The organism is Microbulbifer aggregans (assembly GCF_001750105.1).
Classification (GTDB): domain Bacteria; phylum Pseudomonadota; class Gammaproteobacteria; order Pseudomonadales; family Cellvibrionaceae; genus Microbulbifer; species Microbulbifer aggregans.
Genome location: NZ_CP014143.1, coordinates 1,665,001 through 1,779,708 on the forward strand (window position 1 = coordinate 1,665,001; position 114,708 = coordinate 1,779,708).

At 58.6% G+C, this 114,708-nt stretch carries 104 protein-coding genes and 2 rRNA genes (2 of these 106 cut by a window edge); 56 read left to right on the forward strand and 50 right to left on the reverse strand.

The genetic code is table 11. From position 1 onward, the window contains the following. The 7 genes from AUP74_RS07275 to AUP74_RS07305 form a co-directional block, all read left to right on the forward strand. Positions 1-1,489 (forward strand): 23S ribosomal RNA (locus AUP74_RS07275) (it extends 1,390 nt beyond the left edge of the window). Between the two features lie 209 nt (positions 1,490-1,698). Continuing rightward, positions 1,699-1,814: ribosomal RNA gene (rrf, locus tag AUP74_RS07280) — 5S ribosomal RNA — on the forward strand. Positions 1,815-3,187: 1,373 nt separating this feature from the next. Further along, positions 3,188-3,805 (forward strand): bactofilin family protein, encoded by a 618-nt coding sequence (locus tag AUP74_RS07285; protein WP_069946990.1) that lies wholly within the window; start codon positions 3,188-3,190, stop codon positions 3,803-3,805. Positions 3,806-3,896: 91 nt separating this feature from the next. Next, entirely contained in the window at positions 3,897-5,123 is a 1,227-nt protein-coding gene (locus AUP74_RS07290) for a class I SAM-dependent methyltransferase (RefSeq protein WP_069946991.1), read from the forward strand. A 3-nt stretch (positions 5,124-5,126) separates the two neighbouring features. Then, positions 5,127-6,434 (forward strand): MotA/TolQ/ExbB proton channel family protein, encoded by a 1,308-nt coding sequence (locus AUP74_RS07295; RefSeq protein WP_069946992.1) that lies wholly within the window; start codon positions 5,127-5,129, stop codon positions 6,432-6,434. Beyond that, a complete protein-coding gene (locus tag AUP74_RS07300; protein ID WP_069946993.1) occupies positions 6,424-7,128 on the forward strand; it encodes an OmpA/MotB family protein in 705 nt (234 codons plus the stop codon). The genes AUP74_RS07295 and AUP74_RS07300 overlap by 11 nt, the downstream gene beginning before the upstream one ends. Continuing rightward, entirely contained in the window at positions 7,128-8,243 is a 1,116-nt protein-coding gene (locus AUP74_RS07305; RefSeq protein ID WP_069946994.1) for a hypothetical protein, read from the forward strand. Before AUP74_RS07300 ends, AUP74_RS07305 begins: the two co-directional genes overlap by 1 nt. A gap of 82 nt (positions 8,244-8,325) precedes the next feature. Here AUP74_RS07305 and AUP74_RS07310 read toward each other — a convergent pair whose 3' ends face one another. Further along, complete coding sequence (locus AUP74_RS07310; protein ID WP_069946995.1) at positions 8,326-10,269, reverse strand: cytochrome c/FTR1 family iron permease; 1,944 nt, start codon at positions 10,267-10,269, stop codon at positions 8,326-8,328. A gap of 210 nt (positions 10,270-10,479) precedes the next feature. Here AUP74_RS07310 and AUP74_RS07315 point away from each other — a divergent pair, with 210 nt between their 5' ends. The 6 genes from AUP74_RS07315 (at position 10,480) to AUP74_RS07340 (ending at position 16,081) form a co-directional block, all read left to right on the forward strand. Next, positions 10,480-10,959 (forward strand): glutathione peroxidase, encoded by a 480-nt coding sequence (locus tag AUP74_RS07315; RefSeq protein ID WP_069946996.1) that lies wholly within the window; start codon positions 10,480-10,482, stop codon positions 10,957-10,959. After that, positions 10,959-11,453, forward strand: coding sequence for a MarR family winged helix-turn-helix transcriptional regulator (locus tag AUP74_RS07320; RefSeq protein WP_069946997.1), 495 nt, complete (start codon positions 10,959-10,961; stop codon positions 11,451-11,453). The genes AUP74_RS07315 and AUP74_RS07320 overlap by 1 nt, the downstream gene beginning before the upstream one ends. Positions 11,454-11,787: 334 nt before the next feature. Continuing rightward, positions 11,788-13,323, forward strand: a complete 1,536-nt coding sequence (locus tag AUP74_RS07325; protein WP_069946998.1) for a 2-isopropylmalate synthase — start codon at positions 11,788-11,790, stop codon at positions 13,321-13,323. After that, positions 13,323-14,111, forward strand: coding sequence for a hypothetical protein (locus AUP74_RS07330; protein ID WP_069946999.1), 789 nt, complete (start codon positions 13,323-13,325; stop codon positions 14,109-14,111). The genes AUP74_RS07325 and AUP74_RS07330 overlap by 1 nt, the downstream gene beginning before the upstream one ends. Next, complete coding sequence (gene rimI, locus AUP74_RS07335) at positions 14,108-14,590, forward strand: ribosomal protein S18-alanine N-acetyltransferase (protein WP_158514546.1); 483 nt, start codon at positions 14,108-14,110, stop codon at positions 14,588-14,590. The genes AUP74_RS07330 and rimI overlap by 4 nt, the downstream gene beginning before the upstream one ends. A 111-nt stretch (positions 14,591-14,701) precedes the next feature. Then, the gene (locus AUP74_RS07340) at positions 14,702-16,081 is read left to right on the forward strand and encodes an MATE family efflux transporter (RefSeq protein WP_069947000.1); all 1,380 of its coding nucleotides are present in this window, start codon (positions 14,702-14,704) and stop codon (positions 16,079-16,081) included. Between the two features lie 63 nt (positions 16,082-16,144). Here AUP74_RS07340 and AUP74_RS07345 read toward each other — a convergent pair whose 3' ends face one another. Next, positions 16,145-17,923, reverse strand: coding sequence for an aminopeptidase P family protein (locus AUP74_RS07345; protein WP_069947001.1), 1,779 nt, complete (start codon positions 17,921-17,923; stop codon positions 16,145-16,147). 156 nt (positions 17,924-18,079) lie between these two features. Between AUP74_RS07345 and prfC the strand changes: the two genes are divergently transcribed. From prfC to AUP74_RS07435, 15 genes are all read left to right on the forward strand, one after another. Then, complete coding sequence (prfC, locus tag AUP74_RS07350) at positions 18,080-19,663, forward strand: peptide chain release factor 3 (protein WP_069947002.1); 1,584 nt, start codon at positions 18,080-18,082, stop codon at positions 19,661-19,663. 60 nt (positions 19,664-19,723) lie between these two features. After that, positions 19,724-20,371, forward strand: a complete 648-nt coding sequence (locus tag AUP74_RS07355; RefSeq protein ID WP_069947003.1) for a 1-acyl-sn-glycerol-3-phosphate acyltransferase — start codon at positions 19,724-19,726, stop codon at positions 20,369-20,371. Positions 20,372-20,373: 2 nt separating this feature from the next. Next, the gene (locus AUP74_RS07360; protein WP_226999910.1) at positions 20,374-21,138 is read left to right on the forward strand and encodes a TSUP family transporter; all 765 of its coding nucleotides are present in this window, start codon (positions 20,374-20,376) and stop codon (positions 21,136-21,138) included. Positions 21,139-21,142: 4 nt separating this feature from the next. After that, positions 21,143-21,493 (forward strand): hypothetical protein, encoded by a 351-nt coding sequence (locus AUP74_RS07365; RefSeq protein ID WP_069947004.1) that lies wholly within the window; start codon positions 21,143-21,145, stop codon positions 21,491-21,493. A 25-nt stretch (positions 21,494-21,518) separates the two neighbouring features. Then, positions 21,519-22,928, forward strand: a complete 1,410-nt coding sequence (locus tag AUP74_RS07370; protein ID WP_069947005.1) for a M20/M25/M40 family metallo-hydrolase — start codon at positions 21,519-21,521, stop codon at positions 22,926-22,928. A 294-nt stretch (positions 22,929-23,222) separates the two neighbouring features. Then, on the forward strand, positions 23,223-23,678 hold the full coding sequence (locus tag AUP74_RS07375) for a hypothetical protein (RefSeq protein ID WP_069948755.1): 456 nt from the start codon (positions 23,223-23,225) through the stop codon (positions 23,676-23,678). Between the two features lie 478 nt (positions 23,679-24,156). Further along, positions 24,157-24,411, forward strand: a complete 255-nt coding sequence (locus AUP74_RS07380) for a DUF2164 domain-containing protein (protein ID WP_069947006.1) — start codon at positions 24,157-24,159, stop codon at positions 24,409-24,411. Positions 24,412-25,318: 907 nt separating this feature from the next. Further along, entirely contained in the window at positions 25,319-25,795 is a 477-nt protein-coding gene (locus tag AUP74_RS17555) for a DUF2306 domain-containing protein (RefSeq protein WP_069947009.1), read from the forward strand. Positions 25,796-26,571: 776 nt separating this feature from the next. Next, on the forward strand, positions 26,572-27,288 hold the full coding sequence (locus AUP74_RS07405) for a CPBP family intramembrane glutamic endopeptidase (protein WP_069947011.1): 717 nt from the start codon (positions 26,572-26,574) through the stop codon (positions 27,286-27,288). An 84-nt stretch (positions 27,289-27,372) separates the two neighbouring features. After that, a complete protein-coding gene (locus AUP74_RS07410; RefSeq protein WP_145924339.1) occupies positions 27,373-27,777 on the forward strand; it encodes a hypothetical protein in 405 nt (134 codons plus the stop codon). Further along, positions 27,770-28,135: a hypothetical protein gene (locus tag AUP74_RS07415; protein WP_069947013.1), complete on the forward strand. Its 366-nt coding sequence runs from the start codon at positions 27,770-27,772 to the stop codon at positions 28,133-28,135. Before AUP74_RS07410 ends, AUP74_RS07415 begins: the two co-directional genes overlap by 8 nt. A 197-nt stretch (positions 28,136-28,332) precedes the next feature. Beyond that, positions 28,333-28,560, forward strand: a complete 228-nt coding sequence (locus AUP74_RS07420) for a hypothetical protein (RefSeq protein WP_069947014.1) — start codon at positions 28,333-28,335, stop codon at positions 28,558-28,560. Positions 28,561-28,749: 189 nt separating this feature from the next. Beyond that, positions 28,750-28,947, forward strand: a complete 198-nt coding sequence (locus AUP74_RS07425; RefSeq protein WP_145924340.1) for a DUF6356 family protein — start codon at positions 28,750-28,752, stop codon at positions 28,945-28,947. A gap of 448 nt (positions 28,948-29,395) precedes the next feature. Then, complete coding sequence (locus tag AUP74_RS07430) at positions 29,396-29,926, forward strand: GNAT family N-acetyltransferase (protein WP_069947016.1); 531 nt, start codon at positions 29,396-29,398, stop codon at positions 29,924-29,926. A gap of 8 nt (positions 29,927-29,934) precedes the next feature. After that, the gene (locus tag AUP74_RS07435; RefSeq protein WP_069947017.1) at positions 29,935-30,261 is read left to right on the forward strand and encodes a DUF3175 domain-containing protein; all 327 of its coding nucleotides are present in this window, start codon (positions 29,935-29,937) and stop codon (positions 30,259-30,261) included. A gap of 8 nt (positions 30,262-30,269) precedes the next feature. On the opposite strand, the gene AUP74_RS07440 is transcribed toward AUP74_RS07435, so the two are convergent. Then, positions 30,270-31,064, reverse strand: coding sequence for an SDR family NAD(P)-dependent oxidoreductase (locus AUP74_RS07440; RefSeq protein WP_069947018.1), 795 nt, complete (start codon positions 31,062-31,064; stop codon positions 30,270-30,272). Positions 31,065-31,202: 138 nt separating this feature from the next. On the opposite strand from AUP74_RS07440, the gene AUP74_RS07445 reads away from it, so the two are divergent. From AUP74_RS07445 to gntH, 3 genes are all read left to right on the forward strand, one after another. Further along, the gene (locus AUP74_RS07445) at positions 31,203-31,595 is read left to right on the forward strand and encodes a VOC family protein (RefSeq protein WP_069947019.1); all 393 of its coding nucleotides are present in this window, start codon (positions 31,203-31,205) and stop codon (positions 31,593-31,595) included. A gap of 39 nt (positions 31,596-31,634) precedes the next feature. Beyond that, positions 31,635-32,672 carry an RNA 3'-terminal phosphate cyclase gene (rtcA, locus tag AUP74_RS07450; RefSeq protein ID WP_226999911.1) on the forward strand — a complete coding sequence of 346 codons (1,038 nt, stop codon included), beginning with the start codon at positions 31,635-31,637 and terminating at the stop codon, positions 32,670-32,672. A 374-nt stretch (positions 32,673-33,046) separates the two neighbouring features. After that, a complete protein-coding gene (gntH, locus tag AUP74_RS07455) occupies positions 33,047-34,417 on the forward strand; it encodes a guanitoxin biosynthesis MBL fold metallo-hydrolase GntH (RefSeq protein WP_226999912.1) in 1,371 nt (456 codons plus the stop codon). A gap of 17 nt (positions 34,418-34,434) precedes the next feature. Here the strand turns inward: gntH and AUP74_RS07460 are convergent, their stop codons facing one another. Further along, positions 34,435-36,321, reverse strand: a complete 1,887-nt coding sequence (locus AUP74_RS07460) for an MFS transporter (RefSeq protein ID WP_069947021.1) — start codon at positions 36,319-36,321, stop codon at positions 34,435-34,437. Between the two features lie 208 nt (positions 36,322-36,529). Here AUP74_RS07460 and AUP74_RS17385 point away from each other — a divergent pair, with 208 nt between their 5' ends. Both AUP74_RS17385 and AUP74_RS17390 read left to right on the forward strand, forming a co-directional pair. Beyond that, positions 36,530-36,952 (forward strand): hypothetical protein, encoded by a 423-nt coding sequence (locus AUP74_RS17385; RefSeq protein ID WP_145924341.1) that lies wholly within the window; start codon positions 36,530-36,532, stop codon positions 36,950-36,952. After that, a complete protein-coding gene (locus tag AUP74_RS17390; protein ID WP_069947023.1) occupies positions 36,949-37,140 on the forward strand; it encodes a helix-turn-helix transcriptional regulator in 192 nt (63 codons plus the stop codon). Before AUP74_RS17385 ends, AUP74_RS17390 begins: the two co-directional genes overlap by 4 nt. Before the next feature lie 10 nt (positions 37,141-37,150). Here AUP74_RS17390 and gdhA read toward each other — a convergent pair whose 3' ends face one another. Beyond that, positions 37,151-38,503 (reverse strand): NADP-specific glutamate dehydrogenase, encoded by a 1,353-nt coding sequence (gene gdhA, locus AUP74_RS07475; protein ID WP_069947024.1) that lies wholly within the window; start codon positions 38,501-38,503, stop codon positions 37,151-37,153. Between the two features lie 259 nt (positions 38,504-38,762). Here gdhA and AUP74_RS07480 point away from each other — a divergent pair, with 259 nt between their 5' ends. Both AUP74_RS07480 and AUP74_RS07485 read left to right on the forward strand, forming a co-directional pair. After that, the gene (locus AUP74_RS07480; RefSeq protein ID WP_069947025.1) at positions 38,763-39,989 is read left to right on the forward strand and encodes an ATP-grasp domain-containing protein; all 1,227 of its coding nucleotides are present in this window, start codon (positions 38,763-38,765) and stop codon (positions 39,987-39,989) included. 29 nt (positions 39,990-40,018) lie between these two features. After that, positions 40,019-42,046, forward strand: a complete 2,028-nt coding sequence (locus tag AUP74_RS07485; RefSeq protein ID WP_069947026.1) for a hypothetical protein — start codon at positions 40,019-40,021, stop codon at positions 42,044-42,046. Positions 42,047-42,148: 102 nt separating this feature from the next. On the opposite strand, the gene AUP74_RS07490 is transcribed toward AUP74_RS07485, so the two are convergent. Continuing rightward, on the reverse strand, positions 42,149-44,224 hold the full coding sequence (locus AUP74_RS07490) for a M13 family metallopeptidase (protein WP_069947027.1): 2,076 nt from the start codon (positions 44,222-44,224) through the stop codon (positions 42,149-42,151). Between the two features lie 181 nt (positions 44,225-44,405). Then, entirely contained in the window at positions 44,406-45,572 is a 1,167-nt protein-coding gene (locus AUP74_RS07495; RefSeq protein WP_069947028.1) for a TonB family protein, read from the reverse strand. Positions 45,573-45,913: 341 nt separating this feature from the next. Here AUP74_RS07495 and AUP74_RS07500 point away from each other — a divergent pair, with 341 nt between their 5' ends. From AUP74_RS07500 to AUP74_RS07515, 4 genes are all read left to right on the forward strand, one after another. Next, positions 45,914-46,615 carry a cyclic nucleotide-binding domain-containing protein gene (locus AUP74_RS07500; RefSeq protein ID WP_069947029.1) on the forward strand — a complete coding sequence of 234 codons (702 nt, stop codon included), beginning with the start codon at positions 45,914-45,916 and terminating at the stop codon, positions 46,613-46,615. A 201-nt stretch (positions 46,616-46,816) separates the two neighbouring features. Next, on the forward strand, positions 46,817-48,031 hold the full coding sequence (locus AUP74_RS07505; RefSeq protein WP_069947030.1) for an efflux RND transporter periplasmic adaptor subunit: 1,215 nt from the start codon (positions 46,817-46,819) through the stop codon (positions 48,029-48,031). Then, on the forward strand, positions 48,028-51,195 hold the full coding sequence (locus AUP74_RS07510; protein WP_069947031.1) for an efflux RND transporter permease subunit: 3,168 nt from the start codon (positions 48,028-48,030) through the stop codon (positions 51,193-51,195). Before AUP74_RS07505 ends, AUP74_RS07510 begins: the two co-directional genes overlap by 4 nt. Before the next feature lie 129 nt (positions 51,196-51,324). Continuing rightward, a complete protein-coding gene (locus tag AUP74_RS07515; protein ID WP_069947032.1) occupies positions 51,325-52,248 on the forward strand; it encodes a hypothetical protein in 924 nt (307 codons plus the stop codon). 178 nt (positions 52,249-52,426) lie between these two features. Here the strand turns inward: AUP74_RS07515 and AUP74_RS07520 are convergent, their stop codons facing one another. Beyond that, positions 52,427-53,263 (reverse strand): hypothetical protein, encoded by an 837-nt coding sequence (locus AUP74_RS07520; protein WP_069947033.1) that lies wholly within the window; start codon positions 53,261-53,263, stop codon positions 52,427-52,429. A 129-nt stretch (positions 53,264-53,392) separates the two neighbouring features. Here AUP74_RS07520 and AUP74_RS07525 point away from each other — a divergent pair, with 129 nt between their 5' ends. Next, a complete protein-coding gene (locus tag AUP74_RS07525) occupies positions 53,393-54,280 on the forward strand; it encodes a hypothetical protein (protein WP_069947034.1) in 888 nt (295 codons plus the stop codon). A gap of 96 nt (positions 54,281-54,376) precedes the next feature. On the opposite strand, the gene AUP74_RS07530 is transcribed toward AUP74_RS07525, so the two are convergent. Beyond that, positions 54,377-54,772, reverse strand: a complete 396-nt coding sequence (locus AUP74_RS07530) for a hypothetical protein (protein ID WP_069947035.1) — start codon at positions 54,770-54,772, stop codon at positions 54,377-54,379. A gap of 216 nt (positions 54,773-54,988) precedes the next feature. Between AUP74_RS07530 and AUP74_RS07535 the strand changes: the two genes are divergently transcribed. Then, positions 54,989-55,441, forward strand: a complete 453-nt coding sequence (locus AUP74_RS07535) for a methylglyoxal synthase (protein WP_069947036.1) — start codon at positions 54,989-54,991, stop codon at positions 55,439-55,441. A gap of 187 nt (positions 55,442-55,628) precedes the next feature. After that, positions 55,629-56,051, forward strand: a complete 423-nt coding sequence (locus AUP74_RS07540; protein WP_069947037.1) for an ExbD/TolR family protein — start codon at positions 55,629-55,631, stop codon at positions 56,049-56,051. Between the two features lie 109 nt (positions 56,052-56,160). Here the strand turns inward: AUP74_RS07540 and AUP74_RS07545 are convergent, their stop codons facing one another. Next, a complete protein-coding gene (locus AUP74_RS07545; RefSeq protein ID WP_069948757.1) occupies positions 56,161-56,943 on the reverse strand; it encodes a tryptophan 2,3-dioxygenase in 783 nt (260 codons plus the stop codon). A 543-nt stretch (positions 56,944-57,486) separates the two neighbouring features. On the opposite strand from AUP74_RS07545, the gene AUP74_RS07550 reads away from it, so the two are divergent. Next, positions 57,487-58,266: an enoyl-CoA hydratase gene (locus tag AUP74_RS07550; protein WP_069947038.1), complete on the forward strand. Its 780-nt coding sequence runs from the start codon at positions 57,487-57,489 to the stop codon at positions 58,264-58,266. A 24-nt stretch (positions 58,267-58,290) separates the two neighbouring features. On the opposite strand, the gene AUP74_RS07555 is transcribed toward AUP74_RS07550, so the two are convergent. The 19 genes from AUP74_RS07555 to AUP74_RS17180 all read right to left on the reverse strand — a co-directional run bounded on the left by AUP74_RS07555 (position 58,291) and on the right by AUP74_RS17180 (position 77,388). Next, a complete protein-coding gene (locus tag AUP74_RS07555; protein WP_069947039.1) occupies positions 58,291-58,635 on the reverse strand; it encodes a hypothetical protein in 345 nt (114 codons plus the stop codon). Between the two features lie 81 nt (positions 58,636-58,716). After that, positions 58,717-58,947, reverse strand: coding sequence for a TFIIB-type zinc ribbon-containing protein (locus tag AUP74_RS07560; RefSeq protein WP_069947040.1), 231 nt, complete (start codon positions 58,945-58,947; stop codon positions 58,717-58,719). A 107-nt stretch (positions 58,948-59,054) separates the two neighbouring features. After that, positions 59,055-59,375 (reverse strand): heavy metal-binding domain-containing protein, encoded by a 321-nt coding sequence (locus tag AUP74_RS07565; RefSeq protein WP_069947041.1) that lies wholly within the window; start codon positions 59,373-59,375, stop codon positions 59,055-59,057. Positions 59,376-59,461: 86 nt separating this feature from the next. Then, positions 59,462-60,289, reverse strand: a complete 828-nt coding sequence (locus AUP74_RS07570; RefSeq protein WP_226999913.1) for a DMT family transporter — start codon at positions 60,287-60,289, stop codon at positions 59,462-59,464. Positions 60,290-60,477: 188 nt separating this feature from the next. After that, a complete protein-coding gene (locus AUP74_RS07575) occupies positions 60,478-60,861 on the reverse strand; it encodes a DUF1622 domain-containing protein (protein ID WP_069947043.1) in 384 nt (127 codons plus the stop codon). Between the two features lie 118 nt (positions 60,862-60,979). Continuing rightward, a complete protein-coding gene (gene glpQ / locus AUP74_RS07580) occupies positions 60,980-62,083 on the reverse strand; it encodes a glycerophosphodiester phosphodiesterase (protein WP_069947044.1) in 1,104 nt (367 codons plus the stop codon). A gap of 107 nt (positions 62,084-62,190) precedes the next feature. Continuing rightward, a complete protein-coding gene (locus AUP74_RS07585) occupies positions 62,191-63,822 on the reverse strand; it encodes a long-chain-fatty-acid--CoA ligase (protein ID WP_069947045.1) in 1,632 nt (543 codons plus the stop codon). A 150-nt stretch (positions 63,823-63,972) separates the two neighbouring features. Further along, positions 63,973-65,424 carry a M48 family metalloprotease gene (locus tag AUP74_RS07590; protein WP_069947046.1) on the reverse strand — a complete coding sequence of 484 codons (1,452 nt, stop codon included), beginning with the start codon at positions 65,422-65,424 and terminating at the stop codon, positions 63,973-63,975. A gap of 15 nt (positions 65,425-65,439) precedes the next feature. Continuing rightward, on the reverse strand, positions 65,440-66,108 hold the full coding sequence (locus tag AUP74_RS07595; RefSeq protein ID WP_069947047.1) for a hypothetical protein: 669 nt from the start codon (positions 66,106-66,108) through the stop codon (positions 65,440-65,442). Between the two features lie 125 nt (positions 66,109-66,233). Further along, positions 66,234-66,923 (reverse strand): hypothetical protein, encoded by a 690-nt coding sequence (locus AUP74_RS07600; protein WP_069947048.1) that lies wholly within the window; start codon positions 66,921-66,923, stop codon positions 66,234-66,236. 26 nt (positions 66,924-66,949) lie between these two features. Next, positions 66,950-67,954 (reverse strand): vWA domain-containing protein, encoded by a 1,005-nt coding sequence (locus tag AUP74_RS07605; protein ID WP_069947049.1) that lies wholly within the window; start codon positions 67,952-67,954, stop codon positions 66,950-66,952. Further along, positions 67,951-69,033 carry a VWA domain-containing protein gene (locus AUP74_RS07610; protein WP_069947050.1) on the reverse strand — a complete coding sequence of 361 codons (1,083 nt, stop codon included), beginning with the start codon at positions 69,031-69,033 and terminating at the stop codon, positions 67,951-67,953. The genes AUP74_RS07605 and AUP74_RS07610 overlap by 4 nt, the downstream gene beginning before the upstream one ends. Next, the gene (locus AUP74_RS07615; protein WP_069947051.1) at positions 69,023-70,327 is read right to left on the reverse strand and encodes a hypothetical protein; all 1,305 of its coding nucleotides are present in this window, start codon (positions 70,325-70,327) and stop codon (positions 69,023-69,025) included. Before AUP74_RS07615 ends, AUP74_RS07610 begins: the two co-directional genes overlap by 11 nt. Positions 70,328-70,423: 96 nt before the next feature. Next, positions 70,424-71,218 carry a MotA/TolQ/ExbB proton channel family protein gene (locus tag AUP74_RS07620; RefSeq protein WP_069947052.1) on the reverse strand — a complete coding sequence of 265 codons (795 nt, stop codon included), beginning with the start codon at positions 71,216-71,218 and terminating at the stop codon, positions 70,424-70,426. Between the two features lie 113 nt (positions 71,219-71,331). Beyond that, complete coding sequence (locus tag AUP74_RS07625) at positions 71,332-71,649, reverse strand: hypothetical protein (RefSeq protein WP_145924342.1); 318 nt, start codon at positions 71,647-71,649, stop codon at positions 71,332-71,334. Between the two features lie 9 nt (positions 71,650-71,658). Continuing rightward, positions 71,659-73,749 (reverse strand): PEGA domain-containing protein, encoded by a 2,091-nt coding sequence (locus AUP74_RS07630; RefSeq protein WP_069947054.1) that lies wholly within the window; start codon positions 73,747-73,749, stop codon positions 71,659-71,661. Between the two features lie 307 nt (positions 73,750-74,056). Further along, positions 74,057-75,625, reverse strand: a complete 1,569-nt coding sequence (locus AUP74_RS07635; protein WP_069947055.1) for a tetratricopeptide repeat protein — start codon at positions 75,623-75,625, stop codon at positions 74,057-74,059. Between the two features lie 66 nt (positions 75,626-75,691). Further along, entirely contained in the window at positions 75,692-76,918 is a 1,227-nt protein-coding gene (locus AUP74_RS07640) for a hypothetical protein (protein WP_069947056.1), read from the reverse strand. A gap of 17 nt (positions 76,919-76,935) precedes the next feature. Further along, positions 76,936-77,388, reverse strand: coding sequence for a hypothetical protein (locus AUP74_RS17180; protein ID WP_145924343.1), 453 nt, complete (start codon positions 77,386-77,388; stop codon positions 76,936-76,938). Positions 77,389-77,416: 28 nt separating this feature from the next. Here AUP74_RS17180 and AUP74_RS17185 point away from each other — a divergent pair, with 28 nt between their 5' ends. Together AUP74_RS17185 and AUP74_RS07650 are read left to right on the forward strand one after the other, a co-directional pair. Next, positions 77,417-77,686, forward strand: coding sequence for a hypothetical protein (locus tag AUP74_RS17185; RefSeq protein ID WP_145924344.1), 270 nt, complete (start codon positions 77,417-77,419; stop codon positions 77,684-77,686). 36 nt (positions 77,687-77,722) lie between these two features. Further along, positions 77,723-78,187: a hypothetical protein gene (locus AUP74_RS07650; protein WP_145924345.1), complete on the forward strand. Its 465-nt coding sequence runs from the start codon at positions 77,723-77,725 to the stop codon at positions 78,185-78,187. Between the two features lie 209 nt (positions 78,188-78,396). Here the strand turns inward: AUP74_RS07650 and AUP74_RS07655 are convergent, their stop codons facing one another. Beyond that, the gene (locus tag AUP74_RS07655; protein WP_069947059.1) at positions 78,397-79,698 is read right to left on the reverse strand and encodes an energy transducer TonB; all 1,302 of its coding nucleotides are present in this window, start codon (positions 79,696-79,698) and stop codon (positions 78,397-78,399) included. A gap of 630 nt (positions 79,699-80,328) precedes the next feature. Here AUP74_RS07655 and AUP74_RS07660 point away from each other — a divergent pair. Both AUP74_RS07660 and AUP74_RS07665 read left to right on the forward strand, forming a co-directional pair. Continuing rightward, the gene (locus AUP74_RS07660) at positions 80,329-81,396 is read left to right on the forward strand and encodes a branched-chain amino acid aminotransferase (RefSeq protein WP_069947060.1); all 1,068 of its coding nucleotides are present in this window, start codon (positions 80,329-80,331) and stop codon (positions 81,394-81,396) included. 320 nt (positions 81,397-81,716) lie between these two features. Beyond that, entirely contained in the window at positions 81,717-82,313 is a 597-nt protein-coding gene (locus tag AUP74_RS07665; protein ID WP_069947061.1) for a Yip1 family protein, read from the forward strand. An 11-nt stretch (positions 82,314-82,324) separates the two neighbouring features. Here AUP74_RS07665 and AUP74_RS07670 read toward each other — a convergent pair whose 3' ends face one another. After that, positions 82,325-82,912: a hypothetical protein gene (locus AUP74_RS07670; RefSeq protein WP_069947062.1), complete on the reverse strand. Its 588-nt coding sequence runs from the start codon at positions 82,910-82,912 to the stop codon at positions 82,325-82,327. 248 nt (positions 82,913-83,160) lie between these two features. Here AUP74_RS07670 and AUP74_RS07675 point away from each other — a divergent pair, with 248 nt between their 5' ends. Then, a complete protein-coding gene (locus AUP74_RS07675; RefSeq protein WP_069947063.1) occupies positions 83,161-84,459 on the forward strand; it encodes a parallel beta-helix domain-containing protein in 1,299 nt (432 codons plus the stop codon). Continuing rightward, positions 84,452-85,603 carry an SO2930 family diheme c-type cytochrome gene (locus tag AUP74_RS07680; RefSeq protein ID WP_069947064.1) on the forward strand — a complete coding sequence of 384 codons (1,152 nt, stop codon included), beginning with the start codon at positions 84,452-84,454 and terminating at the stop codon, positions 85,601-85,603. The genes AUP74_RS07675 and AUP74_RS07680 overlap by 8 nt, the downstream gene beginning before the upstream one ends. A gap of 69 nt (positions 85,604-85,672) precedes the next feature. Here the strand turns inward: AUP74_RS07680 and AUP74_RS07685 are convergent, their stop codons facing one another. The 10 genes from AUP74_RS07685 to AUP74_RS07730 form a co-directional block, all read right to left on the reverse strand. Continuing rightward, the gene (locus AUP74_RS07685; protein WP_069947065.1) at positions 85,673-88,234 is read right to left on the reverse strand and encodes an MltF family protein; all 2,562 of its coding nucleotides are present in this window, start codon (positions 88,232-88,234) and stop codon (positions 85,673-85,675) included. A gap of 53 nt (positions 88,235-88,287) precedes the next feature. Beyond that, a complete protein-coding gene (locus AUP74_RS07690) occupies positions 88,288-90,531 on the reverse strand; it encodes an MltF family protein (RefSeq protein ID WP_069947066.1) in 2,244 nt (747 codons plus the stop codon). A gap of 141 nt (positions 90,532-90,672) precedes the next feature. Beyond that, on the reverse strand, positions 90,673-91,380 hold the full coding sequence (locus tag AUP74_RS07695; protein WP_069947067.1) for a TetR/AcrR family transcriptional regulator: 708 nt from the start codon (positions 91,378-91,380) through the stop codon (positions 90,673-90,675). A 224-nt stretch (positions 91,381-91,604) separates the two neighbouring features. Continuing rightward, complete coding sequence (locus tag AUP74_RS07700) at positions 91,605-92,318, reverse strand: electron transport complex subunit E (protein ID WP_069947068.1); 714 nt, start codon at positions 92,316-92,318, stop codon at positions 91,605-91,607. After that, positions 92,318-93,007, reverse strand: a complete 690-nt coding sequence (rsxG, locus tag AUP74_RS07705) for an electron transport complex subunit RsxG (protein ID WP_069947069.1) — start codon at positions 93,005-93,007, stop codon at positions 92,318-92,320. Before rsxG ends, AUP74_RS07700 begins: the two co-directional genes overlap by 1 nt. Beyond that, the gene (locus AUP74_RS07710) at positions 93,007-94,059 is read right to left on the reverse strand and encodes an RnfABCDGE type electron transport complex subunit D (RefSeq protein ID WP_069947070.1); all 1,053 of its coding nucleotides are present in this window, start codon (positions 94,057-94,059) and stop codon (positions 93,007-93,009) included. The genes rsxG and AUP74_RS07710 overlap by 1 nt, the downstream gene beginning before the upstream one ends. Further along, positions 94,059-96,155 (reverse strand): electron transport complex subunit RsxC, encoded by a 2,097-nt coding sequence (gene rsxC / locus AUP74_RS07715; RefSeq protein ID WP_418287627.1) that lies wholly within the window; start codon positions 96,153-96,155, stop codon positions 94,059-94,061. The genes AUP74_RS07710 and rsxC overlap by 1 nt, the downstream gene beginning before the upstream one ends. An 80-nt stretch (positions 96,156-96,235) precedes the next feature. Then, complete coding sequence (gene rsxB, locus AUP74_RS07720) at positions 96,236-96,898, reverse strand: electron transport complex subunit RsxB (RefSeq protein WP_083260862.1); 663 nt, start codon at positions 96,896-96,898, stop codon at positions 96,236-96,238. 10 nt (positions 96,899-96,908) lie between these two features. Continuing rightward, positions 96,909-97,484: an electron transport complex subunit RsxA gene (rsxA, locus tag AUP74_RS07725; protein WP_069947071.1), complete on the reverse strand. Its 576-nt coding sequence runs from the start codon at positions 97,482-97,484 to the stop codon at positions 96,909-96,911. Between the two features lie 226 nt (positions 97,485-97,710). Then, a complete protein-coding gene (locus AUP74_RS07730) occupies positions 97,711-98,850 on the reverse strand; it encodes a lipase family protein (RefSeq protein ID WP_069947072.1) in 1,140 nt (379 codons plus the stop codon). 283 nt (positions 98,851-99,133) lie between these two features. Here AUP74_RS07730 and AUP74_RS07735 point away from each other — a divergent pair, with 283 nt between their 5' ends. From AUP74_RS07735 to AUP74_RS07745, 3 genes are all read left to right on the forward strand, one after another. Beyond that, positions 99,134-99,595 carry a YybH family protein gene (locus AUP74_RS07735; RefSeq protein ID WP_158514548.1) on the forward strand — a complete coding sequence of 154 codons (462 nt, stop codon included), beginning with the start codon at positions 99,134-99,136 and terminating at the stop codon, positions 99,593-99,595. A gap of 136 nt (positions 99,596-99,731) precedes the next feature. Continuing rightward, positions 99,732-100,616 (forward strand): glutathione-dependent disulfide-bond oxidoreductase, encoded by an 885-nt coding sequence (gene yghU / locus AUP74_RS07740; RefSeq protein WP_069947073.1) that lies wholly within the window; start codon positions 99,732-99,734, stop codon positions 100,614-100,616. Between the two features lie 215 nt (positions 100,617-100,831). Beyond that, positions 100,832-102,571 carry an N-acyl-D-amino-acid deacylase family protein gene (locus tag AUP74_RS07745; protein ID WP_069947074.1) on the forward strand — a complete coding sequence of 580 codons (1,740 nt, stop codon included), beginning with the start codon at positions 100,832-100,834 and terminating at the stop codon, positions 102,569-102,571. A gap of 17 nt (positions 102,572-102,588) precedes the next feature. Here the strand turns inward: AUP74_RS07745 and AUP74_RS07750 are convergent, their stop codons facing one another. Next, positions 102,589-103,479, reverse strand: coding sequence for an NAD-dependent protein deacetylase (locus AUP74_RS07750; protein WP_069947075.1), 891 nt, complete (start codon positions 103,477-103,479; stop codon positions 102,589-102,591). 155 nt (positions 103,480-103,634) lie between these two features. Next, positions 103,635-104,855: a GNAT family N-acetyltransferase gene (locus tag AUP74_RS07755; RefSeq protein ID WP_069947076.1), complete on the reverse strand. Its 1,221-nt coding sequence runs from the start codon at positions 104,853-104,855 to the stop codon at positions 103,635-103,637. Between the two features lie 517 nt (positions 104,856-105,372). Here AUP74_RS07755 and AUP74_RS07760 point away from each other — a divergent pair. Then, positions 105,373-106,614, forward strand: coding sequence for a GNAT family N-acetyltransferase (locus AUP74_RS07760; protein ID WP_083260865.1), 1,242 nt, complete (start codon positions 105,373-105,375; stop codon positions 106,612-106,614). A 188-nt stretch (positions 106,615-106,802) separates the two neighbouring features. Here the strand turns inward: AUP74_RS07760 and AUP74_RS17310 are convergent, their stop codons facing one another. From AUP74_RS17310 to AUP74_RS07775, 4 genes are all read right to left on the reverse strand, one after another. Beyond that, positions 106,803-106,946, reverse strand: a complete 144-nt coding sequence (locus AUP74_RS17310; RefSeq protein ID WP_158514549.1) for a hypothetical protein — start codon at positions 106,944-106,946, stop codon at positions 106,803-106,805. 155 nt (positions 106,947-107,101) lie between these two features. Next, on the reverse strand, positions 107,102-107,338 hold the full coding sequence (locus AUP74_RS07765; RefSeq protein ID WP_145924346.1) for a hypothetical protein: 237 nt from the start codon (positions 107,336-107,338) through the stop codon (positions 107,102-107,104). Next, the gene (locus AUP74_RS07770) at positions 107,322-107,825 is read right to left on the reverse strand and encodes a hypothetical protein (protein WP_145924347.1); all 504 of its coding nucleotides are present in this window, start codon (positions 107,823-107,825) and stop codon (positions 107,322-107,324) included. Before AUP74_RS07770 ends, AUP74_RS07765 begins: the two co-directional genes overlap by 17 nt. A 77-nt stretch (positions 107,826-107,902) precedes the next feature. Beyond that, positions 107,903-108,187, reverse strand: a complete 285-nt coding sequence (locus AUP74_RS07775; protein ID WP_069947080.1) for a DUF883 family protein — start codon at positions 108,185-108,187, stop codon at positions 107,903-107,905. A 307-nt stretch (positions 108,188-108,494) separates the two neighbouring features. Between AUP74_RS07775 and AUP74_RS07780 the strand changes: the two genes are divergently transcribed. Continuing rightward, a complete protein-coding gene (locus tag AUP74_RS07780; RefSeq protein WP_226999914.1) occupies positions 108,495-108,857 on the forward strand; it encodes a hypothetical protein in 363 nt (120 codons plus the stop codon). Here the strand turns inward: AUP74_RS07780 and AUP74_RS07785 are convergent. Both AUP74_RS07785 and metG read right to left on the reverse strand, forming a co-directional pair. Next, a complete protein-coding gene (locus AUP74_RS07785; protein WP_069947082.1) occupies positions 108,854-109,795 on the reverse strand; it encodes a D-2-hydroxyacid dehydrogenase in 942 nt (313 codons plus the stop codon). The two genes, AUP74_RS07780 and AUP74_RS07785, sit on opposite strands and share 4 nt — an antisense overlap. Before the next feature lie 109 nt (positions 109,796-109,904). Next, positions 109,905-111,947: a methionine--tRNA ligase gene (metG, locus tag AUP74_RS07790; protein WP_069948760.1), complete on the reverse strand. Its 2,043-nt coding sequence runs from the start codon at positions 111,945-111,947 to the stop codon at positions 109,905-109,907. Between the two features lie 173 nt (positions 111,948-112,120). On the opposite strand from metG, the gene apbC reads away from it, so the two are divergent. Continuing rightward, positions 112,121-113,269, forward strand: a complete 1,149-nt coding sequence (gene apbC, locus AUP74_RS07795; protein ID WP_226999915.1) for an iron-sulfur cluster carrier protein ApbC — start codon at positions 112,121-112,123, stop codon at positions 113,267-113,269. Between the two features lie 33 nt (positions 113,270-113,302). On the opposite strand, the gene trhO is transcribed toward apbC, so the two are convergent. Next, a complete protein-coding gene (gene trhO, locus AUP74_RS07800) occupies positions 113,303-114,301 on the reverse strand; it encodes an oxygen-dependent tRNA uridine(34) hydroxylase TrhO (RefSeq protein WP_069947083.1) in 999 nt (332 codons plus the stop codon). 203 nt (positions 114,302-114,504) lie between these two features. On the opposite strand from trhO, the gene AUP74_RS07805 reads away from it, so the two are divergent. Further along, on the forward strand, positions 114,505-114,708 hold the 5' portion of the coding sequence (locus tag AUP74_RS07805) for a baseplate wedge protein 53 (protein ID WP_069947084.1). 57 nt of this gene lie beyond the right edge of the window; 204 of the gene's 261 nt are visible here — the first part of the coding sequence; it begins with the start codon at positions 114,505-114,507; its stop codon lies off the right edge, out of view.

A 114,708-nucleotide genomic window follows, 5' to 3' on the forward strand; every position in this document is an offset into this window, starting at 1 on the left:
GCGATGGAGTGACGGAGAAGGCTAGGCCAGCACGGCGATTGGTTGTCCGTGTTTAAGGTTGTAGGCTGGGGACTTAGGCAAATCCGGGTCCCTAAGGCCGAGAACTGATGACGAGTCTCTTTTAGAGACGAAGTGGTTGATGCCATGCTTCCAGGAAAAACTTCTAAGCTTCAGGCAATAGTGAACCGTACTCTAAACCGACACAGGTGGTCAGGTAGAGAATACCAAGGCGCTTGAGAGAACTCTGGTGAAGGAACTAGGCAAAATGGTACCGTAACTTCGGGAGAAGGTACGCCGGCTTTGGTGATGGGACTTGCTCCCTAAGCTGAGGCCGGTCGAAGTGACCAGGTGGCTGCGACTGTTTATTAAAAACATAGCACTCTGCAAACACGTAAGTGGACGTATAGGGTGTGACGCCTGCCCGGTGCCGGAAGGTTAATTGATGGGGTTAGCTTCGGCGAAGCTCTTGATCGAAGCCCCGGTAAACGGCGGCCGTAACTATAACGGTCCTAAGGTAGCGAAATTCCTTGTCGGGTAAGTTCCGACCTGCACGAATGGCGTAACGATGGCCACGCTGTCTCCACCAGAGACTCAGTGAAATTGAAATCGCTGTTAAGATGCAGTGTACCCGCGGCTAGACGGAAAGACCCCGTGAACCTTTACTACAGCTTTGCACTGAACTTTGAGCCTACTTGTGTAGGATAGGTGGGAGGCTTTGAAACTGTGACGCCAGTTGCAGTGGAGCCATCCTTGAAATACCACCCTGGTATGTTTGAGGTTCTAACCCAGGTCCGTTATCCGGATCGGGGACAGTGTATGGTGGGTAGTTTGACTGGGGCGGTCTCCTCCCAAAGAGTAACGGAGGAGTACGAAGGTGCACTCAGCATGGTCGGAAATCATGCAATGAGCATAATGGTATAAGTGCGCTTGACTGCGAGACAGACATGTCGAGCAGGTACGAAAGTAGGTCATAGTGATCCGGTGGTTCTGTATGGAAGGGCCATCGCTCAACGGATAAAAGGTACTCCGGGGATAACAGGCTGATACCGCCCAAGAGTTCACATCGACGGCGGTGTTTGGCACCTCGATGTCGGCTCATCACATCCTGGGGCTGAAGCCGGTCCCAAGGGTATGGCTGTTCGCCATTTAAAGTGGTACGCGAGCTGGGTTTAGAACGTCGTGAGACAGTTCGGTCCCTATCTGCCGTGGGCGTTGGAGATTTGAGAAGAGTTGCTCCTAGTACGAGAGGACCGGAGTGAACGAACCTCTGGTGTTCGGGTTGTCACGCCAGTGGCATTGCCCGGTAGCTATGTTCGGACGGGATAACCGCTGAAAGCATCTAAGCGGGAAGCCTCCTTCAAGATGAGATCTCCCTGGGACCTCGAGTCCCCTGAAGGGCCCTGGAAGACTACCAGGTTGATAGGCTGGGTGTGGAAGCGTTGTGAGGCGTTGAGCTAACCAGTACTAATTGCCCGTGAGGCTTGACCATACAACAGAGATGGTTACTAACGATTCGGATTGTGAATCCGAGAGACGCGCAAGAGCTCGAAAGAGATCGACTTGCGGTGTATTACTACAGAATGTTTCACCGACTTATTTGGGGTTACTGCAGATCGCAAGATCAGGCAAACGGCAGTAACAGGCAGCGCAGAGTCCACTAGAGAGACTCATAAGACCACGCCAACCCAAGCCAGTTTGCCTGACGACCATAGAGTTGTGGAACCACCTGATCCCTTGCCGAACTCAGAAGTGAAACGCAACATCGCCGATGGTAGTGTGGGGCTTCCCCATGTGAGAGTAGGTCATCGTCAGGCTTCAAATCCGAAAGGCCGTACAGGAAACTGTACGGCCTTTCTTCTTTTACGCCTGCCGATGACCTATTTTCGCTTCGCGAAAAGGTCATGGTGATTCGGGCTTTCAGCCCTCACCCTTCGGGCTGCCTACGGCAGTCCAAACGGCTAAGCCGTTTGTCAGGCTTCTAAATAAAAGAAAGGGCCACCCAGTCGGGTGGCCCTTTTTATTTCGGATACGATGAATTACTGCCACTATCACGCAGCGTGCCACGACGGCGACTCGTGAGCTTTTCGCTGCTTAATACAGCGATTGATACAAAGGCCCTGATGGCTCAAATGGTGCGGTCTCTGTCATTTCCTGTGCGGGGTCTACTTATGGTTGCGGGGATACATCATGTCCGGCTTTTAAGCGTGTATATGAGGCCTTCTATACAGTTTCCTGAGTTGCAGGACTATTACCGACAACGATAAAACTGACAGCCACTTTTCTGTCTGACTGTTACTTGGGGTGGCGTAATTTTCATCGCATTTTGATCAGCCCCATGCCACAACGGTCTCCGCCCGCTATCCAAAAGTTATTCACAGCTTCATCCAGCGGATCTGTTGGTAAAAGGGTGTGCTATCAGCATGCGTAAGAATGACAGGCCAGTTACAGATAAAACACACAAAGTATCAGCAATCATGTAGAGAGACCGTGGGGTTAAATACGGTTTGCATCATGCGTCGAACTCTTTTCATCAAGGGATGTTTTGCGTCCTGGGCTATTCGGCGAATCACCCAATACCTTCCAGAGTGAACACAGATCGGCCGAACTAGGGCACTCCATCAGGTCAGATAAGACGGTGTATTTTTGTGCACCTGCCGCCATTGCCCGAGACAGGAGTCCCGCTGCCAGATATCCCAGAGTTATTCACAGCATCATCCAAAGATTCTGTGGATCACTCATGGTCTAAAAGTGTCGGCTTTAGTTCGACATATAGTTTTGACAGGAATGATCACGGTGCTCTCTCTGGGGAGAGAGGTTTTCTTGATTATTACCTGGGGATCCAGCGCTGGAGCTAGGTTTTAACAAGGCACCAGGTCAGTGCGGCAAGGAGAGTGTCGGAGCTAGACGGTAATAGGATGGTGCGGGCTTGTCAGGGAGCTGCCGAGTCGGGATTCACGGCAGAATTGGCGACCGCTGGAGTTTTGTGAACAGCTTCACACAGTCAGCAAAAAGCGACTGGTTGGTAGGGAAAAAGCGGTTTTTGCGATATGCGCTCGATACGTGACGCCATTATCATCAAACGACCCGATCGCCACGCAGATGGTGAAAAAATAACCGCCCTGGGTTTGTTTGAGGTTTAGCAAATGGGGCATCTACCCAGCTATCCCCTATCTGAGGAGTAAATAACATGGCTGATAACGAAGACCTGCAGAACAACGAAGAAAACTCCAGCAGCTTTCTTGATGGATTTATGGATCAAGGTAGCGCGGCACAGCGGGGCGGCTCTTCTGTCAGCGATGACTATGATAAGTCTGTCATCGGAAAAAACATTAAGTTCCGCGGTGAGCTGATCGGTAACGAAAGCCTGCACATCGAAGGCACGATCGAAGGCACCGTGATCATGGAGGGGCACAACCTCTCAGTGGGCGCCGGTGGTGAACTGAATGCGAACATCCATGCAAAGAATATTACCGTTGAGGGTGCACTGACTGGTGACGCTCTGGCTGAGGAACTCATCGAGATCCGCCGCACCGCTGTTGTGAAGGGCAACCTTATCGCCCCGCGTATCCAGCTGGATGATGGCGGTAAGTTCCGCGGCTCCATGGATATGGTCGATACCGATGCGGAGATGAAAGAGCGCATTACCGCCTTCAAAGAAAAGCTGGTCCATCCGAGCCTGCCGCCCCGTGAAGGTGAAGACAGTGCGGCGAGTACAGCCGGCAGCTCCCAGAGCAACTATTACACCGGCACGACCGCGGCTACTGACTACGCCGACAGTGAGGCCGAGTCAGAAACTGAAGCCTGATCACATTCAGTGACCGGATGGAGTGACGGGGCTTGCCGTGGTATAGGTATGTCCCGCCACTTCACTGCTGTGGTGTCTTGAGACGAGTTGTATGCAGCATCACTCCCTTGGCCTGGCGGCGCTGAATCAGGAGATTATCCAACCTGGGTACCGTATTCTGGATCTGGGTCCTCTTGCCGTGGGAACGACTCAGGCCTTTTTGCAGAAGAATTGCCCCTGCTACATCGAAGACCTGATCGAGTTCTTTAGCGATAGTGCCGATAACTCCGACCAGAAAGCGGCTTTAGAGCAACACCTCGTCCCAAAGCCGGAGAAGATCAAGTTTGATGTCATCCTGTGCTGGGATCTGCTCAATTTCCTGAGCCCGGAGTTGATAGCGCATCTGCTTGAGCTACTGAGACCAAACCTCAAGCCCGGCACCCTACTGCATGCCATGATCTATACCGGTGCCCAGCGACCCAGCCGGCCGGCGCGATTCAAGTTGCTTCGGGATTTCACTTACGAAACGACAGACGATCCCGATTACCCTCTGGTTCCTTGTCAGCGTCACACGACCGTGACACTGATGCAGAGCCTTGGCCGGTTCAAACTCAGTGATTCGCTGGTCAAGCGAAAGGGGATGCGTAACGACCTTTTCGAGTACTTTTTTGAATACGACAGTGGTGCGCCTACTGGCAAGGTCCGGCCTGGTGGCGCATCGGATATCTCCACCTATTTCTCGAGCCGGGATGTAGGGGATGCGCTGACTCTGCCTGCCCTTGATAGGGCACTGGAGCCGGCGCGAAAATCCCCTGTCAGCCATGTAATTGACTGTGGGCCGCGAAGCGGCAGAAACATTGGGGCACTGCAGCAGCAGGTTGGAGAGCTGTTTGTGCTGGATCTGCACTCTGCCATTCAATGGCACAAGCGGCGTGGGCAGGCTGGATGCGACGCTATTCGGTCTGCCTTCGCAAAGTTTGCGGACACACAGCCCGTCGATTCGATACTGACTTGGGATCTATTCAGTTTCTACAAGCCGGAAGAGGTGCAAGTTTTGAGCGAGCTTCTGCTGGATAAGCTCAAGCCCGGTGGGCAGATGCATGTAATGTTCAGCAAGCGGGCCATTCTGGCAAAGAGTCCTTCTGTATTCGAAGTACAGGCGGACCATGGCGTGTTGGTTAAAGAATTTTCTTCCGGGGAATCACCTGCAAACTATTTCAGCCTCGCGGAGTTGATTCGGTCAATGCCACACCTCCAGCTGGTCGGGCAGGGTCATGGAAAGCTGCCAGGTGGTGCTTTCTTTCATGAGTTGGCATTGAAGAAGATGATGGGAGCCTAATTGATGTCGGGACTGCTTAATCAGGTTTTTGCCGCGCTGACCCCGGCGGTGGTCACTGACACTTTCCTGGTGTTGATGCTCGCGATCTTTTTCCTCGCTCTGGTGTTGCGCTTTAGCGGGCGTGGACGTGAATTTGTCGATCAGTGCCCGGGCTTCCTGACTTCGCTGGGTATTCTCGGCACCTTTGTCGGCATCATCATCGGTCTGTACGGATTTACCCTGACAGACATCGACCGGAGCATCGCCGATCTCATGGCGGGTCTGAAGACGGCCTTTATTACCAGTGTGATCGGGCTGGCGCTCTCGCTGTTACTGAGGGTCTTTACCCGTATGGTGCGCCTGGCTTCAGACCCGGTGGAGGGGGCGGCAACCATCGACGATCTGAACCGGAACCTGGTGGCTCTGCACGCGGCTTTGAATCAACACGCCGATCGGACTGGCCAGGCAGTGGTCGAGCAGCTGCAGCAGGTGGTGTCTGACTTTAACGCCAAACTGCAAACCCAGTTTGGAGATAACCTGCAAAACTTCTGTGGTCAGCTGGATAAGCTGGGTCCGCTGCTGCAAGGAGCAGCGGCTGAGTACAGCGCGCATGCCGAGCGAGTTTCCTCCTGGAGCCAGCAGTGCCAGGCGAGCCAGGCCGCCCTGCTCGAGCAACAGGCGATGATCGAAAGAGCCCATGAACGTATTGCTGCACTACCACAGGCTTACCGTGGTCTCGACCAGCTATTGTCACAGCAGGGGGAGCAGGCCGCGCAGCTGGCTCAGTTGCTGAATACGCAGCGGGAATCGGTACAGGAGTTGACGGCACTGGTGCCCAAGCTGCCGCAAAGTATCGAGCAGCTGGCTCAGGGCGTCGCCGGTGCCCAGCAGCGGGTAGACGACAATCTGCTGTCTATCGAGCAGCTGTTGCAGCGGCAAGCGAATGCACTGACGGAACGCCTGCAACACGTTGTCAGTGCCGTAGAGGGGCTCAAGGCGCTGGACCCGCAGGCAATGCAGTCGCTGGTCACCAATTCTGCCGAGGTGCACCGGGAATCCATGCGGGAACTGGCGCAGATGATTGCCACAACCCACAAAGAAATGGTTCAGGCGCTGTCAGTGGCCATCCGTCAGGAGTTGCAGAGCGCCGATATCTCGATCCGCCGCCAGTACGAGCAGATAGACCGGGAGATGAACCGGCAGGTGGAGCAGGTCCTGTCGGCCATGGGCGAGGCGCTGGCGACAGTCAGCGGCACATTTACCCGCGATTTCCAGCAGTTGATAACCCAGATGCGGCGGGTCAGGGCCAGGGAAGTCGAATATGCCGAATAGGCTCAGCGCGAACAGTCGGGCAACCGAAGACGGCGAGTGGCTCAGCGTCTCAGATCTGATGGCCGGGTTGATGATGGTATTCCTGTGCATCTCCATCGTGATGATGCGTTCGATGATGGAGGAACGGGAAAAGATCCGCGCTCTGGCTCAGTCATACCGGGATAACCAGCTTGCTATCTACCAGACGCTGGTGCAGGAATTCGAAACGGATCTGAATCGCTGGGGAGCGACAATTGACAAAGACCGGCTGATTATTGCGTTCAATAACTCAGACGCCATGTTTCCGGTCGGCCAGGCAGAGATGAACCGGGATGCGCAGCGGGTGATGGAGGATTTCTTTCCCCGCTATATCAGTGCGCTGAAGCCATTCCTGGGATCAATCCGGGCCATTCATATTGAGGGGCATACCAGTTCGGAGTGGGGTGCCGGCGGCACCTCAACAGATAATTACTTCAAGAATCTGCGCTTGTCCCAGAGCCGTTCACGAGAAGTGCTGCGTCATGTGCAGGGGTTGATGCCGAAAGCGGAAGTCCCCGGTATGCTGGCACTGGTGGCAGCGGTGGGATACTCGTCCGCACGGCCTGTGTTGCGTGAGGACGGCTCCGAGGATCCAGAGAAATCAAAACGGGTGGCCTTTCGAGTGATCACCAACTCAGAAGCGCAGATTCATCGAATACTAGAGGAGGCCATGTAGTGGCACTTTGGAAAAAAGCCTTTGCGCGGCTGCGGGGGGGCGATGTTTCCAGCTCCGGTCAGCCGGTCGAGGCGGCTGGAAGCGATGTACTGGAGCAGGACGACGTCGAGATCGAAGAAAGCCTGAAGGCTGCGACGCAAATGGCAGCCGACGCTGAATTGGAAGCGGATAACCTCCCGTTTGTCGCGCCAGACGCGCAGCTATCCTCAAGCGAATTGCTCTCCGGTGAACTGCAGCAGGGCATGCAGGTCAGCCTGGGCGATCTGCAGAGCAGCGCGGCCGGTTGGTGTTACCGGGGCCATCCAGTCATGGTGTTCGGTGTCGAAAACACCACGATCGATGACCCCTCCCGGCGCCGCCAGTTAGCCTCCCTCGTGCATCTTTTTCCCTGCAGCAACGCCCTGAAAGATGAAGGCAGTACAGCCTGGGTGGCTACGGAGCGGGGAGCGCTCGAAAAAGTTGGCGATCCCGGGCAGTTCAGGTTTTGCCCGGGCTGCCTGCAGGCTGCGGCTGGCCGCGGTGCAGATGCCGCAACCTTCCAGTTTATTGATCACGTACGCAGCCATGGCGACAGCTATTTTCCGGGAGGCCCATGCTACTGGCGTCCCGGTATGAGTCCCGTTGAACTGATGCCACCCGCGGCAGACGCCGAACAGGCGTGTCCCCAATGTCGCTGTCACTCTCGCGAGTCGGGTTGGCAGCTGAATGCGGAAGACGCCGAGCGACTGTCATTGCCCGAGGGTATCTGCCTGCTCTGTGCTGAGCGACAGGTGGATGGCTGCCTGCACTATGAAGCTGATGATCTCTTGAGCGCTGCGCAGATTCGTTATCGCGATCTGATGGCGCAGGCGAGCCGCCCGCCCGTAGCCTCATGGAAGTTGGCCGCGGCTATTCTGCCGCAGGGCTGGCAACCACTTTTACGCAGCTTGGAACGGATGCTGCCCCCGCCGGAGTTGTTCTTCAGGTTTTCCGAGAGCGAGCCTCCCGCGGTGCTCGCGTGGCCGGCTCTGCGCAGGGGGGTGGTGGAGCGCCGCGCTGAAGGGCAGGCGGGGAAGGACTGGAGTCTGTGGACCAGGGCGCAGATCGAATCCGAGCTGGGATTCGCTCTGCGTTGAGTGCAACGATATTTTCTAGACCACAAAAAAGCCCCGCTTAGCGGGGCTTTTTTGTGGTGGATGGAAAGCGCAGCCTCTTGTTTTATGCCGGCGCGGAGTCTGTCGGCACAGGCTTACGGCCGCCAAACCACAGCCAGGCCGCGGCGGCAAGGATCGCAAGTTGCAGTGCAATGCCTTGCCACGTCGGGTAGATACCCAGCCAGTCAAAGGAGAAAGATACCGGCAGCGCGGTGATCGGGATCAGGGCGGCCTCCTGCAGTGCGGCCACGGCCTTGCCGGCGAGGACGAAGGACAGGCCCAGCAGGATCACGGTCGTTACCGAGAAGAACTTGCCGATGGGCAGGCGGGCTGAGTAGCGCACCATCGCCCAGCCGAACACGGCCAGCAGCGCCACTGCTGCGGCGAAACCACCCCACAGGGCAGAGGCCTGGCCGGTACCGGTCTGGGTTGCCAGGGCCTGGTAGAACAGGATGGTTTCAAAAATCTCGCGATAAACTGCAATAAAGGCCAGCCCCGCGATGCCCCAGAGTGCGCCGGAGCTGAGGCTACGATTGATACGCTCGCGGATATACTGCTGCCAGTGGTCGGCATGTGTCTTGCTGTGCATCCAGAAGCCCACGTAAAACAGCACTGCAGCGGCGAGCATGGCGGCCACGCCTTCCATGATTTCACGGCTGGCGCCACTGATAGTGACCAGGTGCTGAGCTGCAAGCCAGGTCAGAAGTCCGGCAGCAAAAGCGCCGATCCAGCCAAGGTGCACATAGCGAACTGCGTCGTTGCGTCCGGTTTTGATCAGGATCGTAGTCAGAGCGATGACAACCAGCAGCGCTTCCAGCCCTTCGCGGAGCAGAATCAGCAGGCTGGCGACAAAGACCGCTGTACCGGAAAGGGTTTCGCCTGCCAGGATTTCCTCAGCCTCAGCCAGACGCTCCAGCACTGCAGAGACCTGGGCCTCCACCACTGCCGGGGCGCTTTCTTTATTAAGCATGCCCCGAATTGCCAGCAAGTCCCGCTCGATGGATTGGCGTAGTGCCGGCGAGTGGGAGTCGAGCGCACTTTCCGCCAGTTCGAAACCGTCCAGGTAGGCGCTGATGGCCTGGGTGCGAGCGGCAGCATAGTCTCCCTGCTGGTAGGCAGTCAGGCTGGACTGCAGTTGTGTGCGGGCATAGTCAATGGGGCCAGCCCCTGATTGCGCCTGCGCCTTGAATAATGGCGTCGGGTCAGCACGCAGTGCGGCGATCGCCTCGGCGGCGAGTTCCGGCTTGTTCTCCTGCAAGACCTGCGGGCTGAACATCACCAGCTCTTCCAGCGAGAGCGGGACTGCATTGTCGCCGGCCGCAGGTGCTTCATCGAACGCCATGCCGCCGACATAGAAAGCCAGCGACCAGCGCTGCTGCTCTGACAGCTGTAAGAAGGCGCCCATGGACGTACCCTCAAGGCCCTCACTGATGGCGTCATAGAGGCCGAGCAGGGAGCGGTTTTCCGCCCGTTCGCGGTCGTGGAAGTTGATCGGGGGGGGATCCAGCTGCGCGGCCAGTGGGCCATCACCCATGCCGGCTTCCCCGTGGCAGGCGGCACAGTTGTCCTGATAGAGCGCCGCCACCGTTTTCTCTTCCAGCAGGCTCTGTGGTAGGGAGAGTGCCGGTGCCAGGCTAAGAAGCTCGTGCCGTAGCCGGGCCGTGTGCCCCTTGATGACAGTGAGGGCGGACTTCGACTGGATGGCGGCCTGCAGTGCTCTGGCTTCGGTGCGGATGGCGTCAGCTGCGGTCGATTTGCCCAGGCGGGCTGAGGTATCGAGAAGCAGCTGGGAGAACTCCTCCATCTCTTCATATTCGCCCGCGTTGATGATCTCGCCTTCTGCGACCGCTTCGGAGTAATCCACCCCGATGTACTCCGCCACCTGCATCAGCTGTCGCATCTCCTGCGGCGTGACAGCTTGTTCACTGCCCGCGGCGAATGCCTGGCATGACATCAACAGTGTCAGGATCAGTGGAACGGAGTGGCGCATAAAAGTGAAAGGGCGCATGAAGGTTCTGCTCACAGTTGTCACGGGCGGGGCCGCGGATGGGACATGATAAAGATCGCAATATTATTGATAATTATTCTCAGTTTAAACCCCCGGACCGTCATCTGTCTCGATACCCGTACCAATGTGCCCCTCGCAAGTCAGGAGGAAAACTTGCAAATACTATTGTGCACAATTAAATTGTCCACAATCTAAAAAGGGAGGAAAAGCATGAGTGAACTTTACCAGCAGTCGCTGCAAACCCAGGATGGCCGTGAGACCACCCTGAACGAGCATGCCGGCAAGGTGCTGTTGATTGTGAATACCGCCAGTAAGTGTGGATTCACTCCGCAGTACAAAGGACTGGAAGCCGTCTACCAGAAGTACCGCGACCGCGGCTTCGAGGTGCTGGGATTTCCCTGCAACCAGTTTGGCGGGCAGGAGCCGGGCACGGACGAAGAGATCCAGTCTTTCTGTGAGCTCAACTACGGCGTCAGCTTTCCCCTGTACTCCAAGGTCGAGGTGAACGGTGACAACGCCCATCCGCTGTTTCGCGCGCTGAAGAAAGAAGCGCCGGGCCTGCTCGGCACCGAGGCGATCAAGTGGAACTTCACCAAATTTCTGGTGAATCGCGACGGGCAGGTAGTGAAGCGTTTTGCACCCAAGGACAAGCCCGAGTCCCTGGAAGCCGAGATCGAGGCACTGCTCTGATGCCAGTGCCGCCGCGGCCATCGGTTGCCCCGTGCGAGAGCGACGACCCTCTCGCGCTGGGTAACCAGCTCTGTTTTGCGCTGTATGCGGCTTCGCGCACCGTGACCCGTGCCTACCAGCCAATGTTGAACGAGATGGGTATCACCTATCCGCAGTATCTGGTGCTGTTGGCACTGTGGCCCTGGGACCGGGATGGTGATGGGCCGGCCACCGTGGGGGCGCTCGGGCAGCGCCTGTTGCTGGATTCCGGCACCCTGACCCCGCTGCTGAAGCGCATGGAAACCGCAGGGCTGGTAGAGCGTCGGCGCAGTGCCGCCGATGAACGGGTGACGGAAATTCTGCTCACTGATACAGGTCGTGCGCTTGAGAATTCTGCCCGGGACTGGCTGCAAGGCTCCGCTCGTGTCGGGGACCTGGACCGCGAGGGGCTTGCGGAGCTTCGCCGGGGCCTGTGGCGGTTGATCGATGACCTCGGCCGGGCTTCTGGTGAGTAGGATGGCTATTGCAGAAAATCGATCATTCCGTGTTAAATCACACCCTCAAGTTTGCAGGAAGCGGCTTTTTTAGGATGGGCATTGATCTGCCGTCTTGGTGAGTCTATAGTCGGCGTTCTCGACATCGATTGAAACCGAACACCACCATGCACGCTGCAAAGCTCTCTCTCTGGCTCCGATGCCGACCCACCGCACCTACGCTGCGACTAGCCCGCTGTGGCAGATAATTTTATTTCGACCCCCTCCGGCAGAATTCCACACTGTATGTTGATCAGCGCGTAGACAGCGGCGAAGGCGCTGTTTAGCCTCGCTCTATACGAGGAGATGAGCACCGATGAATACCAATAAAGATAAATTAGTCATTTTTGATACCACGCTCCGTGACGGCGAACAGAGCCCCGGGGCCTCCATGACCAAAGACGAGAAGATCCGCATCGCGCGCATGCTCGAGCGCATGCAGGTGGATGTGATCGAGGCCGGCTTCGCCATCGCCAGTCAGGGTGATTTCGAGGCGGTGCAGGCTGTCGCCGAAACCGTCAAGGACTCACGGGTGTGCAGCCTCGCGCGCGCCGTGGGCCCGGATATCATCCGCGCCGGTGAGGCGCTCAAAAAGGCCAACGCCTCCCGCATCCATACCTTTATCGCCACCTCCCCGATCCATATGAAGTACAAGCTGCAGATGGAGCCGGAGAAGGTGCTGGAGCAGGCGGTCGCGGCGGTAAAGCACGCGCGCCAGTTTACCGACGACGTGGAGTTTTCCCTCGAGGACGGCAGCCGCTCTGAGCCGGACTTCATGTACCGTATTATCGAGGCGGTGATCGCCGCCGGCGCCGGCACCATCAATATTCCGGATACCGTCGGCTATGGTGAGCCGGAAGAGTACGGGGCCATGTTCAAGCGCGTGATCGAGAACGTGCCCAATTCCGATAAGGCCATTTTCTCCACCCATTGCCACAATGACCTGGGTCTGGCGGTGGCCAACTCCCTGTCGGCGGTGATGAACGGTGTGCGCCAGGTGGAGTGCACCATCAACGGCCTTGGCGAACGCGCCGGAAATGCCTCACTGGAAGAGATCGTGATGGCCGTGCGCACCCGCCAGGATCTGTATCCGGTGGATACCCGGATCGATGCCAGCCATATCGTGCCCACTTCGCGGCTGGTCTCCTCCATCACCGGCTTCCCAGTACAACCCAACAAAGCCATCGTCGGGGCCAACGCCTTCGCGCACGAGTCCGGTATTCACCAAGACGGCGTGCTCAAGCATCGTGAAACCTACGAAATCATGCGCGCCGAGGACGTGGGCTGGGGCCAGAACCGCCTGGTGCTGGGCAAGCACTCCGGCCGCGCCGCAGTGAAAGCGCGCTATGAAGAGCTGGGGGTGACGTTTGACGATCCGGTAGAATTCCAGATCGTCTTCCAGCGCTTCAAGGACCTGGCGGACAAGAAGCACGAGATCTTCGATGAGGATCTGCAGTCCATTGTCGCCGGTGGCGAAGAGCCGGTAGAGCACTATCGCCTCGCTGCGCTCGATGTCCACAGCCGCAGCGGCAACCGCCCGCAGGCGCAGCTGCAGCTGATGATCGACGGCGAAGAGGTCAGTGCTACAGCCGATGGCAGCGGCCCGGTGGACGCGACCTTCAAGGCCATCGAATCAGTAGTGAACAGCAACGCCGACCTCAAGCTCTACTCGGTCAACGCCGTTACCCAGGGTACCGATTCCCAGGGCAGTGTGACCGTGCGCCTGGAGCGCAATGGTCGACTCGTCAATGGCGTGGGAGCGGACACCGATATCCTGGTGGCCTCTGCCCAGGCATACCTGGATGCCCTCAATTTGCTCGCCAGCGGTGAGCCCAAGCGACAGGGCGTCTGATGCACGAGTTACACCGGGCAGAGTATCTGGAGGCGCTGGGTATCCCCACCTACGTGCCGCGCTATGTGTTGCCGCTGGCGCCCGCGCCGCAGCAGGCAGCGCTACCGGTAGCGGCGCAGGAGCCGGTGGCCAACCCGCTACCACGCAGTGCCGACCAGATTCTCGACTCGGTGGCTCGAGAGGCCCCTGCCACAGAGCTGCAACCAAGTGCGCCGCAGGCACAGGCGCCACAGGTGACCCGGGAGCTGGAGTCCCTAAGGGCCGATACCCGCGCCCCGGCCACTGCAGAGTCGGTGGTAGCACCGGTGGCCGAGTCGAAGCAGAGCCGTGTGGAGCCGTTTGTACTCAGCTGCTGGTGGCTCGGTGATGAGCTGCTGGCGGTCGACAGCCGCGAGCCCGGAGCGGCCCTGCCGGTGGAGGCTTTATTCAACAATATTGCCCGCGCCCTGGGCTGGCACGATCTGTCCCGGGAGCAGGACCGTTTGCGCTGGCCTCTGGCGGAAAACCGCTTTGCTGCGGCGGCCAATGCCAGTGATGCCCGTGATACCTGCTCCATCTGGCTGGAGGCCGCTAGTGCGCGCCGGCCGGTCAAATCCATCTGGCTGATGGGGCAGCAGGCTCGGGAATACTGTTCCCCGATTCCGCTGGAGGGCGAAGTTGCCGAGTGGAATGGCATCCGTCTGCTGTCGATGCCGAGCCTTTCTGAACTGCTGCAGGCGCCGGAGCGCAAGCGCGATGTCTGGCAGTTACTGCAGTCGGTCTATCCAGAACAGACCCGCGCCCGGTGAATTCCGGGCTTCTCTCCCTGCCCGAGCTCCCCGGGTCGGTGCTGCGGCTAGCAGGAGAGGGTGACTGTGCCCCCCTTGCCGCACTCGCCCGCAGCGCCCATTCTCACCCCTGGAGCGAACAGCAGTTTCTCGATAGCGTGCGCGCCGGTCACCAGTGCTGGTTACTCACTGCGTCTGACGGTGCCGCCGTGGCGAGTTGTGTGCTGATGCCCCTGCCGGATGCGGTCGAGGTTCTGGATGTGGCGGTCTCCCCCCAGTGGCGACGTCGCGGCATTGCCCGGGCACTGCTGTCGGCCCTGCTCGAGTGGCTGCCGGAAACGGCAGAATCGGTGCTGCTGGAAGCGCGCGCCGGCAATACCGCGGCACTGGCCCTTTACCGCGGCCTCGGCTTTCGCGAAGATGGCGTCCGCCGCAATTACTACCCGGCTGAACATGGTGCGCGGGAAGACGCGGTACTGATGAGTCTGCCATTGCGCTAATCCCGCAAGCTGCGCGCCCCTTCACGCAGTACCGGCTGCCCACTTCGCGATCCAATCGTCGCGGTCCAAGCATCCATAATCCAAGCAACAGTAACGACCGAACAATATTCCATGGCCATAGCCGCAAGAAATCCATCGCTCACCGAAGGTCCCGTCGCAGGGCATCTGCGCCGACTCGCCCTGCCGATGGTATGGGGCATCCTCGCCACCATGTCGTTCAATGTGGTGGACACCTATTTCGTTGCCCAGCTGGGCAGCGCGCCGCTGGCCGCCATGAGTTTCAGCTTCCCGGTAGTGATGGTGATCAACAGTTTCGCCATCGGCCTCGGTGCCGGTACCTCCTCAGCGGTGGCGCGGGCCTTTGGGGCCGGCGATACCGCGCGGGTGCGGCGCCTGGTCACCGATGCCTCGTTGCTGGCGCTGCTGATCGCTGTCGTGATCAGTGCCATCGGCCTGCTCACGATCGAGCCCCTGTTCCACCTGCTCGGTGCCCAGCCGGAGATGCTGCCACTGATCGCCGATTACATGGTGATCTGGTACCTGGGGGCGATTTTCGCCGTGGTGCCGATGGTGGCACTGTCCGCCCTGCGCGGTATCGGCAACAGTGCCATCACTGGTCGCATCATGGTGGGGGTGGCGTTGTTCAACCTGATCCTCGACCCCTTGCTGATCTTCGGTCTGCTGGGTTTCCCGCGCCTGGAGCTGCAGGGGGCGGCCCTGTCCACAGTGATCGCCCGCAGCCTGAGCTTTTTTGCTGCCTTCTACTTTCTCGGCGTGCGCGAGCGCCTTCTGGCGCCACCCAGCAGGGTGCTGGCGCAGCTGTTGGCTTCCTGGCGCGCAGTGCTGGCCGTGGGGCTGCCGGCCATCGCCACCAACGTGATCATTCCGATGGCTGGCGGTGTGGTGGTGGCGCTGGTAGCTGTGCACGGTGCAGATGCGGTGGCGGGTCTTGGTATTGCTCTGCGTATCGAGCCGCTGGCACTGATTGTCTTCTACGCCCTGTCGTCGGTGGTTGGTCCTTTCATGGGGCAGAATGCCGGAGCAGAGAAGCCGGGGCGGATGCAGCTGACCGTCAGCGTGTTGGCCCGTTTCTGTTGCGGATTCGGCCTGTGTCTGGCGCTGGTACTGTTCCTGGTGGGGGAGCCGGTCGCCGGGCTCTTCAGCGACTCGCCGGAGGTCCTGGCGGTGGCCGTGGCCTACCTGACTCTGGTGCCGTTCAGTTACGCCGGCTACGGCTTCGTCATGTCGGCCAATGCGGCGTTCAATGGCCTGGGCCGACCGCTGCCGGCCACGATGATCTCTTTCCTGCGGGTGCTCGGTATCTACCTGCCGCTGGCATGGGTGGGCAATCAGCTGTGGGGGATCACCGGTCTCTTCGCGGCAACGGCGGCGGCCAACCTGATTGTCGGGGCGCTGGCCTGGTGGTGGCTGCGGCGCACCGTGCACGGGTACGGGACCGCTGCCGAAGCGGGAGAGGAGCGCCTCGCCTGACACTGGCCGGAGGCTGCGCAAGCAACTCCGGAGTCCATTCCTCCCCCGTAGCCGTTGGGGGGGTCAAAGCTTTTCTGTCGCCTGCTGCAGCCAGGCCTGGGTCTTTTCGTCCACCAGTGGCATCAGGGTATCCCTTACCCGCTGGTGGTAATTGTTGAGCCACTCCAGTTCCATGGGGGTGAGCAGCAGCTTGTCGATCAGTTTGCGCTCGATCGGTGCCAGGGTGAGTTCTTCAAATTCCAGGAAGCCAGGGTACTGGTCACTCTCCTTCACGAAGATGAGGTTCTCGATGCGGATGCCGTACTGGCCGGTGAGGTAAAAGCCGGGCTCGTTGGAGAGGATCATGCCGGGTTCCAGTGCCACGCCGGTACTTACCTTACCGATCCGCTGCGGCCCCTCGTGTACTGACAGGAAGCTGCCGACGCCGTGGCCGGTGCCGTGGGCATAATCGAGGCCGGCATCCCAGAGCGCCTTGCGCGCAAAGGCGTCCACCTGTTCGCCGCAGGTGCCGGTGGGGAAGCGCAGGGTGGCGAGGGCGATATGACCTTTCAGCACCCGGGTAAAGTGATCCCGGGCCTGCTCGGAGAATTCCCCCAGAGCCACGGTGCGGGTCACGTCGGTGGTGCCGTCCGGGTACTGGCCGCCGGAATCGATCAGGTAGATGCCCTCGGCCTTCATCGGCAGGCTGGACTCGGGGCTGACCCGGTAATGGACGATGGCGCCGTTGGGCCCATAGCCGGAGATGGAGTCGAAGCTGTCGTCAGTAAATCCCTCCCGCTGTTCACGCTTGGCCCGCAGCAGTGCGACCGCCTCCAGTTCACCGAAGCTGCTGTCGGCTACGCCATTGTCCACGGCATCCGGCAGAGCGGCGAGGAATTCGCACAGGGCCGCGCCGTCGCGTTCGTGGGCCGCGCGGCTGCCGGCCAGCTCCACTGGATTCTTAAGGGCCTTGGCGCCGGTGATGGGGTCGCGGTCCATGATCAGTTCCAGATCCATGGCGCGCAGTTGCTGCAGGGTCCAGCAGTTGGTCAGCAGCGGGTCCAGCCAGATGCGTGCCACGTGCTGACGGCGTGCTGCGTCGAACAAGCCGGTTTTGTCATGCGCCAGTTCCACGCCGCTGCCCAGGTGTTCCCGCAGGGCACTGCTGGCGGCCGCCTCGGCCATGTACAGGGTGGCGCTGCCGTCGCGGTAGAGGATGGCGCAGCTCAGGGCCACCGGCAGGTGGGGAATGTCACTGCCGCGGATATTGAACAGCCAGGCGCACACCTCGGGATTGGCCAGCCACAGGGCGTCGGCGCGTTTGTCTTCCAGCCGGTCGGCGATGCGGCGGCGCTTTGCGTCCGAGGTCTCTCCGGTGAAGGTCTCCGGGTGAGGGAGGGCATGGCCGGAAGGTGGGGCCGGGCGATCGCTCCAGATCGCATCGATGGGGTTACTTTCCAGTGGTTGCAGGCCAATTTCCCGCTCCGCCAGGCGCTTTTTCAGCGGTGCCAATCCCGGCTCGGTATGCAGGCGCGGGTCGAAGCCCAGCGTATCGCCAGCTTTCAGGTTGTCGCACAGCCAGCCGGCGATTGCCGATGGGTTGAGGTCCTGCTGCTCCAGCGGCTGATCACCAATCTCTTGCTGGGCCTGGATGGTATAGCGGCCGTCTACGAACAGCGCGGCGTGGTCATTGGCCATGGCGGCGAGGCCGGCGGATCCGGTAAAGCCGGTGAGCCAGGCGAGGCGCTCCTCCGAGGGCGGCACATACTCGTTCTGGTATTCGTCACCCCGGGGTACCAGGAAGCCATTGACCCCCTGGCGTTTCAGCTCCTCTCGCAGCGCTTCCAGACGCTCCCGACTCATAGTCCACCTCTGTTCAAGTTGTGCATCGTGACTCTTGCCCCGGATTCGGTTCGGGCAAAAACCTCAGTCTAACAGCCCCCCTGTTGAGCCCGCCGCCGTGTATAATGCGCGGCTTGTTTTTTGTGCAGATCTGCCGAGTTACCGAATTTAAAGATTATGGGTCAAAGCGCTTCCCTGGCGGGCATTGGCGGCCGCCGCACCTTCGCCATCATTTCCCACCCGGACGCCGGTAAAACCACCGTGACCGAAAAGCTGCTGCTGTTCGGAAATGCCATTCAGCTCGCCGGTTCCGTCAAGGGCAAGAAGGGCCCCCATGCCCGCTCAGACTGGATGACCATGGAGCAGGAGCGGGGCATCTCCGTGACCTCCTCGGTGATGCAGTTCCCCTACAAAGAGCGGGTGGTCAACCTGCTGGACACCCCGGGCCACGAGGACTTCTCCGAAGATACCTACCGGGTACTGACCGCGGTGGACTCCGCGCTGATGGTGATCGACGGCGCCAAGGGTGTCGAGGACCGCACTATCAAGCTGATGAATGTGTGTCGTCTGCGTACCACGCCGATCCTGTCGTTCATCAACAAGCTCGACCGGGATATCCGAGATCCCATCGAGGTGATGGACGAAATCGAGGAAGTGCTGAATATCCAGGCCGCGCCGATCAACTGGCCGCTGGGCTCTGGTCAGCACTTCAAGGGCGTGTACAACCTCTACACCGACACCATTCACGTGTTCAAGCAGGGGCAGGGCCATACCATTCCTGACGACGTGCAGATCAAGGGACTGGACTCCGAGGAGGCCAGCGCGTTGCTCGGTGACGAGGCCGACGATATCCGCGAGGAAATCGAGCTGGTGCGCGGCGCCACGCACGAATTTGACCTGGAAGCCTACCTGGCCGGCAAACTGACCCCGGTGTTCTTCGGTACCGCGCTCGGCAACTTCGGCGTGCGCGAGATGCTGGATGGTTTCGTTGAGTGGGCGCCGGGTCCGCAGCCCCGCGCGACCAACGAGCGCACCGTGGAGCCGTCGGAAGACAAGTTCACCGGCTTCGTATTCAAGATCCAGGCGAACATGGACCCCAAGCACCGCGATCGCATCGCCTTTATGCGAGTCTGCTCCGGCACCTATCGCCGCGGCATGAAGATGAAGCATGTGCGCATCGGTAAGGATGTGAAAATCGCCGACGCAGTAACCTTTATGGCCGGCGACCGCACCCATGTGGAAGAGGCCATCGGTGGCGACATCATCGGCCTGCACAACCACGGCACCATCCAGATCGGTGATACCTTCACCGAGGGCGAGAGTCTCAAGTTCACCGGTATCCCCAACTTTGCGCCGGAACTGTTCCGCCGCATCCGCCTGAAAGACCCGCTGAAACTGAAGCAGCTGCAGAAGGGCCTGCAGCAGTTGTCGGAAGAGGGCTCGACTCAAGTGTTCTTCCCGCTCGACACCAACGACATCATCGTTGGTGCCGTGGGGGTGCTGCAGTTTGAAGTGGTGGCCTACCGTCTCAAAGACGAGTACAAAGTGGAGGCCATCTACGAGAACGTCAACGTGAACACCGCTCGCTGGGTGGACAGTGACAATGCCAAGGAGCTGGACCAGTTCAAGCGCAAGAACAGCACCAACCTGGCTCTGGACGGTTCCGGGCACCTCACCTACCTGGCGCCGACACGGGTCAACCTGTCGCTGGCGGAGGAGCGAAACCCGGATATCCGCTTCTACGCCACCCGGGAGCACTAACGGCAAATAAATTGCGCGCGGCAATCGTAGCCCGGCTGCCGCGAATCGACGGAAGCAGTCATGCGAGAGAAAGATAAAGTGAGCACGATTCCAAAAGAGTTACCGCCGGAAGTTCCGCGCATCGGTAACCGGGTTACTGGCGCTATCGGTCTGTTTGTCATCAAGCTGCTGGGCTGGCGTTTCGATGGCAACCTGCCCGCCGAGAAGAAGCTGATGGTGGCTCTGGCACCACATACTTCCAACTGGGATTTTGTCGTCGCCATGCCGATGATCATGGCCCTGAAGGTCCAGATCTCTTTCATGATGAAGAAAGAGGCTTTCTTCTTCCCGTTCAAGCGCTTTTTCATGTGGCTGGGTGGCCTGCCCACGGATCGCGCCGCCCCCGGCGGCCTGGCCCAGCAGATGGCCCGCGCCTATCGCGAGCGGGACAAGATGTGGATGGCGATTACCCCGGAAGGGACGCGCAAGAAGGTACCCAAGTGGAAGACCGGTTTCCTGCGCATCGCCTACGCCTCCAAGGTGCCGGTGCTGCTGATCGCCTGGGATTTCCCCAACAAGCGCATCGTTGTGGACTCCCTGTATCAGCCTACCGGTGACCTGGAGACGGATCTGCGTGAGATCCAGCGTCGCTTCCACCAATACAAGGGGCGCAAGCCGGAAAACCAGACCGACTTTATCGAAGATGACGAAAAGAGCACGGCTGAATAACCGTGCCGGAGCTCGGTGACCTCACCCCGCTGACCTACCTGCTGCTGACAGCAGTGGGATTCGCGGCGGGGTTCATCAGCTCCATCGCCGGTGCCGGCGGCATGATCACGCTGCCGGCATTGCTCTGGGCCGGCATCCCGCCGCTGGATGCGCTGGGCACGAATAAGTTCCAGAGCGTGTTCGGCACGCTGTCGTCGACTCATAACTATTTTCGCTCCGGCCATCTGGATTTTCGCCCACTGTGGCCGGGGCTGCTGGCGGCGGTGGTCGGCGCCGCGCTGGGTACCTGGACGGTGACCCGGCTGGGAGGCGAGCAGCTGCAGACGCTGCTGCCGATCCTGTTAATCGCGATTGCCATCTACTTTGCCATCTCGCCGCGTATCGCCGATGTGGACAGTCAGCCGCGAATGAGTAATGGCTTGTTCAACCTGCTGATCGGTGGCGGGGTGGGGTTTTACGGCGGCTTTTTCGGGCCGGGGATGGGCTCCATCTACGCACTGGCCTTCGCTGCCCTGTTGGGTTACAACATGCGGCGGGCCACTGCGCACACCAAGCCACTAGTACTGGCCACCAATTTCACCTCCATGGTGATCTTTATTGCCGGCGGCCACCTGCTTCTGGGGCTGGCGCTCTGTATGGGCCTGGCCCAGATGATCGGTGCCCGGCTGGGCTCGAACATGGTGATCGCCCGCGGCGCGATGCTGGTGCGGCCGGCCATTATTCTGGCCACGGTGGCGATTGCGATCAAACTACTGCTGGAGGCATGAGAGGATGACGATCCTGTTGACCATCGTCCTTTCGTTCCTTGTCTTCGCCCTGATAATCTGGGCGTTGATGCATATGCGCACCCCGCGCTTTCGCATGGAGCGGCGCGACTTTCTCAAGGGACTGGAAGATGCTATCGCCGGCCAGGCCGACGATAACGAGTGGCGTGTGCTGGTGGGCTACCCCATGCGCCACGACCCCGAGCTGGAAGAGCTGCGGCTGGAGTGTCTAGAGATCGAAGAAGACGAGTACACCGGCATGCTGCCCTACCTGTTCACTGAGGTCGGCCTGGAACGCCTGCGCGATGTACGCCGCCGGCTGCTCGACCTGATCAATCAACAAAACAATACGCTGTAATCGCTTAAGACCGAAGGTAACCATAATGAAACTCAGACCCCTGCTGGCAATGACCGGCGGATTCCTCGCCGCGCTTGCCGTCACCACGGCCACCGCCAAGCCCCTGTCCCAGGAAGATCTCTCCGTGGCCGAGGTGCTACGGGATCGCGCGCTGGAGTCTTCCGATGCATACAGCATCGTGGAGTCCCTGACCGTTGAGGTGGGCCCGCGTCCGGCAGGTTCCGAGGGCGACCGCCGCGCGGTGGCCTGGGCTCAGGAAAAGATGAAGGCGCTGGGCTTCGACCGGGTCTACACCGAGCAGATCGAAGTGCCGCGCTGGAATCGCGGCCATGCCCACGCACGTGTGGTTTCTCCGTTCCCGCAGCCGCTGGTAGTGACCTCCCTGGGTTACAGCGTCGGCACCCCGGAACAGGGGCTGACCGCCGAGATCGTCGAGTTCGGCGATGTGAGCGAACTGATCGCGGCACCGGCAGACAAAGTCCGCGGCAAGATCGCCTTTATCAATAAGCGCATGGAGCGCACCCGCACCGGTGAAGGCTATGGCCCTGCTGTGGGTGGACGCAGCCGTGGTATGCGCGCTGCCGCCGAAAAAGAGGCCGCGGCACTGATGATCCGCTCTGTGGGCACCGACTCCGATCGCTTTGCCCACACCGGCATGATGTCCATCGACGGGGTCGAAAACCCGGTGCCGGCCCTGGCCCTGTCCGCCCCGGACGCCAACCTCCTGGAAGCCATGCTGAAGCGCGGCCAGCCGGTAGTGGTGAACCTGGACGTGCACAACCAGCGTCTGGAAGACGGCCCCTCCTTCAACGTGATCGGTGAGATCACCGGCCGCGAGAAGCCCGAGGAAGTGATGATCATCGGTGCCCACCTGGATTCCTGGGATGAGGGTACCGGCGCACTGGACGACGGCGCTGGTGTAGCCATTGTGATGGAAACCGCCCGCATGATTGCGGAGCTGCCGCAGCGCCCGCGTCGCACCCTGCGTGTGATCCTGTACGGCGCCGAGGAAATCGGCCTGGTGGGTTCCAAGCAGTACGTTGAAGCGCATCAGGACGAGCTGGACAACATCATTGGCGTGTCCGAATCCGACTTCGGTGCCGGCAAGATCTGGCGTTTTGACACCCGCCTGCCGGAGACCAAGTTCGATATCGCCGACCAGATGATGCAGCTGCTGGCCCCGCTGGGCATCGAGCGCGGTAACAATCAGTCCTCTGGCGGCCCGGACAGCAGCGTGTTCGTTGCCCGCGGTGTACCGGCCTTTGGCCTGTATCAGGACGGTAGCGACTACTTCGATTACCACCACACACCCAACGATACCCTGGATAAGGTAGACCCTGAGATTCTCAAGCAGAACGTTGCCGCCTGGGTGGTGATGTCCTTCCTCGCCTCTGAAATGGAAGGCGACCTGGGGCGGGTGCCGACCGACAATTGATGGTGTCCAGTTAGAAATTCCACAAGATTGTTTGTGCCAAAGCCCCGCCAAGTGCGGGGCTTTTTTTGGGGAGTGTCTGATCATCTGCAGGCTGCAGATATTGGCGCTATATGAGAACATCGGCCGGGGGAGGTGAAGTAGATCCACAGTTTGCCGGTAGGCTCCATCGCAGATCTGCTCCTGTGCCACCTGACCTTTGCACGGTGAAGCACCTCCCTCGAAACAATATAAAGAAATTGCCCCGAGTGACATGGGTAGTAGCCGTTGCGTATGAGGGGTATAGAGGAAAAACAAATGGAAAGTGTAGTAAAAAGGTGCTGTGTCGCTATCTCTTTGCTTATGGCGATTTCTGTCTCATTTGGGGCGGTTGCGAATGAATCCGCGCAGAAGCTTGGAGTCTGCATGTCAGACTCGTTAAATGGTAAAGAACGGAAAAAGCTCGCAAAATGGGTTTATCTCGGGATGTCAGCACATAGCACCATTCAGCCTTATTCAAATTTCACAGAAAAGGATGTGGACGAGTCAAACAAGTATCTCGGCGCTTTGGTGACCAGATTACTGACAGAGGACTGCCCTGATTTGGCGAAGTCTGCTCTCCAGGAAGGTGGCTCCCAAGCGTTCGAGCACGCATTCGGCGTGGTGGGACAAGTGGCGATGCAAGAAATAATGGCTGAATCCTCAGTCTCCCAGTCGCTAGCAGCTTTCGAAAAATATCTTGACCAAGAGAAGTTTAATAGTGTCTTCAATTGATATGGCGCGTGTGAAGCGTCGAGTTGCCGCTGTGGCTGCAAGGGCATAGGTTTGGTGGCGTCCGCGTATCTGAACGACACCGCGTTTTATCTGTTCGTGCTGAAGTTTTATTGAGTTAAGCTTGCACGAAAGTCCAAGTTTGCAGTGAGGCCCCGCCTATGGCGGGGTTTTTTGTGTCTGAACCAGACAAAGCTCCTTGTTATTTAGTTGGGGGTTGGGTGAATAGGCATGGTTGGCTAAGTCTTTGATTTTGTAACGATTTTCTTCGGGTTGGGCTTGGAGTGGGGCCTTCTTTCTGAAGTGAGCAAAAACCAGAGACCGATTTGTTCGAGTATAAAAGTATTTTATTGTTAGCTAAATGCCTGATATTCCGAGAGTAACTGGGTTGCGTGAGGGGATATTTTTCGAGATAAAGAGCCGTGGACAAAAAAGCCTATGGCTTATAAATAAAACAGCTATTTGACCCTTTAGAGAGAGTATGGAAAAGATAAACTTCACGGAAGAAGAGAAAAGGCAGATCGTCCAGAAGTTGAAGATCTTTTTTAATGAGGAACTTGAGCAGGATATTGGGGGCTTTGACGCAGAGTTCCTTATTGATTTTTTCGCTGATGAGGTAGGAGCGTATTTCTATAATCGGGGACTCTATGATGCTCAAGCCCTTTTATCAAAAAAATTCGATGAGCTAGCAGATACCATATATGAGTTAGAGCGTCCAGTGAGTCTTGGTAGATAGGCCGGAGGGCAGATCTTGCTCACATAAAAGGTAGGTGAAGGCTGGCGCCTAAATCCTTACCTGACTTTTGTGTTGCTTGCCAGGCTGGAAAATCAACCTAAAGGTGGCGTGATGGTGTGGTGCGCACTATTAAGGCATTAATTCTTGGAGAGTCAAGAATGCTTGTAGCTGTTTTGGGGTGTCTGATTTTTGTTGTCAGTGTTTTACAGATTCGATTTCCGGGTTTGGCTGTCATGTTGAAAAATACAGAACCAGAGATCTGGAAGAGCCTTGGAGCTCCATCGGGGTTCTCTTTCGCGGATCTAGGTAATACGATTTCGCTTTACACTTGGATTCTGTCTAAGAGATTCTTAGATTCTGATAATCCCGAGCTCGTCGAGGCAGCCAAGAGAGCGCACGCGAAGGCGCGTCGAGTACAATGTGGTCTCATCCTGGGGCTAATAATGATGGTCGCGGGGTTCGCAGTAGCTCTGCTGCGGACATTTGCTTAACAAGACCTGGCAAAATACTTCTGGCCTCGCCTCTCTGCGGATGGCCTTATAAACCTGTAGGGAAAAATATATGAATGTAAGCCTTACCCTCATTGGGCAATTTATTCTTGTCTTTGCGGTAATTAATACGTTGGTATGCTATTACCTCGGTCGCCGTAAAGTTGAAACCCCGGTGCTTGCTGCAGTTCTTGGCTTTGTGTTTTCAATAGTTCCAATATTTGGTCTGTTATACACCGTCTTGTTGATGTTCAAGGAAGATCTAGGTAGTCGCCGTGAAAGCCGAGCGTGATTCGGTTGCAAGAAAACCAAGCGATTTACTCGGTCCCTTCCGTTTTTCCGGTTCTTTCGGTCCTGCGCGGGAAAGCCTAAGGTTAGGTCGCCTTTATTGCGAATGTTAGCGATTCAGGGAGGAAAGAATGTTCAGCTCAAGTGTCGGGCTTATCCATACTTTATGCGCGATCATTGCAGTCATAATTGGTGGTCTAGTCGTTCTATTTCGAAAGGGGACAGGGCGGCATAAGGCTCTGGGGTACACATTTTTCAGTGCCATGATCATGATGAATGTGACGGCGCTTTTCACTGAGTCAATATATTCTTTTGGACCATTTCACTGGATGGCAATCGGATCACTTGTGTTTGTTACAGCTGGTGTATCGGTGCCTGTACTGTTTCGAAAGAGTCGGAACTGGCTAAGAGTTCACTATGATTTCATGTTGTGGTCATATGTTGGACTGATTGCAGCGATGTTCTCGGAAATTGCCGTAAGGGTGCCGGCTGTGGGTACCGTAATTGGTGGGGGCACTTTGTTCTGGACCTTGGTGATAGCGTCTAGCGTCTTGACGTTCGTCGTTGGCGGATACCTGATAAACAGTCATCGTCGAATCCACTTTTGAATGGCGTAGTAGCGATTCCAGATGCTTCACCTCAACTGATTTTAGCGGGGCTTCGATACTGCTTGGCCGCTGTTGGCGACCTGAGTAAGACATTGAGTGGGGTTATGGGGTTTAGTGCAATGATCTATAGCAGCAGCCTGAGGTCCCTATACGACTGCGCATGCTGTCAATCTGACGCTTCCGGTTTTAATTGAAAATGGGTGTCACTGGGTCATCCAGATATGCCCGGTATTCGGGGGCTAATGCTCAGGTCAAACTTTGCGATACTTGTGGATTTCCTTACTCATGCCTTGTGACGGACGCTGTTTCGGAATGAGCGGTTTTTGCAAGGCTTTTCACTGGGCAGTTGAGCTTGGTTGCCGGGGCGTGCCTCTTCAGCAACAAGTCAAAGTAGATAAGCATTTAACGAGCAATTGTGCGGGCTACTCGAGGGAGAGATTTGTGCCTATCAGGAAATGGAGTATCCAATACTTAGTGATGCTGCTACTGCTGTTTACCTTGTTTTCGGCAGTGCAATATCTGAAAGGCAGAGAGCTGGCTTACGCAATAGAGTTTGGCGTGCTGTGGGCCTGGATCAGCTCTACCATCTTCCTGGTGGTTCGGATAAGAAACTACAGAAACCGGGTAGACTGTCAGCTGTGTAACGATCTTCGTGATAAGTAGATGACATTACCCAACTCAAAAGCTGATAGGGCCAGCAAGCGAATGTCCAAGCTATGGACTTCTGAAGAGGCGTTCCTTACGGAAGCTGTGTGTACTCGACTTGGTAAACAGGCATGATCGGCCCGCTCCTGGTAGCAATATCCTGGATTCTTCTGCGAATAGAGGGTCGCAAAATCAGCGTGCTGGGCTTTGATAAGCCGCAGCAGCGCTCGATTGAGTTCCTGTCCGGGTTTACCGTTGCTGCTGTCTTTGCTGCAGGCCAACTTCTTCTTGTCGGATGGTTCTCTGGTTTCAGTTGGATGCTAAACCCTGATCTAACTGTCTCCGTTGTTCTGGAGGGGCTGAGCTGGAACGTAAATTCGGTTCTGTTCGAAGAGCTGATTTTTCGGGGTTACTTGCTTTACAAGGCGATCGAACTATGGGGTCCAAAGAGGGCTTGTTTGCTTTCAGCAGCCGCTTTTGGTGTCTACCACTGGTTTTCTCAAGGTGTGTTCGGTCAGCTGGTGCCGATGGTGTACCTCTTTATGATGACTGGCCTTTTTGGCCTGATGCTTGCCTACGCCTTCGAGCGCTCGAAATCGGTGGTACTGCCTGTCGCATTGCATCTAGGCTGGAATCTGGTGTCGATATTTGTTTTCTCTAATGGTCCTATAGGATCACAGCTTTTCATTCCTGCTATATCAGAACCGACAATGATGAGTGGCCTGGAGCAGAGTGTCGTGAGCATACTGCTCCCTGTGACCTTACCTGTACTGGTTCTGTGGGTAATAGTGCGTAGAATTGATCGCTACCGCCACGGCGGAGTGAGCCTCGCAATGACAGAACCATAATCTGTCGGACCAAATCACAACAGGAATACGTCACGTGCTTACCCATGGTGAGCCATGCGAACAGCCATGTGCAATGCAGGGAATATGATGATGAAGAAAATAGTCGGGATGAGTTGCTTGCTGTCCTTGAGCTCACTTGCGCTTGCAGAGGATCTGACCGGGGTTTGGCAGCTGGTTTCTGGTGAGTATGTCAATGGAAGTGGTGATCTGGTCGATTATCAAGATCATGATCTTCAGTCGTTGAAGGTGATTTCCCGCTCCCATTTCAGCTTTACCTCCATGAAAGGGACTGAGTTTTGGGCGTCTGGCGCTGGCACATATGAAGTCGCGGATGGGAAGTATACTGAGAAGCTGCAGCACAATTCATTCGGTGAGGAAGCTGGCACCTTGTATATATTTGATACAAAAATAGAAGGAGAATACTGGTACAACTCTCGCTGGGAAGATGGCAAACGCGTTGAGTATGAAGTCTGGAAAAGAGTTGAGTGACAACGATTCGAAGCTTCATGGCAGAGTGCTGTGCACGTATCAGAGCGCTACGACTGCCATGAGCCAACTCAATACAATGGCTTTAGCGGGCTATACAGGCCTGGCTGCGCTAGTTGTCGGGCTGATTTCATTTGCCATCAACTGGAATGTTTATGGCGGGGGGATGACCGGCTATGAAATTCTGCTTTTCCCGGGAAATTTGACGCTCAAATATGTTTGGCATCCATTGTTTACCGACGAAATCAATTTTTGGCCTAAGCTTGTTCTTCATTCGCTAGGGCAATTTAGTATCGTTAGCCTCTTTGCCGGGCTTGTCGTTAGTTTGTTGAGGAAGCTGCGGCTTGCTCATGCCTCTTAGCTGGGCGGGCAGTCTGGTACGTCTCTTGCTACGCGCCTGGGTTCCAATAGTGGGTCGTCCCCTCCATACCGGCCGACAAATATGGCTTTCCGTCCAGATCAGTTGTTTTGTCAGGCTATCGGATCCAGTCATAGTGAGTGCCAGGGTAGCCTGAAGTTTTTTATACGTTATCCTCTTGGGGATAAGAGGAAGATTACATGGGATCATTGTTTGGCTTGGTCGGTTGGTGCATCCTGTTTGTGCTCTGTTGGCCCCTGGCGCTGCTGACGCTGGTAGTTTGGCCGATAGTCTGGGTGCTCTTGTTGCCATTGCGTCTTATCGGAATCGCCGTGGATGCAGTCTTCGCTTTCCTGCGTACAGTGCTGTTCCTTCCGGCTCGGCTGCTGGGCTACCGAGAGCCCGGGGAGAAAGACACTTCCGCCTGATAGGGGAGGAGGGTTATCTATCGAATGGTCATTTCAAACCAGTCGTCACGGGATAACAGGTATGTTGGTTAGGTTTTCAGCTCGCTTTAGGTTCTCCCGTATTAAGAGCGTGTTAGGGGTGCCGAGCGCGGGACATGTGAAGGGTTTATTCAGCGGGAGGCGTTAGTGTTGCAGTCAAGCAAGGTGCACTTGGCGGATGCGCAAGAAAGCTATTTTGAGCACCAGGGTGTTGCTTTCCAGTACGGCTGGAATTGCCTGAAGGCTGCGCTAATGGCTTTCATACATGGTGTCGTGCCGGGTTTGTACAAGGCCGGGGCCAGTGATCTGGTGAAAAAGCTCAGTTCTGGCCGGCGCGGTAAAGAACAAACGGTGCAGCCCTCCGATTAGGTAAGCCCCGGATAACAATCATGATCAGCAAACGCTGGGCAGAGGCGAGGCCTCGCTGGCTGCTGGAAGGCCTCACCAAAGGGGCAGAGCTGCAATACCTGCCGATCTTCAGCGTGTCAGCCGTTTCACGCAGACCTGGTCCCCGTAATAGTTGTCCTGATAGTTGCATTCGCAGTCTTGAGTCATGTGTTCAGTGATTTGGTTGAGTCTCATATCTTGCTCCTCTTTCATTTCTCTCCGGCAGTTTGGGTCACGGCTATGATCTTATCGATAGCCATGATGGGGGTTAAATCAATTTTCCCTCTACCTGAGATAGACGTAGCCTATCAAGTGCATCATGGTGACCTCCCGAGGCTCCGCTGGAGATAGGCAATAATGGGAACAGCGTTTGATGGTGCATGGGCGCGGACAGGCTTTGTAGCCGCGTGGGGAAGAACAGGAGAAGAGCGTGCCGCTAGCCATACGACCAGCCCGACAGGATGAGGCCGAAACGATCCGTGAGATCCATATGAAGGCATTCGGCGAGGAAGAGGGACCTTCAGTGTCTCAACTGTCGGTGGACCTGCTGGCCGACGAGACCGCGGAACCGCGCCTGATTCTGGTGGCAGAGGATGCCGGCGAGGCCGTCGGGTGTGTGATTTTTACCAACGTACAGATTGAGGGCGCTGAGTCTGTCGCGGGATCGATTCTGGCCCCGCTTGGGGTGGTGCCTCGGTGGCACGGGCAGGGTGTTGGAGCCGCGCTGGTGCAGCATGGCCTGGATTTACTTAAAAGCCGCGGTGTAGACCTGGTTCTCGTGCTTGGGGACCCGCGCTATTACTCGCGGTTTGGATTCCGGGCGGGGCATGGCATTGCCACGCCCTATGATCTGCCTTACCCGGAAGCGTGGATGGCTCTGGAGTTCACTCCCGGTCTACTGGACCGTGTGGCCGGTGTGGCGCGATGCGCGACCATGCTCAGTGCGCCGGAGCACTGGTAGGGGGCTGTATGTCCGGAAAGGCCAAGAAGGGCGAGGACCTGGATAAGGGGTGGTCGCAGAAGGTGACCCAAACCAGTGACGCGCTGGATCTGGAGAAGGGGGTGTTCGCCCTCAAGGATCCCAAGGCGATTGCCCGCTCGCTGAGCCGCTCGGCGGAGGAAAGCCAGCGCAGGAAGTCCGAGCCGTTCCGCTCCGCCATGTCGATGCTCACCTTTTATATCAACCGGGCAGGTAAAAGCCTGAGTACAGAACAGCGCGAAGTGCTCGAACAGGCGAAGGAGGAGCTGCGCCGTCTTTACGGCAAGCCCCTGCAGGGTAAATCCGGCAACAAATAGCGACCGCCTCAAACGATGGACTTGATCAGTCCTCCTTCCGCCTTGATGCTGGCGCCGTTGATGGCAGAGCTGAGAGGAGAGGCCAGAAAGGTGACAATACTGGCGATCTCTTCCGGTTTGATGAAGCGCTGTATCAGGGAGGTCGGCTCTGTCTCCTTGAAGAATTCCGCCACAAACTCCTCCTCCGATTTGCCCTGTACCTGGGCGCTTTCCTTAAGCCAGTTACTGACGCCTTCTGTCAGTGTGGGACCAGGCAATACAGAGTTGACGGTGATGTCGCGGCCACTACCCTGGGTGAGGTTGGCGAGGCCGCGGCCGATTACGATCTGCGCTCCCTTGGTCATGGAGTAGTGCACCATGCTTTCGAGGCCGCGCATGCCGGCCTCACTGGCGATATTGATGATACGTCCAAACTGGCGTTCCAGCATTTTGGGGAAGAAGTGCCGGGACAGGCGCACCGTACTCATGATGTTGGCGTCAAAGAATGTCTGCCATTCCGAGTCCTCGATTTCAGCGAAAGGCTTGGGGTTGAAGATACCCATATTGTTGACCAGCACATCGAGCTGGCCCATGGCATCGATTTCTCTGCACATACGCTCGCTATCGGCAGCATCGGCGAGATCTCCTTCCACAGCCAATACCTCGCCCTTCGAAGACAGGCTATCAGCCAGCTGTTGTGTGCCGCTGCGGCCATTAATGATTACCCGGGCGCCCTCATCCAGCAGGGCCTCTGCAATTGCCCGACCGATACCTTTGGTGGACCCGCTGACAAATGCCAGCTTGCCCTTAAGATGAAGATCCATATAACGCTGCCCTCTAGGTTTAAAAGTGCTCGTTAGGGCAGTATAGAAAGGGTGTGGTTTGAGGATGATGCTTTGACGGGGCATGATGAATGCCAGTTCGCGCCAGTGTTGGCGGGTCTGTGTGCAAGGAGGGGAGTGATGATTCCTGAGCTGTCAGGTATTGACCATGTGCATATCTATGTCTCCGATCGTTCAGCAGCGCATCACTGGTATCAGCAAGTGCTGGGTTTTCGCGTCATGGAGCAGTACCTGCTCTGGGCGGCGGACGGTGGACCACTGATGCTGGAAGACCCTGCCGGGCGGGTCCACCTGGCGCTGTTTGAGTCCGACAAGGGACCCCCTTCGACGATTGCCTTCGGCGCCAGCGGTGTGGAGTTTCTGCGCTGGAAAGCGCACTTGGAAGAGTGTGGGGAAGGTGTGAGCGTGTCGGATCACGACCTCTCCTGGTCGCTCTATTTCAGTGATCCAGATGGCAACCGCCACGAAATTACTACCTACGACTACGATGCGGTTAAGGAGCATCTGCGTTAGAAGCTTGCGCAGTGCAAGGCAATGCCTGGAGAACCAAGAGTGAACTGGCTGGCCATTGACGGCAGTTATGGTGAGGGTGGTGGACAATTAAGCCGCTATGCGGTGGCGCTGGCGGCGATCAGCGGTCGCTCGCTACACCTGAAAAATATCCGCGCAGGACGGGCCAAGCCGGGCCTGATGGCGCAGCACCTGGCCGCACTGCGGGCTGTGGCCGAGGTCTGCGGTGGTGTGCTCGAAGGGGCGGAGCTTGGAGCACAGGAAGTTTATTTCAGGCCGGGTCCTATTCGTGGTGGTGAATATCACTTCGATGTCGGCACGGCCGGCAGTGTCGTATTGGTTCTGCAGGCACTTTTGCCTGTGGCGCTGAAAGCCGATTCAGCGGTGCAGCTGTCGATGGCAGGTGGCACGGACGTGCGCATGGCGCCACCGGTGGATTACCTGACCAGGGTCTTTTTGCCCTGGCTGGCGCGTATGGGTGTCCGGGTGCAGATCGAATCCATTCGCCATGGTTACTACCCGAGAGGCGGGGGCAGGGTGAACCTGAGGGTGCAGCCCTGCAGGTCACTGTTACCTCTAACTGCCGATATGCCCGGTGCTTTACAGCGAATTGCCGGCGTGTCCCATGTCGCACACCTCCCTTCGCATATCGCGGAGCGTATGGCGAAGTCTGCACGCGAAGTACTCGAGGGACTGGGACCGATCCAGGTTGAGGAGCAAGTGCTAACCGATGTCGAGGCTTTTGGCTCAGGCGGCGCCCTGGTGCTGGTAGCCGAGACCGAAAACAGTCAGCTGGGGGCGGCCGCGGTGGCCGAGCGTGGCATACCGGCTGAACGGTTGGGAGAAGAGGCCGGGCGCGCACTGCTCGCAGAACTGGAAGCAGGCGCGGCCGTGGATGTGCATGCCTGCGACCAATTGCTGCTTTACGCCGCCATGGCGGCGGAGAGTTCTCGATTGGCGGTGCGCGAAGTAAGCCGGCATGCGCAGACCGTGATGTGGCTCGTGGAGCAATTCCTGCCAACTAGATTCACGGTCACACCCTGTGGGTCGCTTTTCCACATCGACGTACATCCCGGCTAGATATCCAGCACTGCGCCGATAAAGTCAGGGTTAAAATCTTCCGCAAACTCGCCAATTCATGCTGCAGTGCTTCCTGCCCTTAAATCGTGATTAACAGCTGAGCAACCGCGACTGGAGTGCTTTGGCGGAGAAATAACGCGTTGCACTTCTTCGCATGAAGAAGCTGGCGCAGTGGTCGCAGAAACATTGTGAAAGGGGCTGTGCCAGGTCCATTCCGGTAGGGCCACGAAGATTGAATTCCTCAGGCCTGCCAACTATATGTTCCCGTAGCGTTTGCCCGCCCTCCTGTTGGTGAAATTCCTCTGGTGATCCTTATGCCGTTGCTGCGTTCGCTCTTACTTTCTCTGCTCGCTCTCGCGATTGCTGGGCTTGTCATGGCGCAGGCCGATGTCAAAAAGCCCTCCAGTGAACAGGATGTTGAAGCGGTTCTGACCGGTGGTGTGCCGATGGGGCGCTGGAAGGAGGGGCTGCTGTTTGATGGAGTAAGGCCAATGCCGTGGCTGAAAAGTGCCGCCAACTGGTTTCCCGGTACCGAGGACGTCCAGCCTAATGAAATGCGTGTCACCTTTATGGGCACGGCACCCATGATTCGCCCCGGGCAAATGAATACCTCGATCTATGTCGAGCTGGGCAATGGCGACAAGTTTGTATTCGACATGGGCGAGGGAGCGGTCGCCAATTACGTTGCGGCGCGGGTGGCTCTGAATGAAATCAAGCATGTCTTCATTACCCACTTGCATGTCGACCACTTCGGCTCACTGCCCTACCTGTGGATGTTCGGCACCTGGGCCGGTGGTTGGCATGAGCCCCTCACCATCTACGGCCCGTCCGGACGCACAGCGGAGTACGGCACCAAAAAAATGGTCGAGGGGATGAGGATGATGCTCGGCTGGCACCGGGATGCCTTTTCGGTATTTCCGGTGGGGAAAGGGCACGATATTCAGGTCAAAGAGTTCGACTTCCGCGACAATGGTGGCGTGGTGTATGACAAGGACGGGGTGCGCGTGATCCACTGGCAGCGATCCCACGCCAAGGATGGGGCATCGGGTTACCGTCTGGACTGGAATGACATGTGCTTTGTGTGGACTGGTGACGGGCGGCCGAGCAAGCTGGATATCAAGTATGCCAAGGGCTGTGATCTGTATGTGACCGAATTACAGCCGGAGGTGGTTGAGATCAATTCCGGTGTGCAGGGCGTCCCGCCTTTCCTGGCCCGCTATACCATCGACACCCACCACACACCGGGATACGCAGCGGGCTACCTGGCCAGCCAGATCAAGCCGAGAATGTTCATGACCACGCACATGAACTTTGATCCGTTCCTGAATGAAGAGACGGTGGCAGAAGTCCGCCATCACTGGAAGGGCCCCTACCACTTTGGCGCGCCGGACGGCATCGTCGTCAACATGACCAGGGACCTGGTCTGGGTGCGCGAGGGCATCTTGCCGGATTACCCGAATAGCCGCGCCCCCCAGTTCGACTTCAGCCGCGGACAGCTGGTGGTGCCGCACCCTCCCCATCGTCGAGAAGATATTCAGGAGCCGTTTGTGCGGGAGCAGCAGCTGGATCCGGCTGCTTACTATCCCAAGGGTTATATGCCTCACCTGCTGGAGGACTGGCCGGTAGAGGGGGATATCGTCATCCCCATGGACGTGCTGCCGGATAACCTCAAGGACAGTATGGGTGCGTCCTGGCGGCTGAGGAACAAGAATCGAAAAGCTCTGGAAGAGCAGCCCGGGAATTAACCCGGGCTGCTCAGGATTCAGCGCTGTTCGCCACGCAATCCCAGTACCTCTTCCTGCAGGTTGGCCGCCCGTGCGGATGTGGCATCCAGCGGCTTGCCGGCCACCACACTCACTTTTGACCAGAAACGCTTGGGCAGGGTGGTAAAGGCGTTACCACCTTTGTGGCTGAAAAAGCTGCCCCATAGCCCGCGCAGGGCCATGGGGATAACCGGTACCGGGTTCCTCTGCAGGATTTTCTCGATTCCCGCCTTGAAGGGCGCGAGCTCACCGTCCTTTGTCAGCTGCCCCTCGGGGAAGATGCATAGCAGGTCACCATCATTCAGCGCCTGTTCGATTTCCTCAAAAGCGCGCGCATAACCCTCGGGATCCTTCTGCTTCGAGCAGATAGGAATGGCGCGGCCGGTGCGGAAAACAAAGTGCAAAACCGGGATCTCATAGATGGGCTTGTACATGATAAAGCGGATGGGTCTGCGCACGGCGCCGGCCAGTAACAGCGCATCCACATAACTCACATGATTACAGGCAATGATGGCCGGACCTTCGTCGGGAATCTGTTCCAGCCCCTCATGTTTGACCCGATACATGGTGTGGGAGAGCAGCCACACCAGAAAGCGCATGGCGAATTCCGGTACTTTCTTGAAAACAAAGACCGCTACCGCCGCATTCATCAGTGCGATGACCAGAAAAAATTCCGGAATGCTGAAGTTCAGCATATTAAGGAACACAATGCCGAGAATCGCGGAGACCACCATGAAGAGCGCGTTGAGGATATTGGTGATGGAGATCACCCGCGCGCGCAGGGCTTTTTCGGTGCGGTCCTGGATCATGGCGTAGAGCGGTACGATATAGAAACCACCGAAGATACCGATCAGCACCAGGTGTGCCAGAAAAGCCTGGGCACCGGCGCTATGCCAGAACGCCAGCAGGCTCGGTTCCTGTAACGGCGCCAGGTTGCCGCCAATGACCGCCAGCATGATACCGCCGTAGGTGAGACCAGCGGCACCAAGGGGTACCAGGCCAAGCTCGATGCGACCCCCGGAGAGCCGTTCACACAGCAATGAACCGATCGCAACGCCAATGGTAAAGCTGCACAACAGTAACGCCACCAGGCTCTCGCTACCGGCAAGCACGTTTTTGCTGAAGCTGGGGATCTGGGTCAGGTACGCGGCGCCCAGCAGCCAGAACCAGGAAATGCCGATAATGGAGTAAAAAATGGCCGGGGTTTTGACGATCTCACGCAGGAGGCGCGTGGTCTGGCGCATGGGATTCAGGTCGATCTGCAGCTCCGGTACCGGCGCAGGAGCGGTAGGCACCTGCCGGCAGACGAGATAACCAGTTACAGACACGGCGATGATCACGCCTCCGATCCACCAGATCCCGCTACTGTCGCCATCGCCGAGTCCGAACAGAATGGTCCCGGTAATGGTACCGGAGAGAATGGCGACGAAGGTGGCCATCTCCACCAGTGCGTTACCGCCCACCAGCTCATTGCGCCGCAGGTGCTGGGGCAGGATGGCGTATTTGATTGGCCCGAAAAAGGCGGACTGTACGCCGAGCAGGAACAGCACCAGCAGGCTCAGACTGTTGCTGCCACTCACCAGCGCATAGACGCCGAGCATGGCGATGCCGATCTCGGCCAGCTTGATACGCCGGATCAGCAGGCTCTTGTCATATTTGTCCGCCAGCTGACCGGCTGTGGCGGAAAACAGAAAAAACGGCAGAATAAACAGGCCCGCGGCCAGGTTGTTGAGTGCATTCGCCTGATCAGCGGCCAGCCGGAAGGCAATCATCACCATTAGCGCGCTTTTGAACACATTGTCGTTGAAGGCGCCCAGAAACTGGGTAGTGAAGAAAGGCAGGAAACGACGGCTGCCGAGCAGCTGGAACTGATTGCGGTGGGCCATTCCCAGGCTCCCCCTGTTATCGATTTGCTCCCTATAGTACGGAAATTGGTACTGAAATTCTCCGCCAAACCAATCTGCCTTGAGCTGGCGTCCTTGAGCAAGTGGTGTAAAGCATGCTTGACATTGGGGTGGGTTGGGTTCAGGCTGTGTAAAGTAAGCTTTACATGGGCTTGCAGAAAATCAGAACAACGCAAGGAGAATGGACGCCATGGTGAACAACGATCTTCCCACTCGGAACTGTCGCGAGGGTCTCGTGCACAGCACCCGCAACCTGGCCTTCTGGACTGGCGCATGGCTACTGACAACAGCGCTCATGACGTTCGGGGCCAAGCTGCTGTGGCCGGGTAATAACACCCTGAGTTTCATCACAATTGCGCTGAATCTTGCCGCCGGAGCGGCGATGATCCTGGCCAATATCCGTCATCTGCGGGTTCAGGACGAGCTTGAGCGAAAGCTGTTTCTGGATGCCGCCGCCATCACGCTGGGTGTCGGGTTGGTCGCCGGAATCGCATGGCAGTTTTACGGCAACCTTCCCTCGTCACCGGTGCAACCGCAGATATCGCACCTGATCCTGTTGATGGGGGGCACCTTTCTGGTAAGCCTGGTGGTGGCAATGCGGAGGTTGCGTTGAAAAATCATCTGAAAGCACTGCGGGGGGAGCGCGCCTGGACTCAGGCGCAACTGGCAGAAATGCTAGGTGTTTCACGCCAGACAGTGGTGGCCATAGAAAAAGGCAAATATGACCCGAGCCTGCCCCTGGCATTTGGCATTGCGCGGGTGTTCGGGTTGCCGATAGAGAAGATCTTTATTGCGGAGTAATGTCCTCCGCTCAGCCAATTCCCTGGGCCAGTACCGCGCTGGCGACGCGATAAAAGGCGGCGACATTGGCTCCGCGGTGATAGTCCACATAACCATCATGCTCGCCGGCGTGTTCGACGCTCTGCCTGTGGATATCCTGCATGATCTCCAGCAGCTGCTCGTCCAGGCGCTCCTGTTCCCAGCGGGAGAACGAGGCGTTCTGGGCCATTTCCAGGCCGGATAGCGCCACGCCACCGGCATTGGAGGCTTTGCCCGGTGCGTGCAGGATTTTTTTGTCCTTGAAGATCTCGATCGCATCTTCGGTACAGGGCATATTCGCTCCTTCCGCAACGATCAGGCAGCGGTTGTGAGCCAACGATTTTGCATCGTCTCCAGCCAGTTCATTTTCGGTCGCACAGGGCAGGGCAATGTCGCACTCGAACTGCCAGGGCTTCTCTCCCTCATGCCAGTCGCCCCCGCTGTTGTTGCGAATTTCTTGTAGAAGTTTGGTGCTATCCATGCGCAGGTCGATGACCCGCTCGATTTCCTCTGCGGGAATACCGTCGCTGTTGTGAAGCACACCTTTGCTTGAGGAGAGGGTGATGACCCTGGCCCCCAGTTCCGTTGCTTTCTGGGCTGCATGCAGCGCGACATTGCCGGCACCGGAAATAGCAACGTTCAGGTTCTCCAGATCCTGGTAGCGACGTGCGAGCATGCAGCGCAGGAAATAGACCAGGCCATAGCCGGTGGCCTCCAGGCGTACATGGCTGCCCCCAAATTCGATGTCCTTGCCGGTCAGCGCACCGCTGAAGGTATTCGCGAGTCGGCGGTACTGGCCGAACAGGAAACCAATTTCCCGCTGCCCCACATTGATATCGCCTGCAGGCACATCGGTGTTTTCCCCAATATGCCGGTAGAGTTCATTCATAAAAGCCTGGCAGAAGCGCATGATCTCCCGGTCGGAGCGACCGCGGGGATCGAAGTCGGAGCCACCCTTGCCGCCCCCAATGGGCAGGCCGGTTAATGCGTTCTTGAAGGTCTGCTCAAAGGCGAGAAACTTGAGAATGGAGACGTTCACAGACGGGTGAAAGCGGATGCCGCCTTTATAGGGGCCGATGGCGCCGCAGTGCTGCACTCGCCAGCCGCGATTGACGTGGACTTTACCCCTGTCATCTTCCCAGCAGACACGGAAAGAGATGATGCGATCGGGCTCACTGAGACGATGCAGAATCTTCGCCGACTGCCACGCCGAGTTTTCCGAATAGGAGCCGTAGACGTCACAGGCAAGGTCGCGTACGGCCTGAATAAACTCCGGCTCATTGGGATTTCGGGATCCCACCCAGCCAATAAAATTCTCCATGCACTGCTCGTCGCTGCTGGCCATTGGCTCTCCTCGTGTTAGTGAATTTTACGCCTTTCCGGCCTGTCTCAACGATACGTTCACACCCGCTGTAGAGGATTAACTGTCATTGAGATTAGTTGCCTGTGGTGCTGCCGTCTATTCAGGCGCCAGATTCCTTTCAACTGAAATTTTGCTGCGTTAGGGTGGTGAACTCGAAGGGTTGGACGGTATTCACAGTAGTGAAGGATCGCTAGGGGTGCCGGTCTGATTCTGTGCTTCGGAACAGAAAAGGGAGTCAGCCATGGGCCATTACGACCGCAGTAAGGGATATGTTGCGATTCTGGGGTGGAGTCTGAATGCCATCGATGCGATTGACCGCTTCGACCGGCGCTACGTGATTGTGGCGCCGCCCTGGGCCGAAGAGTATGCCAATCGCTATGACATTCCATATATTCCCTGGAATTTTGAACGGCTCAATGAGCGTTCAATGGAAATTGCCCAGCGCCTGCAAAAGGAAGGTGTGGATGTGGCCATTCCGTTGTACGAAGAAACAGTCGAGTGGGCCGGTGCCATCAATTCTGTCTTGCTGGGAAATCCCCGTCTGATGGGGCAGTCGTTGCTCTTTCGCGACAAGGCCCTGATGAAACGGCGCGCACAGCTCGGCGGTATCCGGGTTGGTATTTTTGAAGAAGCCCAGGATAAATCCGATGTGATCCGTTTTTTGACGCGGGTCAATCAAGCCCTGCTAAAACTCGATGGTGACCCGAACGACCCGATCCACCTCAAGGCTTTCGATAAGGCCGGTTGTCTCGGTCACCGCGTAGTTCGCACGGCTGATGACGTGGATAACATTCCCGAAGATGAATTTCCGGTGCTGATGGAGAGTCACCTGGATGGTTGGGAATTCGCGGTGGAGGCATTCATCAAGGACCGCAAGATCCAATTTATGAATATCTCCGAGTACGTGACGCTGGGATATTCCGTCTTTGTTCCTGCCACACCGGATCTGGAGAAATGGCGGCCACGGGTGGAAGAGGAAATCGAAAAGCTGATCGAGGCGTTTGACATCGACTTCGGCTTTATTCATCCGGAATACTTCGTCACCAGTGATGGCAAGATGTACTTTGGTGAGGTGGCCTATCGTCCACCTGGATTCAATGCTTTTGAATTGATCGAGCGCGCCTATGGATTCAATGCTTACCAAGGCATGGTCTTGATGTTCGATCCGAAAACCACCGATGAAGAAATTGCCGAGTTTTTTCCGCAGGAAGTGGTGGATGCCAAAGGCCATGCGGGCTGTTTTGGCGTTTACCCACGGCGCCGCGTTGTGAACGAGCTCAGGATTCCTGCTGACACTCAGCGCGATGAGTATTTTGAATTCCACGAGCTACAGTCGCCGATGCAGAACAAGGTGCCTAAGCGCAGCGCCTTTGGCACCCACTGGGGGCTGGTCTACTTTTTTGGCGAAGACCCATATCGCCTGCGTGACCTGCTGAAAGCTCAGGAAGAATTGGATTACTATGTCTGATCACGGTATTGGTAGATTGAGTAACTGTAGTGAGCGAATTGGGTCTCGAGAAGCTGACAGAAAAGTTTGACCATGCACTGAGTCAGCTGGAGCAGGCGCGCAGATTCAACAAGTATCGCTACCAGGCCGCCACGCTGGAAGCGGCTGCACGTCTGCTTCCCGTCGAGGGGGGCATTGAGGCGCTGTACCAGCGTGCGAGTCGTTTTGATCGCGCCGGGCTGTTTGCGGATACCCCCTGGGATACCCCTGATACCCTGTTGCCGGGCCTCGTGCGCAGCTCGTTGGAAAGTGAAGACCGGGTTACCACAACCATTGAGTTGCTCAGTGAACTGCGCCTGCTGGCGCTCGCCTGCGGGCTTTACTCCCATACGGGCGTACCCGGTGCGCAGGCACGCCACTTCCTGACTCAGGTGTTGGCACTGAATCTGGATTATCTTCTCGGTGGGCCGGCGGAAGCGACGCGTGTGCGACTCGGTAGTCGCGTTTCGTCTGTAGAGGCGGTGCTCCGATTCCTGCTTGCGGGAATCGGCTTTGGGGATACTCTCAGCAGCCTGGTGACAGAGATTCACCGCGTACTGGCCCAGCGACCGATTCAGGTGGACAGCATCAAGTCGATGATCACCCAGATCGCCGTTGCCCGCGCCGGTGGCGCAGGCACAGGTGGCCGCGCAGGACCGGAGGCGGATCTGCTCGTTCGTGCACTTTTCGGCCCGACGCCGGGCTGCGCTGACGATCCTGGTCTGGATGTTTACCAGCAGCGTCTGCAGGCAATGCCCGATGAAGACCTGCAGGAGGAAGCGCTGCAGTTTGCGCAGCATATGCGCAGTATCGGGCTGGCCTCTGATTACCACGCCCAGTTTCTTCGCTGGGTCATGAGCGAAGGGCACGACGGCCTGTTGGCGGAGGCTCTGGGCCTGAGCAGCACCGGGCTCGATGTCTTGCGCTGCTATCAGCAGCTGGTTCACCGCCTGGTGGAAGTGGCGATTTATCCGCAGACGGCCCAGTGTGTATACAGCCTGGCGATGATGCTTGAGAGCGGTGTCCTCTATGCACCGCCGATCGCACCGGCACTCTGGCGACAGATCGACTTATCGCTGTCGCCCCATTGTGAAGCGCTGATGAGCTGCGCTTTTGGCGATGCCCTACCGGCACGGGTGCGCCTATTGGCGGGCGCGCTTGCGATCCTGGGGCAGCCTCTGGGGATTGGTCAGGGTAATAACCCCACCTGCCAGTCGGCCCGGGCCATTTCACTGTGGGCTCACAACGATCCGGATTACCTGCTCTACCTGATTCAGCAGGCAGCGCGCTTTGATGAGGTGGTGATGCATTTCGAGGGTGAGCCGCTATCTTCCCGTGGTGTGGCCGCTACCGATTTGCAGCAGCTGCCGCTGGATACTGACCCGGTTTCCGTCTTGCTCGTTCCACACCTGGACAAGATTTACCACCAGATGGGTGGACTCTGTGCGGACCGGGGCGACGATCCCCACCGCTGGGTCAACCCAGAGTTTCACGGCTGGTGGGTGGGGCGTGCTTTCAATCTGGCGGTAGAGCTGGAGAGCGGCCAGTTGACCGAGTATCGGGATTTTATCGCGCGTTTTTACCGCAGCTATCATCCCTACTGCAACGGCAACCAGCCCATCATTCATCCGCAGCCAGCGGGGTTGGCGATTACCGACAGCAATGCTGCTTTTGTGGGGTGGCACGCGATCACCCTGATCCGGGTCGGACTGGATCAGGATGGCGTGATGCGGGTCTATTTCTTCAATCCGAATAATGACAGTGGCCAGGACTGGGGTAATGGAGTCCTGGTCTCTACGGACGGTTATGGCGAGCGACACGGTGAATCCTCACTGCCTTTCGCGGAGCTGACTTCCCGTCTCTATTTGTTCCACTGCGAGGATGAGAGGCCCGAAACAGGGCGGCCACCGGAGGCGGCGGAAGTGACGAAAGTGGAGCAGATGGCGATCGCGAGCTGGGCGGCGTCTCGAGTTCCGCCGGCTGGAGCAACCGACGACAAGCCCGTTATCGGGGAGCCTGCATCGCGCTCCGGGGATTGAACGGCTTTCCGGATGAAGCACAGGTTGCGCTTCGGCATAAAAAAAGCCCCGACGAGCGGGGCTTTTTTGGCTTTGAGCCAGTGAGGGCAGTAGTGTCCGGTATTACCAGATGACTACGCGTTCCTCTTCCGGCAGGTACATGCCGTCACCTTCCTTCACATCAAATGCGCTATAGAACGCGTCGATGTTCGGCAGGACGCCCTGTACCCGGTACTTGGCCGGCGAGTGCGGATCAGTCTTGAGGCGCTCGCTCAGGGCCTCGTCACGCATCTTGCTGCGCCATACCTGAGCCCAGCCCATGAACACGCGCTGGTCGCCGGTAAAGCCGTCGATTACCGGAGCGTCCTGTCCGTTCAGGGACATCTTGTACGCCTTGTGGGCAATGCCGAGACCGGAGAGGTCACCGATATTCTCGCCGAGGGTCAGCTCGCCGTTCACGTGTTCGCCTTCCAGGGGCTCAAAGCCGCTGTACTGGGCGACCAGCTTGCCGGTCAGCTGCTCGAAGTTATTGCGGTCACTGTCAGTCCACCAGTTATTCAGGTAGCCCTTGCCGTCGAACTTGGAGCCCTTATCGTCGAAACCGTGGCCGATCTCGTGGCCGATCACACCGCCGATACCACCGTAGTTCACGGCATCCTCAGCATTCACGTTAAAGAACGGCGGCTGCAGGATGGCGGCCGGGAACACGATCTCGTTCATCGCCGGGTTGTAGTAAGCGTTAACAGTTTGCGGGCTCATGCCCCACTCGCCGCGATCCAGTGGCTTACCCAGCTTGCTGCGATCGTAGAGGGTTTCGAACAGGTTGGCGGCCAGGACGTTGCCGGCCAGGTTGTCTTCACTGACCTGGAGATCGCTGTAGTCCCGCCACTCATCCGGGTAGCCAATCTTGGTGGTGAAGTTGGCGAGTTTGTCGAGTGCCTGCTGCTTGGTGTCCTCGCTCATCCAGCTCAGGGATTCGATGGACTCGCGGTACGCGGCCTTCAGGTTGTCCACCAGCTCCACCATGCGCGCCTTGGCTTCCGGCGGGAAGTACTTTTCCACGTAGCGCTGGCCGACCAGCTCACCGACGGATCCATTGACGAACTGTACCGCACGCTTCCAGCGCGGTTCCATTTCCTCTACACCACGAATGGTGGTGCCGTAGAAATCGAACTGTGCATCGGCCAGTTCACCGTGCATGTAAGGCGCCATGGCAGTCAGTACTTTGATCTTCAGGTAGCGCTTCCAGGTGGCGAGATCGGTATCGGTGATAATGGCATTGGCAGCTTCCAGGTATTCCGGCTGGCCGACCATAAAGCTTTCCGCTTTTTCCAGGTGTGCTTTCTGCAGGTAGCTGTCCCAGTCAACCGCCGGCATCATTGCCTTGAGGTCGGCCACGGTTTTCTTGTTGTAGTACTTTTCCGGATCGCGGTTTTCCACCCGGGTGCGGTGGTGTTCAGCCAGGCTCTTTTCCAGAGCGTAGATTTTGTCTGCATAGCCAGAAGCATCCTCGAGACCTGCGATATCCTGGACTTTTACCAGGTAATCCATATAGGCCTGCTGCAGCTTCTTGGCTTTTTCGGTGTCATCGAAGTAGTAGTCGCGATCCGGCAGGCCCAGGCCAGCCTGCCACATGACAGTGATGTAATTCTCTACATCCTTGAGGTCCTGCCAGATACCCGCACCGAAAGGCGCGTCGTAACCAACGGTATCTGCGTAGGCAAAGAAATCGGTCAGGTCGTTAACGGACTTGATGGCATCGACTTTGGCCAGTTCAGCGGAAATGGCTTCAAGGCCCTTCTCCTCGACCAGCTTCTCATTCATAAAGCTGTTGTACAGGTCGCCGATCTGTTTGGCATCGCTGCTGTCGGCATTCTCGCCGGCTTCCATGATCAGGGCCTTAACCTCTTCGGTGGCCTTGTCACGCAGGATGCTGAAGCCACCCCAGCGGGACTTGTCCGAGGGGATCTCGGTGTTCTGCAGCCAGCTGCCATTGACGTAGGTGAAGAAGTCGTCCTGCGGCCGTACGGAGGTGTCCATTGCGGACAGGTCGATACCTGATCCGAGTTCGACCTTGGCTACAGATTCGGTCACTTCGGCAGTGGGCTTGCCGGCTTCTTCGGCCATTTTCGGCGCTTCAGACTTGGAACAGCCGGCGATCGCACCGGCAATAGCGAGGGGTAGCAGTAGTTTTTTCATAAGGTTACTTCGTTGTTCGATGAATTATTGTCCTCCCGGATAGTACGCGGTGGTGATGCAGATTCGCAACCGGGGGGCGGCAAGCAGTGCGGCGGGGGCGTTGAGCTGATGGGTGACGGTCTCAGCAGAAACAAAAAAGCCCCGCAGTGGCGGGGCTTTCGAGGTCCTCGAGGGGGGACGATCAGTCTGGCAGTCGGAAGGTGATCGGCACCGTGAACTGATAGGTGTCTTTCACCAGCTGCGGCGGCGCGGCAGGGTAGGGGCCGGCGCGCTCCACAGCTTCGCGGGCCTCCCGGTTTAGGGTTGCGTAGCGGGACTCCTGCAGAGTCTGGATTTCCCGGATCTGGCCCCTGGAGTCAATCGACACGTTGATCCGCACGCTACCTTCCTGGCCGCGCTCCTGGGCGCGCTTGGGGTAGCGGATGAACTTGTAAGTGTGGCGCAGCAGCATGGAGTGGTAGATCTGCCGGGCCAGGATCATGTCTGCGGTCAGCGGGGCCTCGTCTTCTTCGTCCAGTTCCGGCTCGGCGGAGGCCTTCGGCTGCGGACGGCGCTGGGCCGGGGCGGGCTTGTTCGGCGTCGGCTGGCTGGCCGTTCTTGCAGCGGCTTCATTCGCGGCATTGCCTACAGAAGCCAGCGAAGGCGGTGGGATATCGGCGGCCAGCTTGGGCTTCTTCACTGCTGGAGCGGCGGCGACAGCCGGCTTGCTCGCTTCCGGTTCTTCTGCCTTGGCTTCAGCTTGTGCGTCCAGGCTCGCGGTTACGTCGGCAACCCGATCTGCGGAGGGTTCCAGTAGCTCATAGGAGCCCAGCAGGCCGGAGTCCACATTGCCGTTGGCCAGCAGACCGTCACGGAAATCGGTGGAAGGCGGCACCGGGCCCACCCAGGCGCGAAGCAGGGTGTTGAAGAAATTGCGGTCCGCAATCTGCCCCATCTTTACACCGTTCAGCGATACCGTGGTTCTGCCGCTGTTACCGTCGAAGGCAACGCTGAGCTGGTCGCCCTTATAGAAGCGTCCCTTGAACAGGTTGGCGAAGGTGACCATGTTCTCCGCCTGTCCACTCAGGACATCGCCGGAGTTATTGATGGCAATCGCTTCCATCCACTGATTGCGGAAGCGGCGGGCAGAAAGGCCGTCGGCGATGATGCGCACTTCCAGCTTGCGGGTGGTGTTATTGTCCAGCAGCACGTTGGCACTGTCTGCCAGGGTGTCGGAGTAAACTGCGGCGATGTAGCGGTCTTTATTGAATTGCTGCTCGAGAGCGAGTCCGTTCAGTAGAGGTGCGGCTTGGGCAGTCACAGCCGTCGCAAACACCATGAGGGCGATGAGAATTTTTATCGGTTTCATGGTTTTAAGGGTTTCTTTTATTCCGGGCGGGATGTTCCGGCGGATAAGAGTTTCGGCATGCCCCCTCCCCCGAGGTATGCCTCCCAGACTTTAGTCCTTTAAACTCCGCTTTTCGGGGTTAAATAATCTGGATACGGCTTAACTCTACTGTAACTGGAATGTAGTTCAACCCTGGAATGGGTAGAATGTCTCGTTTTTCTGAAAATGGTGGCGTCCGGGGAAGACAGTCGTCACCCTGTCTCTAGAATACCTTGGAAAGGGTTCTCTTTTTTGCGTTGGCTCGACACGGAACAGCAGTCGAACTAATTGCACTAACAAACGATAAAGATTGTAAGTACCGGATGGAAATTACACCGCTTAGTGAGTATCCGCGGGATGCCGTGGATCGCCTTTTGAATGTCATTCATTTATTTCGTGATATTCGTGCCAGCAGTGAATGGCAGTATGACGTGTTGCTGAAGCGATCGCGGCTTACGAGCCTCGCCCCGGGCGAAAAGCTCCTCGGAGCCGGGGACGTGGATCAATGGGTGTACTTTCTCCTGCGCGGTGAGCTGCAGGTGCACGTGGAGAATCAGGGTGGCTCTGCCGGCGTACGTCCGCTGGCCACGATTCGTCCGGGGGAGCTGTTCGGGGATCTCGCCATGTTGCTCGCGGAGCCGCGCAGTGCCGATGTGATCGCATCACCTACCAGCCGTGAGGCTCAGGTTCTTGGTGTGGATTGCACCCTGTTTGCCGATCTGGAGGATTTCTCCCTGCTGCACCTCCCCACCAAGCTGGTCTTCTACCGCAATATGGTGCACTCCCTGCGCTGGAAGCTGGAGGTGTACCGCTCCAAGTATCCCTCGCACCAGCTGGCCAACAGTCACCGTAAGTTGAAGCTTTATACCGGACCGAAGAACAGCCGCGAGGAGCTTCTGTCACTGGCTGACCAGGCCCGGGCCCTGGCCCGTATCCTGCTGGACTGGAACGCGGAGTTCGGCAGCGGTGAGCTGGTGGATGAGAAGTCAGACATGTCGGACTTCCTCGAATCCATGCTCTCCTGACCCGAAAATTCCTCTCCTTGCTGTCTGGTGGGTCCGTCATGGGCCCACCAACCCTATTGAATCCTTGCCGATTTCGGTTTCAATTAGCTTTTGTCAACGGCGGTACGCACAATGCAGCACTACAATCTGCTGCTCGCTCTCGTGCGTATACAGCGATGCTTCAGCTAATCCCTCCTTTAGGATTTGACAGGTCAACGCCCCATGAATGTTCTTGCGAGTTTCTGGCGACAGCGAAACTACCGAATTGCCACCATCGTAGCGCTGGTGTCACTCCTTTGGTTGGGCAGCGGGGTCCTGGCGCCGGAAAGCGGCTTGAAGGAGGGTGCCGACAGTGCCGAATCCGGCGCGCCCGGCAACCCGGGCGAGTCGCTGGTAGTGCAGGGACGTCGCCTGCAGTCACAGCCCTATACCACCCGGGTACTGGTCAACGGCCACACCGAGGCCAACCGGAAGGTGCAACTGAAGGCCGAACTGGATGGCGTTATTACCGCTCTGCCGGTAGCGGAAGGACGCGCGGTGCGCGAAGGGGAAGTGATCTGTCGTATTGAAGCCGAGGACCGGCCGGAGCGGCTGGAGCAGGCCAAAGCCGCCCTGCGCAAGGCCGAACTGGATTACGCCGGCGCCCAGCGACTGCGTGAGAAAGGATTGCAGTCCGAGACTGATATCGCCCAGCGCTCCGTCGCTCTCGCCAATGCGCGGGCGGATTACAAGCGAGCGCTGGTGGCAGTGGAAAATCTGGAGATCAGGGCGCCCTTCGACGGGGTGGTAAATCACCGGGCGGTTGAGTTAGGTGATTTCATTCGCCGCGGCGAAGAATGCGCCACCCTGCTGGACCTGAATCCGGTGCTGGTGGTGGGGGAGGTATCCGAGGCCCAGGTAGGCAAGCTGGTGCCGGGAGCGCCGGCCAGCGCACAGCTGCGCCAGGGCGAGCGGGTCCAGGGCGAGCTGCGTTACGTGAGCCAGGAAGCGCATTCGGTAACCCGCGCCTATCGGGTAGAGGTGGCTGTGGACAACAGCAATGGCAGTCTGCGCGGTGGTCTCAGCGGCCAGCTCGCCCTGCCTACCGGAGAGGTCAATGCCCATCGAATCAATGCATCCCTGCTCACGCTCGACGATCGGGGCGATCTGGGCGTACGTATTCTCGATGAGGAAAACCGGGTGCAGTTCCGCAATGTCTCCCTGGTCAGTGACGGAGACGCGGGTATCTGGGTTACTGGGCTGCCGGATCCGGTGACCTTGATCACCGTGGGTCAGGAATATGTGACCGTGGGCGAAATCGTACAGGTTGAAATGGAAGAGGGTGCCGGGGATCTGCCGCCACCGAGCCAGGCGCTGGACCGGGAGGCGCTCGAGGGAGCAGAGAACCAGCCGGTAGCCGAGCGTCCCGCCACTGCGGGCCGGAGTGAGCCGCAATGAAAATCCTCGAGAGCGCTGTAGATCGGGCCCGAAGCACCATCAGCTTCATGTTGCTGGTGGTGCTGGTCGGGATCGTTGCCCGCAGCATGATGACCATCGAAACCAACCCGGAGGTCAATCCACCCTTCGTGATCGTACAGGTGCGCCACGAGGGAATTTCCCCGGAGGATGGCGTGCGGTTGCTGGTGCGTCCGCTGGAGCAGGAGATCCGCTCGATCGAAGGGGTGGTGGAGACCATGGCCACCGCGCGTGAGTCGCTGGCCTATGTGGTGGTGGAGTTCGACGCAGCAATCGATGTTGACGAGGCCGTGGACGAAGTGCGTAACGCGGTCGACCGCGCCAAGGCGGAGTTGCCCCGGGACGCGGACGAGCCGATCGTGGAAGAGGCGGCGGCACAGCCCTTCCCGGCGATTGTGGTTACCCTGGCTGGCGAGCAGCTTGGTGAGCGGGTGCTGCTGCAGAGCGCCCAGTACCTGCAGCGCAAGATCGAAAACATTCCCGCAGTGCTGAGCGCCGATATCCAGGGCAACCGGGAGGAGGTGGTGGAGGCCACCATCGATCCTGTGCGCCTCGAGCATTACCAGATCACCAGCAATCAACTGATCAGTGCCATCACCGGCAACAACCTTTTGATTCCGGCCGGCGAGCTGGAAATGGAGAGCGGGCGCTTCTCGGTGAAGGTGCCCGGCCTGATCGAGACCGCCAGAGATGTCTACGACATTCCCATCAAGTCCTCGGACGATGGAGTCGTGACGCTTTCCGATGTGACGGATATCCGCCGTACTTTCAAGGATGCGTCCAGTTACACCAGCGTCAACGGTCGCCAGGGGCTGGCGATCAATGTAGAGAAGCGCAACGATGCCAGCTCCGTTGAACTGGCTGACGCGGTGCGCGAGGTGGTTCTGGCGGAGCGGGATAGCCTGCCCCGCGGCGTGGAGCTGGATTTCGTCTTCGACCAGTCGAATTTCGCCCGTGACATGGTTAGCGAAATGCAGGGCAATATCCTCACTGCCATGCTGCTGGTCATGATCATCGTGGTGGCCGCGCTGGGTTTCCGCTCCGGCATGCTGGTGGGGCTGGGTATTCCATTCTCCCTGCTGTTCGGCTCGATCATTACCTGGTATCTGGGCTATTCGTTCAACTTCATGGTGATGTTCGGCATGCTGCTGGCTCTCGGTATGCTGATCGATGGCTCCATCGTGATCACCGAATACGCCGACCGCAAGATGGCCGAGGGCATGTCCGCCCGGGTTGCCTACACGCTGTCGGTGCGTCGCATGTTCTGGCCGGTGTTGGCCTCGACCGGTACGACCCTCGCCGCCTTCCTGCCGATCATGTTCTGGCCGGGTGTGGTCGGCGAATTCATGCGCTACCTGCCTGTGACCGTATTTGCTGTACTGTCGGGTTCACTGCTGTATGCCCTGTTCTTTGCGCCTGTGCTGGGCTCCCTGTTTGGCAAGGGCAGCCTGGATGTGGCGGCGAAGGACCACCTCAAACAACTGGAGAGTGGCAATCCCACCGTTCTGCCCGGAATCACCGGTTGGTATGCACGGCTGCTGAAAGGGGTTGTGCAGCGTCCAATCACCGCGTTTGCCGCCACGCTGTTTCTTCTATATGGAATCTTTGTCGGCTTTGGCCGTTTCGGTGCCGGGGTCGAATTCTTCACCGATACCGAAGAGCAATATGGCAATGTCGAGGTGCGGGCGCAGGGCAACCTGTCCGTTGCCGAGAAACGTGAGCTGGTGGCTCAGGTCGAGCGCACAGTGATGGGGGTTCCGGAGGTGCGAGTCGCCTACAGCGCAATTGGCTCCGGAGGCCTGTCCGGCAATCGTGAGCGCGCACCGGATCAGATCGCCAATATTCTGGTGGAGTTGATCCCTGCCAAGGAACGGCACCGCCGCAGTGACGATATCTTTGCCGACCTGCGCGCGCGCACTGCTGACTTCCCAGGGATCAAGGTGACGGCCAACGAATACGAGGGTGGTCCTCCCGTCGGTAAGGATATTGTTCTGGAGTTGCGCTCACAGGATTACGATGCGCTGCTGGCAGAGACGCGTCGACTTCACCATGCCCTGGTACATCAGTTCGAAGGGCTGCGGGATATCACTACCACTGCGCCGCTGCCCGGTATCCAGTGGGAAGTGAAAGTGGATCGCTCCAAGGCCGCACTCTACGGTGCTGATCTCACCGAGGTGGGACGCGCGGTGCAACTGGTGACCAATGGTGTGCGGGTTGCGGAGTACCGCCCGGATGACAGTGATGAGGAGGTTGATATCCGCATCCGCTATCCCGAAGCAGCCCGCGGGATCGCCGCACTGGATCAGTTGAAAGTGAATACCCCCGGTGGCGCCGTGCCTGTCAGCAGCTTCGTGCGCACTGAGGCCCACCCGAAGGTGGACAAGATCGAGCGCATCGATGGCATTACGCGGATGCAGATCAAGGCAGATGCGGATGCAGGTGTATTACCGGATAACAAGGTGCGAGAGATCCGCGCCTGGCTTGCGGAAAACCCCGTGGATAGCCAGGTGGACCTGCTGTTCCGCGGTGCCGACGAGGAGCAGAGCGAATCGCTGAGCTTCCTGGGCGTTGCGTTTATGCTGTCGCTGTTTTTGATGTTCATTCTGCTGGTGACCCAGTTCAACAGCTTCTATCAGTCCCTGCTGATCCTGTCTTCGGTGATCATGTCGACCCTGGGGGTGATGCTGGGACTGTTGATTACCCAGAGCACCTTCAGTGTGATTATGACCGGTGTGGGTATCGTGGCGCTGGCGGGAATCGTGGTGAATAACAATATTGTTCTGATCGATACCTACAATTTTGTGCGTAACAGCGAGCCGGAGCTCTCGCCGGCTGCCGCTGCGGTGAAGGCGTCCGCCCAGCGGCTGCGACCGGTATTCCTCACCACGGCGACCACCATTCTGGGGCTGCTGCCGCTGTCGCTGGGCGTCAGCGTGGATATGTTGGGACGTGAAATTGTCGTGGGTGGCGTGATCGCTTCCTTCTGGGTGAAGCTGGCCAGCGCTATCGTCTATGGCCTGACGTTCTCCACCGTGCTGACGCTGGTGGTGACGCCGGTGATGCTGGTTTTGCCCGGCCGCCTGCGGGAAATGTTCTCCGGGCTGTTGCCGCCGCGTATTCGCGGTGCGCAGTGGGGTGAGGGCTGATCACCCTCTGCCACAGGGCTGGAACGAAATGTGCATTTTTCCGGGGACAACTGGAGCAGGGTGAAACCGGATGAAGATGAAGAAGGACTGTGGCAAGGCTGCGATGTTGGCCGTGCGGAGAGAAGTGCAATGACATCCAGCTGGCCACAAGCTACGCGGGAGCGGGCCAGTGCGCTGCGGAAAAGCCTGGCTACGCAGATTGCTGACTTTGTCGCCAAGCGCCAGCTGCCACCCGGGTTTAACCTGGCCATCGATGCTTACCTGCTGCCTCTGGCTGTCTGGCTGGCAGATCAGCGCGAGGATGACCGCACTCTTGTCGTGGGCCTGTGTGGTGGTCAGGGGTCCGGTAAGTCGACACTGACCGCGTTTCTGAATCTCGTCTGGTCCGCGATGGATCTGCGCAGCGCCGGCTTCTCCCTTGACGATATCTACCTCACCCGCACCGAGCGCCTGCACCTTGCGGAGACGGTGCACCCACTATTTGCAACCCGTGGCGTTCCAGGCACCCACGATGTGCAGCTCGGTATTCAGACCATTGACCGACTCTGTCACAGTGATGGTACGGACACTGTCCCGATCCCCCGGTTCGATAAGTCCATCGATGACCGGGCGCCGCAGCCGTCATGGACTTGCCAGCGCGGCCCAGTGGATATCCTGATATTCGAAGGCTGGTGCGTGGGGGCGCGACCCTGGCAGGGAATTGAGGAGCCCATCAATGCACTCGAGCGGGATGAGGACCCCAAAGGTACCTGGCGCGAGTACATTAACAGTGAACTGGCCGGACCCTATCAGGATTTATTTGGTCGGCTCGACAAGCTGGTCATGCTCAAGGTGCCGGATATGGAGTGCGTGCTGGCCTGGCGCACCCAGCAGGAACAGCAGCTGCGGACTTCCAGCGGCGGCGGTATGTCGGACGACGAGATCGTGCGCTTTGTGCAGCACTATGAGCGGATTACCCGTAACCTGCTGCAGGAAATGCCCGCGCGCGCCGATTGTGTGCTGGAGCTGGGGCGAGATCATGGCATCGCTGGCTTGCGCCTCAATACGCCCTGACGAACGTACCTGCCTTAATTCTCCAGGCTCGAGCGGCCCGTACCGCTGCACAGCCAGCAGTGCTTGCACTCCTATCTTGCATATTTATTTACCCAGCCCATAACGAAAAAACCCCGGCGAGAGCCGGGGTTTGACAGCGGCAGAGCCGGGGGCACGCCCCAGCAGCTGTGCTGGGCCGTTATTTGGCCTTCGGCGGACGGCCGCGACGGGCAGCAGCCTTCTTGGTGGCAGCTTTCTTGGGGCGACCGGGAGACTTCTTGGCCGCAGTCTTGGTAGCAGCTTTCTTCGGGCGACCAGGGGACTTCTTGGCAGCAGTCTTGGTGGCAGCCTTCTTCGGACGGCCCGGCTTCTTCTTGGCGGTGGCTTTCTTTGCCTTCGCCTTGGCCTTCTTAGCGGCAGCTGCAGCCTTTGCCTTCGCTTTCTTGGCAGCAGCGGCAGCCTTCTTCTTGGCCGCGGCGGCTTTCTTCTTGTCTGCAGCAGCTTTCTTCTTGGCAGCGGCAGCAGCTTTCTTCTTGTCTGCAGCAGCTTTCTTTTTGGCAGCGGCGGCGGCCTTCTTGGCTTCAGCAGCAGCCTGTTTCTTGGCTTCCGCGGCCAGTTTCTTGGCTACGGCCGCTTCTTCCTTGGCGACAGCCTTGGCAACTTTGGCAGCCAGCTTGTTCTCGGACTTGATGGTTGCGAGCTGTTCCTTGGCATCCTTGGCCGCAGCCTTGGCATTATCAGCGGCCTTCTTGGCGGTGCTAGCTGCGGCTCTGGCAGTTTTCAGCTGGTTCTGCTGAGCCGGAGTCTTTTTCTTCGCGCGAATGGTTTTTACCTTCGCCGCTGCCTTCTTGGCCTTGTCATCAGCCTTGGCCGCGTCCTTGGCAAGCTTGTCAGCTACCTTGGCCGCGTCTTTCTCCTGCTTGTCGCGAGCTTTCTCGAGCTGGTCTTTGAGCTTGCTGAGCTCGGCTTCGAGCTTGGCAATGGGGCTCACCTTAGCCGCGGCCTTTTTGGTGGTGGACTTCTTTTTTGCAGCCATAAAATATCCCTGTAATTAAGTATTGTTGTCGCTATGAAAAGAAAATGCTTGAAGCTTGGAAAACATCGCGCTAATTGCAGCTTATTTATATACTGAATTGCAAGTTTTTCAGGGCATTTTTACCAGCATATGAGCAGGATTAAGGTTTTTTTTACCTTCGCAGCATTTATCTGGCTGTGGGGATGTGGTTTTTGGGCGCTCTGGCGATACGCAGCCAGTGGTGAAATCCCCTGGCTAGGATTGCTCGTCAATGCGTGGGCGCTGCCGGTTTGGATGTTGTTGCGCTTCTCACTGCCGCAGCGTTTTTCCGGTGAACAGCGGGAGGCAAAAGCATTTGCCCTGGTTCTACTCGGGCTCGCATTTGTACTTCTGACGGCCACAGAGCAGAACTTGCCGATACATCTCTCGATATACAATCTGTTTGTTGTGCTGCTCTACCTGTTTCACAGTAGTGCAGTCAGCCATCCGCCGGTGCCACAGCAAAATCAGCGATTTACACCTCTGGTGTTGTCGAGCGGAAGCTGCTGGCCGGAATTGGCAGCGGAGCAGCAAGATATCGCTGTGGAGGGGGGGGAATTCCCAGCAGAGGGGGGTGGATACCTGCTGGTGATGATGCGCGGCTCTTTCTGTGCCGACAGCCGGGCGCAACTATTGCAGCTGGCTGAACTCCATCCCCGTCTGAAACAGCTTGGTATCCAGTTGGTGTTCGCGAGCACGGAGCTGGGCGAGCACTGGCATCATTTATGGCCGGATAATGAAAAACCACTCACGCTGCAGCTCGACCCCCGCGCTATGCAAAACGAAGCTTTTATCGCCCAGGCTGGTGTACCCCCGTGGTTGCGGCTGTCGGGGCGCATGATGGGAGTGCGCGGACCCGCCACAGCTGCTGCCTGCAGGCCGAGTGCCTGGTTGCTGGATAGCGAAGGGTATGTGGTGTGGCGCCACCTGCCGGCAAATTATCGTGTGCCCGGCAGCGGGGCGTTTTTATATGGCCAGGTTTCCAGGCTGGAAGACTGAAACTCCCACTAAAGGTCAGGCAATGCCGGCTCCTGGAGCCGGCATTCTGCCGGTCTCAAGAGTGATCAGGATGAAGGCTGCAGTGACTCGGGATGCTTATAGAGGGCCGTAGGGCAGGTAGCGATTATCAGAGTGTTGTCGTATCCACAGCAGCTGTTCTTTGGACAGCGGCTGCTGACGACGGCGCAGGGATTTGGCGAGTGGAATCACTGCAGATTCAGCACCGGCATCCCAGCCGGGCAGCGTGGCTTCGGCGAGGGTAAAAAAGCGGATCAGTTGCCAGATTTCTTCCGCCTGCCAGTGCTCGCTCTCGTCGAGCCAGTGCTGTGCGGGGAGGCGGACCAGCTGGGAGGAAGTGCGGTCTTGGTCGCTCAGGTTTTCTTCCTGAAGCTCTCCGGATGTAACTGACGCAATGAAACGGCGCAGTTGCTCACGATCGATCTCCACCTTCTGGGGGTTCGACTTTTCCGGTTCCCAGGCTCCAACGCTCATGGTGTCATTCCTTACTTCATTTATAGAGTTTTCTGGTCGGCACCATTATAAAGCCCGCACTGGCGCCACGCAGCGCCTTTGCCTGCAGCTGCATAAGCCATTCGGCGGTGATTGGGTCCGTCTGGTCGCTCCGCCCCCCGGGGGGCGCTTGTCATAGCCCCGGCAAACTGCGTCAATAGACCAATAATGAAAGGCCCGAGAGCAGACGGGGGATCAATGCAGTTCATTTCGAAATCCATACCGGCCAACAAACGTGTTGCGCTGGTGGCGCACGACAATCGTAAGGGTGACCTGATCGAGTGGTGCAGTCGCCATCGCCCTTTGCTGGCTCAGCACACCCTGCTGGGAACCGGCACCACCGGTACGCGGATCGAAGCCGCTACCGGACTCAGTGTCGAAAAATTGCTGAGTGGCCCCCTCGGTGGTGACCAGCAGCTGGGCGCCCGTATTGCCGAGGGGCAGATAGACCTGCTGGTGTTCTTCTGGGATCCTTTTGAACCCATGCCTCATGACCCGGACGTCAAGGCACTGTTGCGGATCGCCGCGGTGTGGAATATCCCGGTCGCCTGTAACTCCGCCAGTGCAGATATGATGGTCCAGTCGGCCCTGATGGGCAGCGACTTTGAGCGGTCGGTGCCTGATTACGCGGGCTATCTGGCCGCTCGTTGACTGGCTGGCTGTTCGCTCGAATTGTGACCAAAAGGTGTCGGGCGGCCCCTAACTTGTTGATTTGTAAGGGAGATTGTTCCGTTTGGCAGGTTTCGCTTGCAAACTGGGCAATTTCGCGGCAATCTTGCCCACCTGATTAGACCGGTCAATCCGGCGCCATTCGCATTAGATAACTGTACGGTGTTTTATGAGTAGACGACGCGGTAAGGCCGTAGAAGAGGAAAGAGCCGATATCGACCTGACGCCCATGCTGGACGTTGTGTTCATCATGCTGATCTTCTTTATCGTGACGGCGTCCTTTGTTAAAGAGAAGGCGCTGGATGTCAACGTGCCGGATCCGGACCAGACCGAACAGACTCCGCCGGACCCCGATAAGCAGAACATTCTGCTGACCGTCAACGCCAACGACGAGATCTACATGGGTCCGAGCCGCATCGATACCCGCGCAGTACGTGCTCGTATCGCTCAGCTGTTTGCTGAGAACCCGCAGGCGATCGTTATCGTACGTGCCCACAACAAGTCCAGCGCGGACACCTATGTGAGCATTGCCGACGCGGCGAAAGAGGTGAACCCGGGTATCCAGGTGTCCCTGGTACCGTTTGAGGAGTAATCCTCACCTCGCCCGGGGCGAACCAAAAAAAGCCAGCTATCAGCTGGCTTTTTTTATGCCTGTCGATCCCGGTCTGAAGGTGGCCGGGCCCCTTCAGACCGGACTCCCGTCAGAACTCGGAACGGATTGCCCACAGATCCGGGAAGACCGGGCGGAAAAGGGTGCTCTGCAGGTAGCCTACGCCGCTGGAGCCGCCGGTCCCCATTTTGCTGCCAATCGTTCTCTCCACCATCTTCACATGCCGGTAGCGCCACTGCTGCAGCGAGGTGTCGATATCCACCAGCGCCTCGCAGATTTCGCTTACCAGGGGATCGTTGCGGTAAATATCGATCAATACGCGCTGAACTGCCTTCGAGGGATCAGCGACCTTGGAGTAGTCGCGGTTCAGGACGCTGTCGGGAATGTCGTGGCCCTGTCCCGCGAGGAAGCCGAGGAAGGCATCCCACAGGGTCGGGCTCTCCAGGCGCTTCTGCAGACGCTGGTGGTGCTCGGAACCCTCCGGGTAGTTCTCCAGCTTCTTGGCATCTTTGGCCCCATAGAGGAACTCGAGCTCGCGAAACTGGTAGGACTGGAAGCCGCTGGCGGTGGACAAACGGTCCCGGAATGACATGAACTCCAGCGGGGTCAGGGTTTCCAGGATATCCACCTGCTGGATCAGGGTGCGGTAAATGGAATCGACCCTTTTCAAAGTGTGCAGCGCCCGGTTCTGTTCGCCCTGATTGAAAAGGCGGATGAGGAAGTCCAGTTCGTGCAACAGCTGCTTGAACCAGAGCTCGTAGCTCTGGTGAATGGTGATAAACAGCAGTTCATCGTGCTCTGGTCCCTCGGAGAGGGGGTGTTGGCACTTGAGTAGTTCGTCAACCTTGAGGTAGGAGCTATACGTAACGGTCATGAAAAAAAGAACACCTGGTTGGGTTTTGATCAGATACAGATTAGCGCGCACTGGGCGGTTGCTGATCAAAACTGAAATTGCGAGAAAAAGCTCAATATTGGCGACATTATAAGGTCGGGAGGCTACCGAATGGAAAACACGGTAAAAAACCTGTCCATCGTCGGCACCCGTCTGTGGAACCCCTGTCTCGATGCGGTTGAGTTGGTGCAATGATTCCTTGATTGGAGCATAGAGACCGGCGCTGTCCCGCTCCCGCCGTCGCCTGAGCGCTTGCCAGTATGCTCCATCAGGCGCGTGGGCTTCGCCGTTGGTTTCGAAGACCCTGTCACGGCCTCCCGCTCAACTTTGATTCCCTGTGACAGCAATGCCCTTGCTACGATGTCCTGGCCTGGATAGTGCCTGTCCCTGAGACAGACCCCGTCACCAAAACTGAGCGATTCGGAACTGCCATTGCCGGATGGAGCCGCTACCATGGGGCTATCCGTGGCGGCGCTCTGTCCTGTCAGGCCTGCCACCTGTCAATTGAACGAATCGGAGAAGCCCATGCAGAGCTCATGTGCAGAAATCCAGGCACAGCTGACTGACCGCGTACTGGAAATTACCATTAACCGCCCCGAGCGCAAGAACGCCCTGACCATGGCCATGTATGCGGCCATGGCGGAGCTGCTGAACAGTGCGGCGGACAGTGGCGAGGTACGCGTCGTGATCATTACCGGTGCCGAGGGCGTCTTCACCAGCGGCAACGACCTGATGGATTTCCTGGGAGGCTCTGCTTCCAGTGAGGAGTCACCGGTGTTCCAGTTCATGTTGGCGCTGTACAGCTTTCCAAAGCCAGTAGTGGCCGCCATCAACGGCCCCGCGGTGGGTATCGGCACCACCATGCTGCTGCACTGCGATATGGCGTTTGCCGGCGACGACGCCATGTTCAAGATGCCTTTCGTGGACCTGGGATTGTGTCCGGAATACGGCTCCAGCTTCTTCATGCCCCGGATCATGGGCCATGCCCGCGCATCAGAGCTGTTGCTGCTGAGTAAAAAGTTTGATGCTGCAGAGGCTGTTGCCCTCGGTCTCTGTAACGCGGCCCTGCCGGCAAATGAAGTGTTGAACCAGGCGCGTATGACGGCGGCGGAACTGGCCACCAAGGCGCCGGAAGCGGTGCGGCTGACCAAGCGCCTGTTGCGAGCAGGAACCCGCGAGGCTGGTGCACAGGTGATTCAGGAGGAAGCGCTGCACTTCCAGAAGCGCCTGGGCTCAGAGGAGTTCAAAGAGGCCGGGACCGCGTTTATGGAAAAACGGCCGGCGGACTTTTCACGTTTCGAATAAATTGCTTATTGCGCGGGGCCGGGCTTAGCCGGCCTCCTCCGACTCCCTCTTGCGGCTTCTGCGGCCCTGGTGACGGATGTAGGCGGGCTGTTCATAGGGGCTGTAATCGATGCGCTCGTAGCTGGCGTTCAGCGGGTTCTCAGCCCTGCGCTCGGCGATACTCTTGTTGAACACTGCCTGATGGCACTGCTCCATCAATCCTTCCAGCGCCGCATTGTCGGTGAGGTTGAGAAATACGCCGGCCTGCATGAAGCCTTCAAGGCGGTGGCGTTCCTGAGGCGACAGGCGATAACCGCTTTTGGAAGCGGAAAATAGCCGCAACAGTCGCGCTTCTACCTCAGAAAGAAAATGTGCCCGATCCGTTTCCATGGGCGCCTCCCGATTTTTCTGTCGCAGCAGACAATATATCGGTAAGGCAGGGCGGGGGGCCAGCACCGGCTGGCCCGCCTTTCAGAAATCGAACAATTCGGTGATCAGGTTGCGTTTCTGTTTGTGGGGCGTCTGGGCATGATGCTCTCGGTGGGCGGCGGCGCCAACCGCGTCGGATGCGGACCGCTCGATGATCTTGTCCAGCTCGCCACGATCTAGCCAGATGCCGCGGCAGTTGGGGCAGTAATCGATCTCGATACCCTCGCGCTCCGCGTTGACCAGGCTGACGTCCTTGCAGACAGGGCAATGCATAGGGACCTCCTCAGAAGGTGTTCGTGTGTTGCCGGGCGCCGGACGGATCTTTCGGCGCCTCGCTCTATTTAGCCTATACCAAACCCTGCACTACGCCAGCACAGGTCTCAGCGCAGTCGCACCGCGGTTCCGCTGACACTCACCATCATCATGGCACCCTGTGCGCCGACCACCTCGTAGTCGATATCTATCCCGATGATGGCATTGGCGCCCAAAGCCTTGGCGCTCTCTTCCATGTCCGCAAATGCGAGGGCCCTGGCGCGTGCCATCTCCTTCTCGTAGGAGCCAGAGCGGCCACCGACGATATCGCGGATGGAGCCGAAGATATCCTTGAAGACATTGGCGCCCAATATCGCCTCGCCCACAACAACGCCGAAGTACTCGCGGACTTCTTGCCCCTCGACAACACTGGTAGTGGTTTTCAGCATTTTCCTCTCCCTGTTTTTGGTTAAGTATCAGATTGCAGCGACGATGTCGCTCCGCCAGTGGGTTCACGCGATTCTATGCGCTGCATTCAGGAGCGCCGACCCGAGTGAATCACTATGGCGATTCCGCCCAGGATTGCCAGAGACGCGACAACCAGACGCAGAGTAATCGGTTCCGATAACAGCAGTGCCCCGGCGACGGCAGTGATGACAGGCACGCTCAGCTGGACTGTGGCGGCGCTGCTGGCGCGCAAGTGGGGAAGGGCGGCGTACCAGAGTGCATAACCGAGCCCGGATGCCAGGGCGCCGGACGCGATGGCGAGGGCAATCCCCGCAGCATCGACTGCGAGATGGTCAAGGGTTCCAAGTACCAGCAAGGCAACCAGAGGCAGGGTGCGGACGAAATTTCCACTGGTGACCAGGGTGGGGTTGCCGGCACCGCGGCCGCGTAGCGAATAGCCACCCCAGGCGGCTCCGGCCAGGACCATCAGCGCCGCCCCTTGAGGTGCCGGCGCGGTAATTCCCGGCAGCAGAAGGCCGACCAGCCCCGCCAGGGCGAGTGAGATCCCGATCAGTTGAGTTGTGCGGAGATTTTCACCGGAGAGCACACCGACGCCAATCATGGTGACCTGCACGGCGCCGAATAATAGCAGTGCGCCGGTGGCGGCGGACAGGCTGATATAAGCGAAAGAGAAGGCGGCGGCGTAGAGAAACAGCAGCAGGGCCGAGCCCCAGCTGCCCGCCTTTTCTTTGGTGCCCTCCCGACGCAGCAATATCAGCAAGTAAAGGAAAACTGCTCCCGAAAGTAGCCGTATCGCGGTGAAACTGGCCGGGTCGATGGCGGTATGCAGGAGTGCTGCACGGCAGAGCAGGGAGTTGCCTGCAAAGGCTGCCATGGCGAGAGCCGTCAGGATCAAGATGCGTCCAGGACTATCTGATCTGGTGATGGTGGCAAATCCCCCGATTGAGTACAGGTGCCGCGGGTTTCCCCGCCGGCGCAATTGAAGCGTCATTGTTGTTCTATCGGATGTCCGCTGCAACCGCTGCGAAGAGCCGGGGCTGGTGGATACGAGGCAGAGTTAACGGGAGTCGGGAGAGTGGGCGTTCACTTCGGCTGCCGTTGCGGCTTGTCCTGCCAGGGCCAGCGTCCCTCCACCTCCAGATGCAGAGTGATACTGAGAAACGTGCGGATAAAAACGATCAGCGCCAAAGTGCCGACATTTTGCAGTGTTTCGGCGACGACGACAGTCCTGACAATATCCCCGGCAATCAGAAATTCCAGCCCCAGGATAATGCCGCGGCCAAGGCTCTGGCGGTACTGGGTATAGGCCTCTTCCCGAGAAACGTTGCCGCGGGTACGGAGGAAGTGCGCGGTGGAGTTAACGGTGGCAATAATCATTACCAGCACGCCGAAAACTTCGATGGCGTAACCGGCCACTTCCACAATGGACTTGGTGGATGCCAGGAGCGACTGCAGTTCATTTTCCATGGTGCGGAGCTCCAGATCTGCGCTCCGGGCAAGTATAGTCGGCTGAGCTTTTCCTCCTCCGTCGGTATTCCGAGACATTTCTTCTCGGTCTGTAATAAAACCGTTTACGGGGGGGTGCTCAGTGATCCGCTAGCGCGGCGGCCTCGCGCTGCCGATCGATGAAGGCACGAACCCTGTCCGGGTGATCGGTAAACAGTCCCTCGACTGCAAGCTGGTTGATGAACAGGGCAAGCAGGTCGTCGAAGCCCTCTATCCCCTCCAGGTTCTCGGGCAGGGTGTCGGCGCGGAATGTGTAGGCATGCACAGGCAATCCGAGGCGCCGTGCCTCCTCCCGCAACGCGCTGGCCTGCAGTCCGCTGTCGCCCTTCCGTACGAGCATCACCGCCCAGGGGCCAATGGCATCGGCATAGCCGGCGACCTTTGCCAGGCCGCCGGGCTCCCGGATCCAGTCATAGCTGTAGTTGACCAGGAAACCTTCCCGCTCCACCTGCTTTTCGCCCCAGCTGGTTTCGGCGATGAGCTGCACCAGCGGTAAATCCATTCCCATGTCCGGCATCAGCTCGCGATCGATGCGCTGCAGTTCCTCGGGATCAAAGCTCTGCAGAAATACCTTCTGCGCCGCGTTCCTATATCCATAGCGCTGCAGCACCTCCAGAGTGCGCCTGGCGATATCCCTGCCTTCACGGTGATGGAACCAGGGTTTCTTGATTTCCGGATAAATTCCAATGTCATAGCCCAGGGATTGATTCAGCCCCTGGATCAGTTCCAGTTCCTCCTCGAATGTGGAGAGCTGAAAACTGGATTTCCACAGTGGGAAACGGCCGGGATATTTCTGCTCGACAGTCTGTCCACTGCGCTTGAAAGCCTCACTCACCCGTAGTTGCTTGAGTTCTTTCAGGGTGAAGTCGATGGTGTAGAAATGTCCATTTTCCCGCGCCCTGTCGGGGAATTGTTTGGCCACATCGGTGACGTTATCGAGGGTGATGTCGTGCATGACGATCAATCGATTGTCCTTGCTCAATACCAGATCCTGCTCGATATAGTCGGGACGCATACCATAGGCCAGGGCTTTGGCTTCAAGAGTATGCTCGGGCAGATATGCGGAGGCGCCCCGGTGGGCAATGACGAGCGGTTCAGCCTGCTGGGCGGCAAGTGTGTCGGAAATGGCTCCTGTCAGTGCAATCAGCAGGGCGAATATGGGGCTCAGGCTTCTGGGTAACATAGGTTTTCCGGTGCGGGAGGCAAGCCCCTCTTATACCAGAAAGAAGTGACGAAACGGGGTGGGAAAAGCCTGGCCGGGCACCAGGCCCGGCCGGCGAAGGGTTCTGGTTACGCGGGGGCCTCTTCGGGCCAGCGGTGCTCGGCAAATTGCTCGCGCAGATCTTTCTTGCTCACTTTGCCGGTTGCCGTATGTGGAATTTCGTCGACGACGACACAGTCCTCTGGAATCCACCATTTGGCTACTTTGCCCTCGAATGCGCTCAGCAGGGTTTGGCGATCCAGCTGCGCACCAACGGTGGGCACCACCACAAGGAGTGGGCGCTCACTCCACTTTTCATGAGGTACGCCGATCACAGCCGCCTCGGCAACGCCGGGCTGCGCTGCGGCGATATTCTCCAATTCGATCGAGGAGATCCACTCCCCCCCGGATTTGATGACATCCTTGGTGCGGTCGGTAATACCCAGGTAGCCCTTGGAATCAATGGTGGCCACATCGCCAGTATCAAACCAGCCATCGGCGGTCAGCGCTGACTCCCCGGCTTTGAAATAGCGTTCACAGACCCAGGGCCCGCGAACCTGCAGCGCACCAAAAGCGACGCCATCCCGGGGTAACTCCTTGCCCTCGGCGTCGACGATGCGCATTTCGACGCCATAGGCCGCGACGCCTTGCTTGAGTCGCAGGGTGCGGGCTTCCTCGGGGGGCAGGGTCTCATCTACACGGCTGTTGTAGGTGCCAAGCGGGCTCATTTCTGTCATGCCCCAGGCGTGGTGGGTGTAGACACCGTGACGCTGCTCGAACTCCTCCATGATCGCCCAGGGGCAGGCGGATCCCCCGACCACCACCCGGTTCAGGCTGGTGAGTGTTTCTTCGTTGTCGCGCAGATACTTGAGCAGCGCCATCCAGACTGTGGGAACTCCGGCAGCGATAGTGACCCCTTCAGCGTTCATCAGCTTGCTGAGGGTCTCACCATCGGCCATCTTCGGACCCGGGAACACCAGCTTGGCACCCACGGCCGGCACCGCATAGGGAATTGACCAGGCGTTGACGTGGAACATGGGTACAACAGGGAGAACAGCCTCGTGCTGCTGCAGATTGAACACGTTGGGCAACAGCACGCCATAGGTGTGCAGCACCATCGCCCGGTGGGAGTACAGCACTCCCTTGGGGTTGCCGGTGGTTCCCGAGGTGTAGCAGAGTGCAGCGGCCGATTGTTCATCCAGATCCGGCCAGTCAAAGGTGCTGGGATGCCCTTCGATCAGTGTCTCGTAACAGTGCACGTTGGCCAGGGTGGTATCGGGCATGTTGGCGCTGTCGGTTAGCAGGATATAGCCCTTCACCGATGTCAGCTGATCAGAAAGCGCTTCCAGCAAAGGCACAAACATTGGGTCAATAAACAACCACTGGTCTTCTGCATGCTGGATGATGTAGGCGATCTGCTCGGCAAACAGACGCGGGTTGATGGTGTGGCAGATCAGACCGGAGCAAGACGTTGCGTAATAGAGTTCGAAGTGCCGGTAGTCATTCCAGGCGAGGGTGCCGATCCGGTCACCAGACTGGGCGCCGAGGCCCTGCAGGGCATTGGCTAGCTGTGCAATCCGCGCAAAGGCATCGCCATAGCGGTAGCGGTGCAGGGGATTGTCGGCAGTGACCGAGACGATTTCACTGTCCGGAAAATTCTGCTGCGCGTGACGCATGATACCGGTCAGGGTGAGTTGTGTTCCCATCATCAGGCCGTTCATGGGGCTCTCCTTTTGGGTTTACTTATTGTTATTGCTCTATTGTCTTCTGAAGGGGTAGGAGGCAAACGTCGGAAATGTTCACCTCACTATACAAAATGTGACTCTGTGAACCATTTGTCGGGAGGCCCATGACATGGACCTCCCCCTGTTTCACTGGACGATCTTGATCCATTCACCGGGTTTGGGTTCGCCGCGGGGATAGTAGCCGTTCAGCAAGCGCAGCTGTTCTTCAGCGTAGTCGCCGATATCCATGTGCCGGGCCAGTGAGGCAAAGGTGGTCTTCTCATTGGCCTGCACATATTTGACCCGTTTGATATCGGGTTGGACGACATCACTCTTGCGTAGCGGACGGAAGCTGCGGATGCTGGTAAGGAACAGGTTGTCGTACTGCTCTTTGACGTCCTTGTCCGGGGCATCGCCCTGGATTTTGCCCTCGAGCATGTACTGCCGGCTGCCATAGTAGATAACCGCCACTCGATCCGGTGCCCCGGTAGCGGACGATGGAAGCTTGCCGGTATGGCCGGTCAATCTGTACTGGTTGAGTTCCTCATCCTGCTCGAGGGTGCGCACATCGTAAACCTCGCGCAGGGCCATGTCCGCCGGCTGGTTGCCGTTGCGCTGCGCCACCTTGATGGTGATGGTGGCGCTGCTGTCCGGTGCCGTGCCAACAATTGCCGAACGCTGGTTTTCCACTTTCCAGTCCTCGGGGAACAGCAGGGAAAAGCCCAGGCGCTGGTGGTTGTAGCGGTTTTTTTCCGTCTGCTGCGCATTTTTTCCGTAGACGAGTCCTTCGGTTTTCTCGCGGTAATATTCCACCTTGGTGGTTTTCTTGTCTTCGGGCAGCTTACCCGCAGCCGCTACTACTTCCTGCAGGCGAATATCGTTGCGCGGGTGGGTGGAGAAAACACCGTGATAGGTCTGTGGTTTCTTGCCCTCCAGTCGCGCCTTGCGCCGTGCGAAGGTCTCCTGGTCCTTGAGGAGGCCGATCACATTAATCATGGACTGGGGGTCGTAGCCGGCGTTGTACATGTACTGGGCGCCGAAGCGGTCTGCCTCCAGTTCCATTTCGCGGCCATAGCCTTTAACCGCCGCAGTGCCCCACAGGTTGGCTACGTCCCCGACGACACCGCTGCCGGTAACGAGCACCGAGAGTACCGAGGCCACGCCGGCACCGGTGGCTGCGGTTTTCTGGCGCACGGCATGGCGCGCTGTAATGTGGCCGACCTCATGGGCGAGTACAGCGGCCATCTCCGCTTCAGAGTGCAGGTAGGTGAGCAGGCCGCGATTGATGTACACATAGCCACCCGGTAGGGCGAAGGCATTGATGTCCTGGCTGTCGATGATGGTGAAGGTATAGGTCAGCTCTGGTCGGTCACTGGCCTTGGCAACTTTCTGCCCCACGTGCTCCACGTAGGCGGTCAGCACCGGATCCTTGTAGATCGGTGTACTGGCGACAATTTTTTCATGCATTTCCTTGCCGATGTTGATTTCCTTTTCCTCGGACATCAGCACCAGGTCAGGCCGGTTGGTGGCCGGGTTGAATGCACAACCGACGGTGGTCGCGAGCAGGGTAGCGATGAGTATTTTATTGAAAGTATGCATCGATCCTTTGCCTCCCTAGGATTTCTGATTGGTTGTCTGCGAGGGCAGCAGAAACTCCTGTAGCTGCAGGGCCATGCCCTTACACGCGTTGGTCTGCACCCGGGCGATCAGGGGAATGGGCACAACGATGGCCGGCATATAGGAGGTGCCCTTGGCATCTGCACTGAGTTTGCCGGAGAGTTCCTGATCACGGAAATCCCACACCGATGCCTCGTAGTCCGACTCCTTGTCCCAGGTGCCGAAGCCGAAGCAGCCGGCACCACCGGTACCGATGGAGCAACCGATAGAGCCCGCACTGGCAGTGGTTTCGGTGGAGCCATCGATCCAGATGATGTACTTCACCCCGTAGGTTTCAAGACGCGCTCGCAGTTCCTGGTTTTCCAGCATGCGGTCCAGTGAGCGCAGGTGCATCGGTGCCGTGCGCGGCTCAAACCAGGGGTACATGGCATCGACAAACTGCCGTTCCGGAATGATATTCAGGCCGGCGTCGGGGTTGTGCAGCTGGCGGCCGACGCAGTCGATCAGGTCGGGCTCCGTCTCGTAATCACTGGAGTGCCTGCGCCCGAGGATGACCACGCTATCCCCTTTTGCCAGCTCTCCATTGCTGCGGCGGTACTCGTCGATAACGACTGTGGTGCAGCCGCTCAGCAAGACCAGCGCAAAAACAAATAGGGTTCTAACCACAACAACCTCCTGTCAATTGCTCGGCCCCGAAGGGTGGGGCTCCGGGGCGATGGTGCCGGCGACAGCTCCCTGCCGGCACAGGGGGGATGCGATGTTGAAGGCGCATCCCTCGATGTCTTTACGCGCTATTCCACCGGTGCATCCGTGGCACTGGCGGTGTCGGTCGGTGACGGAATTTGTTCCAGCGATATGGCCCGGCGCTTTTCATCGATCAGTGCCTGCATCTCCGGCACCCGGGCAAAGCCGGTGTAGAGCGTGGCACCTGCATCCCGCAGCGCGACATTGATCGCCTGGGCCAGCGCGGCTTCCCGCGACTTGAGGAACGCGGTCGGCGTCTTGCCATAGGCGGTAATCACCCAGCTGGCGACAGAGTCACCGTTCGGTGCATAGGCGTGCATGTCATACTTGATCCAGACCTCAAAGATATTGACCCTGGTTTCCCGCGGCATGGTGAATTGCAGCTCGCGGATCTCAGGAACAATCACCAGTTCGACATCGCTGGGCAGATTGGCCGGGTACTGGCCGAGGGGAACGGTTTCGGAAAACATGGAACTGAGCACGGTCTGGAAGAGGTTTTCCTGTGCTCTGCCAGTGCTGATATTCCACTCGTCCCGGTCTTCGCTGTCTTCGTGATGGGTGAATTCGCGGAAATCCTCACTCAGGTAGACGCCCACCGTCAGTGGATGCTGGGGGCCGACCGGCTGGGGGAATTCTCCGTCCACCTTTACTGTGTGGGAGCAGGCGCCAAGGAGCAGGGCTGCCGATGCGAGGGCCACTCGCATCGCGGAGAGAAAACCTTTCTGTCTGTTAGCCATAATCAACTCCTGAGCAGGCTCTCTTTCTAGCGGAAATCGTTAAGACCGACGAAAGTACCGCCATTGCGGTAGGTCAATTCCCGCATCAATGCTGCAAAGCGTAGACCGGTGGTCTGCAGGTGTGGGGGGCGCGAGAACTGGATCGGGAAGCCGATGGCGTGAATACGCACATTGCGCTTGCTCTCCCCGTGTTGCGCGTTGACGCGATCCACAGCCAGCATCACATTGCGAATCGACTTGCCGGTAAATTCATCCCCCAGCACATAAATACTGATCTTCTTGTTCGGGTCATAGAAACTGCGCACCGCCTTCTGGATTCCCTCTACCGGGCTGGAGTTACTGAAGGGGTTCCAGGATTTCAGGCGTTGCAGGATGGCGTCGCGGCGCCCGGGGGTATCGGGGATCCACTTGTTGCGGTAGTTGGAGAACATATAGTCCCCCATATCGTTCATGACCTGAATGCCTTTGACATTGGGATACAGGTTCAGGGTATTCACCATCTCTTCCATCATGCGATCCCAGCCGTAGTTGAACATACTGCCGGAGGTGTCGATGATGAACAGGATGTACTCGCTGTCGACCGGGATACCGCCGATGACATTGTTCTTGCGCTGGTAGTTTTCACCGAGCAGGCGACGCATTTCCTCGGTCAGGCTCTGCAGGGCGACGGTAAGCTCACCGCGAACCTTGCCTTCCTCCGACTCGCCCTCGGTCTTGCGCGCGAACTGGGCCTGCAGGGTTTCAAGCTCGCCGCGCAGAATGGCGATGCGCTCGCGCTCGATATCCAGCTGCTCGCGCTTGGCATTGAGATCGCGGTTGAGCACCGTGGTCTCGCCGCGGATTTCAGCGAGTTGTTGCTGCAAGTCTTCCACCTGTCCGTCGAGGTCCAGCTCGGCCTCCTCCAGCACGATGGGTTCGACGGTCTTGGCGATCATCAGCAGCAGTACGATGGCACCGAAGCCACAGCAGATGACGTCGAGAAAGGAAATGTTGAACTCTTCCTGTTGTCGCTTGTTGCGGTTGCGTCTCATGGCCAGTCCCTCGACGGTGCCAGGAACGATCCCTGGGTTTCCATGGCGAGTTTCCAGAATTCACTGGCGGCGTAGGGGTCGCCCTCCATGGGCGCCAGAATGACATTCACCGGAACGTCTTTCGGCAGTGCCTTGACGGCACGCTTGAACAGATCCAGGCGCTTCTTGCCGGAAATCGTATTGCCGCGCGGTGCTTTCATGCCCTGGGTAGGCAGGCCGTCTGTGATCAGGATGATGTTGTCCGGCAGTGGGCTCATACCATTGATGGCATTGAAGACCCGCTCCAGGCTGGTGCCATCCTCCGGTACGATCTTGTCCAGCTCCTTGATGGCCTGGTCCATCTGGTCCCGGTCATCCACATTCAGCCAGCGGCTCTCGGTGCCGGGAATTGCAGCCCTGAAGCCGGTATTGAAGGTGAAGATCTGGTACTGGCTGTCCTGGGGGAATTGCGCAGTGAGCCAGGAAACAGTGGTCACGGCACGGCGCCACTTTTCAGTCTCACGCTTGACCCGCGACGACATATTGCGGGTGCGGATTACCTTGATCAGCTCGTCGCCCAGCATGCTGGCGGAAGCATCCAGCAGGATCAGAATGCGGTCGCCACCGAGGCGGAGGCCGGTGAGATACTGCCGATCGCCGTCCCCGACAAACTTGCGCACGTTGTTGCCGAGTTTTTTATTCTCGGCCTCGAGCTGCTTCTTCGCTTCCTCTAGCTTCTTGAGTTTTTCCTGCAGGCGCTTGATATCCTGTTCTTCGGTGTTGCTATCGATCTCGGCGATATTGCCTTTGACTTCCTCTATCTGTTCCATGATCCGGCGAGCCAGACCCTGGGCGTCCGCCAGTTCGTCGCTGGTGACGTCGAGGGTGTTTCTGGCCAGCACCAGGTGCTCGCGACCAAACTCCACCTCTTCCTGCAGTAGGTTGACCTCTGCAGCGAGATCCTGGTTTTCGGCCTGAATGTCCTGGTCGGAGCCGTGCTTGATAATCAAAAAGATCAGCGCAACGGCACCGAAGCCGCAGGACATGATGTCCAGAAACGACAGGCTGAAGGCGGAAAACCGCCTTTTCTTACGCGCCATAACGCTCCACGCTGATTGCAGTGATTACGTCTTCAAGATCGGCGACCCCGATTCTGTCGCCGGCCGTGAGATTGACCGGGGTAGAGATCTCCTGGCCGTTCAGCATCAATTGCGCACCGGCATCCACCCGCAGTGCGAGACGGCCGGCGTGGCTGGTTACTGTACCTGCGGGATGTTCCGGCGGAGTGGGGGTGATATTGAGCTTGCCTTCCTGCCAGCTGACAAACAGCGGCTGCTGTGCAGCCAATGCCCGATGGCCGAACAACAGGTGCGTCGCCGCCGCTTCGGCGGCGCTGTTTACCTGAACGGCCACCTCGCTGGGGGGCGCCGAATCCAGGGCGTTGATCAAGGGCAGGGCCTCGGACGCGCTGAAAATCTGTTCCCAGCGACCGGAGATGGCCTGGGCGATACAGTTGTGAGGCAGCAGGTGAATGCGCTCGGCGAGCTGTGCTCCGCCCGGGATTTCCGCCCAGCGGTGGGACACGAACACGACGCTGGTGGATTCCGACAGGTTTTCGATCAGCGCCCTTACCCGGGAGAGGATCGGTGTGCTGGCATCCTGCAACTGGCGCAGTGTCACCTTTGCAGTGCGGTCTTCCATCTCGGCCAGCACCTCGCCGCCGCGCATGGCGCGGTTGATCCATTGAGGCATCAGGTCATAGAGCTGCTGCTCGGCCTCTGCCGAATGCAACGGGTCAAAGCGGCACTGCATGATGAATGCGTCCGTAAATACCCGGGCCCAGGCGTCCTGGAAATTCTGCAGGCCGGCATCGTTGACGGTCTCGGCAATATCCAGCACCGACTGTTCATGCACGGCGATCCGGCTGACCAGGGTCTGCTGACGCTGAAGTTCGATATGGAGATGGACGCCTCGTGGTGCAGTGGCACTGAGGCAGGCAGTGGCGGCATCGACCAATCCCACCGCGTTGATTGGACTCTCTTTGATGATTCCGAGTAGCAGGGCGAGCTGCTCGCGGCTGAAATTGCCGGGCACTGCCAGGGCAACCTCCTCTGGCAGGTCGCAGTGGTCGGCAACCTCCTGCAGATGACAGTAGGCCAGGTCGGCATGGTGTCGACAGCGGGCATTTTCCGACTTCAGGCTCTCGAGGCTGAGGCGGCGCCAGAACTGATTGTTGACCTGGGTGGGGTGGCAGCGGGCGCGCATCTGCGCTGCGGTGCCTACCAGAATTTTCTGTGGCTCGACTACTGCGATGCCCGGGCTCTCAAGAATCTCATCCGTGCCGGTAAAGACACGCAGTCCGCAGTCGTTGATTTCAAGGACACCTTGTCCCATAGGGCATTCCTCTTTTCACTTTCCAGCCGCGGACAGCCAGGCTGCCGGGGCGGAGTGCTGTTTTGTCACCGTTTCTTTTCTGCTATCGGACTTCTGTCAGCCGACCTTGAGGAACCGCAGCAGATGGTTGTCGCAATAATTCTGTGTGTCCAGCACCAGCCGCTCCTGCATGAGCTGGAGCTGATGGGTGAAAAACATGATCACGATACTGATGACCAGGGCGATGAAGGTGGAGTTGAAAGCCACACCCAGGCTCACCGTCACACCGGCGATATCGCCCTCCACAGCTTTGTGGGCCTGGGAGAGGGCTTCACCGATACCGCGCACGGTGCCGATGAACCCGATCGACGGAATGGCCCAGGTGATATACCGGACCATGGCCAGTTCGGAATCCAGCCGGTCGCCCTCGGTTTCACAGACCTCTTTGACTGAGTTCGAAACCGCCGCCACATTTTTGGTGGAGGCGAATCGCTGTAGCGCCGTGAGCAGGGCGCGGGGCAGCAGGTAGTTTCGCTCTTCCTCCGGCAGTGCCTGGATCGGGCGCGACAGGTCCCTGGCGTCCTCGGGCAGGATTGGGGTTCCCTCACTCACATTGAGCAGCGCCTTGTCCAGCAGGCGGCGTTCGCGCATGCTGCGCTGCGCTTTGAGGCCCATGATGGCCATGGCCCAGAGCATCAGCACAAAGCACGCTTCCTGCTCGTAGTCGCGCATCACGATATACAGAGAACGTTGCTGAACGTAGGTTTCACCAGCGGCTTCCCGCGCCAGTTGTTCTTCGATCAGTGCGTCGGCATTCGGGCGGATTATCGCGACATACACGGCGTGCACGAGGATGACTGCCGCCAGCAGGGCAAATAGCTGGAAGACAAAATCGGACGACTTGAATTTCATAGTGCTTCTCGCTCAATTACCGGGGTGAAGCGATGTTCTTCAACCCCTGCAGACTCTGTTGTTCGTTCTGTTGTTCGTTATGGTTGCGATGCTTTTTCCAGTGGTTGCATGGTCTAGATATCCACGGGGAAAGAAACAGACAGATCCTCGGAGATTTCCTCTGTGGCTTCGTATTCGTCCGCATCGTTTCCCGTTGAGCCGGAACTGCCACTCTCGCTGGCTTTTTCCTCGACCTGGGCGACCTGCACCGGCTCCTGCTCTTCTTTCTCGGCTTCCGTTGCTTCCTCCGCAGCGATGGATGCGCTCGCGAATGCAATGGATACCGAGAACATCAGTGCACCAAGCAAAATCATGGGGCGCGGAAAGGCTGCCTGCTCCATTCGCCCGATAGGGAAGAGGGTGTCTTTTTTCCTGTTCAGGTGACGTTGCATATCTGTCTCCTAGTTGACCCACCGAGCCAATCGAAATCCGACGTCATTGCGCGGTTCGGCGCCGTAATCCCGATAGGAAAGGCGCAGTTCCGTCAGTCCGGCATGGCGCCAGCTTGAGCCGCGGATCACGTGGTAGTCACCGTCCTGCGGGCCAACCGGGTTCTCCTCCCTGCGCATGGAGAGTCCGGTACCGATGGTGTAGAGGTCGTGAATCCATTCCGAGACATTGCCGCCCAGGTCGTAGACGCCCAGTGAGTTGGGCTGGTAGCTGGCAACCGGGGCCGTGGCGGCGTAGCGGTCGCTGTAAGTACGGAGAACTGCGGGCACCAGTTGCGCCGCATTGTTGTCGGCATAGTTGCCGGAATTTTTTTGTACCGGCAGCTCATTACCCCAGGGAAACTTCTTCATGCTGCCACCCTCAAATCGGGCAGCCCAGGCCCACTCGGCCTCGGTTGGCATGCGATAGCCATTGGCGCTGGCATCAAAGCCGACTATGCGATTGCCCTCGGCGCGATAGACCGGTCTCAGGCCATCGCGGGCACTGAGCCAGTTGCAGAACATGGCCGCGTCTGCCCAGCTGATGTTCACCACTGGCAGGTTGTCATTGTCCAGGCTGACACCGTTCACATGGCTGGAGGAGTGCATGCGCTGGTAGCGACGATATTCGCGATTGGTAACCTCGGTGGTGCCCAGGTAGAAGGGCCGGTTCAGGGCGACCTGACGCATGACCTCATTGGCGCGACGACCCTGCTCGCGACGGGAGGAGCCCATCGTGAATCGCGCATTGGGTCGCATCAGAAGCATGCGACCGCCTGCGCCATGGGTGACCTCCGCCGGCACCTGACTCCAGCGAGCCTGTTCGGCGGTCAGCAGCACGGCGCGGATACTCTGCTCCAGTTTGGCGCTGGGCACGACCGTGGTCTCGTAATCTTCGAAGCCGTCTTTGCGTACCACAATACGGTGGCTGCGCGCGGGCAGGGTGAAGGTTTCCCCTGCGCTGCCTGCCAGACGGCCGTCGATGTAAACTTCCGCGTTGGCCGGACTGCTGGTGATGCGCACCTTGCCGAATACGGCGGAGAGATCGATGGTCATCTCTCGCTCGACCCCGGCGGCGATATCGATAGTGCGCTCAACGGCGGAATAACCATCTTTGAACAGACGCACCTGGTGGGTGGAGCCCGGTTCGAGTTCAACATCCAGCGGGGTGCGCCCCCGGAATTCACCATTGACGGTGACACTGGCGCCGTCAGGCGTACTGGCGAGACGCAGTATTCCGTCTGCGGCGGCCAGGTCCACCGGAGTGAGGGTCTGATCGACGCCGGCGGTGACGGCAACCGGTACCTGGGCAGTCTTGTGCTGCGGCTTGGATATTTCCACCACGCGATCGCCCTGAATAAGCTCGGCTGTCATCGGCGTCGTGCCCAGTACCTCACCCTCGACCGTGACGGTGGCGCCCGGTGGGTTGCTGCTAATGCGCACGCTGGCCCAGGCTGGGCGCAGCTTGGCCTGCAGGCGCTGGGTATTGTCCAGCCCCTCGATATCCACCTCCCGGGTGAAGGGCAGGTAGCGGTCGGTGAGCACAGTGATGCGCTTGCGGCCAGCGGGGATGTTTTGGGCCAGTCCCTGCTCGCTGTCGACCTCGGCGCCGTCGATCAGGATGCGCACTGGCACGGGAGGATCGCTCACCACCTGCAGGTGGCCGGGCAGACGCTCCAGCGTGACGGCGTGGCGGCTGTTTTTCTCTCCGGATACGGAAACCTTCCCGCTCTTCGGCAGGTAGCCGGTCGCAGTCACGGTATATTCGTAGTCGCCCGGCAAGACCAGGTGTCCGTCGCCGAGCGGAATGGCAAAGCCACTGACTTTGATGTCGGCATCTGCGGGCTGGGTTTCGAAAATGAGTGAGCGGGCTACCAGGAGATAAACGAGGATCAGTAAGCCGAATAGCATACTGCCGGCGATAACCAGGGCCCGGGGCGAAAACAGCAACTGTCGGGCACGGTCCTCCACCTGCACGGGAGAGAAACCAGTGGGCTGGATTACTGAAAAGTCATCGTCCGCGCGTTCACCATCACGGACAGGTACCGCTTCCTTCGCTGTCATTTATGCTTTCCTGTTACTGCGCACTTATCTGAATTATCGCAATGGCGGCAAATGCTGCCGCTCTCAGGGTCAAACGCTCCGGCGCTCCTTCGCTCCGTGCATTCAAGCTTAGCCCGCAACCCTGCCTGGCATGACGGTCGTCGGATTCTTTGGCGCGAAAAGCATCTTTTCGCGAATACCGGCGTCGCCTTTTGGTCCAGTTTCCAGAAGCGATAATCCCGGGCACCTACCGCTGACGAAATTGGCAGCAGGATGTAGACAGGTGCCCGATCTATTTGATCAGAATTCGAACCGACGGTTCTTCGGTTCAACTGTTATTGGCGCTGTTTATTTTTTCTGCACATTGGATGACGACAACCGGGGGTTCTTCCCCGGGTACTACAGTGAACTCGCGCCGTACATCGCGGTATCCGGCGCGAGTTCCCACGGCGGTGTAACGGCCCGGCTTGAGAGGGATTTCCCGCTCATTGAAATTCCCTAGCCGTCCCACGTGGTAAATCGTGACTTGCGTGGTGGCGTCGGATTGCAGTTTCACCGGCACAGGGATTACAGCTTTAGTCAGCGCAGTTTCCAGGGAGTCAATCTGGCCCTGTAGCTTGGGACTCGTGGCATTGATTCCCCGTGCATCTTTCAACACCGAGCGAGCGTACTGGTTCTGCTTACTGCTACCGAGGGACAAGGGGTCATTCAGCAATTCCGTCAGACGATCGTCCAGTTCGGCTCGGGCCTCTGACCTGGCCTTGCCGGTAATTGCCGATACCAGACTCTTGTCGATCTCCAGCAGTTTGTCGTAGCTTTTTACCGCCCCGTGCCACTCCTCAGAGGCCTCCTGCTGACGCGCGCGGGCAAAAAGGCTGTCGATGCGGGTCTGGGTCAGGCCGCTCTTTGCCTGCTGGATGCCAACCTCTGGATCCTCTTCGCCGGGCTTCAGTTTCTGTGCATTGCGGAAAGCCTCCAGGGCCGCGGAGAAATCCCCCTCGCTGATTGCGGCATAACCCGCTGACATGGCCTCGCTGTAATCCCGGTCCTTGATGGCGGCGAGTACTTCGGGCAAGAGTGCCTTGGCGGGGCGTGTTTCTCCGTCTACCTCGAGAGACTGCCGCAGCGCATCATGTGCAGTGTCCAGATCCTGAGCCGCAAAGGCTTCCTTGCCGCGGGAAAAATGCTGCCAGGCTTCCGGCAGTTTCTCGGCCCGGACCTTACCCTTTTTCCCACGGGGATGGTCCTCGGAGATGGTCAGTACCAGGTCGAAGGCGGTATGAGCACCCTCTGCATCACCGCTGTCGAGGGCGCCATTGCCCTCTGTCAGGTGTTTTTCAATACGCTCGGGAATACTGTCGCGGATTTCTTGCAGGGCTGCGAGGGAGGTCCGGTATTTTTCCAGCGCCTGCATGAATTTTCTTTGGCGATAAATGGAATCCGCCTCTTCGGCCAAGCCCCGTGCGCTGCCGAATTCCTCCGCTGCCCAGGCATCCACATGCCGCTCACGCAGTTCCTCCTGCAAGGCCAGAATATCCTGCAGCACCTTTTGTACGTCGCGACGTTGCTGGGCAATCTCCGCATCGCTGAAGGGCGACACTTTGACTGGGGCGGCCTGACTTGCGGTGGTGGGCTGTTGATTTGCTGGTGTCGCGGCGACGGGGGATTTCGTTGGTTTTTTCTCCACAGCCTGTGGCAGCAGCCAGAAAACACCGACCACGCCCAGAACCAGCAGGGAGCCGACAGCAACGGCGCGGTAGTCGCGGGCGCCGCTGTCAGTCTTCGTTGTGCTGTGCTTTAGTTTGGGGCTCGGTTCCGGTGTGGCAGTGTTGCCAAAACTGAAATCTGCGGGGCTGATGATGCCCTTGTCATCCGGATTATCGTCGCGGTGTTGCATAGTGATTCCGCAAAGTCGTGGTTATTGTTCCGGGCAGCGCAGCGGTATCAATCACCGCTGCACACATCAGATACTGCCATCGAGTCCGCCGGTTTCCGCGTCATAAATTTCTTTCAGAAGTTCGCGCCACTGGCGGTACTGGTTTTCCACAGAGCCACTCAGGGTCACTGTGCGATCCTCCAGCTCAACAATCTGGGGTTCAACCTCCGCCTCCATGGAGTCACCCAGCTCCTGCAGGGCCTCGATGTGCATCTTTGCTTCACTGCGGCGATCGAAACCACTCTTGACCAGGTAGCCGCCGCCGGCAACTGCCACATTGGCGGCCTGGCGGGCGGCGCCGCCGCCACCAGCTCCGGCCGCGGCGATACCCCCGACGATGGCAGCTGCCCCCATGATTGTGTGGTTGCGTGCCTTGCGCTTGAGTTCGCGCATCTGCTGCACTTCCTCAAAGCTCAGTGCTCGCCATTCCTGGTAGGGCGCTTCCATGGATTTGACGAACGTGCCGTAGTAACCCTGCAGGGTATCCACGAAGAGGTAGTCCCGCTCGCGAATGCGCCGCACGCGCTGCAGCATCGGATCATTTTCTGCAGGTAGCGCCTTGAGCTCGTAGATGCCGTCCTCGCTCTGCGTCAGGTAGCGGGAGAAGGCATCCTGAGAGAAGGTGCGGGCAAATTTCATCTCGGAAATGGTGCGCAGCTCGGCAACATACTGATCAGACAGTTGCTGGCGGTAAATCAGCATGTCGTTGGCGATCTGGTTGTAGAGCCCCTGGAAGGCATCGCCCTCGGTGGGATGCTTGCGGTCGTAGGCATAGTGCGAGGCTTTTTCGCTGTATTCCTTCGTGAACCAGCGTTGGCCGCGAGAGTCGACAACCGTTACCTCGAGGGTGAGTGTCTCACCATCCGACTGCAGAATGCGGCCGGTTACCGTGACATCGATATTGGTGCGCACACTGGGAATGACCCGTACCGCACCCCAGCCCTGGCTGGACTGCAGGGATTCGGACAGGGTCACGGCGATGTAGCGGGATTCCGCCGCGCGTAGCTCGGGAAATACCAGATCCTCCTCGCTGACTTCAGCGGTCTCAAGTCCGGGGTCAAACTGGACGATACCCACATCCAGCAACCGGCCCTCGGGGATGGCTGTATCCTCGACGGTCAGCGGGGTGTAGGCCGTCGTGCGCACTTCCGTAGAAGTGCAACCGAAAAGCGCCAGGGCTGCAAGCAGGGCCAGGCCCCGGCCCAGGGTGCGGACGATGCCGGCGTCAAACAAATTGGCATTCAGTGACTGCATTGGGGTTCCCTCCGCGACTACTTCTGCGCTTTCTTGTACTTTCGATATTCCTCCCAGAGCTTCTCACGAAGTTCTGGGTCCGATTCCCGCATGGCGGCTTCACGGATCTGGCGAGCCACCACGTCATCGTCATCCCCTTTCGGAATGTCGGCGGGAACGACAGACGGGCTGCCACCGTGCTCGAATTCTCCCTTGCGGCCGGCAGTCTGCATGCCGGGCCCCGTGGCCTGACCGCTGGAGTTGTTCTGTTCCGGGCCGGGACCGCCCTCTTCGCCGCCGCCGGGAGGCGGTGGGATTTCTGCCTCTGCGGATTCGATCAGATCTTCCAGAGACTCTCCGGGAGGCGGTTCATCCATCTCCTCAGTTTCCTCCTGGGAGGCTGGGCGATTGCGCACATAATCCCGCTCCCGCAGGATCATGCCGTCGTAGCTGGCCATGGTGGCCTCAAATTCTCCCTCGAGCTGTTCCACTCGCTCGGCTGCGGTCGCGGGTGCCTCGTTGGGTGCGCTGCCACTACGGGCGGGGCTGCCACCGCCAGCGGGCGCACCAGACGCGCCACTGTTTGAAGCGCTGCTGGCAGGATTGCTCGCGGCTGAGGCGCTGCTGGCAGAGCTGCTCGACGAGCTGCTTGATGAACTACTGCTGGACGAGCTGTTGCTGGACGAGGATGCGGTCTGCTCTTCCTCGGAAAAATCAATTTCATCCGGCGGCTCTCCCTCACTGTTGGTGGAGGGGTCCGGAGGCATGTTGCTCTCTTCGGGCCGTTGATCCGATTCGCTGTAGACCGGCGACGAAGGCTGGTTGTTGCGTGCGCTCGGATCTGGCATCGAGTCCGCCGCTGAACTCTGTCGCCGGCTCTGCTCCTCTCCGCTACTGGAGGCAGTGCTCGCTTCCTGGCTGGCCTCACTGCCGGACTCGATGGTGGGCATACTGGTGTTTGTGCGGCTGTCGCTGCTGCTCGGCATGCTCTGGCTGGGTGAAGAGCGCGAGGAGCTGCTGGAAGGCATGCTGCTGGCAGTCTGCGGCTGGCTCTGGCTGCGGCTCGATGACGGGCTGCTGGAGCTGGGCTGCGACTGGGATTGGGGCTGTGACGACGAACTCGACGACTGGGGCTGCGATGGCTGTGCCGGAGGCTGCTGCTGTGTCTGCTGGCTTTTACAGCCAGTGACCACTGCGCTCAGCACAATTGCCGAAGCCAGCGTGCGCCAGCTAAGCGTGTGCTGCTTTGAGCTTTGTACCGCTATCCGTAGAGTCATTGTTCTCTCCTGAGTCCCGGTTCTGGCCCGGGCAGATGTCGTGCGTAAGCGTTTGGCGACGGGCCCGCCGAGCTAAAATTCAGGCCGCCTCCATAGTGCACAGGGCCGGGCAAAGCCCGGCCTGAGTCTGATCGATCATGCGGCTTATGGTCTTCGACAGTGGCCTCTGTTCGAGGTTTGGCGACTGCCGCAGATGGGCGCAAGAATCGCTTTGTTTATCCGTCAGTCGAATACGAAGCGCTGCACGATGCCGGTCGTTTCCACCGGCTCACCGTTTTCGAAGCGCGGGCGAAACTTCGCGCGCTTGAGCACGTTGCGAACCCGCGAGCGCATGCCGACATCATCCGAAGGTGCTGCGTGCAGTATCTCGATATTGCGCACTTTTCCAAAGGCCGTGACGTCATAGGAAACCGTGACGTAGGCTCCTGCAAGTCCCTGTCGGTCTTCCTCTAGCATCGGCAGCGCAGGCAGCGGTGCAGGACGGCCGAAAATCGACTCTATTTCCTCGTTGGTTGCCCCGTTGTCCCAGAGTGCCTGATAGGCCTCACCGTAGGTTTCCCGTGCCGAGTGCCACTTGTTGAACATCATATACCAGTCGCCGAGTTCCACTTTGGCTTTTGCCGAGGCTGCCGGTGGCGACTGTGGATTTTTCTGGTAGACGTCGACAATTCTGGCGATGGCCTGTTTGCCGGAGCTGAAGCTGTTGAGGCGATAGTGGTCCAGCTTGGTCCGTTGGGCCGCTTCCATATCGGGGCCGCCGCCGAAATTGGTGTTGATGACCACCGCCTGCTGGGGCTCACCCTTGTAGGTGGCAAGGTAGTAATTGGAGGCTTTCAGGCCCCGCAGAGCTTCCACTAGCCGAAGATCGTTGGCGCCGAAATTCTGGGTGATGATATCTACCGCCAGACTGTAAAGATCCGTGGCACTGATCAGGTGCTCGAACAGGGTGCCACCCTTTTCCTCTTTGTAAGCCTGGAGATGCCACCGACTGAGGTTGTCGATTACCGGCAGCATACGAGGATCGCTTTCGCCGTAATTGCGGGCGTGGAGCCAGTAGAGGTATTGCTGGTTGTCGTTGGCATCCTCCCACTGGTTGAGCGCGATCTGGCTTTCGATCATGCGCTCGATCATGGGTACCTGGTGGAGCGAATAGAGTCCCTCATTGACCCGGTTGATCAGCATGGCGCGACGGAACTCACTGATTGCCTCGTCGTGGGCACCGGTGCGCTGCAGGGCAGTTGCCAGTCCCACAAGTTGTTCGTCGATCCCCGCGCCATAGGCGCCGTACTGAGCCTCCATATCCTCTATACGCTCGCGGTAGCTATCGACGACCTCGGAAGGTCGCAACTGTCGCTTGGCGAGCTGTAAGGGTTTGGATGCCGCTTCAAGGTATGCGGGAGGTGGAGCGCTGGATTCTGTCGCGGATACGTCGCTGACTTCCGCGCAGGCGTTGCCACACAGCAGAGCTGTGGCTGTAAACATCAAGCCGATAGCAATGTCTTTGCTGGTTTCTGTCTGTGTCACGATTGAACCACTTCTGTTCCATGTTTTGCTTCACCCGTCCCCGCGGCCGCAGCGGCCAGGAGTCGAGCACTTACTCCGCTTGGGCACGGGGCCGTGCGGATTTTCTCTCCCTGAAGTGTGGTTCTCTCAAGTCCCTGACAGTGCCCGGAGTGATTTAGATCCGGAGCCGGGATTGACGGGGGTTGATTTCCGCGACGAATCCCGTCGAGCCGCCCATTGCCTGTTATTCGGCGCCTCGTTGAATCAGTATAGCCAACGGGAGGTCTTTGCCCGGCCTCGTCGGCGATGGAATTTTTCTCTGCTGACGTCTCTCTCCTGCATATCGGTTACGTTGATTACCACCAGTTGGTTTATCAGTGTGGTCAACGGCTACGCGCCTTTTGCTATCGATATTAGGAAATACGTGCCAATTTTTTTGTGCGCAAGTTAAAAGACTGATGTCTTCGTGTCATTCACGGCGCGAACGGGTGTGACCGGGAGAGGCCTTCAGTTCAGGTTGATATTTCTGTCCTAATAATTCCTTCTAATAGTGCCAATTTGTGCGCACTCATGAGCTTGTGTGGTGGAAGTATTTGGAGTGTGCCGGGCGAACCGCCATAATCACCTCAGAAGATAGAGAGGAGACTTGAGGTGAGCGTATCGATTGATCCCGCTGTGGCGGCGAGTCTGCGTGGATTTGAAGTGCCGGAGAAACTGGGCTTCGGCAGTGTGATGGCGCCTGTGATGTTTCGCGCCACCTGCCAGGATGGTGTCTGGAGTGGAGGTGAGCTGGTCCCCTATGCGCCGCTATCACTGGATCCGGCAGCCAAGGTGCTTCATTACGCCCAGTCCTGTTTCGAGGGCATGAAGGCCTACCGCACCGCCGGTGGGGTGAGCCTCTTTCGCCCCGAGCGCAATGCGCACCGGATGGCCTATTCGGCGGAGCGTCTCTGCATGCCAGCGGTGCCAGAGCCGCTGTTTATGGATGGCGTCAAAACAGTGTCTGCCTATTGCGCCAACCTGATCCCGGCGAACAGTGGTGAGTCTCTTTACCTGCGCCCGTTCCTGATCGGAACCCAGCCGGATCTCTCAGTATCCGCCAGTACGTCCTACGAGTTTTACGTGATTGCCAGCCCCTCGGAAGCCTATCACGCCGGCAATATGCGCGTCTGGGTGGAGCGCGATGATGCGCGGGCCGCGGTGGGCGGTACCGGTGATGCCAAGGTGGGGGGCAACTATGCGGCGTCCCTGCAGAGTATTGCCCGCTTGAAAAAGCGCGGCTTCGACCAGTCTCTGTGGTTGAACCCGGGCAATCGCCATACCGTGGACGAACTCTCCGGTATGAATTTCTTTGCGGTCATGGATGGGGAGCTGCATACCCCCGCCCTGAACGGCTCCATTCTCGAGGGGGTGACGCGGGAATCTCTGCTGATGCTCGCCCGTGAACAGGGCTATACCGTGCACGAGCGAGATATCGACATTGACGACCTGATGGCGCTGGTGCGTTCCGGAACCTGCAGCGAGGCCTTCGCTTGTGGCACCGCGGCCATCATCAGTCCGATCAGCGTTTTGGGCGACGGCAATGGTCTCTATGAGCTATCTGCGGCGCCGGGTCCTGTTGCCGAACGGCTGCGTAGCGCACTGCTGGATATCCAGGAGGGGCGTTCCGAGGATGCCTTCGGCTGGATGGTGCCGGTCGATATGGTCAACCTGGACTGAGTCCTGCCGGCGGGTATTACCAGCAGAGGGTTGCCCGCCGGTCCCAGTGATTGCCCAGCATCGCGGATGCGGGGTGATCGGTAGCACCCTGTGTCGAAAGATTGTTTCCAGCGGAAACGCGCACAATAACAATTACGCCAATCCCCGAAATCCCGTTGACTTGCGCGACCACACTGCGACAAGCTGAAAGCGCAAAATAAGAAAAGCTGGAACTTCGGGAATGGCCGCAGTGGTATTCCTCACTTTGACACGCAGTATCCAGATCAATTTGAGCTAACAGGTCTCGCTCGGGGTTCCTCGCGAAGCGTGAGGAAAACAGGATGTTGAGCCATATGTTCGGACTGCTGGTACAGCCGCGTAGGCAGTGGCAGCAAATCGGTAACCTGCCGGAAAAAAGTCTGCGCCGGCAGATCCCCTATGTCATCGTGCTGGCGCTGCTGCCGGCACTGGCCTGGTTTATCGGTACGACGGAGGTGGGCTGGTCCATCGGTGATGGCGCAACCCGTCGCATCACCAGAGACAGCGCCCTGTCACTGGTAGCCGTGTTCTACTGCACCATGGTGATTGCCGTGGTAGCCATTGGTTACTTTATCCACTGGATGGCAAAAACCTACGGTGCCGAGACCTATCCCATGAAGGGGATGGTGATTGCCGGTTTTACTGCAACGCCGATCTTCCTCGCCGGTGCTGCCGGTTTCTATCCCATTCTCTGGTTCGATATCCTGCTGGCAACACTGGCGGTGGCCTATGCGGTTTACCTGCTGTACCTGGGGATTCCGATTGTGATGGGAGTGTCGGAGGAGCGCGGTTTCCTGTTCGCCAGTGCCATCGTGACAGTATCACTGGTGATTGCTGTGATGGTGATGGTAGGGACGGTGCTCTTCTGGAGTTTCGTGGCGGCCCCGGTATTCCACTAGAGGTCGAGGGGTTACCCCTCATCGCTGGCAGGCAGACCCGAGTCTGCCTGCTGTGATGCTCCATCGCTCACGGTCTCCCCTTTGCCGGTGGCGAGCTTGCCGCCGCTGCCGTCCGGCTCATAGCGGAATTCCACCAGGTAGCCGTTAGCCAGCTGCAGAGTCTGGGTTTGTGCGCTGCCCCGTTGCAGGATCACCTCCCCCAGAGCGTTCATGACCGGCTTGGGCCCTGAATCGAAGCAGTGGACCTCCATGGCTGCAATATTGACGTCCTCGCTCAGCACCGAGTGCTCGACGAGCCGCAGCCGTAGTTTCTCGCCTTCCGCTTCCAGTTGATAGCCGGGGCCGCTGGCCAGGGGGACGCGGTACTTGATCGCACCCCAGGCGCTGTCGCAGCGGATTGCGCTGTACTCGCGGACCGCGCTGGGACCGGTAATCGCTCCCGAGTCATAGGCCTCGAAGGTTCCCTCAAACTCCTGTTGAGCCTGATAGCGCTGCCCCTCCGGTGTGGTGATCAATACCTCCAGGGTCTCGCTGGCCTCACTGGCTGCGGCAGCGCCGAGGCAGGCGGTCATGGCGATGGTCGCTGCTCGAATACGCATGGTTTCCGTTCTCTGACTGCGTTTGGTTCGACACTAACCCGGTGCAAGGGCGCCGGCAAGGTAGTGCGTCTTGCCGGAGATACGGCGATTGGATAAGATCGGACCGCTGGCAGCCAGCTCCTTTTCTTGGCTTGCAAATTGGTACAGGCGTACAGGTTAGGGCGCGGATGGAACTCCGGAGCTCATCTCGGTCACGCGAACAGATAACTCGAACACGCGATTCAATAACTCAAATAAAGGACAACCTCATGAAAACTTCTGCGTACCTGGGCGTGGTACTGGCAGCCCTGTTGGCCGCTGGCTGTTCTCCGGAAGCCGACAAAAAGTCCGCCACTGCCGAGCAGGCCGGTGCCGCCGACTTCCAGAAGAACCTGCTGAAGCAGCTGATTTCCGCCAAACCCGGTGATGTGATCGAGCTGCCCGAGGGCACCTTCCCGATCAACCGCAGCCTGTCCCTGAACGTCGATGGTGTAACCATTCGCGGCGCGGGCATGGACAAGACCATTCTGTCCTTCAAGGACCAGATTCAGGGCGCGGAAGGCCTGCTGGTCAACGCCAGTGACTTCACCCTTGAGGATCTGGCCATCGAGGACACCATCGGTGATGCGCTGAAGGTGAACGAGGGTGAGAACATCATCATCCGCAATATCCGTGTGGAGTGGACCAATGGCCCAGCCACGGAGAACGGTGCCTACGGTATTTACCCCGTGCAGACGAAGAACACCCTGGTGGAAGGCACCGTAGCCATCGGCGCCTCCGATGCGGGTATCTATGTGGGCCAGTCGCAGAACGTCATCGTGCGCAACAACCGCGCCGAGTACAACGTGGCCGGCATCGAGATCGAGAACACCATTGGTGCGGACGTCTACGACAACGTCGCCACCAACAACACCGGCGGCATCCTCGTATTCAACATGCCCAACCTGCCGCAGCCCGGCCACAGCACCCGTGTCTATGACAACAAGGTGTTCGCCAACAACACCGAGAACTTTGGCCACGAGGGCACGCCGGTAGCGGCGGTGCCGGCGGGCTCCGGTATCGTGATCAACTCCAACGATTACGTGGAGATCTTCAACAACGAGATCGCCGATAACGATACTGCCAATATCATCGTCAGCAGCTATTACACCGCCGGTTACTACTCCGACAAGTCCACCCAGGAGGCCTTCGATCCGTACCCGGAAGGTATCTACATCTACAACAACCAGTTCACTGGTGGCGGAGAATCTCCGGATCACCTGGAGCTGAAAGCGCTGAAGCTGGCCAAGTTTGGTCTCAGCGGTAGCCTGCCGGACATTCTCTGGGACGGTGTTGTTAACCAGGACAAACTGGTGGACGGCAAACTGCCTGAGCCTCTGAAGCTGTGCATTGACAACGGCGATGCCGGCATCATCAACATTGATGCCTCCAACGATTTCAAGAATATCTCCACGGATATCACAGCCCACCAGTGCACACTGGAAAAACTGCCGCAGATCGTGCTGGATTTTGACCAGCCGGCGGGAGAAGACAGCAAGATGGCAAAACTCGAGGCCGAAGATGCGTAAGAAGTTGTGGGGCGCGGTGCTGGCCCCATTGTTCGCGGCCGCCTTGAGCGGCTGCGATGCACCAAGAGAGCAGGTTACCGTTTTCGAGCGTGATGCCGTGCCGGACAATCTCAGCGACTGGCATGTGGTCGAGGCGATTGATGGCGAGCTGTCTCTCAACGATGGGGTTCTTCCCTACGATCTGAACACGGCCCTGTTTACCGACTACGCTCACAAGCTGCGCACGGTCTGGATGCCGGCGGGTACTGCTGCCCAGTACGGGGATGAAAATTTCGAGTACCCGGTCGGTACGGTGATCACCAAGACCTTCTACTACCCGAAGGAAACCGGAGGCATGCAGGCAGCGGTGCTGCGCACTGATGACTACAGCCGCGACTATGTCGCCGGTAAGAGCGGTGAAGCGCTGGATCTGGACAATGTCCGTCTGATGGAAACCCGCGTGCTGGTCAAGCGCGCTGACGGCTGGCAGGCACTGCCTTATGTGTGGAATGCCGAGCAGACCGATGCCGTGCTGGAAATCGCCGGTGACGCAAGCCGCCTGCAGTTGGCGAACGAGAGTGGAGAGGCTACCGCTTTCACGTACGTGGTACCCGATGCTAACCAGTGCGCCGGTTGTCATGCGGACAACCACACCGAGAAAGCGATCATGCCGCTCGGCCCCCGCGCACGACACCTTAACAAGGACTATGCCTACGCCACTGGGACAGAGAACCAGTTGCTGCATTGGCAGCAGGTCGGTTACCTGAGCGGCCTGCCCGAGTTTGCGGCGATTCCTAAAAACGTCCACTTCAAGGACGAGACTGCATCGCTGGAAGAGCGCGCCCGCAGCTACCTGGACATCAATTGTGGCCATTGCCACAACCCATCCGGTGCGGCGGACACTTCCGGTCTGATGCTGCACCATGTGGAAGAAGATCGGCGCAAGCTGGGCCTGTGCAAGCCGCCGGTAGCGGCGGGCACCGGTAGTGGCAATCGCCTGTTCGCGATTGTTCCCGGTGAGCCTGAGGAATCCATCCTCAACTTCCGCGTGGAGACGACCAACCCCGGCGCCATGATGCCGGAGCTTGGCAGGAGCCTGGAGCACGAGGAGGGCACGGAGCTGCTGCACGAATGGGTGGCGAGCATGCCTGGCAGCTGTTCCTGATTTTGATGTGTCTCTACAAGAAAAGCCGGCAGTTTGCCGGCTTTTCTGTTTTGGGGCCCGCGGATCTCGTCAGCGGCTAGCTGCCATTTCTGCTGAGGTGGAAGCCAACTCCTTGCAAGAGACGAGGCTTGCGGCCAAACGGGGCGAGAGCAGGGTACATGTCACTGCGCCCACCTCCTGCTGACGCTCGTAGGCCTCCAGCAGCGCGGCGTAGGTTCGGAAGCGCTGGGAAATCTTGCGCACGTAGTCGTAGGGCTCGCGACCACGGGCATAGCCGTAGCGGGCCTTGGAATAGTACTTTTTCTCGGATAGCAGCAACATGGCTTTTTCCACGTTGCCGAACCAGACCTTGCGTTCCCACCCTTTTTCCTCTGCCAGGTCCTGGGCATCGTAGACGTGGCCCAGGCCGGCGTTGTAGGAGGCCAGGGTAAACCACATCATGTTTTCCGGACTGATACCCTTGTCCTCGAATTTGCGGTGCAGCCACTCCAGATATTTCAATCCCGCGCGGACGCTGGTTTCCGGATCAAACAGGTTTTTGTGTTCTCCCACCTGTTTTCCGGTATCCGGCATGACCTGCATCAGGCCGCGCGCACCGACCCAGGATTTGGCCTTGGGGTTGAAGGTGCTCTCCTGGAACATCTGGGCGACGATCAGGCGCCAGTCGAAATCGTATTGCTCCGCGTATTTCTTTACCAGCTTGTCATAGGGAGAGATCTCCCCCTTTTCGCTCAGGCTCTTAATTTCGTCCCGGGTGCGCTTGGGTTCGTCAAAATACTTGTGAAATAGTGTGTTCCGCAGTTTGACGATCTCAGGGTCGTTGAAGAATTCATTGACGGCCTCCAGCAGCTGCGGGTTGCCCTCTCTGACCATCCACGCATAGATGTTTTCTTCTATCTTCAGGTCGTAGAGGTTGACGATATCGTCGCGCCAATGGTGTTCCAGTCTTACGGTGACATCATCGGCGATGGTGAGGTCGTATTCGCCATCGGCAACCCGATCAAGAATCTGCGGGATGGTGAGTTCCTCCGGAACCAGCTCAATATCGACCTTTACATCCCTTAGTTCCGGGTGGCTTTCCAGTAGTTCCATGACAATGTCGAACTGGCTACTCGAGCGCAACAGATGAATGGTTCTTCCATTCAAGTCTGAGAGAACCTCGATCTTGTCATCGGGGCGCCCCACAATACCGACCGCCTCTTTCATGTAAGCAGGGCCGAAATCCATGCCGGCCTCGTCGCGAGCCTTCGTCGCAGACAGAAGGCTGGCGGCGATATCTGCCTTGCCATCGCGCACCATGGTAAAGAGCTCTTTGTGTGTGGGCGCGACGATAATTTCCAAGCGCACGTCGAGCTGTTTAGCAAATTTTTTCAGCAGCTCGTATTCGTAGCCCATCACCCGGCCTTTCCACATAAAGTAGGTGCCGGGGTGGTTGCGAGTGACCGCGCGCAGCACTCCTCGTTCCTTGATTTTGTCCAGGTCGCCTACGTGGCGATAGTAGGGGTTGGTCAGTTTGATCGTGCGAATCGCGTCGTTCAGGGCCTTTTCCAGTTGCGGAGAGTTCTTGCGTAAACCGATGGTCAGTGGATCCTCGCGCTCGAAGACGATGTTCTTCTTGATGTTGTCACGGAACTGACTGACCATATCGAAAATCTGCTCATCGATAATGGTAAAGTCGATATGCCCCAGAGAGACATCCAGCGCTAGCTCGGCATAATTCTTTTCTACGACTTTCAGCCTGATTCCCGGATGCTGTTCGGCAAATTCTCTCCCGCGAGTCTCAAAAACCGTGCCTTTGGTGACGGCGAGCGTCTTGCCCTTGAGGTTGTCGCCCTCTTTTATTTGCTCAAAGTCTTTCTTCGATATCAATGTGTCGTGGGTGGTTCCTATGGGGTTGGAGAAGTCGATCAATTTGGCTCTCTCTGCAGTGGGGACGAGGTTATTGGCGATAATGTCGCCCTTGCCCTCCACCAGCATCGGGATCAATTGGTCAAAGTTTTCTGCATAGAGTACGACAGGCTCGAGACCCAGGAGCTCTGCTTTGTGTTTGGCCAGCTCGATTTCGATATCCTGCTGGGTGGCGGCCCGGTGCAGGGAGTCGGTATTGGCGATATCCACCAGGATACGTAATTTGCCGCGTTTCTTGATCGCGTCCAGATCGCCCTTCTCGATGTAATTGTTATATGCGCCAATGGGATACTCTCCAGTCGTGTCTGGTGCCCAAAGCGCTTCAGGTCGCAGATCGTCCTTTTTAGCGGCGCTTCCGGTAAACCTTTCAAGAAAGCCCGGTTCTTCCTCTTCTGCGTCTGCTTCGTCCTGCTCGCCGCTGTTTGTCGCTACTCGGCTGTCGTCCTGCGCGGCGCTGCGGTCACTAGAATCCTCCCCTGCCTCATCGTCGGATTTTGTCTCGCCTTGCTCTGCGGTCTCTTTCTCATCGGTTTCTTTATCGCTGGTCGCGGTGTTGGTCGGATTAATCCCTTCTTCGGGGGTTGCCGATTGCTGAGTCTCAGGGGGGTGCGAGGGCGCATCGTCGGGTAGGGGGCTGTCGTTTCGCTCGCGATCACAGCCGCCAATGAGGATCAGCAAGCAGAGAAGGATTTGGCAGGCGAGTGTGTGCGAGCGCTGCGTCATGTGTTCTCCCGGTACCACTGGGATGGACGAATAACTTCAAGTCTAGACATTGATCAGCCAGAACAGGTCTGCACACCCTGCCAGGCGGCAGTCACGGGGAACGACATCCCCTCTGTTGATGTACGCGCCTGCTTTCTCTGGAAGACGTCAAGCAGGCCGGCGAAGTGACGGAAGCGGGCGTCAATCTTACGCACATAATCCACCGGCTCCTGCCCACGGGCATAGCCGTAGCGGGCATGCTGATAAAACTCGGGTTCGGCGAGCAGCAGCATGGCGCGCTCCACATTGTCGAACCAGATCCTGCGGTCCCAGCCTTTCTTCTCTGCCAGCTCCTGGGCATCGTAGACATGGCCGAGACCGGCGTTGTAGGAGGCGAGGGTAAACCAGAGCTGGTTCTCGGGCGTGATGCCCTTGTCGTCGAACTTGTCGTGCAGCCAGCGCATATATTTGATACCGGCGCGAATGCTGCTTTCCGGGTCGAACAGGTTCGTTTCTCCCACCTGCTTGCCGGTATTGGGCATGACCTGCATCAGTCCCCTGGCACCAACCCAGGACTTGGCTTTGGGATTGAAATTACTCTCCTGGTACATCTGGGCGACAATAAGGCGCCAGTCGAAGCCAAACTCTTCCGCGTAGCGGCGCACGATGTCGTCAAACGGGGAGATCTCGCCCTTGCGATTCAGCTCCTCGATTTCCGGGCGGGTGCGCTTGGGGGAATTGAAGTAGCGCTCGTAAAGATCTGGCAGTTTGTCGTCGGTGTGGGGCTCGGCAAAAAAGTCGTTGATGGCTGCCAATAGCTGTGGGTTCGACTTGCGCACCATCCAGGCGTAACGGTTCTTCTCTCTGGGTAGCGGGAGGGCGAATTGAATCCCCTCCTGCCAGGCCTGTTCCAGCCGCACAGAAATTTCGTCGGCGATGGCGAGGTCGCACTCCTGCGCCACCACCTTGTCGAGCACCTGCTGGATATCCAGGGTGCCGGAGACCTCCTCCAGTTTCACCTGCGGCACCTGTTGCCTGAGTTCCTGCGCGGCCTCGTACTGACTGCTGCCGGGGCGCACGCAGACTGTGCGGCCGGCGAGATCCTGCAGGCTGGCAGGCTGCTCATCCGGTCGCGACGCGATACCGGGCACGCTTTCCAGGTAGGGTGTGGAGAAGGCCATATCGGCGGCCTTTCGGGTCTTGGTAATGGCCAGCAGGCTGGCGGAGATATCTGCATCGCCGTCGCGCAGTATGCGGACAAAGTCGTCCTGGTTGTCCGCCACGATAATATCCAGCCGCACACCGAGGCTGTTGGCAAAGTTCTCCAACAGGTTGAATTCAAAACCGAGGATCTGGCCACGCCACATAAAATAGGTGCCCGGGTGGTTGCGGGTGACTGCGCGCAGCACGCCCCGCTCCCGAATAGTATCCAGGTCACCGATAGAGCGGCGCCCGGGCCGGGTCAGGCGTAGCTGTCGCACCTGCTTGTTGATGGCGCCCAACAGCTCCGGTGAGTTCTTGCGTATAGCCCAGGCGAGCTGCTGCTCTTCGGGAAATTCAACGTTGGCCTTGAGGTCATCGCGAAACTGCTGGACGAGTTCCAGGGCCAGCTGATCGACAATGGTGAAGTCTGCCTCGCCATCGGCAACTTCCACCAGCAGGTCGATGTAATTGGTATCGCGGACCTCGACCCTGAGGCCGGGGTGGGCACCGGCAAATTTCTGCGCAGCCGCTTCGAAAGCGGTACCGCGGGTAACCACTAAGGTTTTGCCGTCCAGTGCCTGCCCATCGCGCACCGCTGCAGTCCCTGCCGCTGATACGAGCACTATCCGGGTCTCGGCGGTCGGTTCCGAGAAGTCCACCAGCTGGCGCCGGTCCTCGGTGATGAGCAGGTTGTTGGCGATCAGGTCGCCCTCGCCGGCGTTCAGCCGTTTGATCAATTCATCGAATGTCTCGACCTGCAGAATGACCAGCTCAAGACCCAGCTGGCGCGCCATGGCCCGGGCCTGTTCGATCTCCACATCCTGCTGGGTGGCTTCGCGGGGTAGGGCAGCGGTGCGGCTGGGGTCCACCAGCAGGCGCAGTTTGCCGCGCTTCTCGATGGCAGGCAGGTCTCCAGTCTCGGTGTAATTATCGTAGAGCTCGAACGGCGTGACCTCGCGTCCGCCCACGGTTCCGATCGTCGGCCCGGCGGGTGCGGAATCGTTCGCCACAGGGGCAGTGGCAGTATCCTGCTGGGGCGATCGGTCGCAGCCGGCCTGTGCCAGCAGCAGCGCAGTCAGCGCGGCCAGGAAATACAGAGAGAATCGAGTGCGCATCACGGCTTCAGGGGTTTGCAGCCTGCATTACCTTCAGCCTAGCTCGTCATCCTGAGGGAGGAGAGGGTGGAACAAGCTGCCCGTAAAGGCGGGCAGCGGAGGAATTCGTTCCGGTGTCGCTGTTGCGGGGCCTGTCGACTGTCAGTCGAGAGTGGCCGTCTGTGGCGCGCCGACAGTGGCCGGAATCAGGCCGCGGATCATCATGGTGACAGTGCGTTCCAGCAGGGGGGAGTCGATCGCCACTGCGCCACACAGTATCTGGTACTCGAGGTGGAGTATGGTGCCGTGGGTGATCTGTGCCGCGGCCTGGGAATCTGCCAGACCGAGCATTTCGAAGAACTCGCGGATCATGGCTTCAGCCGCCTGGTTCGCCATACGAATGGCGCGGGTCAGCTGGTCGTTGCGCAATGCCTCATTGCGGAAGGCCAGTTCGACCAGGCGGAAATCGCGGTTGCCGGCCTGGGAGCGCACGTGGGAGAGGATGAACCGGGTCAGCTGCTGGGTCAGCAGTTTGCGCCCCGCATCGGAGCTGCGTTCCTCCTCGGTCAGGCCGCGGGCCGCGGCGAAGCTGTCTTCCCGCAGCTGCCGTGTGTGTTCCAGGCCCTGCTCCACGAAGTAGGTAAAGGCGTCGCTGATCAGGTCGTTCAGGTCTTTGAAGTAGTAAGTCGTGGCGGCCAGGGGCACCGATGCCTCGCGGGCCACGGCGCGGTGACGGATGCCACGAATGCCTTCCTTGACGATCAGGCGCAGGGTGGCCTCGAGGATGGCCTTGCGTCGTTGGCGACTGTCGGCGCGCTGGGCGGGGCGGCCCTGGTAGACGAGTTCTGGCATTCCAGTCTCGATGGTCATGACGTGATCCCTGTTTTTATTGTTGATTGAGGGGCCCGATCGGGCGGAACCGGCGCCGAAGCATTTGGCACGCCAGTGCCGCAAAAGGGGGGATTTATTCTAGCGGATTGGGGCCGAATGGCTAGGCAGAACGGGGGAGAAACACGCCAAATCGATTACGCGCCATTACAGCAGCGGCGGCTGAAATTGCGCGATCGAGCGAGGGAGCGGCGCTTGCTCCCCCCTCAGGTGATCTTACCTGTGGTGCGCACCCGCTTGGCGCCCGGCACGATCCTCACCTGCTGGCTACGTCGCCGCTCGATGCCGGCATCGATGGCGTTCTTGGCTGCGATCAGCATGCCGGTAACCAGGAAGGCCCCCGGGGGCAGCACCGCGACCAGAAAGCCCGGGTAATCGGCGCCGAGTACATTGATACCCCAGTCGGCGGCCATGGGACCCAGCAGCAGATCCATATCGGCGAACAGAGTGCCCTGGCCGAGCACTTCACGCACGGCACCGATGGTGATCAACACCGCAGTAAAGCCGAGCCCCATGGTCAGGCCATCCACCGCCGACGGCAGCACCGGGTTCTTGCTGGCAAAGGCATCCGCGCGACCGAGGATCGCGCAGTTGGTAACGATCAGCGGAATAAAGATGCCCAAGACCAGATATAGCTCGTAGGTGAAGGCCTTCATCAGCAGCTCCGTGCAGGTCACAAAGGTGGCGATGATCATCACCGAGGCCGGCAGCCGCACCGTGTCCGGCATCTGGTGGCGCACCAGTGAAACCGCCAGATTGGAGCAGGTGAGGACGGCGATGGTGGCGAGGCCGAGGCCGATGGCGTTGACCACGGTGCCGGTTACCGCCAGAAGAGGACACAGCCCTAGAAGCTGTACCAGGGCGGGGTTGTTGTTCCACAGACCGTTGCGGCTGATCTCGCCATAGCTGGGGGTGGCCATTACTGCTGCTCCTGTGTCTGCGTGTCGGTGTCCGGCTGTTCCACTTCCACCGCACGCTTGGATACGGGGGCCGAGAACAGCGGCTGCTGGTGAGAAACGACAAACTCCAGCACGGTTTTTACCTGGTTGACGATGGCCCGCGGCGTAATGGTCGCACCTGAGAACTGGTCAAAAGTGCCGCCGTCTTTCTGCACTTTCCACTGCGCCGGCTGTGGATCCTGCAGGGACTTGCCGTTGAATGTGGTAATCCAGTCGCTCTTCTTGATCTCGATCTTATCGCCGAGGCCCGGCGTTTCACTGTGCTCGGTTACGCGCACGCCGGCGATAGTGCCGTCCCGGTTGACACCAACCAGCAGGGAGATCGGCCCGCCGTAACCGTCATTGGTCACGCTGGGGATGATCACCGCGGTAATGGTGCCGTCCTCCTCGCGGGCCAGGTTGATATCTCCCCCGCTTTTGAGGCCCAGCTGATTCCAGTAACTTCTGGGAATGGGGTAGGTGTCCACCAGCAGGTCATTGCTGTGGCGTTCGAGAGGAATGATTTCCAGCAGGGCGCGGGCCTGTGCCTTGCGGATGGCCCGCTCAATGGGCTCTTTGGTGGTGATCTGGGTCACCGCCAGGGTGCCAGCGGTGACCAGTGCAAACAACGTCAGAACCACGGCGTTGGTGGTGATGGAGCGCTTCAGCATCACTGCTCCTCCACGTCGGTGGCCTTGCGCGGCGCCTTGTGCCCGTAGGTGCGCGGCAGGGTGTAATTGTCGATCGTGGGCGCGGCGAAGTTCATCAGCAACACGGCAAAGGCGACTGCGTCCGGGTAACTGCCCCAGGCGCGGATCACGTAGGTGATCAGGCCCACGCCGATACCGAAGATCAAGCGCCCCTTGTTGCTGGTTGCGCCACTGACCGGGTCGGTGATGATAAAGAAGGCCCCGAGCATGGTGGCGCCCGAGAAAAGGTGCAGGATTGGTGAGCCCTCACTCAGGCTACTGCCGCTGTCGTAAAACATCAGCGACAGCAGGACCAGGGTTGCCAGCATCCCGACCGGTGCGTGCCAGGTAATAAAGCCGCGGTATAGCAGGTAGAGGCCACCGGCCAGGAAGCCGGCGTTCACCGCTTCCCAGCCAAAGCCGGCGAGATTGCCGCGGGCGAGCATGGGCTCTGCTTCATAGAGTTGCGACAGCAGTACCGACTGGTTCAGGCGCACGATCTCCAAGGGCGTGGCACGGGTGAAGCCATCGATACTGTAATTGCCGAACACCAGCGAAAAAGCTTCGGAAATGCTCGGGGAGCCCATGATCAACTCTCCGGGCCCGACCCAGCGGGTCATTTCCACCGGGAAGCTGATCAGCAGCACCACGTAACCCACCATGGCGGGGTTGAAGGGGTTGTAGCCGATGCCACCGTAAAGCTGCTTCGAAAGAATGATCGCCGCGGCGCTGCCCACTACCGGCAACCACCAGGCACAGTATGGGGGCAGGGCAATACCGAGCAGCAGGGCGGTGATAAAAGCGCTGTAGTCTTTCAGGTAGAAAGCCACCGGGCGCCCCCGTAATTTCATTACCCCCGCTTCGCACAGCAGGGCGGTAATGGTGCAGAGTGCGATATTGATCAGTACGCCGATACCGAAATACACCACCAGGGCGAGTACGCCGGGAATGGCGGCTGCCGCCACCTGCAGCATCACCTGAGCGGTTCGGTCACCGGAGCGGGCGTGTGGGGAGGACATGCGCATCAGGCTCATCAGTCTGCCCCACCGCCGTTGTTCTGCTCGCGCATCTTTTGTTCCAGCTTGTTCTGCATTTTTTCCAGCGCGGTGGCGAACGCATCCACATTCGGATCATTCTCGTCGCGCGCTTTCTGCAACCGCGCCTCGGACTTGGCGACCCGAGCCTTCAGCGCTTCAATCTCGGCCGCGAGCTTATCGGCGTCACTCATGGTGGCGCGGGCTGCCGCTGCAGCCTTGGCCCGCTCGATGGCCTGTTGCGCCTTATCCTTTGAGTCTCCCGGCACCGGTGCCGCGGTGCCGCTCTGTACGTCGGCGGCGTCATCGACTGCCGAGGGCGGTGAGCCACTGATGTTAGCGGCACTCTCGGCCTTGGCCAGTTTCTGGCGGGCTTCCTCGGCCTTGATCTGCGCGGCTTTGAGCTGAGCGGCCAGTTGGTCGCGCTGCTCTGCGGGGGCTTCCTGGAGCTTTTTCTCCATTCGCTCGACGCGGTGCTCGGCACTGGTCAGGGAACGCTGGGCCCGGGCCAGTTGTTGCTCCGGTGTGGCCTGTTTGGCCTTGACCCGCGCCAGCGCGGCGGCAACCACATCGGCTTCCTGCTTGGCGGCTTTGGCTTCCGGGCTCTCCGCATTCTGTTCCCGCTGCTTGCGGGCCTGCTCGGCGGCTTCGCGGCGGGCCTTGCGCTTTTCTTCCTTTTCTTTCTCTGCTTTTTCGAGGCGTAGCTTGCGGAACTCGAAGCGCTCGCGCGCGCGATCCGACTTTTCCTTTTCCTCTTCCGCGATGCGGATATCGCCCTTGGCGGCCCGGTAGTACTGCACCAGCGGGATGCTGCTGGGGCAGACATAAGAGCAGGCGCCGCACTCGATGCAGTCGAACAGGTTGTAGGCCTGCAGCTTTTCCCGGTCCTCGGCGCGTGCATACCAGTACAGCTGCTGTGGTAGCAGGGAAGCCGGGCAGACCTCCGCACAAAAACCACAGCGAATACAGGGTTGCGCCGGCGGTGGTGGCGGCAGCTCCTCGCGGGTGGGCACCAGGATACAGGTAGTGGTCTTGATCACCGGTGCGCGGTCATCCTCAAGGGTGAAGCCCATCATCGGGCCGCCGTGGATGATTTTCTGCATCAGCCCGCGATGCGCGCCGTGATGTTTCAGGATATGGCGGATGGGGGTGCCGATGGGCACGTCGATGTTGCGCTGGCGTTCGAGTGCCTCGCCCACCACCGTGGTCACGCGGCTGATCAGCGGCTCACCGTAGCGCACGGCGCGGTACACGGCGCGGGCGGTGCCGGTGTTATGGCAGATGATGCCGACGTTGGCGGGTAGCCCTTTATTCGGCACTTCGCGGCCGGTCAGGATCTGGATCAGCTGCTTTTCCCCACCGGAGGGATACTTGGTCGGATAGACGACGATATCGAAGCGGGTGCCTTCGGCGGCCTTGCGCATGGCCTCGATGGCTTCGGGCTTGTTGTCCTCAATGCCGATCAATACGCGCTCCGGCTCGTCGAGGATGTAGGCCAGGATTTCCACACCGGCAATAATCTCTGCGGCGCGCTCGCGCATCGTCATATCGTCGGCGGTGATGTAAGGCTCGCACTCGGTGCCGTTGATGATCAGCGTGTCGATCTCGGTGCCACCGTGGGGATCCAGCTTCACCGCGGCGGGGAAGCCGGCGCCGCCGAGGCCGGCAATGCCGCAGTCACGGATCTTTTCCAGCAGGTCCACCGGCGCCAGCTTGCGGAAGTCTTCACATGGATGCAGCTCGCACCACTCTTCTTTTCCATCAGTGCGGATAACGATGCCATCCACGGGCATACCGGAAGGGTGGGGAACCGGTACTGGTTCCAGTGCGACCACGGTGCCCGAACTGGGGGCGTGCACCGCGCAGCTGATCAGGCCATCGGCTTCACCAATCTTCTGGCCCTTCAGGACCCGGTCCCCAAGCTTGACCAGCGGTAGTGCGGTAGTGCCGACGTGCTGCACCAGTGGCACAGACAGATCGTCGGCCAGGGGGATGGTACCGATGGGCTCACCGGTGGACTGGTGCTTGTTTTCCGGCGGGTGGATGCCGCCGGGGAAATCGTTCGGTTTCAGCGCGCGCTGGTGTTCGCTGGCGATCAGCTGTGCCTCGCGGGCAGCGCGTCGCTCCTCTGCACTATGGCGGAGCTCTTGCCGCGAATTGGATTCCTGCTCAGGGCTCAAGCTGCGTCCCTCTTATCCTTGTCGCCACGGGCGTTGTCTTTATCGCCGCGGGTGCTATCGGTGGATCGTGTGCCGTGCTGTGGCCGGTCGGTGGCGATCAGCTGGACGCCGTCTGGCGGAATCTCCGGGTGCCAGTCCTGGAGGGAGGCCTCCAGCGGTACCATATCGATGCAGTCTACCGGGCAGGGCTCGACGCAGAGATCGCAGCCGGTGCACTCGTCCACGATCACGGTATGCATGTATTTGGCAGCACCGACGATGGCGTCTACCGGGCATGCCTGGATGCACTTGGTGCAGCCGATACACTCCGCCTCACGGATAAAGGCTACCTTCTTCACATCCTCGACACCGTGCTCGGCGTCGAGGGGCATTGGCTCCATATCCAGCAGGTTGGCCAGCTCGTTGATGGTGGCCTGTCCCCCCGGGGGGCACTTGTTGATCTGATCGCCGTTGACGATCGCCTCGGCGTAAGGCCGGCAGCCGGGATAGCCGCACTGGCCGCACTGGGTCTGGGGCAGCAGCGCGTCCACCTGTTCTACCAGCGGGTCGCCCTCGACGCGAAATCGTACGGCGGCAAAGCCCAGCAAGGCGCCGAATGCCAGTGCCATCCCGCCCAGTACGAGCAGCGGCGTGGAGATTGCAGCAAACCAATCCAGCATTACGTCCTCCCTATACCAGCCCGCTGAAGCCCATAAAGGCCAGGGACATCAGGCCGGCAGTAATCATGCCGATCGCTGCGCCGCGGAACGGCGTCGGCACATCGGCGGCGAACAGGCGCTCGCGGATCGCGGAAAACAGGATGAGGACGAGGGAGAAGCCCAGCGCGGCACCGAAGCCATACAGGGTGGACTGCACAAAGTTGTGGGCCTTAAGGGTGTTTTGCAGGGCTACACCCAGCACTGCGCAATTGGTGGTGATCAATGGCAGGAAGACCCCCAGCACACGGTGCATCAACGGGCTGGTCTTCTCGATAAACATACGCGCGAACTGCACCACCACCGCGATCACCATAATGAAAGAAATGGTGCGCAGGTATTCAATGCCATTCGGCTCCAGCAGGTAGGTATTGACCAGGTAGGAGCAGATGGAGGCGAGAGTGAGGACGAAGGTGGTGGCGCCGGCCATACCCACCGCCGTCTCCAGCTTGTTGGAGACCCCCATAAACGGACACAGGCCCAGGAACTGCACCAACACGTAGTTGTTGACGAGGATGGTACTGAGCAGGATGACGGCAAATTCGGTCATAAGGGGTCCGGTTTGGGCCTTGCGGCTCGGCGGTAACGCGGCGCGGCGGCGGGTGCGCCCGCAGCCCAAAAACAGCGCCTGATACCTGATAAGAGTGCCTGAAACAGCCTAGCACCCCGCTGCGGCGGGGCCTGCCGGGAGGGTTACCCCGGCCGGGCGCTATTATCGGTGACTCACTTAAGGGGTTCAACACGCCGCCCAGTCGCTACGTTTTCCGGTGTGGCCATCAGGCCGGTTCAGATTCCTCGATGGTGGTCCTGCTTGAGCGCGCAATCGCGCGATTTGGCAGCTTCTCGTTCGCTTCGGGAAGCAGGTCGTCGATATTGCGCCGCAACATGTGCGCTCGCAGCATCTCGCTGTAGAGGCGGATGGAGTGAAAGGCGGCAATCTCACGCGCGTTCGGGCAGGCACTTAGCCAGGCTCGCAAGATGTGCTGTACGCGCCAGAAAACATTGCCGGAAAAGGATACCTGCATATTGCGGAACCCCAGGTTGTGCTCGTCCGGCACATTCGGGGCGTGGCGGATGAATACACGAAAGCCGGTATGGCTGTAGCCGAGCAGCCGGCGTCGCAGCCAGCGGGCCAGCTGCAGGGTGCCATTCAGGGGGATGAGCCGCAGCAGTGTAAGCAGGGGCCCGAGCCCATGACCGAAGGGGACCAGTGGCACCGGATCGCCACCGATCTCCAGCCGGTAGATGGGCGTTTTTACTTTCTCGAAATAGGCGCGGTCACCCGTTCGGGGGGCACCGTACACGTAGGTGGCGCCGTTGCCGCGGTGATTCAGTTCCCTGGTGCAGATCTGGGCCAGGGCGCCGCCAAGGCTGTGGCCGAAAATAAACAGGGGCTTCTGGCCGTGCTGATGGAGATCCGCCTCGATCCGCTCCCGCACCCGCTCAAAGGCTTCGCGAAAGCCCCGGTGCACCCGGCCCTGCGCGCCGTATGGCTCGAGGGAGAATTTCAGGTCGGTGACGATATCCCAGGCGTTCATTTCGGTACCGCGAAAGCACAGAACCAAAACCGGTTGGCCGGCGAGATCCATCTTTGCCAGCAGTGCCTGCGTCTCGCTCATATCGTAAAAGCTGATGGGCTTGAAATGATGCCTGAGGAGGGTGTCGCGAATCCCGGCTTCGAGGCCGCAATGGTTGCTCTGCAGGCGTGCACTCCACTCGGCCAAGACCTGCCTGCGCGCGCTTTCAGTATCGGCCCTGCGGAGGCGATGCAATAACGCTGTGAGGTTGGCATCGGGTGTGAAAGGTTCGTAAACCAGCCGTGAAAGCTCCGCGCCTACATAGGCCATGCGATCACTGTAAGCCGCGCGTCCGTTGGGCAGCCCCGGTACGCGATTCAGTCCTTCGAAATAGTGCATGAATGTTTCCTGGATATTGCCGATCCCGGCGTGAGTGAGGAGCTGTTTTAATCGATACCGGCATGGCGCTCAATACTTTGCAGAAATTACAGTGGCTTACAGGCATCTTGTTAGATGCCAACGGATATGTTGGCATGCTGCAGTAATGGAACCTTTTTGATGAATGGTTTCATACCGGTGTCTGGGCGATTTCCTGGGCGGTTAAGGTTACAGCGGCCAGGCATGGATGCACGGATGCATCGGGATCTACTCCTGTGAGCATCCATTGACTGGAGAAAAGACGATGAAAATGGTTGTAATGGTTTTGCTGACAATGATGGTGATCGGCTGCAGTGGACCGAAAAAGGATTCAGTAACTGATGTGCGCGCAGAAATCGAGCGTGCCAATGCACAGTGGATGTCGGCGCTGAAGGAAGCGGACCTGGAAAAGTTTGCGGTGATGTACACCGAGGACACAAAGCTGTTGCCCCCCAATACCGAAATACTGGAAGGACGTGAGGCGGTCAGGAAGGTGTTTGGCGGCATGATGGATGCCGGTATTCACGTACAGCTTCACACCGAGGATGTGCAGGCGGTTGGCGATGTGGCGGTAGAAGTCGGCCGGGCAAAAGTCATCGGCCCTGATGACAATGTCCTGGACAGTGGCAAATACCTGGTGACATGGAGGAAAACCGCTACCGGCTGGAAAATGCAGCGGGATATCTGGAACAGCAGTCTTCCCGTAACGACTCCGGCTGAGAGTTAGTCAGGGTACTGCCGGAATCATTTCGTCTGATTCCGGCTTGATCGGCTGTGCATGACGGAGCCTTTCAAATTACACTGAGCCATTCCCTGCTGCCTGGCGTAGCAAGTCCAGTAGTCATTGGCCTCGGAGTTTTCTCATGTCTGACGACACTTATACCCCGCCCAGAGTCTGGAAATGGGACAAGGATAGCGGCGGCAAGTTTGCCAATATCAATCGTCCCGTCGCCGGCCCGACCCATGAGAAGGAACTGCCGGTGGGCAAGCATCCGCTGCAGCTTTATTCCCTGGCCACGCCCAATGGCGTCAAGGTCACGGTAATGCTGGAGGAATTGCTGGCACTGGGGCATGAGGGGGCGGAGTATGATGCGCACCTGATCGATATTACCGAGGGGGAGCAGTTTGGCAGTGGCTTCGTCAAGGCAAACCCCAACTCCAAGATCCCGGCGATGGTGGATCGCAGTACGCACCCGCCGATCCGGGTTTTTGAGTCCGGCTCCATCCTGCTCTATCTGGCAGAGAAGTTTGGTGCTTTCCTGCCTCATACCCCGGAGCAGCGTACGGAAACCCTTAACTGGCTCTTCTGGCAGATGGGCGCAGCGCCCCTGCTTGGCGGTGGCTTCGGGCACTTCTATGCCTATGCGCCGGAAAAATATGAGTACCCCATCAACCGCTACACCATGGAAATCAAACGGCAGCTGGATGTGCTCGACCGGCAACTGGCAGACCACCAGTTTGTTGCCGGCAGTGAATACACCATTGCCGACATGGCCATCTGGCCCTGGTACGGGGCACTGGTAAAGGACAAGGTGTACGATGCGGCCGAGTTTATCGAGGCCCATACCTACCAAAATGTGATTCGGTGGACGGATGAAATTGCCCAGCGCCCGGCGGTGCAGAGAGGACGCATGGTCAACCGCACCTGGGGCGAGCCCAGTTCACAACTGCACGAGCGCCACGACGCCAGCGACTTCGAACTCCGCACCCAGGATAAGCTGGAGGGCAGTGGCGAGTCGGAGAGCTGATGTTTTGCGCTGTTGCGCCGGGCCTCCAGTGACGGGGCGATGGGTACATCGCCTTTTCCGGATCCAATGTTGCGTACTCGTCTGTTCTCCCGGGATCCGAGGCGGAATTGGTCGCCCAAAGTGATTGCTTTTATCTCTGGCTCCTGTCGGAAAAACCTCTTAACCTGACTGACGCCAGCAACAAGATAAGAAAGCGCACAGCGGGGTAGGCACCCATGGCACAGTACGATGTGTTGATTGAGAGTGGCCGTTACTTTGACGGCACCGGTGCTCCGTCATCGATTGTAAATATCGCGATCAAAGATGGCCGCATTGCCCGTGTGACTGCCGATACCATCGATCACAGCCAGGCAGAAGAAGTCATCGATGCCCGCGAGCAATGGGTAACCCCGGGCTTTCTCGATACGCACACCCACTACGATGCAGAATTGCTGGTCAGTCCCAGCCTGTCGGAGTCCGTCCGCCACGGCGTAACCACGGTGCTCGTGGGCAGCTGCTCCCTGAGTATGGTGTGCAGTGAAGCAGAGGACGCGTCGGATATCTTCACCCGGGTGGAAACAGTGCCGCGGGACAAGGTGCTGCCAATCCTGCGTGAGAAAAAGACCTGGCATTCGCCGCGGGAGTGGATCGAACACCTCGCCACTTTGCCCCTTGGCCCCAATGTCATCAGCCTGCTGGGTCACAGTGACCTGCGCGCCAGTGTTATGGGGCTGAGCCGCGCCACCGACAGACTAGTACGGCCCTCGGAAGCCGAGATGCAGGCCATGGAGGCGCAGTTGTCCGAGGCGCTGCAGTGTGGCTTTCTCGGTCTTTCCACCATGTGCCTGAAATGGGACAAAGTGGATGGCGAGCGCGCCTGGTCCAGAAGCCTACCCAGCACTTATGCCCGCTGGCGCGAAGTGTCCCGCCTGAACAAACTGGTGCGTCGTTATAACCGTGTGCATCAGGGCGCCCCGGATGCCGCAAGGCCGCTGCAGATTACCCAGTACATGCGAGAGTGTATCGGCTGGTTGCGGCGGCCGTTGAAGACCACGCTGATCAGTCAGATGGATCTGAAGGGCAGCGCCTACCTGAACCTGCTTACCAAACTGACTTCCCGGGTGACCAATGCACTGCGGGGCAGTTTCCGTTGGCAGGTCCTGCCCACGCCTTTTACCGTGTATGCCGACGGCATCGACGTGGTGTTCTTTGAGGAGTTCGGCGCCGGCGAGATGGCGCTGGATTTGAAGGATGCGGTCGAGCGCAACAAGCTGCTGCAGGATGAGCAATACCGGCGTGACTTCCGGCGCTTTTACGGGGAAAAGCTCAGCCCGCGGGTATGGCAGCGTGACTTCGGTGATGCGCAAATTATCGGCTGCCCGGATGAAAGCCTGGTGGGCAGGAATTTTGCTGAGGTCGCGGCGGAGCGCAGAATCCACGTGGTGGATCTGTTTCTCGACCTGGTGGTGGAATATGGCACCCGCCTGCGCTGGTACACCACCGTTGCCAACCACCGCAAACAGGTTCTGCGCAAAATGGTGCGGGATCGCCATGCCCTGATCACGTTTAGCGATGCCGGCGCCCATATTCGCAATATGGCGTTTTACAACTTACCCCTGCGTTTGCTCAAGATGGTCAAGGAATCCATTGATGAGGGTAACCCCATCATGTCCATAGAGCAGGCGGTCTGGCGTCTGACCGGGGACCAGGCCGACTGGTTTGGCGTCGATGCGGGCAAAATCCGAGAGGGGGATCGCGCGGACCTGGTTGTCATTGACCCCGACGGGCTGGACCAGGACCTGGAGCGGGTGCATTGGGCGGAGATGGAAAACTTCGGCCTGGAGCGGCTGGTGAATCGCAATCCGGGCGCCGTCCGGCATGTGCTGATCAATGGCCGGGTGGCGGTTCGGGATGAAGAGCTGCAACCAGAACTGGGCACCGAGCCGGGATTCGGCAGTTTTCTGCCGGCGCGCTGAGCCTGATTGTCCGGCGGCTACAGTTGCGGCAGAACCGCTGCCAGTGTTTCACCAATACGGGCCTGCAGCTTCAGGTCTGTGATGTCATCCGCACGGGTCCGGCCCAGGTTCAGCGTTGCGATGGGCTTGCCCCACTCCCGGGCATAGCGGCAGAAGCGGTAGCCTGAATAGACCATCAGGGACGAGCCCACCACCAGTAAACCGTCACTTGCCCGCAGCGCATCCAGCGCGGTCTGTACCCGGACAGACGGCACATTGTCGCCAAAGAAAACCACGTCAGGCTTCAGGATGCCGCCGCACCGGGGGCAGTCGAATATCTGGAAATCGCTGAAATCCACCTCCAGGTCTGCATCTCCGTCCGGGGCCACGGTGGCCTGGTATTGGCGGAAACTGGGATTCAGATCGAAGCAGTGATCGTGCACCAGCTGGCGATCGCAGCGGTAATCGCAGGTCATGCAGCGAATCTCGTCGGCGCGACCGTGGAGATCGATGACCCGCTGGCTGCCGGCCCGCTGGTGTAAACGGTCCACATTCTGGGTGACAAGCAATTCCGCCCGCTCGCGCCGCTCAAGTTCTGCCAGATGGTGATGGGCCGGGTTGGGCTGTGAGCGTCGAATGACCGGCCAGCCCACCAGGCTGCGTCCCCAGTAGCGTCGGCGAGTCTCCAGACTGCGCATAAAGTCCTGATGCTGCACCGGTTGTTTGCGCTTCCAGGCACCGTCTTCGTCCCGGTAGTCGGGGATGCCCGAGTCCGTGCTCACGCCCGCACCAGTGAGGATCATCAGGCGTGGGTACTGGCGGATAAAATCTGCCAGAGACGCCGCGGCGTCGTCAGGGGCGATCACCGATGGCGGGGTCGAAGTGTCGGTCAACGCAGGGCCCGGTTGGGCTTTCGAAGTCTGGTTCATCGCGGATTCCGGTACAGCGGCTGGCTTGCTCTACTGTAATCCACCAGGCCGTGACCAGAAAGCCACCCTCCAGGCATCACCAGGCATCACCAGGCATCACTTTACAGGGAAAGACTGGGTATCAGCCGATGGGCCCGGCTGGCCGGCGAGGCCCGTCAGCGGAGGCGCTCGACACTGCGTCGTATCAGTTTTCGGACCCGCTCATACAAGCCACTTTCATGAAGAATGCGACGGCTGGTCTGATCCGCCCACTTCACTGAGGCATCCAGTGCCCGGGCCACACGAGCGGCAGGGGTCTGGCTGTACAGGTGCAGGGTGGCGATTTCCCTTCGCCAGGTGCCGTGGAGTTGCTTATAGGATGCATCACCGAAGCCAAAATCGAGCCACATTGCCCCCTCTGCCTGCAGCCGTTCGATTACGCGCCGGTTGAGGTAGGCGCCGGGACTCAGGTTGCGGTGTTCCGGGAGGAACGACGTGGCAATACCGGTGTAAGTACCGTCTTTGTACGAGCCCACCGCATAGGCGATGGGTGTGTCCTGCGCCTCGAGCAGGTAGGCCCGCAGGCAACCGATGCCAGCGAGCACCCCGAGATGGGTATGCCAGCGGTAGGAATTGGTCACCCCGATTCGAAGGCTGCCCTGATAGCTCTTTGCACCGATTTCCGACGCCCGCTCTATGAACCTGCCCAGCTGCTCCAGGTCCCGGAACTCGCGGATTTTCACGGCGCCGGCAAATGCTTTTTCAAGCTTCCTGTCCTGCCGCCGTTGTGAACTCCGGGTCTTGGCCGAATTGGTGGTAACGGGCTGGTTCTGGTCATCGGTCAGCTTCAGGAACCACTGCTTTTTCACGATGGGGCTGCCGTCGCCGGAGATACGCAGGCCGCCCCGCAGTATCCTGCCAATCGGGGTGTCCACTGGCAGGTGATGAACAGAAATGCAGTCCACCGTTCCCGACTTTAACAGCTCACGCAAATAGTCGGCCTGCAGCTGCGCCACTTCCTCGTCTACCGATTCCAATCCTCCATAAGTGATGTTCACACTGCGGAGTTTCGGCATCGGAATCTTGAGTGGGCCAATCGAAAGCGCGGGGCGCCCTATATTGCGACGCCCGACCAGAATGCCTCGGGCTTCGTTGCCCTGGCGCCAGAGCACGACTAGTGGCGTGTTCTCGCCCTCCCGGACATTGAGGAAAGGAAGGTAGAAGTCGGGGTGTGCGTCGACAGAGCAGGGCCCGTCACCGGGCCGCACGGACATCCAGGACTCCAACAACCTCCGCGCCGACTCGACGTCCTCGCCCACATCCGGCATGACCTGGTCGTGACCAGCAATATGCTTGTCGGGACAGCCGGTGCGTTTTCTGGCGATCGACGCTTCCATCGGAAAACCTCGTGATGAAACATTGGGGGGGGTACTGGGAGCGGATTGGGTGCCATGGTCTCGATGCATGAATCCCGCTGCATTGCCGAGTGTAGTGAGTCTTGTTGCTCTGGTGAGACAAGACATGCCAAATTCGCCAATACCAATAGAGGAATCTGCCGAAAGCCATGAAAACCGCTGATAAGCCAGATTCGACAATACTGCGCCAAAAAGCCGGCGATTGAATTACCAGACTTTCTCGTGAAGTTTCTTCTAACCATCAAGCTGGTGTGTAGCCTGGCGCCACTTAAGATACATGTGCAGGTCACGGCAGGCTTGCAGTTTGGGGTCTAAACTGCAGCTCTAGGCATGTCGGCAAATATTGGCGGGAATGTTTGCAATTAACAATAATTCTCGTTCGGTATTTACTAAAAGCTTACCTGACAGAGTGTGGTGAGCCACCAAATTTCTGTATCAAGAAACAGTCTTCGCAAAAAGCCCGGTTTCTGGTCATCGTATATCTATAAATGGACTCCTCATGGAAGCGCAAACTTTATCCTCCGACACAGTTAAGATAAAAAAAACAACGCCCGTAGAGGAGAAGTCAGGGCTCAGTATGAGTGTCGAGCTGACATTTGATGGGGCGCAGAAGTTGCTTCATTCCTGGGAGCTCCTGGATTTGAGCGCTACGCCCCGAGTGGCTACGGCAAAGGCCAATTTTTTCCTGCCATTTATCTCTGAAATGCCCGAGAAACAAACGCCTTATGTGGCGCTATGGAAGAAAGATGGGGCGCCTGATGGGATATTGATAGGACGTCTCAGCATTAGGAGTCCGCTCATAAAAATCGCAAAGTGGCGAATTCCGATGCTGCGGCTTCGTACGCTAAATATTACCGAGGGTGGTCTTGAGGCGCTGAGCGCAGAAACTGCACTGCAGCAGAAAAAATATTTACAAGCATTGCTATCCAGTGGGGATATAGATTGCATTTCCATTTTTCGTCTGAATCCAGATGGTGAGGCAGGGAGGGCACTTGAGGGCGGTCTCGGAAAGTCAAGCAATGTAAGGCCGCTAAAGTTAGCACGTTGGTTCACCGAGCTAATAGATGACCATGGAAATCCGGTTGTCACAAATTCAGCAAAAACACGTAGCGGATTTCGCCAAAAAGACCGTAAGTTGGTTAAAGCGTTTGGCGACTCGGTGGAGGTTCGGGAGGTTAGCGATCCAGGCGATGTGGAAGATTTTTTGGGGGAAGCGGTAAAAATAGTCGCCGCCAGCTATCAGAAGAGTATCGGCGTCGGAGTGCAAGACGATGAAGCCTGGAAAACCACATCCAGAATACATGCCGAAAACGGCAGCTTTCGCGGTTATCTGCTGGTGGCCAATGGGGAGTCGATTGCTTACGGTGTAGGGCCGCTAGTGGACGGCACCTTTACACTGCTGGCCACGTCCTTTCTACCGAAATACCGCAAGCTGGCGCCGGGGACTTATTTGCTCCGCAGAATTATAGAACGACTGCAGGACGAAGGTGTTCGCTGGATCGACTATGGGATTGGCGATTACAGCTATAAAGAGCTCTATGGCACTATGCGGCGGGAAGACGCCTTGATGGATTTTTATGCTTCGTCGCCTCGTGCAAGAATAGCCAGAGTCGTGCATATCCTTGCAAATTCAGCGACAAGCTTTCTTCAGACCAGCGGCTTGTTGGAGCGCCTCAAGAAAATTCGTCGAACTTTGATTGACCGTCGGCGGAAAACCAAATCTGATTCGGGTAGAAAGTAAGGCACCCGTTTTCTGGCGGCAGAATGTCCCTTATTAAGCTGCCCCCTGCCTCATTAAGCTGCCCCCTGGTCGGAGAGCTTTTCATCTGTGCGAGATTCTAAATCGCTCGCATTATGCCATTTGAGCAACCACAACGCAGAGCCCCGCAGGGGCGACTGATCATTTGCACCTGCTGCACAGCAGGACTCTCACTCTTCGTGTCCACCCAGTACCTGACGTTTCAGGTTGTCCTCCCGGCCATCACCTGAAATAGCAAAGTCCAGCACCTGGGTGCGCGCCTGAGAGCAGCCCTTCGCCAGATGGTGCAGGAACCCTTTCGATGCGTGATCCATGGAAAGCGCTTCATGGAGGGGGGATTAGGCTGGCATCCAGGGCTTAGAGCGGATTTATGAAGTGGGACCTGTGCTCCCAGGGCGCTGTTGGTCTAAGTCGCGGACGATTGTGCATTCGGTGGAATGCTGCAGGGAAGCGATGCCGGGCAAACCGATCAAAAGGCCCGGTAGGCGATGGCCAGTCGAATCAGTTGCGATGTGTTTGGATAGTGCAACAGCCGCTCCACCAGGAAGCCACTCACCAAGGCGACGCCCAGTAGCACTGGCATGGGGATTCCCTCAACTTGCTGCCGGACATTCTGTTTTTCCTGCCCGACAAGAGCCAGTACGCTGCGGCGCTGGCGATCCATGTCTCGTGAGCAGTCCTGAATACGCTTATTTAAATGTTTCACGGACATCGTCTATTGCCTCCATCACCTGCTGCCGCGTTTGCGTGAACCCCAGTAGGGTGCGAAGACGGTTCTGGTACAGCAGGATGGCAGTAAGGATAGCGAGCTGGGCAAGGAAAAAGGCCGTAAAGCCGATATAGACTGACTGCGAGAAGTAATATGCGAGAAGACCAAGCCCGGCACAGGTGCTGAGCAGGAATGCGATGGCGAGAGGCAGCAGAACCAGACTCAGAGCGACGATCCGCTTGCCGGCTGCCAGTGTCCGCTCGAACTCGAGTCGCATCAATGTCTGCAGGTTGCCTGTCCAGGCAGTGGCGAGCGTCAGTGCGGCCTCTGCACGAGCCAGTGTCGATGGCTCCTGTTCCTCAGTCTGCTCTCCAGGATTACCTGGAGGCGACTGCCCGGTATCGGTAAACGAATACCGGCCGCGCTCCTGTGCGGCCGGGTCGGGATTCTCTGTCTTTGTGTCGGACTGTTTCTCGTCCTTCATCGATTTCCCCATCTGCTTTTGTTAGCGACTGTCTGGAAGTTGCTGCTGATGTGTAGTCGGTTCCTGTAACTCAGCCGTTATTTCAGAATCTTGGAAATCAGCCAGCCGGCGGCGAAGGCACAGCCAACACTGACCAGAGGGTGACGTTGGATCGATTCCTCGAGGCGGTGTTCCATGTCGGTAGCGCGGTGCTTGCCGCGTTCTACGGAAGAGCGTGCACGGTCTCTGAGGTGTGCCGCTTTATTGGCTGCTTGCTCCCTGATGTGCGATGCAGTGTCAGAGGCAGCTTCACCAGCCAGGTTATAGGCTTGGTGCAGCTTTTCCTTGCTGGACGAATTTGACGATGGTTTTACGCTTGCCATGAGATCACCTCCACAGTTTTCTGACTGTGGGGGAATCGTAGAGTCGCGCTTGGCGGATCCCACGGGGAAAAGCCGTGTCGACATCAAAGGTTTGTGACTGGTAAGCCTGCATCGTCGGCCGAGAATATGACGCTGTGGGCAGTCATCGGAGCAGGTTAAGGCAGTTCGCGCTCGATGCTTCCATCGTCATCTGGCAGTGAGTCACATTACAGTGCGTGTGCGGCGATTGATTGAACGCTGATCGAAAGTTGATCGAAAGCGCCGTGAAATCTACCAGTGAATTAATGAACGAAAGAGAGGTGAGCAGGTGATGAAGGTTTTCAGTCTCTGTGCACCCAAGGTTACCGGGGTTTTCAGTGCGCTGTTATTGCTGTTGAGTGCTCCTTTAGTTGCACAAGAGCGTTACGTTTGTCGCCTGGGAAACAGCGAACGGGTTATCGAGGTAATCCAGGTGAACCCTCCGGCAGGGCTCCCCTGTGAGGTGCAATATACGAAGCCCTCTGGTAGTCAGACGCTGTGGCAGTCACAGTATGAGGCGGGCTTCTGTGAGGCCCGCGCACGTGAATTTGCCGAGAAGCAGGCGGGATGGGGTTGGAACTGCGAGCGGCAATCGGCTCCCGCGGATACAGTGGAGGGAGTCATGCCGGATACGAATAATGAGAGAGATTAGCGAGTGCCTGATGCGCGCCAGTCGCAAATATTCTTGACCACGCCATCGAGCAACCGTTGGCGGCTCTCGCGGCTGATCCAGGCGCAGTGGGGGGTGATGATCAGGTTGGGAATATCATCTTGCAATAGTGGATGATCCTCCGGCGGGGGTTCCACGCTCAGCACATCGAGTGCCGCGCCACCCAGCTTGCCACTGCGAAGCGCCTCGGCAAGGGCCGGTTCATCGATCAGTCCGCCGCGGGCGGTGTTGACCAGCAGTGCCCCGGGTTTCAGCTTCGCTAGAAATTCTCGATTCACCAGCTTGTCGGTCTGCTCTGACAGTGGGCAATGCAGGCTGATGACATCGGCCTTGGCCTGTAGCTCTTCAAGCGGAATACGTCCCGCTTTCTTTTCGCCGGTGAAGGACTCCGCCAGAAGAATATTCATCCCCAGGACTCTGCCCAGCTCTGCGGTCCTGCGGCCGAGATCACCGTAGCCAACAATGCCCAGATTTTTTCCCGCCAGCTCCATCACCGGGTAATCCAGCATGCAGAACACCGGCGAGTTACTCCATTGCCCCGCTTTGACGTCGCGATCATACTGGTGCAGCCGGGTGGCCAGGGCCAGTATCAGAGCCAGTGCATGCTGGGGTACCGAGGCACCGGCGTAGCCCTGTACGTTGCGCACCGGGATGCCGCGCTCGGCGGCCGCTTCGAGGTCGACGTTGTTGGTGCCGGTGGCGCAGATACAGATCAGTTTGAGCTTGCCGGCCCCGTCGATCAGCTCGCGATCCAGCACTACCTTGTTGGTGATGACCACGTCGGCTTCGGCGATACGCTCGGCGACCTGCTCCGGTGCAGTCGCTTCATAAAAGTCCCAGTGATCGAGGCTCGATTCCAGTGCTCTGGTATCGAGTTCTTCCGGTTTCATGGTCAGGGTATCGAGAAAAACGCCGCGCATCGCCGTTGCCTCCACTTCTTAATATTCTTGCTTTTCCCTGCGCCGCCTTATCGGGCGATCAAATAAAAAGGGCGAACTCAATGTCCGCCCTTTTTCGGTGTGCTGCTGGTTACATTACCCGCATGCCCGGCTGTGCGCCGGCGTGGGGCTCCAGAATCCACAGGTCTTTGCCGCCGGGACCGGCTGCCAGCACCATGCCCTCGGAGACACCGAAGCGCATTTTGCGTGGGGCCAGGTTGGCGACCATCACGGTGTGCTTGCCAATCAGATCCTCGGGGTTGTAGGCACTCTTGATGCCGGCGAATACCTGGCGGCTCTCACCACCGAGGTCCAGGGTCAGCTTCAGCAGTTTGCCTGCGCCCTCCACATGTTCGGCATTGGCGATCAGGGCGATGCGCAGGTCGACCTTGGCAAAATCATCGAACTGGATCTCGTCGGCGATGGGGTCGTCAGCAAGAGGGCCGGTTGCCGGCTTTGCCGCTTCCGCCTGCAGTTGCGCCAGCGACTCCTTCGCCGCCTCCAGAATCGCGTCCACCTGCTGCTGTTCGACCCGCTGCATCAGCGGTTTGAACTTGTTGATGGTGTGGCCGGCCAGCGGAGTAGTAGCAGAATGCCAGTCGACCTCGGTGCCGAGGAAGGCTTCCGCTTTCTTGGCTGTCTCCGGCAGCACCGGCGCCAGCCAGGTGATCAGCGCGCGGAACATATTGACGCCCTGGGAGCAGATCGCCAGCACTTCCTCCTCCTTGCCTTCCTCCTTGGCCAGGGACCAGGGCGCCTTGTCGGCGATCCAGGCATTGGCGGCATCGGCCAGGGCCATGATTTCGCGCATGGCGCGGGCGTATTCGCGGCTCTCGTAAAAATCGGCGATGCGCGGAGCTGCCTCCACAAACTGGTTCCACAGAGCCTCATCGGCCAGTTCGGTGGCAAGTACGCCGCCGGACTTGCTGACGAACTTGGCGGTGCGGGAGGCGATGTTAACCACTTTGCCCACCAAGTCGGAATTCACCTTGGCGATGAAGTCCTCGAGATTCAGGTCCAGGTCATCCACGCCGCCGGTCAGTTTGGCGGCGAAGTAGTAACGCAGGTACTCCGGGTTCAGGTGATCCAGGTAGTTGCGCGCATTGATGAAGGTGCCGCGGGACTTGGACATCTTCTTGCCGTTGACGGTCAGGAAGCCGTGCACGCACACCTTGGTAGGGGTGCGGAAGTCGGCGGAGTCCAGCATGGCCGGCCAGAATAGGGCGTGGAAGTTGACGATGTCCTTGCCGATAAAGTGATACACCTCGGCGTCACTGTCTTTTTTCCAGTAGTCCAGCCAGTCCAGGCCTTTTGCGTCACAGTAGTTCTTCAGGCTGGCCATATAGCCGATCGGCGCGTCTAGCCATACATAGAAGTACTTGCCTGGCGCATCGGGAATTTCAAAGCCGAAATAGGGCGCGTCGCGGGAGATATCCCACTCCTGCAGGCCTTCGTCCAACCACTCGGACAGTTTGTTGGCCACTTCGCTCTGCAGGGTGCCGGAGCGAGTCCACTGCTTCAGGAAGTCGGTGAATTCCGGCAGGGTAAAGAAGAAGTGCTCGGACTCCTTTTCGATCGGTGTGGCGCCGGAAATGGCGGAAACCGGATCGATCAGCTCGGTGGGGCTATAGGTGGCACCACAGGCCTCGCAGTTATCGCCATACTGGTCCGGCGTCTTACAGCGCGGGCAGGTACCCTTGATGTAGCGGTCGGCGAGGAACAGCTCTTTTTCCGGGTCAAATGCCTGGGTAATGGTGCGTGATGCGATGTGGCCGTTGTCCCGCAGGCGCTTATAGATCATCGCCGACAGCTCACGATTTTCATCGGAGTGCGTCGAATGATAGTTATCCACACCAATGAGGAAGTCGGCGAAGTCGCGCTCGTGCTCCGCCTGCATATTGGCGATGTGCTGCTCCGGGGTCAGGCCCAGCTGTTCGGCTTTCAGCATGATGGCGGTGCCGTGGGCATCGTCGGCGCACATATACAGGCAGTTGTGGCCGCGAGCACGCTGGAAGCGGGCCCAGATGTCGGTCTGGATGTACTCCAGGATGTGCCCGAGGTGCAGGGAGCCATTGGCGTAGGGCAGTGCACTGGTGACGAGGATGTTACGGGCTTGGGGGCGCGATTCGGACATCGATTTTTCCATGACAGACAGTTTCCGGCCGCCCTCGGGCGGCCCCTGAAAAGACCGGCGAATATAGCAGATATGGGGCCTGCGCGGCACCCGCCGGGCGGCGCTGGCACTGGCGCGGGGCATCCCGCACAATGCACCAAATTTTGACTGAGAGCGGAACAGGGGATAGTGACGTGAGCGAACACGAGCATCATCACGGCGACCTGCCAGAAGGCGCACAGGCGGAACTGGAGCGTCTGGCGGAGTGCCTGGGCAGCCTGCACGATCCGGCCACCGGCAGGATACTGGATGAACTGGATGCGGATATCGAAGTGGGCTACGAGGACGGCACCGTGCTGGTGGGTATCAGCCTCGGGTACCCCTGTGTCAGCCAGGAGGATGACTGGCGCGAGCGGGTACAGGAGGCCTGCATGCCGACCCTGCGTGGCGGTCCACTGGGAGAGGCGCACCTGCAGTTCGAGCTGTTCTGCGAGATACCCACCACTGAGGCAGGTGATGTGCCGGAGCACCTGCGCGGGGTGAAGAATATCGTCGCCGTCGCCTCGGGCAAGGGTGGTGTGGGCAAGTCCACGACCGCGGTCAACCTGGCGCTGGCACTGGCTGCCGAGGGTGCCAGTGTGGGGATGCTGGATGCGGATATCTACGGCCCCAGTCTGCCCACCATGCTCGGTACCGAGGGGATAAGGCCCGAAGTCAAAGAGCACAAGTTCTTTCTGCCGGTGGAGGCCCACGGACTCAAGACCATGTCCCTCGGTTACCTGCTGACCGAGGATACCCCGGCGGTATGGCGCGGCCCGATGGCCAGCGGCGCCCTCAACCAGATCCTTACCCAGACACTATGGTGCGGTAACGGCGAGGAACTGGACTACCTGATCGTGGATATGCCCCCGGGTACCGGGGATATCCAGCTGACCCTGGCGCAGAAGACCCACCTGGCCGGGGCCGTAATCGTCACCACCCCGCAGGATCTGGCGCTCCTGGATGCCATCAAGGGGGTGGAGATGTTCCGCAAGGTGTCGGTGCCGGTGCTGGGCATCGTGGAGAATATGTCGCTGCACACCTGCAGCCAGTGCGGGCACACCGAGCCGGTGTTCGGCAGCGGTGGTGGTGAGAAGATTGCCGCGGACTACGACACCGGCCTGCTGGGGCAGTTGCCGCTGGCCATGTCGATCCGCGAGGGCACCGACCGCGGTCTGCCCAGTGTCATCGCCGATCCGGAGAGCGAAGTGGCGGAGAGCTATCGTGAAATCGCCCGGCGGGCGGCGGCGGAAATCTGGCTCAGTACCGAGGAGGGCGCCGGGCCGGCCATCGAGATTGGTTGACCAATCCCGACATCGGCCCTGAAGAACAGAGGGTCAGGCTGACTGGGCCTTGCGGGCCTGCTCGGCCTGCTGGCGACGCTGCTCGTACTTCTCGCGGCGGCGAGCTGCGGTGATCTCGCGGGCATCGTGGCCGATGTGTTGTTCACCGCGCTGCCTGGCCAGCTGGATCTGTTTCTCACGCTCGCGGTAGCGGGCGCGATCGGCCTCTGACACCTTGTCGTAGCAGTGCGGGCAGCTGACCCCCTGCTCGAATTTCGGCGACTGCATTTCCTCTTCTGTAACCGGCATCCGGCAGGCGTTGCACTGCTGATAGTTGCCGCGCTCCAGGTCGTGGTTCACGGTGACCCGGTCGTCGAACACGAAGCACTCGCCTTTCCACAGGGTCTCTTCCTTCGGCACTTCCTCCAGGTATTTGAGGATGCCGCCCTGCAGGTGATAGACCTCGTCGAAGCCCTGTTCCTTCAAAAACGCGGTGGATTTCTCGCAACGGATACCGCCGGTGCAGAACATGGCCACCTTTTTATGTTTCTCCGGATCCAGGTGCTCCTTTACATATTCAGGGAACTCGCGGAAAGAGTCGGTCTTCGGGTTGACCGCATTTTCGAAAGTGCCGACCTGGTATTCGTAGTCGTTGCGGGTATCGATCAGCAGCACCTCGGGATCGCTGATCAGTGCGTTCCAGTCTTGCGGCTTGATGTAGGTGCCGACGGTCTGGCGGGGGTCGATGCCCTCCACACCCATGGTGACGATCTCGCGCTTGAGCTTCACTTTACTGCGCAGGAACGGCATCTCCTCGGTAAAGGATTCCTTGTAATCCAGCTCCGCCAGACGCGGGTCGGATTTCAGGTGCGCGAGCAGCGCGTCGATGCCTTCGCGTGAGCCGGCAACGGTGCCATTGATGCCCTCTTTGGCCAGCAGCAGGGTGCCACGGACCTGATTTTTGAGCATGACATTCAGCAGGGGTTCGCGCAGCGATTCAAAATCGTCCAGTGAGACGAACTTGTACAGCGCACAGACTACGATCGGATTCATGGTTTTACCTCTTGCGGGCCGGAGCGTAAATCCGGGGCAAACAGATCCCCGGCAGGGGCCGGGAGCGAAAATCGCCGCGCATTTTATCCTAGTGGAAAGGATTTGTCGTACATTTATTGGACAGCGACTTGTTATTGACCAGTGGGCCGCAAGTTGTCAAAGTTGCGTCAACTTTACCCCCTGCCCACAGCGAGGCTGTTCCCATGGAAGAAGTGTTTGTTCCCAAAGAGTCTCCCCTGAGCCGGACTTATCAGGAGGGGGATGTCACCGTCCAGATCGATATCTATGAAGATGGCGAAGGTGCGTGGCTGCTGGAAATCGTCGACGAAGATGAAAACTCCACGGTGTGGGAAGACCCTTTCGACTCCGAGGAGGAGGCCCTGGAAGAGGCCCTAGAGGCTCTGCGT

Bases quoted from the DNA above. Each gene is read 5' to 3' on its own strand.
- AUP74_RS07285 (WP_069946990.1), top strand. From the start codon at position 3,188: ATGGCTGATAACGAAGACCTGCAGAACAACGAAGAAAACTCCAGCAGC.
- AUP74_RS07290 (WP_069946991.1), top strand. From the start codon at position 3,897: ATGCAGCATCACTCCCTTGGCCTGGCGGCGCTGAATCAGGAGATTATC.
- AUP74_RS07295 (WP_069946992.1), top strand. From the start codon at position 5,127: ATGTCGGGACTGCTTAATCAGGTTTTTGCCGCGCTGACCCCGGCGGTG.
- AUP74_RS07300 (WP_069946993.1), top strand. From the start codon at position 6,424: ATGCCGAATAGGCTCAGCGCGAACAGTCGGGCAACCGAAGACGGCGAG.
- AUP74_RS07310 (WP_069946995.1), bottom strand. From the start codon at position 10,269: ATGCGCCCTTTCACTTTTATGCGCCACTCCGTTCCACTGATCCTGACA.
- AUP74_RS07315 (WP_069946996.1), top strand. From the start codon at position 10,480: ATGAGTGAACTTTACCAGCAGTCGCTGCAAACCCAGGATGGCCGTGAG.
- AUP74_RS07320 (WP_069946997.1), top strand. From the start codon at position 10,959: ATGCCAGTGCCGCCGCGGCCATCGGTTGCCCCGTGCGAGAGCGACGAC.
- AUP74_RS07325 (WP_069946998.1), top strand. From the start codon at position 11,788: ATGAATACCAATAAAGATAAATTAGTCATTTTTGATACCACGCTCCGT.
- AUP74_RS07330 (WP_069946999.1), top strand. From the start codon at position 13,323: ATGCACGAGTTACACCGGGCAGAGTATCTGGAGGCGCTGGGTATCCCC.
- AUP74_RS07340 (WP_069947000.1), top strand. From the start codon at position 14,702: ATGGCCATAGCCGCAAGAAATCCATCGCTCACCGAAGGTCCCGTCGCA.
- AUP74_RS07345 (WP_069947001.1), bottom strand. From the start codon at position 17,923: ATGAGTCGGGAGCGTCTGGAAGCGCTGCGAGAGGAGCTGAAACGCCAG.
- prfC (WP_069947002.1), top strand. From the start codon at position 18,080: ATGGGTCAAAGCGCTTCCCTGGCGGGCATTGGCGGCCGCCGCACCTTC.
- AUP74_RS07355 (WP_069947003.1), top strand. From the start codon at position 19,724: ATGCGAGAGAAAGATAAAGTGAGCACGATTCCAAAAGAGTTACCGCCG.
- AUP74_RS07365 (WP_069947004.1), top strand. From the start codon at position 21,143: ATGACGATCCTGTTGACCATCGTCCTTTCGTTCCTTGTCTTCGCCCTG.
- AUP74_RS07370 (WP_069947005.1), top strand. From the start codon at position 21,519: ATGAAACTCAGACCCCTGCTGGCAATGACCGGCGGATTCCTCGCCGCG.
- AUP74_RS07375 (WP_069948755.1), top strand. From the start codon at position 23,223: ATGGAAAGTGTAGTAAAAAGGTGCTGTGTCGCTATCTCTTTGCTTATG.
- AUP74_RS07380 (WP_069947006.1), top strand. From the start codon at position 24,157: ATGGAAAAGATAAACTTCACGGAAGAAGAGAAAAGGCAGATCGTCCAG.
- AUP74_RS17555 (WP_069947009.1), top strand. From the start codon at position 25,319: ATGTTCAGCTCAAGTGTCGGGCTTATCCATACTTTATGCGCGATCATT.
- AUP74_RS07405 (WP_069947011.1), top strand. From the start codon at position 26,572: ATGATCGGCCCGCTCCTGGTAGCAATATCCTGGATTCTTCTGCGAATA.
- AUP74_RS07410 (WP_145924339.1), top strand. From the start codon at position 27,373: ATGATGATGAAGAAAATAGTCGGGATGAGTTGCTTGCTGTCCTTGAGC.
- AUP74_RS07420 (WP_069947014.1), top strand. From the start codon at position 28,333: ATGGGATCATTGTTTGGCTTGGTCGGTTGGTGCATCCTGTTTGTGCTC.
- AUP74_RS07435 (WP_069947017.1), top strand. From the start codon at position 29,935: ATGTCCGGAAAGGCCAAGAAGGGCGAGGACCTGGATAAGGGGTGGTCG.
- AUP74_RS07440 (WP_069947018.1), bottom strand. From the start codon at position 31,064: ATGGATCTTCATCTTAAGGGCAAGCTGGCATTTGTCAGCGGGTCCACC.
- AUP74_RS07445 (WP_069947019.1), top strand. From the start codon at position 31,203: ATGATTCCTGAGCTGTCAGGTATTGACCATGTGCATATCTATGTCTCC.
- gntH (WP_226999912.1), top strand. From the start codon at position 33,047: ATGGCGCAGGCCGATGTCAAAAAGCCCTCCAGTGAACAGGATGTTGAA.
- AUP74_RS07460 (WP_069947021.1), bottom strand. From the start codon at position 36,321: ATGGCCCACCGCAATCAGTTCCAGCTGCTCGGCAGCCGTCGTTTCCTG.
- AUP74_RS17385 (WP_145924341.1), top strand. From the start codon at position 36,530: ATGGTGAACAACGATCTTCCCACTCGGAACTGTCGCGAGGGTCTCGTG.
- gdhA (WP_069947024.1), bottom strand. From the start codon at position 38,503: ATGGCCAGCAGCGACGAGCAGTGCATGGAGAATTTTATTGGCTGGGTG.
- AUP74_RS07480 (WP_069947025.1), top strand. From the start codon at position 38,763: ATGGGCCATTACGACCGCAGTAAGGGATATGTTGCGATTCTGGGGTGG.
- AUP74_RS07490 (WP_069947027.1), bottom strand. From the start codon at position 44,224: ATGAAAAAACTACTGCTACCCCTCGCTATTGCCGGTGCGATCGCCGGC.
- AUP74_RS07495 (WP_069947028.1), bottom strand. From the start codon at position 45,572: ATGAAACCGATAAAAATTCTCATCGCCCTCATGGTGTTTGCGACGGCT.
- AUP74_RS07500 (WP_069947029.1), top strand. From the start codon at position 45,914: ATGGAAATTACACCGCTTAGTGAGTATCCGCGGGATGCCGTGGATCGC.
- AUP74_RS07505 (WP_069947030.1), top strand. From the start codon at position 46,817: ATGAATGTTCTTGCGAGTTTCTGGCGACAGCGAAACTACCGAATTGCC.
- AUP74_RS07510 (WP_069947031.1), top strand. From the start codon at position 48,028: ATGAAAATCCTCGAGAGCGCTGTAGATCGGGCCCGAAGCACCATCAGC.
- AUP74_RS07515 (WP_069947032.1), top strand. From the start codon at position 51,325: ATGACATCCAGCTGGCCACAAGCTACGCGGGAGCGGGCCAGTGCGCTG.
- AUP74_RS07520 (WP_069947033.1), bottom strand. From the start codon at position 53,263: ATGGCTGCAAAAAAGAAGTCCACCACCAAAAAGGCCGCGGCTAAGGTG.
- AUP74_RS07525 (WP_069947034.1), top strand. From the start codon at position 53,393: ATGAGCAGGATTAAGGTTTTTTTTACCTTCGCAGCATTTATCTGGCTG.
- AUP74_RS07530 (WP_069947035.1), bottom strand. From the start codon at position 54,772: ATGAGCGTTGGAGCCTGGGAACCGGAAAAGTCGAACCCCCAGAAGGTG.
- AUP74_RS07535 (WP_069947036.1), top strand. From the start codon at position 54,989: ATGCAGTTCATTTCGAAATCCATACCGGCCAACAAACGTGTTGCGCTG.
- AUP74_RS07540 (WP_069947037.1), top strand. From the start codon at position 55,629: ATGAGTAGACGACGCGGTAAGGCCGTAGAAGAGGAAAGAGCCGATATC.
- AUP74_RS07545 (WP_069948757.1), bottom strand. From the start codon at position 56,943: ATGACCGTTACGTATAGCTCCTACCTCAAGGTTGACGAACTACTCAAG.
- AUP74_RS07550 (WP_069947038.1), top strand. From the start codon at position 57,487: ATGCAGAGCTCATGTGCAGAAATCCAGGCACAGCTGACTGACCGCGTA.
- AUP74_RS07555 (WP_069947039.1), bottom strand. From the start codon at position 58,635: ATGGAAACGGATCGGGCACATTTTCTTTCTGAGGTAGAAGCGCGACTG.
- AUP74_RS07560 (WP_069947040.1), bottom strand. From the start codon at position 58,947: ATGCATTGCCCTGTCTGCAAGGACGTCAGCCTGGTCAACGCGGAGCGC.
- AUP74_RS07565 (WP_069947041.1), bottom strand. From the start codon at position 59,375: ATGCTGAAAACCACTACCAGTGTTGTCGAGGGGCAAGAAGTCCGCGAG.
- AUP74_RS07575 (WP_069947043.1), bottom strand. From the start codon at position 60,861: ATGGAAAATGAACTGCAGTCGCTCCTGGCATCCACCAAGTCCATTGTG.
- glpQ (WP_069947044.1), bottom strand. From the start codon at position 62,083: ATGTTACCCAGAAGCCTGAGCCCCATATTCGCCCTGCTGATTGCACTG.
- AUP74_RS07585 (WP_069947045.1), bottom strand. From the start codon at position 63,822: ATGAACGGCCTGATGATGGGAACACAACTCACCCTGACCGGTATCATG.
- AUP74_RS07590 (WP_069947046.1), bottom strand. From the start codon at position 65,424: ATGCATACTTTCAATAAAATACTCATCGCTACCCTGCTCGCGACCACC.
- AUP74_RS07600 (WP_069947048.1), bottom strand. From the start codon at position 66,923: ATGGCTAACAGACAGAAAGGTTTTCTCTCCGCGATGCGAGTGGCCCTC.
- AUP74_RS07605 (WP_069947049.1), bottom strand. From the start codon at position 67,954: ATGAGACGCAACCGCAACAAGCGACAACAGGAAGAGTTCAACATTTCC.
- AUP74_RS07610 (WP_069947050.1), bottom strand. From the start codon at position 69,033: ATGGCGCGTAAGAAAAGGCGGTTTTCCGCCTTCAGCCTGTCGTTTCTG.
- AUP74_RS07615 (WP_069947051.1), bottom strand. From the start codon at position 70,327: ATGGGACAAGGTGTCCTTGAAATCAACGACTGCGGACTGCGTGTCTTT.
- AUP74_RS07620 (WP_069947052.1), bottom strand. From the start codon at position 71,218: ATGAAATTCAAGTCGTCCGATTTTGTCTTCCAGCTATTTGCCCTGCTG.
- AUP74_RS07625 (WP_145924342.1), bottom strand. From the start codon at position 71,649: ATGCAACGTCACCTGAACAGGAAAAAAGACACCCTCTTCCCTATCGGG.
- AUP74_RS07630 (WP_069947054.1), bottom strand. From the start codon at position 73,749: ATGACAGCGAAGGAAGCGGTACCTGTCCGTGATGGTGAACGCGCGGAC.
- AUP74_RS07635 (WP_069947055.1), bottom strand. From the start codon at position 75,625: ATGCAACACCGCGACGATAATCCGGATGACAAGGGCATCATCAGCCCC.
- AUP74_RS07640 (WP_069947056.1), bottom strand. From the start codon at position 76,918: ATGCAGTCACTGAATGCCAATTTGTTTGACGCCGGCATCGTCCGCACC.
- AUP74_RS07665 (WP_069947061.1), top strand. From the start codon at position 81,717: ATGTTGAGCCATATGTTCGGACTGCTGGTACAGCCGCGTAGGCAGTGG.
- AUP74_RS07670 (WP_069947062.1), bottom strand. From the start codon at position 82,912: ATGCGTATTCGAGCAGCGACCATCGCCATGACCGCCTGCCTCGGCGCT.
- AUP74_RS07675 (WP_069947063.1), top strand. From the start codon at position 83,161: ATGAAAACTTCTGCGTACCTGGGCGTGGTACTGGCAGCCCTGTTGGCC.
- AUP74_RS07680 (WP_069947064.1), top strand. From the start codon at position 84,452: ATGCGTAAGAAGTTGTGGGGCGCGGTGCTGGCCCCATTGTTCGCGGCC.
- AUP74_RS07685 (WP_069947065.1), bottom strand. From the start codon at position 88,234: ATGACGCAGCGCTCGCACACACTCGCCTGCCAAATCCTTCTCTGCTTG.
- AUP74_RS07690 (WP_069947066.1), bottom strand. From the start codon at position 90,531: ATGCGCACTCGATTCTCTCTGTATTTCCTGGCCGCGCTGACTGCGCTG.
- AUP74_RS07695 (WP_069947067.1), bottom strand. From the start codon at position 91,380: ATGACCATCGAGACTGGAATGCCAGAACTCGTCTACCAGGGCCGCCCC.
- AUP74_RS07700 (WP_069947068.1), bottom strand. From the start codon at position 92,318: ATGGCCACCCCCAGCTATGGCGAGATCAGCCGCAACGGTCTGTGGAAC.
- rsxG (WP_069947069.1), bottom strand. From the start codon at position 93,007: ATGCTGAAGCGCTCCATCACCACCAACGCCGTGGTTCTGACGTTGTTT.
- AUP74_RS07710 (WP_069947070.1), bottom strand. From the start codon at position 94,059: ATGAGCCTGATGCGCATGTCCTCCCCACACGCCCGCTCCGGTGACCGA.
- rsxB (WP_083260862.1), bottom strand. From the start codon at position 96,898: ATGCTGGATTGGTTTGCTGCAATCTCCACGCCGCTGCTCGTACTGGGC.
- rsxA (WP_069947071.1), bottom strand. From the start codon at position 97,484: ATGACCGAATTTGCCGTCATCCTGCTCAGTACCATCCTCGTCAACAAC.
- AUP74_RS07730 (WP_069947072.1), bottom strand. From the start codon at position 98,850: ATGCACTATTTCGAAGGACTGAATCGCGTACCGGGGCTGCCCAACGGA.
- AUP74_RS07735 (WP_158514548.1), top strand. From the start codon at position 99,134: ATGAAAATGGTTGTAATGGTTTTGCTGACAATGATGGTGATCGGCTGC.
- yghU (WP_069947073.1), top strand. From the start codon at position 99,732: ATGTCTGACGACACTTATACCCCGCCCAGAGTCTGGAAATGGGACAAG.
- AUP74_RS07745 (WP_069947074.1), top strand. From the start codon at position 100,832: ATGGCACAGTACGATGTGTTGATTGAGAGTGGCCGTTACTTTGACGGC.
- AUP74_RS07750 (WP_069947075.1), bottom strand. From the start codon at position 103,479: ATGAACCAGACTTCGAAAGCCCAACCGGGCCCTGCGTTGACCGACACT.
- AUP74_RS07755 (WP_069947076.1), bottom strand. From the start codon at position 104,855: ATGGAAGCGTCGATCGCCAGAAAACGCACCGGCTGTCCCGACAAGCAT.
- AUP74_RS07760 (WP_083260865.1), top strand. From the start codon at position 105,373: ATGGAAGCGCAAACTTTATCCTCCGACACAGTTAAGATAAAAAAAACA.
- AUP74_RS17310 (WP_158514549.1), bottom strand. From the start codon at position 106,946: ATGGATCACGCATCGAAAGGGTTCCTGCACCATCTGGCGAAGGGCTGC.
- AUP74_RS07770 (WP_145924347.1), bottom strand. From the start codon at position 107,825: ATGAAGGACGAGAAACAGTCCGACACAAAGACAGAGAATCCCGACCCG.
- AUP74_RS07775 (WP_069947080.1), bottom strand. From the start codon at position 108,187: ATGGCAAGCGTAAAACCATCGTCAAATTCGTCCAGCAAGGAAAAGCTG.
- AUP74_RS07785 (WP_069947082.1), bottom strand. From the start codon at position 109,795: ATGCGCGGCGTTTTTCTCGATACCCTGACCATGAAACCGGAAGAACTC.
- metG (WP_069948760.1), bottom strand. From the start codon at position 111,947: ATGTCCGAATCGCGCCCCCAAGCCCGTAACATCCTCGTCACCAGTGCA.
- trhO (WP_069947083.1), bottom strand. From the start codon at position 114,301: ATGAATCCGATCGTAGTCTGTGCGCTGTACAAGTTCGTCTCACTGGAC.